This window comes from Streptomyces sp. NPDC055815, assembly GCF_053616475.1.
On the sequence record NZ_JBSHDU010000021.1, the window covers coordinates 7322 to 109449 of the forward strand.

105 protein-coding genes, 1 tRNA gene, 1 other RNA gene and 1 riboswitch are annotated in these 102128 nt (G+C 73.0%); of the genes, 52 read left to right on the top strand and 55 right to left on the bottom strand.

Going from position 1 to position 102128, the window contains the following annotated elements; genetic code table 11:
• The first annotated feature begins 19 nt into the window (after positions 1 to 19).
• From efeO to ACWGN5_RS15855, 4 genes are read left to right on the top strand one after another with little or no spacing between them, the layout of a single operon-like run.
• Entirely contained in the window at positions 20 to 1177 is a 1158-nt protein-coding gene (efeO, locus tag ACWGN5_RS15840) for an iron uptake system protein EfeO (RefSeq protein ID WP_453515409.1), read from the top strand.
• Positions 1178 to 1197: 20 nt separating this feature from the next.
• Positions 1198 to 2457, top strand: a complete 1260-nt coding sequence (efeB, locus tag ACWGN5_RS15845) for an iron uptake transporter deferrochelatase/peroxidase subunit (RefSeq protein ID WP_453515233.1) — start codon at positions 1198 to 1200, stop codon at positions 2455 to 2457.
• Between the two features lie 18 nt (positions 2458 to 2475).
• A complete protein-coding gene (efeU, locus tag ACWGN5_RS15850; RefSeq protein ID WP_453515235.1) occupies positions 2476 to 3345 on the top strand; it encodes an iron uptake transporter permease EfeU in 870 nt (289 codons plus the stop codon).
• On the top strand, positions 3314 to 4339 hold the full coding sequence (locus ACWGN5_RS15855) for a hypothetical protein (protein ID WP_453515237.1): 1026 nt from the start codon (positions 3314 to 3316) through the stop codon (positions 4337 to 4339). The genes efeU and ACWGN5_RS15855 overlap by 32 nt, the downstream gene beginning before the upstream one ends.
• A 22-nt stretch (positions 4340 to 4361) precedes the next feature.
• Here ACWGN5_RS15855 and ACWGN5_RS15860 read toward each other — a convergent pair whose 3' ends face one another.
• Positions 4362 to 5141, bottom strand: a complete 780-nt coding sequence (locus tag ACWGN5_RS15860) for a bifunctional DNA primase/polymerase (protein WP_453515239.1) — start codon at positions 5139 to 5141, stop codon at positions 4362 to 4364.
• A 114-nt stretch (positions 5142 to 5255) separates the two neighbouring features.
• Positions 5256 to 5924: a TetR/AcrR family transcriptional regulator gene (locus tag ACWGN5_RS15865; protein ID WP_453515241.1), complete on the bottom strand. Its 669-nt coding sequence runs from the start codon at positions 5922 to 5924 to the stop codon at positions 5256 to 5258.
• A 154-nt stretch (positions 5925 to 6078) separates the two neighbouring features.
• Here ACWGN5_RS15865 and ddaH point away from each other — a divergent pair, with 154 nt between their 5' ends.
• Positions 6079 to 6909: a dimethylargininase gene (gene ddaH, locus ACWGN5_RS15870; RefSeq protein WP_453515243.1), complete on the top strand. Its 831-nt coding sequence runs from the start codon at positions 6079 to 6081 to the stop codon at positions 6907 to 6909.
• On the opposite strand, the gene ACWGN5_RS15875 is transcribed toward ddaH, so the two are convergent.
• Positions 6906 to 7889, bottom strand: coding sequence for a small ribosomal subunit Rsm22 family protein (locus tag ACWGN5_RS15875; RefSeq protein WP_453515245.1), 984 nt, complete (start codon positions 7887 to 7889; stop codon positions 6906 to 6908). The genes ddaH and ACWGN5_RS15875 overlap by 4 nt on opposite strands.
• A gap of 9 nt (positions 7890 to 7898) precedes the next feature.
• Positions 7899 to 9185, bottom strand: a complete 1287-nt coding sequence (locus ACWGN5_RS15880) for a Bcr/CflA family multidrug efflux MFS transporter (protein ID WP_453515411.1) — start codon at positions 9183 to 9185, stop codon at positions 7899 to 7901.
• 50 nt (positions 9186 to 9235) lie between these two features.
• Here ACWGN5_RS15880 and ACWGN5_RS15885 point away from each other — a divergent pair, with 50 nt between their 5' ends.
• Positions 9236 to 10267, top strand: coding sequence for a Gfo/Idh/MocA family protein (locus ACWGN5_RS15885; RefSeq protein WP_453515247.1), 1032 nt, complete (start codon positions 9236 to 9238; stop codon positions 10265 to 10267).
• On the opposite strand, the gene ACWGN5_RS15890 is transcribed toward ACWGN5_RS15885, so the two are convergent.
• Positions 10254 to 11882, bottom strand: coding sequence for an alkaline phosphatase D family protein (locus tag ACWGN5_RS15890; protein WP_453515249.1), 1629 nt, complete (start codon positions 11880 to 11882; stop codon positions 10254 to 10256). The genes ACWGN5_RS15885 and ACWGN5_RS15890 overlap by 14 nt on opposite strands.
• Before the next feature lie 102 nt (positions 11883 to 11984).
• On the opposite strand from ACWGN5_RS15890, the gene ACWGN5_RS15895 reads away from it, so the two are divergent.
• Positions 11985 to 12761, top strand: a complete 777-nt coding sequence (locus ACWGN5_RS15895) for an SDR family oxidoreductase (RefSeq protein WP_453515251.1) — start codon at positions 11985 to 11987, stop codon at positions 12759 to 12761.
• 21 nt (positions 12762 to 12782) lie between these two features.
• On the opposite strand, the gene ACWGN5_RS15900 is transcribed toward ACWGN5_RS15895, so the two are convergent.
• The 3 genes from ACWGN5_RS15900 to ACWGN5_RS15910 form a co-directional block, all read right to left on the bottom strand.
• Positions 12783 to 13106, bottom strand: a complete 324-nt coding sequence (locus ACWGN5_RS15900) for a nuclear transport factor 2 family protein (protein WP_453515252.1) — start codon at positions 13104 to 13106, stop codon at positions 12783 to 12785.
• A gap of 78 nt (positions 13107 to 13184) precedes the next feature.
• On the bottom strand, positions 13185 to 14195 hold the full coding sequence (locus tag ACWGN5_RS15905) for an excalibur calcium-binding domain-containing protein (protein WP_453515253.1): 1011 nt from the start codon (positions 14193 to 14195) through the stop codon (positions 13185 to 13187).
• Between the two features lie 86 nt (positions 14196 to 14281).
• On the bottom strand, positions 14282 to 14743 hold the full coding sequence (locus ACWGN5_RS15910; RefSeq protein ID WP_453515254.1) for a VOC family protein: 462 nt from the start codon (positions 14741 to 14743) through the stop codon (positions 14282 to 14284).
• 138 nt (positions 14744 to 14881) lie between these two features.
• Between ACWGN5_RS15910 and ACWGN5_RS15915 the strand changes: the two genes are divergently transcribed.
• Complete coding sequence (locus ACWGN5_RS15915; RefSeq protein WP_453515256.1) at positions 14882 to 15379, top strand: DUF1203 domain-containing protein; 498 nt, start codon at positions 14882 to 14884, stop codon at positions 15377 to 15379.
• A 3-nt stretch (positions 15380 to 15382) separates the two neighbouring features.
• On the opposite strand, the gene ACWGN5_RS15920 is transcribed toward ACWGN5_RS15915, so the two are convergent.
• Positions 15383 to 16621 carry a serine hydrolase domain-containing protein gene (locus ACWGN5_RS15920; RefSeq protein ID WP_453515257.1) on the bottom strand — a complete coding sequence of 413 codons (1239 nt, stop codon included), beginning with the start codon at positions 16619 to 16621 and terminating at the stop codon, positions 15383 to 15385.
• A gap of 156 nt (positions 16622 to 16777) precedes the next feature.
• On the opposite strand from ACWGN5_RS15920, the gene ACWGN5_RS15925 reads away from it, so the two are divergent.
• Together ACWGN5_RS15925 and ACWGN5_RS15930 are read left to right on the top strand one after the other, a co-directional pair.
• The gene (locus ACWGN5_RS15925) at positions 16778 to 17914 is read left to right on the top strand and encodes a sensor histidine kinase (RefSeq protein ID WP_453515258.1); all 1137 of its coding nucleotides are present in this window, start codon (positions 16778 to 16780) and stop codon (positions 17912 to 17914) included.
• Positions 17905 to 18567: a response regulator gene (locus tag ACWGN5_RS15930; protein WP_453515260.1), complete on the top strand. Its 663-nt coding sequence runs from the start codon at positions 17905 to 17907 to the stop codon at positions 18565 to 18567. Before ACWGN5_RS15925 ends, ACWGN5_RS15930 begins: the two co-directional genes overlap by 10 nt.
• Before the next feature lie 54 nt (positions 18568 to 18621).
• On the opposite strand, the gene ACWGN5_RS15935 is transcribed toward ACWGN5_RS15930, so the two are convergent.
• The 3 genes from ACWGN5_RS15935 to ACWGN5_RS15945 all read right to left on the bottom strand — a co-directional run bounded on the left by ACWGN5_RS15935 (position 18622) and on the right by ACWGN5_RS15945 (position 20063).
• Positions 18622 to 18786: a hypothetical protein gene (locus ACWGN5_RS15935; protein ID WP_369143938.1), complete on the bottom strand. Its 165-nt coding sequence runs from the start codon at positions 18784 to 18786 to the stop codon at positions 18622 to 18624.
• A gap of 269 nt (positions 18787 to 19055) precedes the next feature.
• Positions 19056 to 19454, bottom strand: an RNA gene (gene rnpB, locus ACWGN5_RS15940) — RNase P RNA component class A.
• Between the two features lie 30 nt (positions 19455 to 19484).
• Positions 19485 to 20063: a Uma2 family endonuclease gene (locus ACWGN5_RS15945; protein ID WP_453515262.1), complete on the bottom strand. Its 579-nt coding sequence runs from the start codon at positions 20061 to 20063 to the stop codon at positions 19485 to 19487.
• Positions 20064 to 20198: 135 nt separating this feature from the next.
• Between ACWGN5_RS15945 and ACWGN5_RS15950 the strand changes: the two genes are divergently transcribed.
• Positions 20199 to 20948 (top strand): MerR family transcriptional regulator, encoded by a 750-nt coding sequence (locus ACWGN5_RS15950; protein WP_453515264.1) that lies wholly within the window; start codon positions 20199 to 20201, stop codon positions 20946 to 20948.
• Positions 20945 to 21592 carry a hypothetical protein gene (locus tag ACWGN5_RS15955; RefSeq protein ID WP_453515266.1) on the top strand — a complete coding sequence of 216 codons (648 nt, stop codon included), beginning with the start codon at positions 20945 to 20947 and terminating at the stop codon, positions 21590 to 21592. Before ACWGN5_RS15950 ends, ACWGN5_RS15955 begins: the two co-directional genes overlap by 4 nt.
• Here the strand turns inward: ACWGN5_RS15955 and ACWGN5_RS15960 are convergent.
• Positions 21537 to 22979, bottom strand: coding sequence for an RNB domain-containing ribonuclease (locus tag ACWGN5_RS15960; protein ID WP_453515268.1), 1443 nt, complete (start codon positions 22977 to 22979; stop codon positions 21537 to 21539). The genes ACWGN5_RS15955 and ACWGN5_RS15960 overlap by 56 nt on opposite strands.
• A 218-nt stretch (positions 22980 to 23197) precedes the next feature.
• On the opposite strand from ACWGN5_RS15960, the gene yaaA reads away from it, so the two are divergent.
• Together yaaA and eda are read left to right on the top strand one after the other, a co-directional pair.
• On the top strand, positions 23198 to 23965 hold the full coding sequence (yaaA, locus tag ACWGN5_RS15965; protein WP_453515270.1) for a peroxide stress protein YaaA: 768 nt from the start codon (positions 23198 to 23200) through the stop codon (positions 23963 to 23965).
• Positions 23966 to 24029: 64 nt separating this feature from the next.
• A complete protein-coding gene (gene eda / locus ACWGN5_RS15970) occupies positions 24030 to 24674 on the top strand; it encodes a bifunctional 4-hydroxy-2-oxoglutarate aldolase/2-dehydro-3-deoxy-phosphogluconate aldolase (RefSeq protein WP_453515271.1) in 645 nt (214 codons plus the stop codon).
• On the opposite strand, the gene ACWGN5_RS15975 is transcribed toward eda, so the two are convergent.
• From ACWGN5_RS15975 to ACWGN5_RS15995, 5 genes are all read right to left on the bottom strand, one after another.
• Positions 24664 to 25518, bottom strand: coding sequence for a GNAT family N-acetyltransferase (locus ACWGN5_RS15975; protein WP_453515272.1), 855 nt, complete (start codon positions 25516 to 25518; stop codon positions 24664 to 24666). The genes eda and ACWGN5_RS15975 overlap by 11 nt on opposite strands.
• A 51-nt stretch (positions 25519 to 25569) precedes the next feature.
• Entirely contained in the window at positions 25570 to 27225 is a 1656-nt protein-coding gene (locus ACWGN5_RS15980) for a bifunctional RNase H/acid phosphatase (protein ID WP_453515274.1), read from the bottom strand.
• Positions 27225 to 27968: a zinc ribbon domain-containing protein gene (locus ACWGN5_RS15985; protein ID WP_453515414.1), complete on the bottom strand. Its 744-nt coding sequence runs from the start codon at positions 27966 to 27968 to the stop codon at positions 27225 to 27227. The genes ACWGN5_RS15980 and ACWGN5_RS15985 overlap by 1 nt, the downstream gene beginning before the upstream one ends.
• Positions 27965 to 28834 (bottom strand): Nif3-like dinuclear metal center hexameric protein, encoded by an 870-nt coding sequence (locus ACWGN5_RS15990; RefSeq protein WP_453515276.1) that lies wholly within the window; start codon positions 28832 to 28834, stop codon positions 27965 to 27967. Before ACWGN5_RS15990 ends, ACWGN5_RS15985 begins: the two co-directional genes overlap by 4 nt.
• Positions 28835 to 28900: 66 nt before the next feature.
• On the bottom strand, positions 28901 to 29938 hold the full coding sequence (locus ACWGN5_RS15995; protein ID WP_453515278.1) for an ABC transporter substrate-binding protein: 1038 nt from the start codon (positions 29936 to 29938) through the stop codon (positions 28901 to 28903).
• 241 nt (positions 29939 to 30179) lie between these two features.
• On the opposite strand from ACWGN5_RS15995, the gene ACWGN5_RS16000 reads away from it, so the two are divergent.
• The gene (locus tag ACWGN5_RS16000) at positions 30180 to 31316 is read left to right on the top strand and encodes a hypothetical protein (RefSeq protein WP_453515280.1); all 1137 of its coding nucleotides are present in this window, start codon (positions 30180 to 30182) and stop codon (positions 31314 to 31316) included.
• 47 nt (positions 31317 to 31363) lie between these two features.
• Positions 31364 to 31498 (top strand): hypothetical protein, encoded by a 135-nt coding sequence (locus tag ACWGN5_RS16005; RefSeq protein ID WP_453515281.1) that lies wholly within the window; start codon positions 31364 to 31366, stop codon positions 31496 to 31498.
• A 69-nt stretch (positions 31499 to 31567) separates the two neighbouring features.
• Here the strand turns inward: ACWGN5_RS16005 and ACWGN5_RS16010 are convergent, their stop codons facing one another.
• Genes ACWGN5_RS16010 through ACWGN5_RS16020 form a run of 3 tightly spaced genes read right to left on the bottom strand, consistent with a single transcriptional unit; the run spans position 31568 to position 34494 of the window.
• On the bottom strand, positions 31568 to 32509 hold the full coding sequence (locus tag ACWGN5_RS16010) for a 3-oxoacyl-ACP reductase (protein WP_453515283.1): 942 nt from the start codon (positions 32507 to 32509) through the stop codon (positions 31568 to 31570).
• Between the two features lie 13 nt (positions 32510 to 32522).
• On the bottom strand, positions 32523 to 33599 hold the full coding sequence (locus ACWGN5_RS16015) for a Zn-dependent alcohol dehydrogenase (protein WP_453515284.1): 1077 nt from the start codon (positions 33597 to 33599) through the stop codon (positions 32523 to 32525).
• 22 nt (positions 33600 to 33621) lie between these two features.
• Complete coding sequence (locus ACWGN5_RS16020; protein WP_453515285.1) at positions 33622 to 34494, bottom strand: MaoC/PaaZ C-terminal domain-containing protein; 873 nt, start codon at positions 34492 to 34494, stop codon at positions 33622 to 33624.
• A 261-nt stretch (positions 34495 to 34755) separates the two neighbouring features.
• On the opposite strand from ACWGN5_RS16020, the gene ACWGN5_RS16025 reads away from it, so the two are divergent.
• Genes ACWGN5_RS16025 through ACWGN5_RS16040 form a run of 4 tightly spaced genes read left to right on the top strand, consistent with a single transcriptional unit; the run spans position 34756 to position 38217 of the window.
• Positions 34756 to 35679: an ABC transporter ATP-binding protein gene (locus ACWGN5_RS16025; RefSeq protein WP_453515286.1), complete on the top strand. Its 924-nt coding sequence runs from the start codon at positions 34756 to 34758 to the stop codon at positions 35677 to 35679.
• Positions 35679 to 36398, top strand: a complete 720-nt coding sequence (locus ACWGN5_RS16030; protein ID WP_453515416.1) for an ABC transporter permease — start codon at positions 35679 to 35681, stop codon at positions 36396 to 36398. Before ACWGN5_RS16025 ends, ACWGN5_RS16030 begins: the two co-directional genes overlap by 1 nt.
• Positions 36399 to 36430: 32 nt before the next feature.
• Positions 36431 to 37615, top strand: coding sequence for a sensor histidine kinase (locus tag ACWGN5_RS16035; RefSeq protein ID WP_453515288.1), 1185 nt, complete (start codon positions 36431 to 36433; stop codon positions 37613 to 37615).
• On the top strand, positions 37612 to 38217 hold the full coding sequence (locus ACWGN5_RS16040) for a response regulator (RefSeq protein WP_369143954.1): 606 nt from the start codon (positions 37612 to 37614) through the stop codon (positions 38215 to 38217). The genes ACWGN5_RS16035 and ACWGN5_RS16040 overlap by 4 nt, the downstream gene beginning before the upstream one ends.
• Here the strand turns inward: ACWGN5_RS16040 and ACWGN5_RS16045 are convergent.
• The 3 genes from ACWGN5_RS16045 to ACWGN5_RS16055 all read right to left on the bottom strand — a co-directional run bounded on the left by ACWGN5_RS16045 (position 38214) and on the right by ACWGN5_RS16055 (position 43221).
• Complete coding sequence (locus tag ACWGN5_RS16045; RefSeq protein WP_453515291.1) at positions 38214 to 39674, bottom strand: MFS transporter; 1461 nt, start codon at positions 39672 to 39674, stop codon at positions 38214 to 38216. The two genes, ACWGN5_RS16040 and ACWGN5_RS16045, sit on opposite strands and share 4 nt — an antisense overlap.
• A gap of 144 nt (positions 39675 to 39818) precedes the next feature.
• Positions 39819 to 41036 (bottom strand): lipid-transfer protein, encoded by a 1218-nt coding sequence (locus ACWGN5_RS16050; protein ID WP_453515293.1) that lies wholly within the window; start codon positions 41034 to 41036, stop codon positions 39819 to 39821.
• 13 nt (positions 41037 to 41049) lie between these two features.
• Positions 41050 to 43221, bottom strand: a complete 2172-nt coding sequence (locus tag ACWGN5_RS16055; protein WP_453515295.1) for an acyl-CoA dehydrogenase — start codon at positions 43219 to 43221, stop codon at positions 41050 to 41052.
• 155 nt (positions 43222 to 43376) lie between these two features.
• On the opposite strand from ACWGN5_RS16055, the gene ACWGN5_RS16060 reads away from it, so the two are divergent.
• From ACWGN5_RS16060 to ACWGN5_RS16070, 3 genes are all read left to right on the top strand, one after another.
• The gene (locus ACWGN5_RS16060; protein ID WP_453515297.1) at positions 43377 to 44261 is read left to right on the top strand and encodes an NmrA/HSCARG family protein; all 885 of its coding nucleotides are present in this window, start codon (positions 43377 to 43379) and stop codon (positions 44259 to 44261) included.
• Between the two features lie 29 nt (positions 44262 to 44290).
• Positions 44291 to 44716, top strand: a complete 426-nt coding sequence (locus ACWGN5_RS16065; RefSeq protein ID WP_453515299.1) for a MarR family winged helix-turn-helix transcriptional regulator — start codon at positions 44291 to 44293, stop codon at positions 44714 to 44716.
• Positions 44717 to 44815: 99 nt separating this feature from the next.
• Positions 44816 to 45220, top strand: a complete 405-nt coding sequence (locus ACWGN5_RS16070) for a DUF4259 domain-containing protein (RefSeq protein WP_453515301.1) — start codon at positions 44816 to 44818, stop codon at positions 45218 to 45220.
• Between the two features lie 58 nt (positions 45221 to 45278).
• On the opposite strand, the gene ACWGN5_RS16075 is transcribed toward ACWGN5_RS16070, so the two are convergent.
• Positions 45279 to 45701 carry a hypothetical protein gene (locus tag ACWGN5_RS16075; protein ID WP_453515303.1) on the bottom strand — a complete coding sequence of 141 codons (423 nt, stop codon included), beginning with the start codon at positions 45699 to 45701 and terminating at the stop codon, positions 45279 to 45281.
• Positions 45698 to 46117 carry a hypothetical protein gene (locus tag ACWGN5_RS16080; RefSeq protein WP_453515305.1) on the bottom strand — a complete coding sequence of 140 codons (420 nt, stop codon included), beginning with the start codon at positions 46115 to 46117 and terminating at the stop codon, positions 45698 to 45700. The genes ACWGN5_RS16075 and ACWGN5_RS16080 overlap by 4 nt, the downstream gene beginning before the upstream one ends.
• Before the next feature lie 98 nt (positions 46118 to 46215).
• Here ACWGN5_RS16080 and ACWGN5_RS16085 point away from each other — a divergent pair, with 98 nt between their 5' ends.
• A complete protein-coding gene (locus tag ACWGN5_RS16085; RefSeq protein WP_453515307.1) occupies positions 46216 to 46845 on the top strand; it encodes a class I SAM-dependent methyltransferase in 630 nt (209 codons plus the stop codon).
• Between the two features lie 2 nt (positions 46846 to 46847).
• On the opposite strand, the gene ACWGN5_RS16090 is transcribed toward ACWGN5_RS16085, so the two are convergent.
• The gene (locus ACWGN5_RS16090) at positions 46848 to 48182 is read right to left on the bottom strand and encodes a hypothetical protein (RefSeq protein ID WP_453515309.1); all 1335 of its coding nucleotides are present in this window, start codon (positions 48180 to 48182) and stop codon (positions 46848 to 46850) included.
• Between the two features lie 977 nt (positions 48183 to 49159).
• On the opposite strand from ACWGN5_RS16090, the gene ACWGN5_RS16095 reads away from it, so the two are divergent.
• The 3 genes from ACWGN5_RS16095 (at position 49160) to ACWGN5_RS16105 (ending at position 52169) form a co-directional block, all read left to right on the top strand.
• Positions 49160 to 50065 (top strand): N-acetylmuramoyl-L-alanine amidase, encoded by a 906-nt coding sequence (locus ACWGN5_RS16095; protein WP_453515311.1) that lies wholly within the window; start codon positions 49160 to 49162, stop codon positions 50063 to 50065.
• 122 nt (positions 50066 to 50187) lie between these two features.
• On the top strand, positions 50188 to 51045 hold the full coding sequence (locus tag ACWGN5_RS16100; RefSeq protein WP_453515312.1) for a DUF5336 domain-containing protein: 858 nt from the start codon (positions 50188 to 50190) through the stop codon (positions 51043 to 51045).
• Between the two features lie 113 nt (positions 51046 to 51158).
• Positions 51159 to 52169: an LLM class F420-dependent oxidoreductase gene (locus tag ACWGN5_RS16105; RefSeq protein WP_453515314.1), complete on the top strand. Its 1011-nt coding sequence runs from the start codon at positions 51159 to 51161 to the stop codon at positions 52167 to 52169.
• 2 nt (positions 52170 to 52171) lie between these two features.
• Here the strand turns inward: ACWGN5_RS16105 and ACWGN5_RS16110 are convergent, their stop codons facing one another.
• The 4 genes from ACWGN5_RS16110 to ACWGN5_RS16125 form a co-directional block, all read right to left on the bottom strand.
• Positions 52172 to 52714 carry a hypothetical protein gene (locus ACWGN5_RS16110; RefSeq protein ID WP_453515316.1) on the bottom strand — a complete coding sequence of 181 codons (543 nt, stop codon included), beginning with the start codon at positions 52712 to 52714 and terminating at the stop codon, positions 52172 to 52174.
• Positions 52715 to 52799: 85 nt separating this feature from the next.
• Complete coding sequence (locus ACWGN5_RS16115; protein WP_453515318.1) at positions 52800 to 53891, bottom strand: prenyltransferase/squalene oxidase repeat-containing protein; 1092 nt, start codon at positions 53889 to 53891, stop codon at positions 52800 to 52802.
• Positions 53888 to 54622: a class I SAM-dependent methyltransferase gene (locus tag ACWGN5_RS16120; RefSeq protein WP_351107916.1), complete on the bottom strand. Its 735-nt coding sequence runs from the start codon at positions 54620 to 54622 to the stop codon at positions 53888 to 53890. Before ACWGN5_RS16120 ends, ACWGN5_RS16115 begins: the two co-directional genes overlap by 4 nt.
• Positions 54623 to 54794: 172 nt before the next feature.
• The gene (locus ACWGN5_RS16125) at positions 54795 to 56153 is read right to left on the bottom strand and encodes a glycosyltransferase family 4 protein (protein WP_453515320.1); all 1359 of its coding nucleotides are present in this window, start codon (positions 56151 to 56153) and stop codon (positions 54795 to 54797) included.
• Between the two features lie 217 nt (positions 56154 to 56370).
• Here ACWGN5_RS16125 and ACWGN5_RS16130 point away from each other — a divergent pair, with 217 nt between their 5' ends.
• Complete coding sequence (locus ACWGN5_RS16130; protein WP_453515322.1) at positions 56371 to 56994, top strand: TetR family transcriptional regulator; 624 nt, start codon at positions 56371 to 56373, stop codon at positions 56992 to 56994.
• A gap of 120 nt (positions 56995 to 57114) precedes the next feature.
• Here the strand turns inward: ACWGN5_RS16130 and ACWGN5_RS16135 are convergent, their stop codons facing one another.
• The 6 genes from ACWGN5_RS16135 to ACWGN5_RS16160 form a co-directional block, all read right to left on the bottom strand.
• The gene (locus ACWGN5_RS16135) at positions 57115 to 57645 is read right to left on the bottom strand and encodes a hypothetical protein (RefSeq protein WP_453515324.1); all 531 of its coding nucleotides are present in this window, start codon (positions 57643 to 57645) and stop codon (positions 57115 to 57117) included.
• A gap of 118 nt (positions 57646 to 57763) precedes the next feature.
• Positions 57764 to 58339, bottom strand: a complete 576-nt coding sequence (locus ACWGN5_RS16140) for a hypothetical protein (protein ID WP_453515326.1) — start codon at positions 58337 to 58339, stop codon at positions 57764 to 57766.
• A gap of 151 nt (positions 58340 to 58490) precedes the next feature.
• On the bottom strand, positions 58491 to 58724 hold the full coding sequence (locus tag ACWGN5_RS16145) for a ferredoxin (protein ID WP_116161258.1): 234 nt from the start codon (positions 58722 to 58724) through the stop codon (positions 58491 to 58493).
• On the bottom strand, positions 58724 to 60187 hold the full coding sequence (locus ACWGN5_RS16150; RefSeq protein ID WP_453515328.1) for an aldehyde dehydrogenase: 1464 nt from the start codon (positions 60185 to 60187) through the stop codon (positions 58724 to 58726). Before ACWGN5_RS16150 ends, ACWGN5_RS16145 begins: the two co-directional genes overlap by 1 nt.
• A 213-nt stretch (positions 60188 to 60400) precedes the next feature.
• Positions 60401 to 61051, bottom strand: a complete 651-nt coding sequence (locus tag ACWGN5_RS16155) for a hypothetical protein (protein WP_453515330.1) — start codon at positions 61049 to 61051, stop codon at positions 60401 to 60403.
• An 81-nt stretch (positions 61052 to 61132) separates the two neighbouring features.
• Complete coding sequence (locus ACWGN5_RS16160) at positions 61133 to 61348, bottom strand: hypothetical protein (RefSeq protein ID WP_453515332.1); 216 nt, start codon at positions 61346 to 61348, stop codon at positions 61133 to 61135.
• 142 nt (positions 61349 to 61490) lie between these two features.
• Between ACWGN5_RS16160 and ACWGN5_RS16165 the strand changes: the two genes are divergently transcribed.
• Positions 61491 to 62528, top strand: coding sequence for an MBL fold metallo-hydrolase (locus ACWGN5_RS16165; protein WP_453515334.1), 1038 nt, complete (start codon positions 61491 to 61493; stop codon positions 62526 to 62528).
• A 29-nt stretch (positions 62529 to 62557) separates the two neighbouring features.
• Here ACWGN5_RS16165 and ACWGN5_RS16170 read toward each other — a convergent pair whose 3' ends face one another.
• Complete coding sequence (locus ACWGN5_RS16170; protein WP_453515336.1) at positions 62558 to 64249, bottom strand: serine/threonine-protein kinase; 1692 nt, start codon at positions 64247 to 64249, stop codon at positions 62558 to 62560.
• Between the two features lie 170 nt (positions 64250 to 64419).
• Positions 64420 to 64493, top strand: a riboswitch (cobalamin riboswitch).
• A gap of 95 nt (positions 64494 to 64588) precedes the next feature.
• Here ACWGN5_RS16170 and ACWGN5_RS16175 point away from each other — a divergent pair.
• From ACWGN5_RS16175 to ACWGN5_RS16205, 7 genes are all read left to right on the top strand, one after another.
• Positions 64589 to 65842, top strand: coding sequence for a prenyltransferase/squalene oxidase repeat-containing protein (locus ACWGN5_RS16175; protein WP_453515337.1), 1254 nt, complete (start codon positions 64589 to 64591; stop codon positions 65840 to 65842).
• A 5-nt stretch (positions 65843 to 65847) separates the two neighbouring features.
• Positions 65848 to 66546: an SCO2322 family protein gene (locus ACWGN5_RS16180; protein ID WP_453515339.1), complete on the top strand. Its 699-nt coding sequence runs from the start codon at positions 65848 to 65850 to the stop codon at positions 66544 to 66546.
• Entirely contained in the window at positions 66543 to 67676 is a 1134-nt protein-coding gene (locus ACWGN5_RS16185; RefSeq protein WP_453515341.1) for an energy-coupling factor transporter transmembrane component T, read from the top strand. The genes ACWGN5_RS16180 and ACWGN5_RS16185 overlap by 4 nt, the downstream gene beginning before the upstream one ends.
• Positions 67673 to 69445, top strand: coding sequence for an ABC transporter ATP-binding protein (locus tag ACWGN5_RS16190; RefSeq protein ID WP_453515343.1), 1773 nt, complete (start codon positions 67673 to 67675; stop codon positions 69443 to 69445). The genes ACWGN5_RS16185 and ACWGN5_RS16190 overlap by 4 nt, the downstream gene beginning before the upstream one ends.
• Positions 69442 to 70326, top strand: coding sequence for an ECF transporter S component (locus ACWGN5_RS16195; RefSeq protein WP_453515345.1), 885 nt, complete (start codon positions 69442 to 69444; stop codon positions 70324 to 70326). Before ACWGN5_RS16190 ends, ACWGN5_RS16195 begins: the two co-directional genes overlap by 4 nt.
• 286 nt (positions 70327 to 70612) lie before the next feature.
• Positions 70613 to 71014 carry an aggregation-promoting factor C-terminal-like domain-containing protein gene (locus ACWGN5_RS16200; RefSeq protein WP_453515347.1) on the top strand — a complete coding sequence of 134 codons (402 nt, stop codon included), beginning with the start codon at positions 70613 to 70615 and terminating at the stop codon, positions 71012 to 71014.
• 173 nt (positions 71015 to 71187) lie between these two features.
• The gene (locus tag ACWGN5_RS16205) at positions 71188 to 72288 is read left to right on the top strand and encodes an NAD(P)H-dependent flavin oxidoreductase (RefSeq protein ID WP_453515349.1); all 1101 of its coding nucleotides are present in this window, start codon (positions 71188 to 71190) and stop codon (positions 72286 to 72288) included.
• Here the strand turns inward: ACWGN5_RS16205 and ACWGN5_RS16210 are convergent.
• Positions 72272 to 73441, bottom strand: a complete 1170-nt coding sequence (locus tag ACWGN5_RS16210; RefSeq protein WP_453515351.1) for a steroid 3-ketoacyl-CoA thiolase — start codon at positions 73439 to 73441, stop codon at positions 72272 to 72274. The genes ACWGN5_RS16205 and ACWGN5_RS16210 overlap by 17 nt on opposite strands.
• Before the next feature lie 229 nt (positions 73442 to 73670).
• Here ACWGN5_RS16210 and ACWGN5_RS16215 point away from each other — a divergent pair, with 229 nt between their 5' ends.
• Genes ACWGN5_RS16215 through ACWGN5_RS16225 form a run of 3 tightly spaced genes read left to right on the top strand, consistent with a single transcriptional unit; the run spans position 73671 to position 76763 of the window.
• Positions 73671 to 74957 (top strand): cytochrome P450, encoded by a 1287-nt coding sequence (locus tag ACWGN5_RS16215; protein ID WP_453515353.1) that lies wholly within the window; start codon positions 73671 to 73673, stop codon positions 74955 to 74957.
• 46 nt (positions 74958 to 75003) lie between these two features.
• Positions 75004 to 76098, top strand: coding sequence for a DUF2330 domain-containing protein (locus ACWGN5_RS16220; RefSeq protein WP_453515356.1), 1095 nt, complete (start codon positions 75004 to 75006; stop codon positions 76096 to 76098).
• Complete coding sequence (locus ACWGN5_RS16225) at positions 76095 to 76763, top strand: O-methyltransferase (RefSeq protein WP_453515358.1); 669 nt, start codon at positions 76095 to 76097, stop codon at positions 76761 to 76763. Before ACWGN5_RS16220 ends, ACWGN5_RS16225 begins: the two co-directional genes overlap by 4 nt.
• A gap of 1 nt (position 76764) precedes the next feature.
• Here the strand turns inward: ACWGN5_RS16225 and ACWGN5_RS16230 are convergent, their stop codons facing one another.
• Positions 76765 to 77169 carry a hypothetical protein gene (locus ACWGN5_RS16230; RefSeq protein ID WP_453515361.1) on the bottom strand — a complete coding sequence of 135 codons (405 nt, stop codon included), beginning with the start codon at positions 77167 to 77169 and terminating at the stop codon, positions 76765 to 76767.
• 60 nt (positions 77170 to 77229) lie between these two features.
• Entirely contained in the window at positions 77230 to 78375 is a 1146-nt protein-coding gene (locus tag ACWGN5_RS16235) for a serpin family protein (RefSeq protein ID WP_453515363.1), read from the bottom strand.
• A gap of 12 nt (positions 78376 to 78387) precedes the next feature.
• Between ACWGN5_RS16235 and ACWGN5_RS16240 the strand changes: the two genes are divergently transcribed.
• Complete coding sequence (locus ACWGN5_RS16240; RefSeq protein ID WP_030688139.1) at positions 78388 to 78708, top strand: antibiotic biosynthesis monooxygenase family protein; 321 nt, start codon at positions 78388 to 78390, stop codon at positions 78706 to 78708.
• Between the two features lie 33 nt (positions 78709 to 78741).
• Complete coding sequence (locus ACWGN5_RS16245; protein WP_453515364.1) at positions 78742 to 79227, top strand: GNAT family N-acetyltransferase; 486 nt, start codon at positions 78742 to 78744, stop codon at positions 79225 to 79227.
• Positions 79228 to 79239: 12 nt separating this feature from the next.
• Here ACWGN5_RS16245 and ACWGN5_RS16250 read toward each other — a convergent pair whose 3' ends face one another.
• A complete protein-coding gene (locus tag ACWGN5_RS16250; protein ID WP_453515366.1) occupies positions 79240 to 81306 on the bottom strand; it encodes a DHA2 family efflux MFS transporter permease subunit in 2067 nt (688 codons plus the stop codon).
• A gap of 469 nt (positions 81307 to 81775) precedes the next feature.
• On the opposite strand from ACWGN5_RS16250, the gene ACWGN5_RS16255 reads away from it, so the two are divergent.
• The 5 genes from ACWGN5_RS16255 to ACWGN5_RS16275 all read left to right on the top strand — a co-directional run bounded on the left by ACWGN5_RS16255 (position 81776) and on the right by ACWGN5_RS16275 (position 86132).
• Entirely contained in the window at positions 81776 to 82783 is a 1008-nt protein-coding gene (locus ACWGN5_RS16255; protein WP_453515367.1) for a peptidoglycan-binding domain-containing protein, read from the top strand.
• A 167-nt stretch (positions 82784 to 82950) separates the two neighbouring features.
• On the top strand, positions 82951 to 83619 hold the full coding sequence (locus ACWGN5_RS16260; protein ID WP_453515369.1) for an HAD-IA family hydrolase: 669 nt from the start codon (positions 82951 to 82953) through the stop codon (positions 83617 to 83619).
• Between the two features lie 317 nt (positions 83620 to 83936).
• Positions 83937 to 84587, top strand: coding sequence for an HNH endonuclease family protein (locus ACWGN5_RS16265; RefSeq protein WP_453515372.1), 651 nt, complete (start codon positions 83937 to 83939; stop codon positions 84585 to 84587).
• A gap of 191 nt (positions 84588 to 84778) precedes the next feature.
• Entirely contained in the window at positions 84779 to 85249 is a 471-nt protein-coding gene (locus ACWGN5_RS16270; protein WP_453515375.1) for a DoxX family protein, read from the top strand.
• Positions 85250 to 85502: 253 nt separating this feature from the next.
• Positions 85503 to 86132, top strand: coding sequence for a DedA family protein (locus tag ACWGN5_RS16275; protein ID WP_453515377.1), 630 nt, complete (start codon positions 85503 to 85505; stop codon positions 86130 to 86132).
• Positions 86133 to 86183: 51 nt separating this feature from the next.
• On the opposite strand, the gene ACWGN5_RS16280 is transcribed toward ACWGN5_RS16275, so the two are convergent.
• Together ACWGN5_RS16280 and ACWGN5_RS16285 are read right to left on the bottom strand one after the other, a co-directional pair.
• Positions 86184 to 86480: a DUF2277 domain-containing protein gene (locus ACWGN5_RS16280; protein WP_453515379.1), complete on the bottom strand. Its 297-nt coding sequence runs from the start codon at positions 86478 to 86480 to the stop codon at positions 86184 to 86186.
• Positions 86481 to 86640: 160 nt separating this feature from the next.
• Entirely contained in the window at positions 86641 to 86868 is a 228-nt protein-coding gene (locus ACWGN5_RS16285) for a hypothetical protein (protein ID WP_369143998.1), read from the bottom strand.
• Positions 86869 to 87056: 188 nt separating this feature from the next.
• On the opposite strand from ACWGN5_RS16285, the gene ACWGN5_RS16290 reads away from it, so the two are divergent.
• Positions 87057 to 87815, top strand: coding sequence for a GntR family transcriptional regulator (locus ACWGN5_RS16290; protein WP_453515381.1), 759 nt, complete (start codon positions 87057 to 87059; stop codon positions 87813 to 87815).
• Here ACWGN5_RS16290 and ACWGN5_RS16295 read toward each other — a convergent pair.
• Complete coding sequence (locus ACWGN5_RS16295) at positions 87757 to 88572, bottom strand: MBL fold metallo-hydrolase (RefSeq protein WP_453515384.1); 816 nt, start codon at positions 88570 to 88572, stop codon at positions 87757 to 87759. The genes ACWGN5_RS16290 and ACWGN5_RS16295 overlap by 59 nt on opposite strands.
• Before the next feature lie 127 nt (positions 88573 to 88699).
• On the opposite strand from ACWGN5_RS16295, the gene ACWGN5_RS16300 reads away from it, so the two are divergent.
• Entirely contained in the window at positions 88700 to 89149 is a 450-nt protein-coding gene (locus ACWGN5_RS16300; RefSeq protein ID WP_453515386.1) for a lamin tail domain-containing protein, read from the top strand.
• Between the two features lie 39 nt (positions 89150 to 89188).
• On the opposite strand, the gene ACWGN5_RS16305 is transcribed toward ACWGN5_RS16300, so the two are convergent.
• The 4 genes from ACWGN5_RS16305 to ACWGN5_RS16320 all read right to left on the bottom strand — a co-directional run bounded on the left by ACWGN5_RS16305 (position 89189) and on the right by ACWGN5_RS16320 (position 91170).
• Entirely contained in the window at positions 89189 to 89728 is a 540-nt protein-coding gene (locus tag ACWGN5_RS16305; RefSeq protein WP_453515388.1) for a DUF4231 domain-containing protein, read from the bottom strand.
• Between the two features lie 103 nt (positions 89729 to 89831).
• Positions 89832 to 90083 (bottom strand): hypothetical protein, encoded by a 252-nt coding sequence (locus tag ACWGN5_RS16310; RefSeq protein WP_453515390.1) that lies wholly within the window; start codon positions 90081 to 90083, stop codon positions 89832 to 89834.
• Between the two features lie 261 nt (positions 90084 to 90344).
• Positions 90345 to 90788 carry a hypothetical protein gene (locus tag ACWGN5_RS16315; protein WP_453515392.1) on the bottom strand — a complete coding sequence of 148 codons (444 nt, stop codon included), beginning with the start codon at positions 90786 to 90788 and terminating at the stop codon, positions 90345 to 90347.
• A gap of 307 nt (positions 90789 to 91095) precedes the next feature.
• Positions 91096 to 91170: transfer RNA gene (locus tag ACWGN5_RS16320), tRNA-Val, on the bottom strand.
• Between the two features lie 162 nt (positions 91171 to 91332).
• Here ACWGN5_RS16320 and ACWGN5_RS16325 point away from each other — a divergent pair.
• From ACWGN5_RS16325 to ACWGN5_RS16335, 3 genes are all read left to right on the top strand, one after another.
• Positions 91333 to 92091: a DUF4097 family beta strand repeat-containing protein gene (locus tag ACWGN5_RS16325; protein ID WP_453515393.1), complete on the top strand. Its 759-nt coding sequence runs from the start codon at positions 91333 to 91335 to the stop codon at positions 92089 to 92091.
• 135 nt (positions 92092 to 92226) lie between these two features.
• Positions 92227 to 93525 carry a hypothetical protein gene (locus ACWGN5_RS16330; protein WP_453515395.1) on the top strand — a complete coding sequence of 433 codons (1299 nt, stop codon included), beginning with the start codon at positions 92227 to 92229 and terminating at the stop codon, positions 93523 to 93525.
• Positions 93526 to 93557: 32 nt separating this feature from the next.
• A complete protein-coding gene (locus ACWGN5_RS16335) occupies positions 93558 to 93770 on the top strand; it encodes an FmdB family zinc ribbon protein (RefSeq protein WP_453515396.1) in 213 nt (70 codons plus the stop codon).
• Here the strand turns inward: ACWGN5_RS16335 and ACWGN5_RS16340 are convergent.
• From ACWGN5_RS16340 to ACWGN5_RS16350, 3 genes are all read right to left on the bottom strand, one after another.
• On the bottom strand, positions 93767 to 94564 hold the full coding sequence (locus tag ACWGN5_RS16340; protein ID WP_453515419.1) for an HAD family hydrolase: 798 nt from the start codon (positions 94562 to 94564) through the stop codon (positions 93767 to 93769). The genes ACWGN5_RS16335 and ACWGN5_RS16340 overlap by 4 nt on opposite strands.
• 149 nt (positions 94565 to 94713) lie before the next feature.
• Positions 94714 to 97200 (bottom strand): phosphoribosyltransferase, encoded by a 2487-nt coding sequence (locus ACWGN5_RS16345; RefSeq protein ID WP_453515398.1) that lies wholly within the window; start codon positions 97198 to 97200, stop codon positions 94714 to 94716.
• Between the two features lie 18 nt (positions 97201 to 97218).
• Positions 97219 to 98445 (bottom strand): HpcH/HpaI aldolase/citrate lyase family protein, encoded by a 1227-nt coding sequence (locus ACWGN5_RS16350; protein WP_453515401.1) that lies wholly within the window; start codon positions 98443 to 98445, stop codon positions 97219 to 97221.
• A gap of 185 nt (positions 98446 to 98630) precedes the next feature.
• Here ACWGN5_RS16350 and ACWGN5_RS16355 point away from each other — a divergent pair, with 185 nt between their 5' ends.
• Complete coding sequence (locus tag ACWGN5_RS16355; protein WP_453515403.1) at positions 98631 to 99515, top strand: TerD family protein; 885 nt, start codon at positions 98631 to 98633, stop codon at positions 99513 to 99515.
• A gap of 16 nt (positions 99516 to 99531) precedes the next feature.
• On the opposite strand, the gene ACWGN5_RS16360 is transcribed toward ACWGN5_RS16355, so the two are convergent.
• From ACWGN5_RS16360 to ACWGN5_RS16370, 3 genes are all read right to left on the bottom strand, one after another.
• Positions 99532 to 100269 (bottom strand): TerD family protein, encoded by a 738-nt coding sequence (locus ACWGN5_RS16360; RefSeq protein ID WP_453515405.1) that lies wholly within the window; start codon positions 100267 to 100269, stop codon positions 99532 to 99534.
• Between the two features lie 101 nt (positions 100270 to 100370).
• Complete coding sequence (locus tag ACWGN5_RS16365; protein WP_453515408.1) at positions 100371 to 101519, bottom strand: DUF475 domain-containing protein; 1149 nt, start codon at positions 101517 to 101519, stop codon at positions 100371 to 100373.
• 29 nt (positions 101520 to 101548) lie between these two features.
• Entirely contained in the window at positions 101549 to 102124 is a 576-nt protein-coding gene (locus ACWGN5_RS16370) for a TerD family protein (protein ID WP_041129058.1), read from the bottom strand.
• Positions 102125 to 102128: the final 4 nt, after the last annotated feature.

The following is a 102128-nucleotide window of genomic DNA, read 5'->3' on the forward strand; positions in this document are numbered from 1 at the left end:
CCTCGTTCCTGGAGTCCCCATGCGAGCCGTCCGCTTCTCCGTCGTCACCGCCGCCGCGACCGCGGCCGCTCTGACCGCCGTCACGGGCTGCGCCGAGAAAAGCGACTCCAAGGCCGAGGACGGCGCGATCACCGTCGTCGCCAAGGACGACTCCTGCGAGGTCTCGAAGAAGGAGTTCCCGGCCGGGCACGTGAAGCTGGCCGTCGAGAACCGCGGCTCCAAGGTCACCGAGGTCTACGTCCTCTTCCCGGACGACCGGATCGTCACCGAGCGCGAGAACATCGGCCCCGGCACCAAGGCCACCATCACCGCCGAGATCAAGGCCGGCGACTACGCCATCGCCTGCAAGCCCGGCATGAAGGGCGACGGCATCCGCCAGCAGGTCAAGGCGACCGGCAAGGGCGCCGCCACCGCCAAGCGCTCCCCCGAGATGGACGCGGCCGTCGCCGCCTACCGCCAGTACGTCCAGGCGCAGGCCGACGAGACCCTCCCCAAGGTGAAGGTCTTCACCGACGCCGTCCGCGCCGGTGACATCGAGGCCGCGAAGAAGGCCTACGCCGACTCCCGCATCGGCTGGGAGCGCACCGAGCCGGTCGCCGAGTCCTTCGGCGACATCGACCCCAAGGTCGACGTCCGCGAGGACGGCCTGGAGGACGGCCAGGACCCGGCGAAGGACTGGACCGGCTGGCACCGCCTGGAGAAGGCGCTCTGGCAGGACAAGAAGATCGGCGACCGCGAGAAGCAGCTCGCCGACCTCCTCGACAAGGACCTCGCGGACTGGGTGAAGCGGGTCGGCAAGGCCGAGATCACCCCGACCTCCATGGCCAACGGCGCCAAGGAGCTCCTGGACGAGGTCGCCAGCGGCAAGGTCACCGGCGAGGAGGAGCGCTACTCCCACACCGACCTCGTCGACTTCAAGGCGAACGTCGAGGGCGCGCAGAAGTCCTTCGAGCTGCTCAAGCCGGTCGCCGCGAAGAACGACCCGAAGCTCGTCGCCGAACTCGACAAGCAGTTCGCCGCGCTGAACACGCTGCTCGACAAGTACCGCACGGACAAGAACGCCTACGTCTTCACCTCCTACGACAAGGTCGGCAAGACCGAGCGCAAGGAGCTCTCCGACGGCGTCAACGCGCTGGGCGAGCCGCTCTCGAAGCTCGCCGCCGCGGTCGTCAAGTAACCGGAAGGGAGCTCCGTCCGATGTCCGAGAACACCATTGAGGAGCAGGGCCCCGCGCCCTCCCGCCGTACGGTCATCGGCTGGGGCGGTGCCGGGCTCGCGCTCGGTGCCGCCGCGGCCGGCGGCGCCGTCGCGCTGACCCAGGGCGGCGACACCGCGGTCCCGGTCGCCGAGACCGGCGGGGCCGTGCCCTTCCACGGCCCGCACCAGGCCGGCATCGCCACCGCCGTGCAGGACCGGCTCCACTTCGCGTCCTTCGACGTGAAGACGGAGGACCGCGACGAACTGATCCAGCTCCTCAAGGACTGGACGCGGGCCGCCGAGCGCATGACGGCCGGCGCGGAGGTCGGCGAGGGTGCCTACGGCGGCCTGCCGGAGGCCCCGCCGGACGACACGGGCGAGGCCCTCGGCCTCAAGCCCTCCCGCCTCACCCTCACGATCGGCTTCGGCCCCTCGCTCTTCGACGGGCGCTTCGGGCTGAAGGACAAGCGGCCCGGGGCCCTGGTGGACCTGCCCAAGTTCGCCGGCGACAACCTGGACCCGGCGCGCAGCGGCGGCGACATCTGCGTGCAGGCCTGCGCGGACGACCCGCAGGTCGCCGTGCACGCCATCCGCAACCTCGCCCGGATCGGCTTCGGCAAGGTCGCGGTGCGCTGGTCGCAGCTGGGCTTCGGCAAGACGTCCTCGACGACCCCCGACGCCCAGACCCCGCGCAACCTCTTCGGCTTCAAGGACGGCACCCGCAACATCGCGGGCACCGACACCGCGCGGCTCGCGAAGCACGTGTGGGTCTCCGGCAAGGACGCCGAGGGCGGCGCGGCCTGGATGGACGGCGGCTCGTACCTCGTGGCCCGCCGCATCCGCATGAACGTCGAGATCTGGGACCGCACTCCGCTCGCCGAGCAGGAGGACATCTTCGGCCGGGACAAGAAGGTAGGCGCCCCGGTCGGCAAGGCCAAGGAGCACGACGAGCCGTTCCTGAAGGCGATGAAGCCGGACGCGCACGTCCGGCTCGCCCACCCGGACAGCAACAACGGGGCGACGCTGCTGCGCCGCGGCTACTCCTTCACGGACGGCACGGACGGCCTCGGCCGGCTGGAGACGGGCCTGTTCTTCCTGGCGTACCAGAAGGACGTCCGTACCGGCTTCATCCCGGTGCAGACCTCGCTGGCGTCCGACGTCCTCAACGAGTACATCCAGCACGTGGGTTCGGCGCTCTTCGCCGTCCCGCCGGGCGTCCGCGACAAGGACGACTGGTGGGGCCGGGCGCTGTTCGCGTAACCGAGGAGGAGAACCGACGTGTTCGGAAACTATCTGATCGGCCTGCGCGAGGGCCTCGAAGCCAGTCTGGTCGTCTGCATCCTCATCGCGTACCTGGTGAAGACCGGGCGCCGTGACGCGCTGAAGCCGATCTGGATCGGCATCGGCGTGGCCGTCGGCGTGGCCCTCGCCTTCGGCGCGGGCCTGGAGTTCGGCTCCCAGGAGCTGACCTTCGAGGCGCAGGAGGCGCTCGGCGGCTCGCTGTCGATCCTCGCCGTGGGTCTGGTGACCTGGATGGTCTTCTGGATGCGTCGGACGGCCCGTCATCTGAAGGCGGAGCTGCACGGCAAGCTGGACGCGGCCCTCCAGATGGGCACCGGCGCCCTGGTCGCCACCGCGTTCCTGGCGGTGGGCCGCGAGGGCCTGGAGACGGCGCTGTTCGTGTGGGCGTCGGTCCGGGCCTCCTCCGACGGCACGTACGCGCCGCTGACCGGGGTCCTCCTCGGCCTGCTCACGGCGATCCTGCTCGGCTGGCTGTTCTACCGGGGCGCGCTGAAGATCAACCTGGCGAAGTTCTTCACCTGGACCGGCGGGATGCTGGTCGTGGTGGCGGCGGGCGTGCTCGCGTACGGCGTGCACGACCTCCAGGAGGCCCGCTTCCTCGGCGGCCTCGCGGACAAGGCCTTCGACATCTCCGCGACGATCCCGCCGGACAGCTGGTACGGCACGCTCCTCAAGGGCGTCTTCAACTTCCAGCCGGATCCGACGGTCCTTCAGGTCACGGTGTGGGCGCTGTATCTGATCCCGACGTTCGCGCTCTTCCTCGCCCCGATAGGGTCGGGTCCGTCCGTGCGGGTGAAGAAGCAGAAGGCGACCGATGAGAAGGCTGAGGCTGAGGCGAGCGCTTGAGCGGTGGTCGCCCTCCGGGTACCACCGGCCGGCGAGGTTCCTCGCGGCGACGGCGGCGGCGACGGTCCTGTCGCTGACGGCGAGCGGCTGCGTGACCGTGCACGGTGAGCTGGCGCTGCTGCCGCCGGCGACGAAGACCGAGGCCGCGCAGGCCCTCACGGACTTCACCACCGCCTACAACAAGGCCGACAAGGCCTATGACCCGGCCCTGGACGCGGGCCGGGTCACCGGTCCGCTCGGGGCGATCAACCAGGCGGGCCTGCGCGCGCGCTCGATCAACACGCCCGGCGGCAACCCGGACCACAAGCCCCTCGCCCTGACGGACGCGCGCTTCGTGCTGCCCCGCAAGGCGGGCTGGCCGCGCTGGTTCGTCGCGGACACCGCGTCCAACCGGGGCTCCGGCGACGACCGCTGGCTCCTCGTCTTCGTGCGCAACGGGCCCGAGCAGCTGTGGGAGGCCGCCTACCTCGCGATCCTCCCCCGGGGCGACGTCCCCGCGTTCGCCGAGGAGGAGGGGTACGCGGTGCCGGTCGCCGCGGACAGCGACGCGCTCGCGGTCGCGCCCGGGGAGCTCGGCGAGAAGTACGTGGCGTATCTGAAGGACGGGCGGCCGGGGCCGTTCGCGCCGGGCGTGCACACCACGGAGTGGCGGGCGGAGCGGCAGAAGGCCGCCAAGCGGCCGGGCATCGCCACCCAGTACATCGACCAGGTCGCGGACCGGGGGGACTTTTCGCCGCTCGCGCTGCGGACCCGGGACGGCGGCGCGCTCGTCTTCTTCGCGACCCGTTACTTCGAGCGGCAGACGACCGCGAAGGGCTACCGGCCGAAGGTCGGCGCCGACACGAAGGCGCTGCTGACCGGCGAGATCAAGAACACGGTCACCCGGGAGTGGGTGTCCAGCCAGGTGGTCCTGGTGAAGCCGGCGGGCACGGACCGCGACGGGGTCAGGATCGCGGGCCGGCTCCAGGGCGTGGTGGGCGCGGAGGGCTCGTAGCCCTCCGCCGGGCGCGCCGGGCTCAGCGCGTCAGCGGCCAGGCGATCTCGTGGGCCCGGTGCTCCCCGTCCCCGTCCGCCTCGCGCTCGGCCGCGTGGCGTGCGCAGGCGTCCTGGAGGGCCTCCAGGAGGTTCAGCGGGTCGGGCAGCGGGTGTTCGGGGCCGCGGAGCCAGGCGACGACCGGGTGGGCGTCCTCGTCACCGGGGAGCCGGGCCGGCGGGACGAGGACGTAGCTGCCGCGGCAGTGCCAGCGCAGCCCCGGGTGCTCGTCCATGGTCTCGGGGTGGCAGTCCAGCTCGCACGGCCACCACTCGTCCTCGTCCTCGGGGGTGCCGCGGGTGGCGGTGAAGAAGAGCATCCGTCCGCCGACCGTGTCGACGTCGGCGGACTCGGCGACGGGCCCGACCTCGACGCCCTCGGCGAGGAGCCGCTCCAGGGCGGCGCGGCCGGCGGCGAGGGGGACGTCGAGGACGTCGTGGACCATGCCGGTGGCGGTGATGAAGTTCGCCTCGGGCTCGTTGCGCGCCCAGCGCTCGATCTGGCCGCGGTCGGTGGTCGACTGGGTCTGCCAGGCGAAGGAGACGGGGTGCCGGGCGGGGGTGGGGCAGCCGATCCGCTCACAGGAACAGCTGTAGCCGACGGGGTACGCGGCGGGGGCCAGGGGCAGCCCGGCGGCGGCGGTGGCCAGGAGCGCCTTCTCGCGGTCGTTCTCGTCGTCGGCCGCGGTGCGTTTGGGGCGCCTGCGCAGCCACTGTGCGAGTTTGCTCTCCGTGCCGCGGTAGCGGCCGATGCCGTCGCCCATCTATCCCCTCACACCTCATGCTCGCCCGTTCGGCTCTGCCCATGGTCCCACCATCCTGCGCCCCGGGTGACCGGAGTGCGGAACCGGGGGTGGTCACAGCGGGCGGGAGCGGGGTCAGGCGCGGGGGGCGAGGCCGCGCAGGGCGAGATCGACGAGGGTGTCGGCGTAGGCGTGGGTGAGCGGCAGGGTGCGGTGGATCCAGCGGTGGTGGAGGGGGCCGACGAGGAGTTCGACGGCGACGCGGGGGTCGACGCCGGGGTCGATGTCGCCCTTGGCCTGGGCGGCCTCGATGCGGCGGACGTAGTACTGGAGCTGGGGTTCGAGGAGGGCCTCGGTGAAGCGGGCGCCGAGCTCGGGGTCGACGACGCCCTCGGCGGCGAGGGCGCGGGTGGGGCCGTCGAAGGCGGGGTCGGTCATCTCGTCGACGGTGGCGCGCAGGACGTACTTGAGGTCGGCGGCGAGGTCTCCGGTGTCGGGGATCTCACTGTCGGCGTCTCCACCCAGGGCTTCATTGGCGCGGGCGGCGAGGTCGAGGAAGGCGTCGAGGAGGACGGCCGCCTTGGAGGGCCACCAGCGGTAGATGGTCTGCTTGCCGACGCCGGCGCGGGCGGCGATGCCCTCGATGGTGGTCTTCGCGTAGCCGGTCTCGGAGACGAGGGTGAGGGCGGCGTCGAAGATGGCGCGGCGGGAGCGCTCGCTGCGGCGGGAGGCGTCGGGGGCGGCCTTGGCGGGCCGGGACGCGGAGGCCGGAGCGGGCTGGGAAGCGGGCGTGGGGTCGGACATGGCCTCAATCTAGCAGCGTACGAGACGAGACGTCTCGCTACTCGAACGGTCCCGAACCACCCGAACGGTCCACAGCGCGAAGGCCGTCGAAAGCGGACCATGGGGTCCTCCGATCGTCAACCGATCACCGACCGTTCTCCGTGAGGAGGCCTCCTTGCGCACCACTCCGCGCACGTCCTCGCCCCGCCGTTATCTGATGTGCCCACCCACGCACTTCACGGTGACGTACTCCATCAACCCCTGGATGGACCCCACGAAACCGGTCGACCTGCCGCTCGCCCTCGCCCAGTGGGAGGACCTGCGCGACCGCTACCGCTCGCTCGGCCACACCGTGGAGCTGCTGCGGCCCGACCCGGCGCTGCCGGACATGGTCTTCGCGGCGAACGGCGCGACGGTCGTCGACGGCCGGGTCCTGGGCGCGAAGTTCGCCCACCGGGAGCGCGCGGCCGAGGCCGACGCCCATCTGTCCTGGTTCCGCAGGAACGGTTGGGCGGACGACGCCGTGCGGGCCCCGGAGCACGTGAACGAGGGCGAGGGCGACTTCGCCGTCACCGCCTCCTGGATCCTCGCCGGCCGCGGCTTCCGCTCCAGCCCGCTCTCCCACGACGAGGCCCAGGAGTTCTTCGGCCGCCCGGTGATCGGCCTGGAGCTGGTGGACCCGCGCTACTACCACCTGGACACGGCGCTGTGCGTCCTGGACGACGCCCGGGACGAGGTCATGTACTACCCGGACGCCTTCTCCCCCGGCAGCCGCGCGGTCCTCGCCCGGCTCTTCCCCGACGCCCTGATCGCGACCGGCGAGGACGCGGCGGCCCTCGGCCTCAACGCGGTCAGCGACGGCCTGCACGTCCTGCTCCCGCAGGCGGCCGTGGGCCTCTTCGGCCCGCTGCGCGCCCGCGGCTTCGAACCGGTCGGCATGGACCTGGGCGAACTCCTCAAGGGCGGCGGCAGCGTGAAGTGCTGCACCCAGGAGCTCAGGGCCTAGGCGTCCTCCTCCGGCGGCCAGGAGTCGCCCCACTCCGCGTCACGGGCCTGCTTGTACAGGGGCCCGTGACGCTTGGTGACGGTGTCGCGGCCGAGGCCCTCGGACCCGCAGAGCTCCAGGAGGACCTGGCCCTTGCGGATCTGCGGCCTGCGGATGATGCGGGAGGGCGTCGGGGTCACCGGGAACCGGACGGCGGCCACGTACGCGTACTTCTCGTCCTCGTACGGCAGCGAACCGCCCTTCACCTTCCGGTGCAGCGAGGACCGGCTGACCCGGGCGGAGAAGTGGCACCAGTCCGTGCCGGGCACGATCGGGCAGGCCCCGCTGTGCGGGCAGGGCGCGGCGACGGTGAAGCCGGCGTCGATCAGCAGGGTGCGGGCCGCGATGATCCGCTCGTAGCCGTCGGGGGTGCCGGGCTCGACGATCACGACGGCCTGCGCGGCGCGGGCCGCCTCGGTGACGAGCGCCGTCCGGTCGGCCTCGGTCAGCTCCTTGAGGACGTACGAGACGGTGACGAGGTCGGATGCGGGCAGGCTCAGCGCGGCGCCGATCCGCTCGCGCCGCCACTCGGCCTCGAAGATCCCGGCGGCCAGTTCGCGGCCGAGCGCGAGGGCGGGTTCCGCCCAGTCCAGGACGGTGGTGCGGGGCGGCTGCTCCTCCCAGGCCTCGGCGACGGCCCAGCTCGCCGCGCCCGTGCCGCCGCCGACGTCGGTGTGGGTGCGCGGCTCCCAGTCGGGCGCGGCCGCCCGGAGGGCGTCGAGTGCGCCCCTTACCGCCTCGAAGGTCGCCGGCATCCGGTACGCGGCGTACGCGGCGACGTCGGAGCGGTCGCGCAGCACGGGGGCGTCGGTCGGGGTGGTGCCCCGGTAGTTGGCGATCAGCCGCTCGACGGCCTGCGCCGCCCGGTTGGGCGGCAGCCCGTCGAGGAGCGCGGCGAGGGCGGCGCGCAGGGAGTCGGCGGAGGCGGGAGAGGCGTTCACCGAGTCAGTCTAGGCGGGCGCGCCGGCCCGCGGCTCCGTCGTGCGCCAGGGGCGGCACAGGCCCAGGAAGCAGGCGAGGGCGAGGACGGCGCAGCCCAGCTGGACGACCGCCATGGGGACGGCGGTGTGCTCGCCGGCGATGCCGACGAGCGGGGAGGCGACGGCTCCGACGAGGAAGGAGGAGGTGCCGAGGAGGGCGGAGGCGGATCCGGCGGCGTGCGGGGTGCGCATGAGGGCCTGGGCGTTGGTGTTGGGCATGGCCAGGCCCATCGCGGACATCAGGACGAAGAGTCCGGCGGCGATCGGGACGAGGCCGACCTCGCCGAAGACTCCGCTGGTCATGAGGGTGAGCGCGAGGCCGGCGAGCAGGATGGTGCCGAGGCCGAAGCCGAGGGCCTTGTCGAGGCTGACGCGGCCGACGAGGAGCTTGCCGTTGATCTGGCCGACGGCGACGAGCCCGACCGAGTTGAGGCCGAAGAGCAGGCTGAAGGTCTGCGGGGAGGCGCCGTAGATCTCCTGGATGACGAACGGCGAGGCCGAGATGTAGGCGAAGAGGGCGGCGAAGGCGAGTCCGCCGGTCAGCATGTAGCCGGTGAAGACCCGGTCGGCGAGGAGCCCCCGCATGGTGCGCAGCGCCTGCCCGACGCCGCCCTCGTGCCGCCGCTCCGGGGGCAGCGTCTCATGGAGGAAGCGCCAGACGACGACGGTGAGCAGGACGCCGATCGCGGTGAGGACGTGGAAGACGCCGCGCCAGTCGGTGAGCCGGAGGATCTGGCCGCCGATGAGGGGGGCGATGATCGGGGCGACGCCGGAGATCAGCATCAGGGTGGAGAAGAATCGGGCCATGTCGACGCCGTCGTAGAGGTCGCGGACGACGGCGCGGGCGATGACGATGCCGGCGGCGCCGGCGAGGCCCTGGAGCAGCCGGAAGCCGATGAGGAGTTCGGCGCTGGGCGCGAGGGCGCAGACGGCGGTGGCGAGGACGTACACGAGCATGCCGATGAGCAGCGGGCGGCGGCGGCCCCACTTGTCGCTCATGGGGCCGACGACGAGCTGGCCGAGGGCCATGCCGGCGAGGCAGGCGGTGAGGGTGAGCTGGACGGTGGCGGCGGGGGCCCGCAGCGCGCCGGTGACCTCCGGGAGGGCCGGGAGGTACATGTCCATGGAGAGCGGGGGGAGGGCGGTGAGTCCGCCCAGGACGAGGGTGACGAGGAGCCCCGTCCGCCGGGCGGCGGTGACGACCGGGGCGGGTTCGGTTATGTGTCCCTGTGTTGTTTTCTGGCCGCTCTCCGGCATCGACTGCTCCATTTCGTTGAATCCATACTTATGCTCTCAGCTCGACCGGCATGGTCGAGACCTGTGGGGTGGAGATGGACGCGAACAGGACAGTGCGCTGGGGAATCCTGGCGACCGGCGGGATAGCGGAACGGTTCACCACGGACCTGAAGGCGCTCGACGGCGCCGAGGTGGTCGCGGTGGCGTCCCGTACGGAGGCGTCGGCGAAGGCCTTCGCGGACCGGTTCGGGATTCCGCGGGCGTACGGGGAGTGGGCCGGGCTCTTCGCCGACGAGTCCGTCGACGTGGTGTACGTGGCGACTCCGCATCACGCGCACCGCGCGGCCGCGGGCCTCGCCCTGGAGGCGGGCAAGGCGGTGCTCTGCGAGAAGGCTCTCACACTCAACGCCCGCGAGGCGGAGGAGTTGGTGGATCTCGCCCGGGACCGCGGCCTCTTCCTCATGGAGGCGATGTGGATGTACTGCAACCCGCTGATCCGGCGGATCGCGGAACTGGTCCGCGGCGGGGCGATCGGCGAGGTCCGCACGGTCCAGGCGGACTTCGGGCTCGCGGGCCCCTTCGACCCCGGCCACCGGCTGCGGGACCCGGCGGTGGGCGGCGGGGCGCTGCTCGACCTGGGCGTGTACCCCGTGTCGTTCGCGCACCTGCTGCTCGGCGAGCCGTCCGCGGTCCACGCGCACGCGCGGCTCTCGCCCGAGGGCGTCGACCTGAACACGGGCATGCTGCTGGGCTGGGACTCGGGCGCCTCGGCGCTGCTGTCCTGCTCCCTGGAGGCGGACACGCCGCTGACGGCCTCGGTGACGGGCACGGAGGGCCGGATCGACGTCCCGCACGGCTTCTTCTACCCCGAGCGGTTCACCCTGCGCCGCAACGGCCACGAGCCGGAGGAGTTCGTGTCGGCGGACGACCCGCACTCCCTCCGGCACGAGGCCGCCGAGGTGATGCGCTGCCTGCGGGCGGGCGAGACGGAGTCCCCGCTCGTCCCCCTGGACGGTTCGCTCGCGGTGATGCGGACGCTCGACGCGGTACGGGACCGCGTCGGCGTCCGCTATCCCTCCGAGCTCGCGGCTACGCGGGCTTGAGGCCCGGGTCGCCCGCCTCCGTGACGTAGGAGGCGGCGGTGGTGACGGGGGCGCCCGGCCGGGTCACGTACGGCACCGTACGGAAGTCGGCGCGGGCGCTCTCCTCGCCGAGGGCGACCGTCACATAGCCCCGCCGCCCGTTGAAGAACCGCAGGTGCGGGTTGGCCTGCATGAGCTTGTCGTAGTTCGAGGGCCGGTCGGCGCCGTCCTTGCCGCTGGCGATCGAGGTGGCGACGATCTCGGTGCCGAGGGTCCGGGAGGCCGGGTCGCGGAAGTCGGCCTTGATGTCGAGTCCGTAGCCGACGTGGACGTCACCGGTGAGCACCATCAGGTTCTCGACGCCGGCGGCCTGCGCCCCGGCGAGGATCCGCTGCCGGGAGGCCGGGTAGCCGTCCCAGGAGTCCATGGAGAGCTTGAAGTCGGCGGTGGAGCGGTCGCGGCGTTCGGCGAACACGACCTGCTGCGGCAGCACGTTCCAGCGGGCGTCGGAGGCGCTCCACCCGTCGAGCAGCCAGCGTTCCTGCGTGGCCCCGGTCAGGGTGCGCGCCGGGTCCTCGGACTCGGGCCCCGGGACCTGCCAGCCGTCCCCGTACGCCTGGTCGGAGCGGTACTGGCGGGTGTCGAGGATGTCGAACTGGGCGAGCCGCCCGAAGCGCAGCCGCCGGTACAGCTTCATGTCCGGGCCCTCGGGCAGCTGGGGGCGGCGCAGCGGCTGGTGCTCCCAGTAGGCGCGGTAGGCGGCGGCGCGGCGGAGCAGGAACTCCTCCGGCGGGACGTTGTTCTCGGGGGTGTCGCCCGCGTAGTTGTTCTCGGTCTCGTGGTCGTCCCAGGTGACGACGAAGGGGTGGGCGGCGTGCGCGGCGCGCAGGTCGGGGTCCGACTTGTAGAGCGCGTAGCGGAGCCGGTAGTCCTCCAGGGTGAGGGTCTCGCGGTTGAACAGGTCGGGCAGCCGGCGGTCGGTGTAGGCGCGGGCGCCGCCGGTGGCGTTGACGGCGTACTCGTACAGGTAGTCGCCGAGGTGGAAGACGACGTCGACGTCCTCCTGGGCGAGGTGGCCGTAGGCCGTGAAGTAGCCGTCGTGGTAGGCCTGGCAGGAGACGGCGGCGAGCTTGAGCGCACTGTTGCGGGCTTCGGGTGCCGGGGCCGTGCGGGTCCGCCCCACCGGGCTGATCCACTCTCCGACCCGGAAGCGGTAGAAGAAGACCCGGTCGGAGTCGAGGTGCTCGACCTCGACGTGGACGGTGTGCCGGAACTCGGGGTGCGCGGTGGCGCGGCCGCGCCGGGCGATCCGGGTGAAGCGCTCGTCGTGGGCGAGCTCCCAGTGCACGGAGACCCTCTCGGCGGGCAGTCCGCCCTCGGGCTCGAAGGGGCGGGGCGCGAGCCGCGTCCAGAGGAGGACGGAGCTCGGGAGCGGGTCGCCCGAGGCGACGCCCAGGGTGAACGGGTCCTCCGTGACACGCCGGGCGTCGAGTTCGGCGGCGGCCGCGGCGCCGGCCGCGGGGAGCTGGGTGGCGAAGGCGAGCGCGGCGGCGGCGCCCGTGACGGTCAGGAAACGTCGGCGCCCGAAGTGGCGTGCGGCGGCGCGGAGTTCCTCGGAATGGCGTGCGTAGGTCATGTGCCCCTCCCCAGACGGATGCTGTCCGTCCGTCATTCGAAGGGGAGGGAAAGACCTCTCATTGTCGAGTACAGAACATCCACGTGTCGGACGGATGAGTTCATGGGGCACGCGTCTCGCGTACGCTGCGCGCCCATGAGCATCGCAGTGGTGACGGGAGCCGGTTCGGGCATCGGCCGGAGCGTGGCGCTGGCCCTCGCGGCGGCCGGCTGGTCGGTGGCCCTGGCGGGCCGCAGGGCGGAGGCCCTGGAGGAGACGGCGGCAGCCCTGCCGACGGGCGACTTCCTGGTCGTCCCGACGGACGTGACCTCGGAGGACGAGGTCACCGCCCTCTTCGCCTCGGTCCGGGCCCGCCACGGCCGGGTGGACCTGCTCTTCAACAACGCGGGTACGTTCGCGGGCGGCGGCACCCCGGTGGAGGACCTCTCCCCGGACACCTGGCGGGCGGTCGTGGACGTCAACCTGACGGGCGCGTTCCTGTGCGCCCAGGCGGCGTTCCGGGCCATGAAGGAGCAGGACCCGCAGGGCGGCCGGATCATCAACAACGGTTCGATCTCCGCGCACGTGCCGCGCCCGCACTCGATCGCGTACACGGCGACGAAGCACGCGATGACGGGCCTGACGAAGTCCCTGTCGCTGGACGGACGCCCGTACCGGATCGCCTGCGGCCAGATCGACATCGGCAACGCGGCGACGGAGATGACGGCCCGCATGCAGACCGGCATCCTCCAGGCCAACGGCGAGCTGGCGGTGGAGCCGGTGATGGACGCGGCGGACGTGGCGGCGACGGTGGTGCACATGGCGGCCCTGCCGCTGGAGGCGAACGTGCAGTTCGCGACGGTGATGGCGACGGCGATGCCGTACATCGGCCGGGGGTGAGGGGCACCCCCGGCCGGGGGATCAGGCCTGTCCGGTCTCGAACCGCGAGATCTTCCCGCCGTCGACGGTGAAGGCCCACTTGGTGCGCATCTCGCCCCAGGTGTCGTTGCGGTAGTCGGCGACGAGCGCGAGCCCGTCGTCGGCCTCGGACTGGACGTCCATGTGCCCGCGCGAGGCGAACACCTCACGGTCGAGCCACGGCCGCAGCTCGCGGTCGGAACCGTCGTCGGACATGGTCGCGTCGGGGGTGAGGAGGTCGGCCATGGCCGCCTCGTCATGGGCGTTGACGGCCGCGACGAAGGCACGCACGACCGGATTGCTGAGCTGACTCACGGGAAGCGTCATGCCCCACCCGTACACCCGCGGGGCACCCGTCTCCGGGCGCCCCGGCCGTGAGGTCCCCCCGACAGCGGTCCGGAACGGTCAGGACCAGTCGCAGGCCTTGCCGTCGCCGTCGCGGTCGAGGCCGGAGCGGTAGCCGGGCCGGCCGGCGTAGAGGGGGGCCTTGCCTGCGGCGCGGACGGCGTCGCAGTTCTTGTAGTAGGCGGCGCCGCCGTCGGAGCCTCCCGAACCGCTTCCGCTTCCGCTTCCGTGGCGGTTCGGGTCCGGGTCGGGGTTCAGCCGGGCGTAGTCCTCCGAGGGGCAGGACAGGCCGGGCCGGGCGAGGGAGAGTCGTACGGACATGTACTCCGGCCGCTCGATGTCCTCGCCCGCCTCCGGGTCCTGGAAGCAGATGCGCCAGTCGTCGTGACGGGCCGCCAGGTCGACGTCCGTGTACACACTGGCGCCGCGGATCTCGGTCAGGCCCGCCTTCCGGAGGACCGCCGAGCCGTCCTCGAAGGTCTTCCCGACGACGTTCGGCACCTTGGGGAAGACGACCGCGTCCCCGTCCCGCGCCGGGCAGGGGCTGGACTTCTCGACGACGGCGAACTCGATGCCGATCCGCCGCCCTTCCTCGACCGCGGCGGTCTCCCCGGCCGCCGGCTCCTGGAAGCAGACCTTCCAGTTGCCGTCGACGAGCTGCGTCTTGTCGTCCTCGGTCGCGTCGTGCGACCGCGCCCGGAACCCCGCCTCGTACGCGGCCCGCGACGCGGCCTCCAGGTTCTGGCCGACGTAGTCGGCGACGACCCGGCGCACGATCGGCGTCGGCGTGGGAGTGGGCGGGGTGTACGGGGTGAACGACGGGAACCCGCTCGGCCGCGGCTCGGCCTCGGCCACCGCCGGCCCGGCCGCCGGCGGCTCGCTCGTGCCCAGGGCCACGAACCAGACGGCGGACAGCACCGTCGCGAGCACCTTCCGCCCCGGCGTCCAACGGCTGCGCCAGGCAAGGACGATGCCCAGGGGCGGCAGGAGGACCAAACAGAAGACGACGACCCCGGGCCGCCGCCACCGCGACTCCTCCCGCACCGGCCCCTTGCCCAGCGACACACCCACCCGACCCTGCCCCTCCCTGACGACGTCTCGGCGGCACACAGGGTATGACCTGCACGTTCACCGCCCGCGCCCAGGGTGGACCCCGGTCAGTCGAGGCAGAACTCGTTGCCCTCGGGGTCGGTCATCACGATGTGGCCGGCGCCCATCGGCGGGGCGGGCTCGAAGCGGCGCACCCGCTTCGCCCCGAGCCCCACGAGCCGGTCGCACTCGGCTTCGAGCGCGGCCATCCGCTCCTCCCCCTGGAGCCCGGGAGCGGCCCGGACGTCGAGGTGGACGCGGTTCTTGGCGACCTTGTCCTCGGGCACCTGCTGGAAGAACACGCGCGGACCCTCGCCGTCCGGGTCCTCGATGGCGGACCGCGTGTTGCGCTGGTCCTCCGGTACGCCGATCCGCGCGAGGAACGCGTCCCAGGCGGCCAGCGGGTCGGCGCCCTCGGGCAACTCCACTCCGGGCGGCCCCGGGTGGACGTACCCGAGCGCGTCGCGCCAGAACGAGGACAGGGCCCGGGGGTCGTGGGCGTCGAAGGTGACCTGGAAATGACGGCTCATTCGTACGGCTCCGTTCGCAGCGGGTTCGCGAAGCGACCGTAACCGAGGCCACTGACAACGGCCCGACGAACACTCGCACCGAACACCGCGTCCGAATTGCGCCAGCGGTACGGTGCCGCCTGCCACGACCCTGTCGGTATGAGCACCTACCTCGCCCGCCCCATCTCCCCCTCCGCCCTCGCCCGGCTGCGCGTCACCGACGACGCCGGCCGCGCCTGCGTGCCGTACACCGCCACCGACGGCGGCGATCCCCTCCGCTGCTGCCTGCGCCTCTCCGAGCCCGGCGAGCGGATCGCCCTCGTCTCGTACGCGCCGCTGCGCCGCTGGGCCGCCGACACCGGTGCCGAGCCCGGCGCGTACGACGAGCAGGGTCCCGTCTTCGTCCACGCCGAGGACTGCGGTGGCCCCGCGCCCGCGGAGGCGTACCCCTTCTCCCGTACCGGCGCGCTCCGCACCCTGCGCCGCTACGACGCGGCCGGCCGGATCGTCGGCGGCCGTCTCCTGGAGCTCCCCGACACCCCCGCCGAGGGCTTCGACCAGGCCCTCGCCGAGGCCTTCGCCGACCCGGCCGTCGCCCTCGTGCACGTCCGGGCCGTCGAGTACGGCTGCTTCCACTTCGAGGTCCGGCGCCCCTGACGCCTACCTCGCGGCCGTGTCGCACAGGGCGCGGTCGACGAGGGCACTGGCCGCCTTCTGCTGCCGGACGGTCCTGTCGAGGTCGTTGAAGCTGGTGGTCAGGGAGACGGTGACGGTGCGGCGGCCGTCACCGGTGGCGCCGTCGAGGGTGATGTAGCCGGCCTCGCCCCCTTCGTGGCTCCAGTAGCTGCCGCCGCAGGACAGCGGACGTTCGACCAGGCCGAGGCCGTAGCGTCCGCCGGGCCAGAACACCTCGAACTCCTCGGGGACCGGGACGGTGTCCTTCATCTCGGCCAGGCGCGCCCCGGACAGCAGCTCGCCGCCGAGGAGGCCCTGGAAGAAGCGGTTGACGTCCGCCGTGGTGGAGACGTAGCCGCCGAGGTCGGGGACGAGCTGCTCGGTGACGTCGATCCGCTCGCCGGAGGTGAAGACCTGGTAGCCGGCGGCGTGCGGGCGGCGCAGGGTGGGCACGGCGCCCGGGAGGTACGTGTGGCGCAGGCCGAGCGGTCGCAGGATCCGGCTCTCGACCTCCTCCCGCCAGGGGCGGCCGGTGACCCTGTCGACGATCATGCCGAGGACGACGTAGCCGGTGTTGGAGTAGCCCCAGCCGGTGCCGGGCTCGAAGTCCGGGCGGTGCCTCATCGCCCGGGCGACGATCTGCTCCGCGGTGTACGTGTCGTGGCGGTGCCGGTAGTACTGCTCGGGGGTGTCGAAGCCGGGCAGGTCGTCGTGGAGTCCGCTGGTGTTCTGCAGCAGCTGACGCACGGTCATCCTCCGTCCGTCGTTGCCGTTCCCGGCGATCACACCGGGCAGCCGGCGCTCCACCGTGTCGTCCAGCGACAGCCTGCCCTCGTCGACCAGCTGCAGGACCACGGTGGCCATGAGCGCCTTGCCGGTGCTGGCGATCCGGAAGTAGCCCTCGCGGGGCACCGGCCGCCTGGTGCCCACCTCGGCGACGCCGGCGGTGGCGACCAGGTCCCGCCCGGAGGCGGTGGTCACCCGCGCCTGGACGCCGGTGATCCCCAGGGCGCGGAGCGCCTCGGTGTCCCGGCGCAGGTCGTCCTGCCGGTAGCCGGGCGCGGAGGTCGCGGGTGCGCCGTTCGAGGACGGGACGGTCGTGGCCACGCCCGCGGTGGCGAGTGCCGCCGCCACCGCGACGGCCGGCCACCTGCGGCCGGTCCGGCGGTGGCGCTTCGGGGACGGGTGGCTCTGTGGCCCTGAGGCCGGGGTGGTGGATGTCATGCCGGTCACGCTAGGGAGGTGCCGAGGGCCAAGTCGCTGCCGCGGAGGACCGGTTGTGACCTACAGCAGGCTGTAGTGCCGTCCGGGCGCCGGGCACGTACGGTGGCGCTTCCGGAGGGCCGAGCCCGGTCCCGTACGACAGACGGAGGCGGACCGGTGGACCCGTGGTGGCTGCGGACCTGGCGCGCCGGGCGCTATCTGCTCGGCACCCTGGTGACCGCGACGGTCACGCTCGTGGCGGCGCCCCTCCTGTGCCTGCCGTCGCCGGCGGCCGCCTGGGCGGAGCGCCACCGCCGGCGTGCCGGGGCGCTGCTCGGCCGAGCGGTGGAGCCGGGCCCGCGGCCCCTCCGCCGCGATCTGGCGTGGCTCGTGGTGCAGGTGGCGACCGGTCTGCCCGCGGGCGCGGTCGCCCTCCTGTGCCTGGGCAATCTGCTCCTCACCCTCGTGGTCGCCGTGGGGTGGTGGGCCTTTCCCGCGTCGGACCCGCCACGACTGCTGCTGCTCGACGTCCGTGTCGACGGCTGGGTCCCCGCCCTGACGGCCAATCTCGTGCAGCTGCTGCTCCTCGCGGCGTTCGCCGCGCTCGCCCTGCCGCCGCTCGCCCGGGTGCACGCGCGGTGCTGCCTGGCGGTCCTGGCGCCGTCTCCGGCGGAGCGGCTGGCCGCGCGCGTCACCGAGCTCACCCGGACGCGGGCGGACGTCCTGCGCGCGCACGGCGCGGAACTCCGCAGGATCGAGCGGGACTTGCACGACGGCACCCAGGCCCGGCTCGTGGCCATCGCCATGCGGCTCGCCGTGGCCGGCGAGACCCTCCCCGGGGACCCGGACGCGGCCGCCGCGCTCGTACGGCAGGCGCGGGCCGAGACCGAGGAGGCCATGACCGAGCTGCGCTCCGTCATCCGCACCATCTACCCCCCGGTCCTGGCCGACCAGGGCCTCGTGGGCGCGCTGGGCACCCTGGGCACCAGGGCCGGCGTCCCGACCCGCATCGGCGTCGGCGAGCTGGGCGAGGTCCCCGCCGCGGTCGAGGCGGTCGCGTACTTCGCCGTCACCGAGGCGCTGGCGAACATCGCCCGGCACAGCCGGGCCACGAGGGCCTCCGTCGACGTCAACCGCGACGGCACGCTGCTGTGCGCGGAGATCACCGACGACGGGACGGGCGGGGCGGACGCGTCGCGGGGCAGCGGCCTGGACGGGATCCGTCGCCGCGCCGCCGCCCTGGACGGCACCATGAGGATCAGCAGCCCGCCGGGCGGGCCGACCGTCGTCACCGTGGAGCTGCCGTGCGCGTAGTCATCGCCGAGGACAACGTCCTGCTGGCCTCCGGCCTCGAACTCCTCCTCGGCTCCCAGGGCTTCGAGGTCGCCGCGATCGCGGCCGACGCCCCCGGCTTCCTGGCCGCCGTCGAGACCCACCGGCCGGACGTCACCATCGTCGACGTACGGCTGCCGCCGGGCTTCCGCGACGAGGGGATCCGCGCCGCCCTCCGGGCCCGCCGCGACCGTCCCGGACTTCCCGTCCTCGTCCTGTCCCAGTACGTCGAGCAGGAGTACGCGGGCCGCCTCCTCTCCGACGCCGGCGGCGGCATCGGCTACCTCCTCAAGGACCGGGTGAGCCGCATCGCGGAGTTCACCGAGGCGCTGCGCCGTGTGGCGGCCGGCGGCACGGCCCTGGACCCGGAGGTGATCGCCCAGCTCCTCGCCGTCCGCGGCGATCCCGTCGAGACGCTCACCCCCCGCGAGCGCGAGGTCCTGGCACTGATGGCCGAGGGCCACGACAACGCGGGCATCGCCGAGCGGCTCTTCGTCACCGACAACGCCGTCCACAAACACATCGGCAGCGTCTTCCTCAAGCTCGGCCTGTCGACCGGCGACAGCGGCCACCGCCGAGTCCGCGCGGTCCTGGCCTGGCTCCGCCGGCACGGCGGCGGCCCGGAGCCCGGCTGACGGGTCCGTGACAGTCCCGCTGGAGACTCGGGGCTCCCCCAGCGGGACCCTTGATCACTCGCGCTTGGCCCTGACTTCGTCGCGCACGGCGCGAACGGACCGAATCGCCGTGATCATCTTCTGGGCGAGCGCGGGAACCTGGTCGAAGAGGTGCCCCACGACAGTGAAGCCCCCTACGACCGCGGCTGTACCCACGGTCACCCATCCCGCCAGCTCCATGTAGCTCCTTTCAGAGAGGGTTCGGCGAAGGCGCCGAGATGACCGCCCCGGCCCCCGACGCATGGGCGGTCGAACCGGCATCGCCTTATCAGGGCCGATCTCTCTTCACGAACTACAGGAATTTTCGGGCGACTTGAGTGTATCCGGCTCGGCCGCTCGCGTCCTGACATCCTCGGAGGTGAGGCTCGCGCCGCGTTCGACCTCAAGGAAGCGAAAGGGCCCCCGATCAGGCGGGAAGCCTGTTCGGGGGCCCTTCTCACGTGGGCCGACAGACGAGTCGGGCTGTACGCCGGGTTCTGTGCCCCGGGACCTCGCGGTCGTCGGGGCGACGGCCATCCATCTAGGACCGGCGTTGCCGCCGGCCTCCTGCGGTCTACCCGCGGACTCGGGCGAGCAGCCCTCGAACATCCGCGCAGGGACACCGGAGTGTCCCCTCTTGACCTTGCTCCGAGTGGGGTTTACCTAGCCGCCTGAGTCACCTCAGGCGCTGGTGGTCTCTTACACCACCGTTTCACCCTTACCGAGGACCGAGGTCCCCGGCGGTCTGTTTTCTGTGGCACTGTCCCGCGGGTCACCCCGGGTGGCCGTTAGCCACCACCCTGCTCTGTGGAGCCCGGACGTTCCTCGGGAAGATCCGAGGATCTCCACGCGGCCGTCCGCCCGGCTCGTCTGCCGTGCCGACCATGCTACCTGGCGATTCAGAGGAGGTCGGCCGTCTCCAGGTCGAAGGCGAAGGGGGCGGGGAGGGGGAGGGGCTTGCCGAAGGGCACGCCGTGGTGCTCTCGGTAGTCGCCGTTCTCCGGGTCGGTGAACAGCGTCACCGTGGACGTGTCCCGGTCGACCAGGAGGTAGAGCGGGATGCCGCCTTCGGCGTAGCAGCGACGCTTGACCTCGCGGTCGGCGTTCGGCCGGCTGGAGGTGACCTCCAGCACCATCGCGACGCCGTCACCCGGCATCCAGGGCTCGGCACCCGCGAAGAGGTCGGCCTCGGCGGGGGCGAACGTGAGGTCGGGGATGACGTGGTTCCTCGGTCTCGCCAGGGCACTCGCCGTCTTCAGGCCCTTGCTCCCCGACACATCCATGTCGGTGACCGACTTCCTGATCACCTGTCCGAGGACACGGCTGATGCACCTCTCGTGGTCCCCGTCCGGCGGCGGTGTCACGACGATCTCCCCCTCGATCAGCTCCGCGCGGAAGCCCTCCGGCGCGTTCAGCGCCAGGAAGCCCTCCAGCAGGACGTCCGCCTGCGTGAGCGATGCGTGCGGCAAGGCAGTCATGTCGTGATCGTCGGACATCGAGGCACCCGCCGTCCCTGGGATCGGGGTCGTTCCCTCGATCGTGGCACATGATCGGCCGCGGCCCCCGAAGCGGCCGCTTGACCCTGCCGCAGCGTCAGGGTTTCTACTGGACGCATGCGTATCGGCGAGATCGCCGCGCTCGTCGGGGTGACCCCCCGGGCCGTGCGGCACTACCACCAGTCCGGGCTGCTGCCCGAGCCCGAGCGGCGGGCCAACGGGTACCGGGAGTACGGGGTACGGGACGCCGTGCTGCTTGCGCGGATCCGGCGGCTGACCGAGCTGGGCCTCGGCCTGGACGAGGTGCGGGACGTGCTCGTCGACGACGAGGGGCGGGGGCTCGCGGAGGTCCTGGAGGAGCTGGCGGACGACCTGGCCCGGCAGGAGGCCGTGATCCGGGAGCGCCGGGAGCGCCTCGCCCCGCTCCTCGCCGAGGCCCGGGCCGGGCGCCTGCCCGCCGAGGGCCCCGTGTCCCCGGAGCTGGCCGCGCTGCTCGCGGGCCTCGGGGAGCTGCCCGAGTCCCCGATGGCGGCGAAGGACCGGGAGATCCTGGCCCTCCTCGACACCGTCGTCCCCGCGGCGGAGCGGGCCCGGCTGATGGAGCTGATGCACGGCGCGGCGGGCAGTGCGCGGGAGCTGTACGGGCTCCTGGACGCCCTCGCGGACGCGGAGGCGGACGACCCCCGGGTGGAGGGGGCGGCCCGGGCGCTGGCCGCGGTCCTGCCGGACGGGTGGGCGGTGGAGCTGCCCCCGGAGGGCGCGGGAGGTCTCGCGGACACGTTCTTCGCCGACCTCGCCCCGGCCCAGTCGGCGGCGGTGCGGCGCGCGGTGGAACTGGCGACAGGGAGAGGGGAGACGGAGCGATGAGGAACGGCATCCGCAGGACGGCCGAGGGCGTGCGGCGGCTCATCGGGCACGAGCTGCGGCTCATGGAGAGTCTCGTGCGGTGGATCGGGCGGCGGGCGCACGGGGTGGCGGGCGCGGACGGCGTGTTCCCGCACGCGCGGGACCAGGCGGCGCTGATGTACGGCTTCGCGTTCGTGTGCGTGGTCGAGACCGTCGGCATGTCGTTCCTGCTCGCCGACTGGCCCTTCGTCCACGCCGTCTTCCTCGTCCTGGACGTCTACACCGTGCTCTTCGTCCTCGGGCTGCACGCCGCCTCCGCCACCCGGCCGCACACGCTCGCCGACGGCGTCCTGCGGGTCCGGCGGGCCGCGCACGTCGACGTGCGGGTCCCGGTGGACCGGATCGCGGCCGTCCGGCGCGAGTCCCTCTTCTCGCACGAGAAGAAGGACGGCGAGCTGAACCTCGCCGTCGGCTCCCGCACCTCCGTCACGATCGAGCTGACCGAGCCGGTCGACGCGCCCCGGCTGCTCGGCGCGCCCCGCCCCGTACGGCTGGTCCGGCTGCACGCCGACGACCCGCAGGCGCTCGTACGGGAGCTCACGGGGCCGCTCACGCGGGCGCGAACAGGACCTTCGCCGTCCCCGGGTCCGCTTCCGACAGCCTGACCCGCAGCCACTCCCCCAGCGGCAGCTTCGCCGCCCCGCCCTCGATGCGGGCGACGACCGCCGGGTCCTCCAGGTGGACGGTGCCGACGGCGGGTTCGCGTTCCTTCACGTCGATGACGTACGCGTCGAAGATCTCGCCGACGCGTTCCTTCAGGAGCGCCGCCTCGACGATGTCGACGCTCTCCCGTTCGACGGTGTTGGCGCGCCGGGCGCCGGTGGCCATCTCGTCGGGGAGGGCGGGCAGGCCGGCCCGTACCCACTCGGGCGGCTCGTTCCCGGCGACCGCCGCCACGCACAGCTCGCCCGCGTACCGGTCGACGAGGCGGCGCAGCGGCGCGGTGCAGTGGGTGTACTCGTCGGCGACGGCGGCGTGGACGGCGGGGCTGGGGACGTGGCCGTCGGTGAAGACGGTGTAGCCGGCGCCGCGCAGGAGGCTGGTGCACTCCTGGAGGAAGGCGGCGTGCCGCGGGTTCGTGGGGTCGGCGGAGCGGACGACGTCGGCGTACGAGACGTGGTGCGGCCAGTTGACGCCGAGGGCCTGGGCGGAGCGGCGCAGCCGGGCGACGGCGCCGTCGGGCGCGGTGGGGAGGGTGCGCAGGATGCCGGTGCCGGCGGCGGTCATGAGGTCGGCCGCGGCCATGCCGGTGAGGAGGGAGATCTGGGCGTTCCAGGCGTCGGCGGGGAGCGGGGCCCGGTATTCGAGGGTGTAGGTGTGGTCCCGCTCGACGATCTCCTGTTCGGGGACGTTGAGGGAGATCCCGCCGCGGTCGGCTTCGAGGGCCTCGCGGAGGCGGCCGATGTCCCGGAGGAGGGCGAGGGACTCCTCCGCCGTGCCGTCGTCGATCTGCCGCTGCACGCCCGCGTAGTCGAGTTTGGCGCGGCTGCGCACGAGGGCGCGGCGGACGTCGGTGGCGACCCGTTGTCCGTCGGCGTCGAGGTCGATGCGCCAGAGCAGGGCGGGGCGGGGCTGGCCGGGGAGGAGGCTGGCGGCGCCCTCGGAGAGGACGGGCGGGTGGAGGGGGACCTTGCCGTCGGGGAAGTACAGGGTGAGGACCCGCCGGTGGGCCTCGGCGTCGAGCGCCCCGCCGGGGGTGACGAAGGCGGCGACGTCGGCGATGGCGTAGTGGACGCGGTAGCCGCCGTCGGCGCGGCGGGCCAGGTGCATGGCCTGGTCGAGGTCGGTGGAAGTGGGCGGGTCGATCGTGAGGAAGGGGAGGTCGGTGGCGTCGTACGAGGGGAGGCGGGGGTTCTTCGCCGCCGCCTCGGCCTCGGCGAGGACGGCGGGCGGGAAGTCCTCGGGGATCGCGAGCTCGGTACGGAGTGCGCGCAGGGCGGCCCGCAGCGGAGCCTCGGCTGCGCCGGTCACGTGGATGTGGCGGCGGGGCATGGACCGAGCGTATGGCGCGGGAGGGGGTGCGGCACGTTGTACGCGGGAGGGGCGGGGGCCAGCCCCCGTACGTGCGCGGGCGGGGCGGGGCCGGGACGCCATACGTGCGCGGGGGCTGAGGCAGCGACCCCGTCCGTGCGCGGGGGCCGGGTCCCGGACCTCGTACGCTGGACCGTCGGGGCCGCACCCCCACCCCGTACGGACGAAGGAGAACCACCGTGCTCGTGCTGTTGCCGCCCTCCGAAGGCAAGGCCTCCTCGGGGCGCGGGGCGCCGCTGAAGCCGGAGTCGCTGTCCCTGCCGGGGCTCGCGGAGGCGCGGGCGGCGGTCCTGGACGAGCTGGTCGAGCTGTGTGCCGCCGACGAGGAGAAGGCGCGCGAGGTGCTCGGTCTGAGCGAGGGCCTGCGCGGCGAGGTCGCGAAGAACACGGAGCTGCGGACGGCGGGCGCGCGTCCGGCCGGGGAGATCTACACGGGCGTGCTGTACGACGCGCTGGGCCTGGCGACCCTGGACGCGGCGGCCCGGAAGCGGGCGGGGAGCTCGCTGCTCGTGTTCTCGGGCCTGTGGGGCGCGGTGAAGGTGACGGACCGGATTCCGTCGTACCGCTGCTCGATGGGCGTGAAGCTGCCGGGGCTCGGGGCGCTGGGCGCGCACTGGCGGGGCGCGATGGCCTCGGTGCTGCCGGAGGCGGCCGGCGGCGGGCTCGTCCTGGACCTGCGCTCCTCCGCGTACGCCTCGGCATGGAAGCCGAAGGGGGAGCTCGCGGCCCGGACGGCGACGGTGCGGGTGCTGCACGCGCCGACCCGGAAGGTCGTCAGCCACTTCAACAAGGCGACGAAGGGCCGGATCGTGCGGAGCCTCCTGGAGGCGGGCGCGGCGCCGGGTTCGCCGGCGGAGCTGGCGGAGGCGCTGCGGGACCTGGGGTACGCGGTGGAGGAGGGCGGGAAGGCGGGGGCGCTGGACGTGCTGGTGGACGAGATCCACTGACCTCTTGTTGCACCCTCCGCAACGTTCGTTGCGGGTGACGCTCGCCCTGGGCAGGATGACGCCCATGTCCTCGACGAGCGTGTTCGACCTTGCCCCCGGATGCCGCGTGGTCCCCGTCGTCGTGATCGAGGACGCAGCCGACGCCGTGCCCCTGGCCCGGGCCCTGGTGGCGGGCGGGCTGCCGCTGATCGAGGTCACCCTGCGCACCCCGGCCGCGCTCGACGCCGTCCGCGCGATCGCGGCCGAGGTGCCGGAGGCGGTCGTCGGCGCGGGCACGGTGGTCTCGCCGTCCGGGGTCGCGGACGCGGTCGGCGCGGGCGCGCGGTTCCTGGTGAGCCCGGGGTGGACCGAGGGGCTGCTCGGCGCGATGCGGGACTCGGGGGTGCCGTTCCTGCCGGGGGTCTCGACGGCCTCGGAGGTCGTGGCCCTCCTCGAACGCGGAGTGGCGGACCTGAAGTTCTTCCCGGCCGAGGCCGCGGGCGGCATCCCGTATCTGAAGTCCCTCACGGGCCCGCTCCCCCGGGCCCGCTTCTGCCCCACGGGCGGCATCTCCCCGGCCTCCGCCCCCGCCTACCTCGCCCTCCCGAACGTCGGCTGCGTCGGCGGTACGTGGATGCTGCCGCCCGACGCCCTCGCGGCCCGCGACTGGGCGCGGGTCGAGTCCCTCGCGCGCGGGGCGGCGCACCTGGGGGTCCCGATCAGCCGGTGAACGTCACGCCGAGGTGGTCGGTGACGGGGCGGTAGCCGAGGCGCTGGTAGAGGGCGTTGCTGGTGGGGTTGGCCAGGTCCGTGAAGAGCAGGACCTGGGCGACACCGGCGTCGAGCGCGGCCCGGCTGACCGCCTCGGTGGCACCGGCGGCGTACCCCCGGCCGCGCTCGGCGGGCGGGGTGTAGACGAGGTGGACGCGGGCCTGGCCCTCGATCGTGCGGGAGACGGCGGCCATCGAGACCGGGCGGCCGTCGGGCGCTTCCCAGAGCCACAGCCGTCCTTCGGAGATCCGCTCGGTGACGAAGCCGGTGTAGTCCTCGGCGGGCTCGTCCCCGATGGCCAGCGCGAACTCCCGCGTCCAGGCGGCGACGAGCGGGACGTCGGCCTCGGCCGCGAGCCGGGCGCGGCCCGCCGGGGCCGGGTCCGGCGGGGTCAGCTCGCCCAGCCGGAAGAGCCGCATGCGGACGGTGGGCGTCCAGGGGCGGCCGGTGGCCTCCGCGTACGCCTCGACGGCGGCGGTCTCGCCACGCACCTCCGTCGGCTCCTCACCACCGAGGAGTCCACCGAGGGGTCCGCCGGGAGGTCCCCCGGTAAGTCCCCCTGCAGCTCCCCCCGAGGCCAGTGCGCGGGCCGCCTCCTCGGTCATCGCCCCGAACGCGGGCACGCCGGGCGGTGCCACGGCCAGCACACCGGTGACCCTGCCGTCCGCCTCCTCCCACCAGCCGAGCCGCCCGGCCGTGTCCATGAGCGTGAGCACGGCGGTGTTGCGGGCGGGATCGGCGGCGAGATGCGCTGCGGCAGCGGCCCGGAAGACGGCGGCGCTGTCGGTGAAGGACCACGTCATGCGGGTGATGGTGGTACGGGGGCGGGGCCGCGCGCCACCCCTTTCACCGCGTCAGGCCCGCAGGTGCGAGGTGTCGTTGAGGAGCCGTACGGACGCGTTGCCGTCGGCGTAGTAGGCGACGGCCGAGATCGACGCGGCCGACAGCTCCATCCGGAACAGCGACTCCGGCGGGGCGCCGAGGGCGAGCCGGACGAGGGTCTTGATCGGCGTGACGTGCGTGACGAGGAGGACCGTGCGGCCCGCGTACGCGGCGGTCAGCCGGTCCCTGGTCGCGGCCACGCGCCGGGCGACGGTCGCGAAGCTCTCGCCCCCGCCGGTCGGCGCGGCCTTCGGGGAGGCCAGCCAGGCGTCGAGGTCCTCGGGGTACCGCGCGCGGACCTCGCCGAACGTCAGGCCCTCCCAGGCACCGAAGTCGGTCTCGCGCAGGCCCTGCTCGATCCGCACGTCGAGGCCCAGGCGGGCGGCGACGGCACCGGCGGTCTGCCGGCAGCGGGTGAGCGGCGAGCTGACGATCTCCTGGACGGTGCCGCGCGCGGCCAGCGCCTCGGCGACGGCCTCGGCCTGGCGGAGCCCGGCGGCCGACAGCTCGGGGTCGGTCCCCCCGCTCCCGGAGAACCGCTTCTCGGGCGTGAGCGCGGTCTCGCCGTGCCGCAGCAGGACGAAGGTGGCCGGCGCCCCCATGTCGGGCCCGGCCCAGCCCTGGCGGGGCGCGGCGGGGGCGGGTGCGGCGACCTGTGCGGGCTCGACCGGCACGGCCACGGCGCCGACGGGCTCGGGTGCGGCGGCCTGCGTGGGCGCGGCGCTCGCCGTGGGCGTCTCTCCGGGACCGGCCAGGGCAGCAGTCGCACCAGCCGCGGGCCCGCCGGCCGCTTCGGTCGTGCCGCGGGCTTCGGTCCGCGCCGCGTGGCCCACCGGGGCCAGGGCGCCCGCCTCCGCCTCGAAGTCGCCGGAGGCGACCGAGGCCGCGACGGCTTCCTCGGCGGCGAACAGGCCGTCGTCCGGGCCGGTGTCCGGTACGGCGAACAGGCCTTCGTCCTGGCTCGCGCCCTGGCCCGTCGGGCGCGCCACGGCGCCCGGCCAGGCGCCCGAGCCCGTCCCCGTACCGCGCGATGCGGTGCCGCCGCCCGTGCCCGTACCGCCCGTGGATCCCGTCGGCGCGGAAGCGCTCAGCGCCGCTCGGGCTCTCGCCGCGCCCGCCGTCGCGTCACCGGGCGGGCCCGACGGGGGCGGGGTCGCGGCGTTGCGGGCGGCGGCGGCGTCCAGGCCCGCCGTGGAGGCGGACGGCTCCCACTGGCGGCCGCGCTTGCCCGCGTCCATCGCCTCGTTCGCGAGCCGGTCCGCGTGCTTGTTCCGCTCGCGCGGGATCCACTCGTAGCGGACCTGGCCGGGCGGGAAGACCCGGGCGGCCTCGGCCGCGAGCGGCTTCATGTCCGGGTGCTTGATCTTCCAGCGGCCGGACATCTGCTCGACGACCAGCTTGGAGTCCATGCGGACGTGGACGGTGGCGTCCGGGAACAGCTCCCGGGCCGCCTTCAGGCCCGCCACCAGGCCCTTGTACTCGGCGACGTTGTTCGTGGCCACGCCGATGTACTCGGCGGCCTCCGCGAGGGTCTCCCCCGTCGCCGGGTCGAGGACGACCGCGCCGTAGCCGGCGGGCCCCGGGTTGCCCCGGGAGCCGCCGTCCGCCTCGACCACGAGTTCGCGCATTACAGGCCGGACTCCGAGGTGCGGACGAGGATCCGGCGGCAGTTCTCGCACCGGACGACCGTGTCCGCGGCGGCGGCACGGACCTCGTTGAGCTCGGTGATGTTGAGCTCGATGTGGCAGCCCTCGCACTTGCGCTGGTAGAGCCGGGCCGCGCCGATGCCGCCCTGCTGCTCGCGCAGCTTCTCGTACAGCTTGATGAGGTCGGCCGGGACGGAGCCCGCGACGAGCTCGCGCTCCTTGGCGACGGCGGCGGACTCGGTGTCCAGCTCGCCCTGCGCGGCGTCGCGGCGGGCGGTGGCGTCGTCCACCTTGGTCTGCACGGCGGAGACCCGCTCGGTCAGCTCGGCGAGGCGCTCCTGGACGGACTCGCGGCGCTCCATGACCTCGAGGACGATCTCCTCCAGGTCGCCCTGGCGCTTGGCGAGGGAGACGATCTCGCGCTGGAGGTTCTCCAGGTCCTTCGGGGAGGAGACGGCGCCGGAGTCGAGCCGCTGCTGGTCGCGCGCGGCGCGCTGGCGGACCTGGTCGACGTCCTGCTCGGCCTTGGTCTGCTCGCGGCCGCAGTCGCTCTCCTCGGTCTGCGCGGCGACGAGCAGGTCGCGCAGCTGGGTGAGGTCCTTGGTCAGCGCCTCGATCTCGGCGTGCTCGGGCAGCGACTTGCGCTTGTGCGCGAGCTGCTGGAGGCGGACGTCCAGGGCCTGGACGTCGAGGAGGCGGATCTGGTCGGCGGGCGCGGCGTTCAGTTGGGGGCTCCAGGGGAGGTGTAGTCGGAAGGGGCGCGCGAAGCGCTCTCTGGAAGGGCGGCGGCGGGGACGAGGTGGGAGGACCAGGGGTCGGTGACCGTCTTCGAGACGTGGACGCGGAGGTCCCAGCCGTGGCGGTCGGAAATCTCGTCGAGCTGGGCGGCGGCCTGCTCGCACCAGGGCCATTCGGTGGCCCAGTGGGCGGCGTCGACCAGGCCGAGCGGCGACTGCTGCGTCGCCTCGGAGACCGGGTGGTGGCGCAGGTCGGCGGTGAGGAAGGCGTCGACGCCGGCGGCGCGGACGGCGCCGAAGAGGCTGTCGCCGGAGCCGCCGCTGACGGCGACGCGGCGCACGGTCATGCCGGGGTCGCCGGCGACGCGGATGCCCTGCGCGGTGGCGGGCAGCCGCTTGGCGGCGCGGGCGGCGAACTCGGCGAGGGTCTCGGGGTGGTCGAGCTCGCAGATCCGGCCGAGGTTGTTCTCGGGGACGAGGGGGCCGGTGACGCGGAGGTCGAGCGCGCCGGCGAGGGCGTCGGAGACGCCGGGGTCGGCGGTGTCGGCGTTGGTGTGCGCGACGTGGAGGGCGATGTCGTTCTTGATGAGGGTGTGTACGACGCGGCCCTTGAAGTGGCCGGCCGCGACCGTCGTCGTACCGCGCAGGTAGAGCGGGTGGTGGGTGACGATCAGGTCGGCGCCGAGGGCGATCGCCTCGTCGGCGATCTCCTGGACGGGGTCGACGGCGAAGAGGACGCGGCCGACCTGGGCGTCGGGATCGCCGCAGACGGTGCCGACGGCGTCCCACGACTCGGCTCGCTCTGGTGGCCAGAGGGCGTCGAGCTCGGCGATGACTTCAGACAGACGGGGCACGAGGAAAGGCTACCTGGCTCCTCGCACCCCGCTGTTCTTGCCTGTGGACAACTCCGGGAGCCGGGGCTACTTCTTCACGAGGTCGGCACGCAGGTCGTCCAGGACGCTGTTCGCGGCCGTGACGCCGAGGCCGAGGTACCAGGTCTCGTCCGCGACGTCCTTGGCCTGGCCGGCCTTGACGGCCTTGAGGTTCTTCCAGAGCGGGTTGGCCTGGGCGGTGTCCTTCTTGGTGGCCTTGGCGTCGCCGTAGACGCCGGTGAAGATCCAGTCGGCGTCGGCCTCGTCGATCTTCTCGGGGCTGATCTCGGCCGCCAGCTCGTTGATCTGCTGGTTCTTGGGCCGGGGCAGGCCGGCGTCCTCCAGGATCGTGCCGATGAAGGAGGCCTTGGCGTAGAGGCGGATCTTGCCGGGGAGGTAGCGGACCATCGAGACGGTCGGCTTGTTCGGGCCGATGTCCGTTCCGAGCTGCTTCGCCTTCGTCTCGTACGCGGCGAGCTTCGTCTTCGCCTCGGCCGTCTTGTCGAGCGCGGCGGCGTTGAGGAGGTAGTTCTCCTTCCAGGTGAAGCCCGGACGGATGGAGAACACGGTCGGCGCGATCTTCGACAGCTCGTCGTACTTGTCGGCGGCGCGGAGCCGGCTGCCGAGGATGAGGTCGGGCTGGAGGTTGGCGATGGCCTCGAGGTTGAGGTTGTTGATGGTGCCGACGGACTTCGGGGTGCCGGCGTCCTTCGCGAGGTAGCCGGGGATGCCGTCGTCGCCCTCGGAGGGGGCGTAGCCGACGGGCTTGATGCCGAGGGAGACGACGTTGTCGAGCTCGCCGACGTCGAGGACGACGACCCGCTTGGGGGCGGCCTTGAGTTCCGTCGTGCCGAGGGCGTGGGTGAGGGTGCGGGGGAACTGGCCCGGCTTGGCGTCGGTGCCCATGGCCGCGGTCTTGGCGGCGGCGTCGCCGAAGTCCTTGCCTCCGGTGGCGACGTCCTTCTTCTTCCCCGTGTCCTGCTTCTTGGCGGGGTCGGAGGACCCGTCGCCGCCTCCGCAGGCCGCGAGCGAGAGCGCGGCGGCGAGGGCGACGACGGCGGCGGTGCCGCGGCGGCGGAGGGACATGAGCAGGCTCCTGTACGGGTCGTCCTGGCGGGGACTTGCGCGGAATTCGGGCGCGACCGACCGGAGGGAGTACCTCCGCTTAGGTTCGCCTTACCTTACTCATCACGGGCCACTCCAGCACAACCGCCCCCTCCCCCTCAGCCGAACCGCCGCAGGGCCACCCTTATGTGTGAAGTGACCCTGCTCGTGTTGTTCGGCTGGAAGTGCGAAAACTAGCTTCGTGGCCGGAGGTGACGAGTCGATGACAGCGTGTGCCATCGAGACCACGGCCGAGGACGACGACCGCGACCCCGGCGCGGCCTGGCCGGCGGGGTTCACGATCACGGCCAACGGCGCGTACGCGGCCAGGCTCGCGGGCGCCGGTGACGCCCTGTACGTGGAGCGCTGGACGCTCGACGGCCCCGAGCCGTACGCCGTCCCGCTCCCCCTCGACCAGCCGGAGGAGGCCGGCACGCAGCTGCTCCCCCTCGCGGACGGCCGGGTCCTCGTCGCCCGCCGCGTGGACGGCCGGCGGAACACCTTCTCGCTGCTCTACCCCACCGGCCCGGCCACCGGCGAGCTCCGGCTCGGCGCGGTGGAGGCCCCCGGCTCCGAGCGCCTTGTGCTGCTCCCGCCCTCGCCGGACGGCATCTGCGCGTACGCGATGTGCGTCGGCCCCGATTCGACCACCTTGTGGCTCGTGGCGGGCGGGGCCTTCGGCCCGGAGCAGGTGGCGGAGGTCAAGGGCCGCTGCACGGGCGGGGTGTGGCTCGACCGCACCGGCCGGATGCTCGCGCTCGACCGGCGGCTCGGCGACGGTCCGGTGAAGGCCGTCGCCGTGGACCTGGAGCGGGGCGGGGAGGTGACGCCGCTGCTCCAGATCACCGAGGAGAGCGACGACCGGCTGCTGCTCGCGGACCCGGACAGCGGGCTGCTCCTGATCCGCTCCGACGCGCCGTCCCCGGGGCACGACCGGCTGGGCTGGGGCGTGCTCGGGTCCCTGCTGCCCGTGCGGTTCCCCGAGTGCCTGCGGCTGGACGACGCGGCGGTGACGCCGTTCGCGGTGCAGCCGGGGCAGGTCCTGATGCCGGAGAGCTGCGCGGTGGCCCTGCGGATCGACGCGGCCGGTGGCAGCTGGGTGGGCACCTGGCAGCCCTCGTCCCGCCGAATGGCCCAACTGGCCGTACCCCAGGGCTGGCTGGCCGGGGCGGGCCTGTGGACGGCCGAGGGCGTGCTGCGGCTGCCGTACGCGACGGCCGAGGTGCCGTGCGGACTCGCCGCCCTGGAGCTGCCGCCGGAGCCGGATCCCGAGCCGGTGGTGGTCGTCGAGGAGCCCCGGGTGTGCCGTCCGGTCCCTTTGCAGCAGGCTCCCCTGACGGACCGGAAACCGGCTGGCTAGACTCACGGCCGCACAGCAAGAGCAAGACACACGGGGTGAGTTCCAGCATGTCCGAAGCAAGCACGCAGGGTTCGGAGTCGCACGGCTCCGGGAAGCACCGCGGTCAGGCCTCGCCGGCGGAGGACTCCACGTCCTCGCCGCACGGCCGGCACCGCCGCGAGGCCGACGCCCACGCGCGGTAGACGGAGAACGAGCAGGGCCCCGGGGGTCTCCCCCGGGGCCCTGCTCCTTCCCCACCGTCCCCCTGGACGTCAGCCCTTCTTCAGACCCAGCACCTCCGTCGCCGCGAAGGTCTCGCCCGCCGGGCGGGACGCGTAGTGCGGGGTCAGGAGGGAGTCCAGCTCCTCGTACGTGAACGCCTCCTTGGCCGTGTCGAACTTGGCGGAGACCTTCGGCCGGTCCAGGACCGCCACCATCCCGCCGTGCACGACGAGCAGCTGCCCGTTGACCCCGGCCGCCGCCGGGGAGGCCAGATAGCCGACGAGCGGTGCCACGTGCTCCGGGGACAGCGGGTCGAGCTCGCCCTCCGCCGGCTCCCCGAACCCGGCGAAGACGTCCTCGGTCATCCGGGTCCTGGCCCGCGGGCAGATCGCGTTGGCCGTCACGCCGTACCGGGCGAGCGCGAGCGCCGACGAGGTGGTGAGGCCCACGATGCCGCCCTTGGCCGCCGCGTAGTTGGGCTGTCCGGCCGAGCCCGCGAGGAAGGCCTCGGACGAGGTGTTGACGATGCGGCCGTAGACGCCGGTCTCGCCCGCCTTGGCGCGGCCCCGCCAGTGCACCGCCGCGAAGTGGGTGGTGTTGAAGTGGCCCTTGAGGTGGACCCGTACAACCGAGTCCCACTCGTCCTCGCTCATCGAGAAGACCATCCGGTCCCGCAGGATGCCCGCGTTGTTGACCAGGACGTCCAGCTTCCCGAACTCGGCCACCGCCAGGTCGACCAGACCCCGCGCCGTCTCGAAGTCGGAGACGTCGCCGAGGTGCGCGACCGCCCGGCCGCCCGCCGCGCGGATCTCCTCGGCGACCTCCTCGGCGGGTGCGGCGGAGGCCGCGCCCGAGCCGTCGCGGCCGGGCTGCCCGTAGTCGTTGACGACGACGGCGGCGCCGAGCCGGGCCAGTTCCAGCGCCTCGGCGCGGCCGAGGCCGCGCCCGGCGCCGGTGACGATCGCACTCAGCCCCTCAAGAGGGAGTGACATCGGTCGGTTCCTCTCAGATCTCGATGCAGGTACGGAGGGCGGCGCCGGTCCGCATCTGCTCCAGGGCCTCGTTGATGCCCGCCAGCGGCACCCGGTGGGTGATGAGCGACTCCAGGTCGATGCGGCCGGCCCGCCAGAGCGCGATGGCCCGCTCGTACGAACGGAGCACGTCCCCGCCGCCGTACATCGAGGGCAGGATCCGCTTCTCGTCGAAGAACAGCTCGAACATGTTGAGCTGGAGGAAGTCGTCGAGGGCGCCCGCGCCGACGACGCAGAGGGTGCCGCCGCGGCGGGTCGTCTCGTACGCGGTGCGCGCGGTCGCGGACCTGCCGACGACCTCGAAGACGTAGTCGAAGCCCTCGCCACCGGTGATCCGCTGCTTGGCGTCGGCGAGCGCGTCGGGGGCGACCGCCTCGGTGGCGCCGAACCTCAGGGCGGCCTCGCGGCGGGACTCGACGGGGTCGACGGCGACGATCTGGGCGGCGCCCTGGAGCTTGGCGCCCTGGATCGCGGAGATGCCGACGCCGCCGCAGCCGATGACGGCGACCGACGAACCGGCCTCCACCTTGGCCGTGTTGATCGCGGCACCGAGTCCGGTGGTGACGCCGCAGCCGATGAGGGCGGCGATGTCGAAGGGCACGTCGTCGGGGATGGGGACGGCGCAGCCCGCGTCGACGACGACCTCCTCGGTGAAGGTGCCGGTGCCGGCGAAGCCGAAGACGTCACCGCCGGGGCGCTTGAAGTTGGGGATGCCGGCGTTCATGAAGCCGGCCAGGCACAGCTGGGTCTGGCCGCGCTTGCAGGCCGGACAGCTGCCGCAGGCGGGCAGCCAGCAGAGCAGGACCCGCTGGCCCTGGCTGAGGCCGGTGACGCCGTCGCCGACGTCGAGGATCTCGCCGGCGCCCTCGTGGCCCGGGATGAACGGGGCGGGCTGCGGCAGGACGCCGCTCATCGCGGACACGTCGGAGTGGCACAGGCCGGTGGCCCTCACCCGGATCCGCACCTTGCCCGGGCCGAAGCCCACCGCCTCGACGTCGTCGAGGACCTCGAGTTTGTCCTGGCCGATCTCGTGCAGTACGGCTGCGCGCATGGTGCGGCTCCCATCAGGCGATTCAGGCGTGTTCGACGAGGGTGTCGGCGAGGACCGGGGCGTCGTCGCGCTCCACGGCCGTCACCGCCACCTGGACGCGGCCGTCCCCGGCCCACATCCGGATGCGCAGGGTCTCGCCGGGGAAGACGATCCCGGCGAAGCGGGTGCGGTACGAGCGGACCCGGGTGACGTCCCCGCCGAGCACCGTGTCCACCACCGCCTTGAGGGTCATGCCGTACGAGCAGAGGCCGTGCAGGATCGGCCGGTCGAAGCCGGCGAGCTTGGCGAACTCGGGGTCGGCGTGGAGCGGGTTCCAGTCGCCGGAGAGCCGGTAGAGCAGGGCCTGTTCCTCCCGGACGGGCCGCTCGACGGTGGCGTCGGCTTCGCAGTCCGGGAGCGCGAGGCGCTCGGAGGGCCCGCGGTCGCCGCCCCAGCCGCCCTCACCGCGTACGAAGATCGAGGCGTCGCTGGTCCAGAGCGGGCCCTCCTCGTCGGCGGCCTCGGAGCGCAGCACCAGGACGGCCGCCTTGCCCTTGTCGTACACGGCGGCGACGCGGGAGGTGGAGACGGCGCGGCCGCCGGTGGGCAGCGGGCGGTGGAGGGTGATCGACTGGCCGCCGTGCAGGACGGCCGCGAGGTCGATGTCGATGCCGGGGGCGGAGAGCCCACCGACGACCCCCATGCCGGCGCCCGCGACGGTGGCGAAGCTGGGCAGGACGTGGAGCCGGGACTCCAGGGTGTAGCGGAGCTCGTCGGGGTCGGTCGCGGGACTGTGCTTGCCTTGAAACGAGCCCGCCCCGAGGCCCAGGTGGTAGAGCTGGACGTCCTTGTGGTCCCAGGAGATCTCGGCGCTGCGGGGTTCCGCGGCGAGGGCCTTTGCGGGGTCGATGGGCATCGGGCTGCAGCTCCTTGTGGCGGGTGGAGACCTCGGCGCGGCCGTCCGCACCGTCGACCGCACCGAGGCCGTGCGGGACCGTCCCGTACGCGCCGGATCTAGAACGCGTTCCAGTTCGGTGACCCATGTATAGCGGAGGGAAAAGGGGTTGTGAACCCCTCCTGACGGTACGTCAGATGGGTGGCCCAGGACATTTGTCACGGCCGGGTCCGTACATTCACGCCTGCCGGACCCCCCGCCCCGCTCCGTAGCGTCAGGGACATGAAGAACGAGACAGCGGTCGCCTTCACCGGAGTCACCCGGTCCTTCGGACCGGTCCGCGCCGTGGACGGCATCGACCTCACCATCCGGCGCGGCGAGACCGTCGCCCTGCTCGGCCGCAACGGCGCCGGCAAGTCCACCACCATCGGCCTCCTCCTCGGCCTCGACGAGCCCGACGGCGGCGAGGTCCGGCTCTTCGACGGCGCCCCGGCCCGGGCCGTCGCCGCCGGCCGGGTCGGCGCGATGCTCCAGGACGGCCGCCCGGTCCCCCGGGTCACCGTCCGCGAACTCGTCACCTTCGTCGCCCGCACCTACCCCCGGCCCCTGCCGGTCGCCGAGGCCCTCGCGCTCGCCGACCTCACCGACCTCGCAGGCCGCCGCGTCGACCGGCTCTCCGGCGGCCAGGTCCAGCGCGTCCGCTTCGCCGTCGCCCTCGTCGGCAACCCCGAGCTGATCGTCCTCGACGAGCCCACCGCCGCCCTCGACGTCGAGGCCCGCGAGGTCTTCTGGGAGTCGATGCGGGGCTACGCCCGCCGCGGCAACACGGTCCTCTTCTCCACCCACTACCTGGAGGAGGCCGACGCCAGCGCCGACCGGATCGTCGTCATCGACTCCGGCCGCGTCCTCGCCGACGGCACGAGCGAGCAGCTCAAGCGCGCGGCCGGCGGCAGCCTCGTCTCCTTCGACCTGGCCGGCGCCCCCAGCGAGGGCCTGACCCTCCTCCCCGGAGTGACCGCCGTCGAGATCCGCGGCGACCGCGCCCGGCTGCACACCGACGACTCCGACGCGACCGTCCGCGCGCTCGCCGACCGGAACGCGATCCGGCGCCTCGAAGTCGCCCCCGTGTCCCTCAACGACGCCTTCCTCACCCTCACCGCGCACGCCCCGGCCGCGCAGGCCCCCGCCCTGGAGACGACCCGTTGATCACCGAGTACGTACGCCTCGAAGTCCGCCGGACCCTGCGCGACACCGGCTTCGCCATCGGCACCATCGCCGTCCCGGTGATGATGTACCTCCTCTTCACCAACCTCGGCGGCCAGAACGAACCGGAGTGGAAGGCCGCCTCCATGGTCGGCATGGCGGCGTACGGCGCGCTGGGCGCCGCCCTGTCGATCGGCACCGGCGTCGCCGAGGACAAGGGCTCCGGCTGGCTGCGGCAGCTGCGGATCACCCCGATGTCCCCGCGCCAGGTCGTCACCGGCCGCGCCCTGACCGGCTCCGTGGTGGTGCTCCCGGCGATCCTCGGCGTCCTCCTCGCCGGCGGCCTGTTCAACGACGTCCACCTCGCGGCCTGGCAGTGGGCCGTGGTCACGCTCACCCTCTGGCTCGGCTCGCTCCCCTTCACGTTCCTCGGCCTCGGCAACGGCTACCGCCTCACCGCGCAGACGACCGGCGTCGCCAACATCGCCTGCAACCTGGGGCTCGCGGTCCTCGGCGGGCTGTGGTTCCCGGTGAGCCTCTTCCCCGGCTGGCTGCGCTCCCTCTCCGCGTACACCCCGACCAACCGCTTCGCCGAGATCGGCGTCTCGGTCACGAACGGACACGCTCCCGGCGCGGCGGCGCTCGCCGTCATCGTGGTCTGGGCGGCACTGTTCGGTGCGTACGCGGCGACCTCGTACCGTCGTTCGGCACGGACCGCGTGAGCGAGCGGGACCAGAGGACAGGGGACACGGGGATGAAGGACACCGGGGATGGACGGACCGGAGCCGTGAAGAAGCGGACGCGCTCCCGGGACTGCGCGGACCGCGAGGAACGCGGGCCGAGCGGACTGAGCCTCCTCCCCTGGCTGCTGATGGGCCTGGGCGCGCTCTCCCACCTCCTCGGCGGCGAGGCCCCCAACCCCTGGCTCGGCGGGCTCGGCCTGCTCGTCTTCAACAGCCTCTACATCGCGATCGTCTTCCGCGCCTTCGACCGGCGCCGCCGCGAATCGCCCGCCACCTGGGGCCTCCTCCTCGCCCTCGGGGCACTGACCTTCGCCCTCGCCATCGGCTACGGCCGCGAATGGCTGCTCCTCTTCCCGCTCCTGGGCCTCGCGGTCGGGGCGGTCGTGCGGGGCAGGGAGCGGCTGCGGTTCATCGTCTTCCCGCTGGTCGCGGCGGTCGGGGTGGTGACGTTCTGGCGCGACGGCTGGGACTCCTTCGGCGTCGTGTACGGCACGTTCATCTCCGTCATGGTGACGGCGGCGATCCTCGCCCTGGACGAGACGGTCCGGGAACTGCGCGAGACCCGCGAGGAGCTGGCCCGTTCGGCGGTGGAGAAGGAACGCCTGCGGTTCTCCCGGGACCTGCACGACCTGCTCGGCCACACGCTGTCGGTGATCGTCGTGAAGTCGGAGCTCGTCCGGCGGCTCGCCCCGCGCGACCTGGACGCGGCCCTCGGGCAGGTCGCGGACATCGAGTCCGTCGGCCGCCAGGCGCTGACCGAGATCCGCGAGGCGGTCACCGGCTACCGCGAGGGCAGCCTCGCCACCGAGCTCGACCGGGCGCGCGACGCGCTCTCCACCGCCGGCATCGAGCCCGTCGTACGCCGCTCGGGACCGCTCCTCGAACCCGCCACGGAGGCCCTGCTGAGCTGGGTCGTCCGCGAGTCCGCGACCAACGCGATCCGGCACAGCGGCGCCGCCCGCTGCGAGATCGTCCTCTCCGGCACCGCCGAACGGGTCCGCCTCACGGTCACCGACGACGGCCGCGGCCCCGCGGAACCGGGCGGCACGGGCAGCGGCCTGCGGGGTCTACGCGAGCGGCTCGCCGCGGCAGGCGGCACTCTTGACTCGGGACCCGCTCCGCGCGGCGGGTTCCGGGTCACCGCGGAACTCCCCGTGGAGACCCCCGTACAGCACCAGGAGGAGCCCACGGGATGATCAGACTGCTGCTCGCCGAGGACCAGGGCATGATGCGCGGGGCACTGGCCCTGCTGCTCGGGATGGAGCACGACATCGAGGTGGTGGCGCAGGTCGGGCGGGGCGACGAGATCGTCGACGCGGCGCTCCTCGCGCGCCCGGACGTGGCCCTGCTCGACATCGAACTGCCCGGGCGCTCCGGCCTCGACGCGGCGGCGGCGCTGCGGGACGAGGTGCCGGAGTGCCGGGTGCTGATCCTGACGACCTTCGGCCGGCCGGGGTATCTGCGGCGGGCGATGGAGGCGGGGGCGGCGGGCTTCCTCGTGAAGGACGGTCCCGTGGAGGACCTGGCCGAGGCGGTCCGGCAGGTGCTGCGGGGCGAGACGGTCATCGACCCGGCGCTCGCGGCGGCGGCCCTGAGCGCGGGCCCGAACCCCCTGACGGGACGTGAGCGGGACGCCCTGGCGGCCTCGGTGGACGGCGCGACGATCGCGGACATCGCTGCGTCCTTGCACCTCTCGGAGTCGACGGTACGGAACTACCTGTCCTCCGCGATCGGCAAGACGGGCACCCGGAACAGGATGGAGGCGGTCCGGGCGGCGCGTCAGCAGGGGTGGCTCTAAGAGGTGGTGCTGCTCTTCGGGGAGGCCTTCGGGGACGCCTTCGGGAGCCAGATCAGCATCAGCAGGGCCGCGCCGACGAGGATGCCCGCCGAGACGCGGAAGGACGCCGCGTAGCCCGAGGTGAGGGCGGCGGGGCTCGGGGAGGCCCCGCCGACGGCGGTCGCGAGCGTGGTGAGGGCCGCGAGGCCGAGGGCACCGCCCATGGTGCGGGAGGTGTTGACGAGGCCGGAGACGAGGCCCGCGTCGCCGGGGGCGGCGCTGGAGGTGGCGAGGGTCGCCAGCGGGGTGGTGGCCAGGCCGATGCCGGCCATCATCAGGATCCCGGGGCCGAGGATCGTCGTCAGGAAGCTGCCGTCGGCGGTCATCGTGGACTGCCAGGCGAAGCCGGCGGCCCCGATGAGCGCGCCGGTCGCGGCGAGGTTGCGGGCGCCGACGGTCGGCATGAGGCGCGGGGCCAGCTTCGAGCCCAGGATGACGCTGAGGGAGCTGGGGACGAGCGCGAGACCGGCCTGGAGCGGGCTGTAGCCGAGGACGGTCTGCGCGTACGTCGTCATGAAGAACCACATGCCGAAGGAGCTCGAACCGCTCAGCAGGATCCCCACGTTGGCCGCCGACACCGCCCGCGTACGGAACAGCTTCAGCGGCATCAGCGGCGCCGCCGTGCGGGCCTCCACGGTCACGAACACGGCCAGGAGGACCAGGCCGCCGAGGAGCGTCAGGAGGGTCGCGGGAGCGGTCCAGCCGGCCTCCTCCGTCTGGACGATGCCGTACGCGAGGGTGGCGAGGCCCGCGGTGACGAGGACGGCGCCCGGCAGGTCGAGGCGGCGGCCGGTGCCGGTGCGGCTCTCGCGGAGCCAGAGCACGGCGCCGGCCAGGACGACAACGCCGATGGGGACGTTGACGAGGAGGACCCACCGCCAGGACAGCAGGTCGACGAGGAGCCCGCCGACGAAGCCGCCCGCCGCGCCGCCGGCCGCGCCGACCGCCGTCCAGGTGGCGATGGCCCGGGTCCTGGCGGGCCCGGCCGCGACGGCGCCGGTGACCAGGGTCAGCGTGGCCGGCGACAGGACGGCCGCGCCGAGGCCCTGGACCGCGCGGCCCGCGACGAGCTGCCAGCCCTCCTGGGCGAGGCCGCCCGCGACCGAGGCGACGGTGAAGAGCCCGAGGCCGAGCAGGAACATCGCCTTGCGGCCGTAGAGGTCGGCGGCCCGCCCGCCGAGCAGCATGAAGCCGGCGAAGGCGATCGCGTACGCGCTGATCACCCACTGCAGGCCGGCCGCCGAGAGTCCGAGGTCGGCCCGCATCGACGGCAGTGCCACGTTCACGACGGAGACGTCGAGGACGACGAGGAACTGCCCCGCGCAGGCGGTCAGGACGACCGTCCAGGCGCGGGAGGAGGGCGGGGGCGCGGAGGGCGTGGTCGTGGTGGCGGAGTCGGTCTGCGGCATGGATGTCATGGTCGCAGACCGGTTCAGCCCCGTACATACGTCGTGGGTCCTACGGCCGCCGCGCGACGTCGCCCCCCGCGCGGCCTACGCCTTCCGCAACAGAGTCACCACTTCGGCGCCTATGCCTTCCGCAGCAGGGTCACCCCGCGGCGCCTAGCCCTTCCGCAGCAGCGTCACCACCGCGGCGCCGCCGAGGCCGATGTTGTGGGCGAGCCCGACCCGTGCCCCCGCGACCTGGCGCGCGCCCGCCTCGCCCCGGAGCTGCCAGACCAGTTCGGCGGCCTGGGCGAGGCCGGTCGCGCCGAGCGGGTGGCCCTTGGAGATGAGGCCGCCGGAGGGGTTCACGACCCAGCGCCCGCCGTAGGTGGTGGCGCCGGACTCGACGAGCTTGCCGGAGGCGCCCTCCTCGCACATGCCGAGCGCCTCGTACGTCAGCAGCTCGTTGATGGAGAAGCAGTCGTGGAGTTCGACGACGTCGACGTCCTCGATGCCGAGACCGGAGCGCTCGTACGCGAGGCGGGCGGCGGCCCGGGACATGGGGCGGCCGACGGCGTCGATGCAGGAGCCGGAGGCGAAGGACTCCTCGGTGTCGGTGGTCATCGCCTGGCCGGCGATCTCCACGGCCCTGTCCCGCAGCCCGTGTTCGTCGACGAAGCGTTCGGAGACGACGACCGCGGCGGCCGCGCCGTCGGAGGTGGGCGAGCACTGGAGCTTGGTGAGCGGCCGGTGGACGGTCTTCGCGGCAAGGATCTCGTCGACCGTGTAGACGTCCTGGAACTGGGCGTTCGGGTTGTTCGCCGAGTGCTGGTGGTTCTTGGCGCCGACGGCCGCGAGCTGCACCTCGGTCGTCCCGTACCGCTCCATGTGTTCCCGGGCGGCGTTGCCGAAGATCTGGGCGGTGGGCGGGGACATCTCGAAGCCGTGGGTGGCGGCCATGATGCCGTAGTGCCGGGCGACGGGCGAGGTCTTGCCCCCGACATCAGCGGCTCCGCCGCGGGCCCCCGCGCCCGCTCCCCCGCCGAGCGCGCCCCGGGCCATCTTCTCGAAGCCGAGGGCGAGGACGCAGTCGGCGATGCTGCCCTCGACGAACTGCCGGGCGGTCATGAGGGCGGTGGAGCCCGTCGCGCAGTTGTTGTTGAGGTTGTAGACGGGGATGCCGGTGAGCCCGAGCTCGTACACGGCGCGCTGTCCCGCGGTGGAGGCCTGGAAGCAGTAGCCGACGGCGGCCTGCTCCACGCGCGCGTAGGGGACGCCGGCGTCGGCGAGGGCGGCCGTGCCGGCCTCCTTCGCCATGTCCCAGTACTGCCAGTCGCGGGTCTCCGGCTTCTCGAACTTCGTCATCCCGACGCCGACGACGTACGCCTTGCCCATTCTGAGTTCCCCCTCAGTCCTTGGGGAGGCCGAGCAGGCGCTCGGCGACCACATTGAGCTGTACTTGCGTGGTGCCGCCCGCGATGGTGAGGCAGCGGGACATGAGCAGGCCGTGGACGGCCCGTTCGCCGGGGCCCTCGCGCACGGCGCCTTCGGGGCCGCGGAGTTCGAGGGTGAGTTCGGCGAGTTTCTGCTGGTGGAGGGTCTGGACGAGTTTGCGGACGCTGGCGCCCGCGCCGGGTTCGAGCCCGGACACCTGGAGCAGGGTGGTGCGCAGTCCGATGCACGCGAGCGCGTGGGCCTCGGCGAGCAGCGCCCCGATCCGTACGCGTACGGAGCTGTCGACCCGGTCCGCCCGGTCGATGACGGCTTCGAGGCCGGTGTCGAAGGCGACCTGGTCGGCCATGTGGACGCGTTCGTTCCCGAGGGTGTTGCGCGCGACCCGCCAGCCGTCGTTCACCTCGCCGACGACGGCGTCGGCGGGGAGGATCGCGTCGTCGAACCAGACCTCGTTGAAGAGGGAGTCCCCGGTGATCTCCTTGAGCGGCCGGATGTCGATCCCCGGGGTGTTCTTCATGTCGACGAGGAAGTAGGTGAGCCCCTGGTGCTTGGGGGCGGTGGGGTCGGTACGGGCGAGCAGGATGCCGTGGTGGGCCCACTGGGCGGCGCTCGTCCACACCTTCTGCCCGTTGATCCGCCAGCGCCCGTCCTCGGTGCGTTCGGCGCGGGTACGGAGCGAGGCGAGGTCGGAGCCGGCTTCGGGCTCGGAGAAGAGCTGGCACCAGAGGCGCTCGCCGCGCAGGGTCGGGCCGAGGTGTTCGGCCTGCTGCTCGGGGGTGCCGTGGGCGAGGAGCGAGGGGACGACCCAGGTGGCGATGCCGAGTCCGGCGACGGTGATCCCGGCCTCGTCGAGCTCCCGCTGGACGGCGAGCTGCTGGAGGGGGCCGGCGCCGAGTCCGTACGGCTTCGGGAGGTGCGGGGCCGCGTAGCCGGTGGGGGCGAGGGCGCGGCGGGCGGCGGCCGGGTCGAGCCCTGCGGCGGGGGCGACGGCCTCGCGGGCCTCGCGGCGGTACGGGTCGGCCTCGGGCGGCAGGTCGAGGCGGAGGCCGCGCCGGACGCCGGCGGAGGCGTGCCGCAGGGCGGCGAGCCGGTGGTGGTCGCCGGTGCCGAGGAGCTGGCGGGCGACGAGGGCGCGGCGGAGCAGCAGATGGGCGTCGTGCTCCCAGGTGAAGCCGGTGCCGCCGAGGATCTGGATGCAGTCCTTGGCGCAGGTGTAGGCGGCGTCGAGGGCGGTGGCGGCGGCGAGCGCGGCGGTGAGGGAGCGGACTCCCTCCTGGCTGTCCTGGCCGGCGCGGGCGGCGTCCCAGGTGAGGGCGCGGGCCTGTTCGAGCCGGACGAGCATGTCGGCGCAGAGGTGTTTGACGCCCTGGAACCGTCCGATGGGGCGGCCGAACTGTTCGCGGGTGCGGGCGTGTTCGGCGGCGGTCTCGACGGCGCGGGCGGCGGTGCCGCAGGCGTCGGCGGCGAAGAGGACGGCGGCGAGGTCGTGGACGAGGGGGGTGTCGAGTGCGAGGGCGCCCGCGGCGGGCACGTGGGCGCCGCGGGCGGTGATCTCGGCGGTGGGCCGGGTGGGGTCGGCGCTCTCGTGGGGCCGGACGGTGAGGCTCTCGGTGTCGGCGGCGAGCCAGACGGAGCCGTCGGCGGTGGCCGCGCGGAGGAGCACGAGGTCGGCCTGGGCGCCGCCGAGGACGGGGGGCGCGGTGCCGTCGATGAGGTAGCCGCTCGCGGTGCGGACGGCGGTGAGGGTGCCGGTGCCGCCGAGGGCGACGGCTCCGATCCGCTCCCCACGCGCGAGCGTGCCGGCCGTTTCGTGGTGCCCGCACCGGTGGAGGAGTGCGGCGGTGAGGACGGAGGGCAGGTAGGGCCCGGGCAGCAGGGCCCTTGCCGCTTCCTCCACGACGACGGCGAGGTCTCCGAGGTCGCCGCCCCCGCCGCCGTGCTCCTCGGGGAGGTGGAGTCCGAGGAGTCCCTGTTCGGCGGCGGCGTCCCAGTAGGCGGGGCGGCCGGTGGCGGTGTCGGGGACGTCGAGGTGCTTGCGGACTTCCTCGGGGGGTACGGCGCGGGTGAGCCAGCCCCGGACGGATCGGGCGAGCTCCCGCTGTTCGTGCGTGATGGCGATGCCCATGGGCCGCAGACTAGAACACGTTCCATTCTGACGGAAGGTCAGAAACTCGATTCGAGAAAACCTGCATGACGCAGAGAACCTGGGGTAGAGTCATCTGCGTAACGCAGAGAATGCACCGCACAGCAGCCCATGCACATGACCACCCAGGGGGAACCATGCTCACCGTCGCCGTCACCGGAGCCACCGGAGCCCAGGGCGGAGCCACCGCCCGCAGCCTGCTCGCCGCGGGCCACCGGGTCCGCGCCCTCACCCGCCGCCCCGACTCCCCGGCCGCCGAGACCCTGCGCGCCCTCGGCGCCGACGTGCGGTACGCGGACTTCGACGACCGCTCCTCGCTCGACGCCGCCCTCGCGGGCGCCGACTCCCTCTTCGCCGTCACCGCCTTCGAGGCCGGTGCCGAGACCGAGATCCGGCAGGGCAGGGCCCTCGTCGACGCGGCGGCGGCCGCCCGCCTCGGCCATGTCGTCCTCACCTCCGTCGCCCATGCCGACCGTGACACCGGCGTCCCGCACTACGAGAGCAAGCGGACGGTCGAGCACCACCTCCGCGCCTCCGGCACGCCCTGGACGGTCATCGGCCCCGCCGCGTTCATGGACAACTACGCCGGCGGCTGGACCGCCGACGGACTGCGCGAGGGGACCTTCGCCTGGCCGATGCCGGCCGACCGACCGCTCGCGCTCATCTCCTCGCGGGACATCGGCGCGTTCGCCGCGCTCGCCCTCGGGCGCCGCGAGGAGTTCACGAGCCGGCGCATCGACATCGCCTCCGACGAGCGCACCCCCGGCGAGATGACCGGCATCCTCGCCGCCGCCATGGGCCGCCCGGTCTCCTACCAGGAGGTCCCGCTCGCCTACGTGCGCACCCGGTCCACGGACCTGGCCGCGATGTTCTCGTACTTCACCACGACCGGTCTCGACGTGGACGTCGCCGGGCTGCGCCGCGCGTTCCCCGAGGTCGGCTGGCACGGTTTCGACGACTGGGCGCGGACGCAGGACTGGACGTCGATACTGGCGCCTGAGCGCACGCCGTCCCACTCCTGACCGCATCTCTCACCACCGGGGAGTCCCGCATGCAGCACAGGCCCAAGCCCATCGGCTTCCTCCTCAACCGCACCGACGAAGCCCTCACCCGTGTCATGGACGGCACACTCGGGGAGTTCGGCCTCACCCGCCTCGCCTGGCAGGTGCTCAACGTCGTCAAGGACAGCGACGGAACGACCGACGCCGAGGTCCTCGCGATCCTCTCGGCCAACGCCGACGCCCCCGCCCTGACCGCCGCCGTCGACACGACCGTCACCGGCGGCTGGGTGTCGCGCCCCGCCCCGGGACGGCTCGCCCTCACCCCCGACGGCGCCCGTCGGCTGGCCGAGGTCGGCTCGGAGGTGGCGGCGTTCCGCGCCCGGTCCGTCGAGGGCATCTCGCCCGAGGAGTACGGGACCGCCGTCCGCGTCCTGGAGCGCATGATCGAGAACCTCGAAGGGCCCGGACGGCCATGAAGGGCCCGGCGCCCGGACGGCCGCCGGGGCAGGGGGCGTTGTCAGTGGTGGCTGCCAGGATCTCCGGAGGCCTGGAGGACAGCAGAGAGCGAGCACGCCATGGGTACCTGGGACATCGGCCCCTTCGACAACGACACCGCCGCCGACTTCTCGTACCGGGTGGACGAGGCCCCCGAGGAGAAGCGGGCCGGGGTCCTGCTCGCGGCCTTCCGCGAGGTGACCACGACGGGCGAGGAGTACCTGGACTCGGACCTGGCGGTGGAGGCGATCGCCTCGGCGGCGCTGGTGGCGGCACAGTGCCCGGGCGGGGAGCCGGTCACCACTTCGTACGGCCCGAAGAAGCCCCTGCCCGTACTTCCGGCGGAGTTGCGTCCGGCGGCCGTGGAGGCCCTGGACCGGGTCCTCACCGAGCCGTCCGAACTCCTGGAGCTCTGGGAGGAGTCGGACGGGGAGGAGTGGAAGGCGGGCGTGCGGAAGCTGAGGGGGGTCCTCGCGGGGGCCTGACGGAGATCGGGCCGCTGGGGCTGACCGGAGATCAGGCGCCGCTGGGGCCTGACTGGGATCAGGCCCGTGCGCCCTTCACGTACACCGCGCTGCCGTACGTGTGCGGGTCCGGTACCTCGACCTGGAATCCGGCCGAGGCGAGGATTCCCAGCAGGGCGTCCTGCATGAACCGGTGAACGTCCCGGTGGTGGCGCACGACCGGAGGCGGGTTCTCGTAGTCGATGCCCCGCGCGAAGAGTTCGATCGCGGGGGCCGTCAGCGCCGGGTCCGTCCGCCAGTTCACGAACACCCCGCCGTCGAGCATCCGGTCCACGTGGACATCGGCACCGGACCCGGCAGGCCGGTCACCGTCGAGATCGCCCCGGTGGGCGGGAAGGCCGGCCAGGGCCAGTTCACGGCAGACCCGGTCGGCCAGCTCGTGCCACGCGGCGAGGAGTTCGGCCGGGGCTCGGGGCGGCAGGTTGAAGCGGGGTTCGTTCACGCGCGTCTCCTCAGGGCCAGGACGATGCTGGTGACGGTCGCGGTGACGGCGGTCAGCGCCAGGACGAGGAGCCCCGGGTTGACCCACCACGGGACGATCTCCTCGCCCGCGCACACCAGGCTCACGGGCAGCGCGCTGCTGGAGTCGGGCACCGCCATGTGCCCCGCGTTGAACCAGCACGCGTCCTCCGGCTGGAGGAACGGCATGTACGAGAGCCCGTACACATGCAGTGCCCCGCCCCCGACGAAGGACAGGGCGGCGACCCAGGCGGCCTTCTTCGCGGGTGTACGGCGGCGCGGGGGCGACACGGTCAGTCCGCCGTTCTCCCGCCGGGCCCGCACCAGCCCCACGTACGTGATCCCGGCCCAGGCCGGCAGGACGAGGGCGAGGATCACCATGCCTATGAGGGTCGCCACGGTCAGCGATCGTAACGGAGGGAAGACGGTGTGGTTCGCGTGCGGCGCATAGGGCACCATGGGCGGCCACAGACGCGTACCCGCCAGTAGGAGTGACCATGTCCGAGCCCTCGCCCGAGATCCTTGCCGCCTTCGAGGCCGCGAAGGGGTTCATGCCCGTCGGGGAGGGGCTCGCGCTGTACGGGGCGGCCGTGGAGGCCGCGAAGCTGGGGCTGCCGCTCCTTGAGGTCGGGACGTACTGCGGGCGGTCCACGATCCTGCTCGCGGACGCGGCCCGGCAGGCGGGGACGGTCGCGGTGACCGTGGACCACCACCGGGGCAGCGAGGAGCAGCAGCCGGGCTGGGAGTACCACGACGCGAGCGTGGTGGACCCGGAGGTGGGGGTCATGGACACGCTGCCGACCTTCCGCCGGACCCTGCGCAAGGCGGGTCTCGAAGAGCACGTGATCGCGGTGGTCGGGCGTTCGCCGCAGGTCGCGAAGGTGTGGGGCGGGCAGCTCGGGCTCGTGTTCGTCGACGGCGGGCACACCGACGAGCACGCCACGAACGACTACGAGGGCTGGGCCCCCAGGGTCGCCCCCGGGGGCCTGCTGGTCATCCACGACGTCTTCCCCAACCCGGAGGACGGCGGCCAGGCGCCGTACCGGATCTACCTCCGGGCCCTTGAGTCGGGTGACTTCGAGGAGGTCTCCGTCACCGACTCGCTGCGGGTGCTGCGCCGCCGCTGACGTCAGAACAGGGACGTCACGTACAGGCAGTTGGTGTAGCTGTAGCCCGGTTCGATCATCGTCTTGCTCGACTTGGTGTCCCCCGCCGTGGAGGTGCCGGTGGCCGCGCGCTTCTGGAGGAAGTGGTAGTCGCCGGCGGGCAGGAGCAGGGTCGCCTTCGGGTACTTCGAGGACGGCCCCGAGCAGGCCTTGATCTTCGGGGAGTTCACGAGCAGCGGGGTCTGGTACTTCGTGCAGGTCCCGCAGGCCCGGAGGGTGACCTTGCCGGTCATCGGGCCCGTGTAGAGCAGCTCGACCTCGCCGGGGCCGTCGTTGCTGACCACCATGACCATGCGGGCGCCGCCGGGGACGTCCGCCGGGGGCAGGCTCCTGCCGGCGGCGGGCTCCTCCTCGGCGATCTCGGCGGCGATGGCGATCGAGCGGGCGTGGGCGGCCTGCGGGCTGTTCGGGTAGGTCTTGGCGTAGTCGGTCATGGTCGTGGCCGCGGTGCTGAACTCCTTGTCCTTGAACTGGTCGGTGCCGCAGGCGAAGTCGCCCTTCTGGACCGCGTCCGCGGCCTCCTTGGAGGCGGGTTCGAGGGACGGGTCCGGCATGTCGTCGAGGGTGGCGCGCAGGGCGCGCAGCTCGGCGGTGGCGTCGCAGGGCTCGGCGCCGCTCAGGGCGGTGGTGCGGGTCTTGACGGCCGCCCGGACCGCCGGCTCGACGCGGGTCGCCTGGGTGGACTTCGGGAAGGTGCTGAGGAGCTCGTTGAGGCTCTCGCTCGCCGTCGGGGCGGCCGTCTGCACGCCGAGCGCCGCCGTGCCGCACTGGTAGAGCGACTCGGCGAGCGGCTCGTCGGTCTTGGCCGGCCGGGAGCCGAGCAGCTCCTTGTCGACGCTGGAGGGCAGCTCGCGCAGATGCTTGAGCGGGGGGACGGCCGCGCAGTACTGCTTCTTGTCGTACGGGGCGGAGACCGCCTTGTAGTACGCGTCGAGGCGGTCGGGGACGAGCTTCCCGGCCCGTGAGCCGGCGTGCTTCGTGCCGAGGTCCCGGTAGGTGTCGAGCGCCTTGCGGTAGGCCGGCTCGGCCTTGTCGAAGGCGAGGCCGTCGGCGGACTTCACGAGCGCGTCGGCCGCGGCGAGCCGTTCGAGGAGGGCCTGCTCCTTGGCCTCGTCGCGGGCGGCGCCGTACGCGAGGGAGCCTCCGGCGGGGACCGCGAGCAGGACGAGGGCGAGCGGCAGCGCGAGGCGGCGGAGGCCGGCGCCTGCCCGGAGCGTGGCGCGGGCTCCGCGGCGGCCGCCGTCGACGGCGACGGCGATCAGGAAGGCGAGGTAGCCGTAGACGACGGAGGTGGGCACGCCGTCGACGTCGGCGGGCAGCGCGGCGACGAGCAGGACGGCGGTGGCGAGCCAGCAGAGCGCGGCGCCGACCCAGTTCCGCAGCAGGACGTAGCCGAGGCCGAGACCGGAGAGGTTGAGCAGGGCGACGGCGGCGGCCTGCGCAGGGTTCGCGGGGCCTTGAGGCTGCGCGGACGGCGGCGGCCCGAACCCGGGCGGCGCACCGGGCGGCGGCGGCAGGGTCCCGGCCCCGGCCCACCCGGCGGCGGTCGCGGGGGCGGGGGCGGGGGCAGCGCCGTACCCGGGCGCGGCACCGGCCCCGGGCGGAGGACCGGCCCCGGGCGCGGGCCCGGCGCCGGGCGAGGCGGCGGTGGCCGGGGGCGGGTTGCCCTCGGGACCTGCGCCGTACGGCGCACCGGGCGGAGGGACGTCGGCCCCGGCCGGCGGACCGAAGGCGAGCGTGTGCGCACCAGCGCCCGAGTCGGCGGGAGCCGCCGGAACCCCGGAGCCGGCCGGGGCGGGTGCGGCCGGAGCCGCAGGCGGAGAGCCCTCGGCCCCCGCGCCGGGCGCCGGGCCGCCGAAGGCGAGCGTGGGCGTTCCCGCGCCGGGCGCGGCGGGACCCGCCGGAGCCCCGGAGGCAGACGTGCCGGGCCCGGCCGCACCCTCGGCCCCCGCGCCGGACGGCGGCGGCGGTGCCCACGGTGGCGCGGAGGCGTCCGAAGGGGCTCCAGGCGGCGGCCCGGAGGCCGGCCCGTCGCTCCGTCGGCTTAAGTCGCTCTCGCCCGGACGTCGGTCGTTCGGCTCGGGACGTGCGTCGTTCGGTTCTTCCCCCACCACGGTCCCCCCTCGTGGGTCCCTGCGCGGTGACACCCCACCGTCGCCCTTCTCACCTACCCTTCACGGTTCGCTCACACGCGTCCACCGCAATATGAAGGCGGTGACCGACCTGCGACGTACCCCTGCGGCATTTCGCCCCGCGCAGGGCCTAAAGTCGCGGGGTGCCGTACGACCACCGGAACACCGCCCGCCGCACCCTCGCCCTCGCCCTCGCCGCCACGGGCTGCTGCGCCGTGCTCGCCGGGTGCGGGGCCTCACAGGCCGCGCCGCCGACGGGGAAGGGCCAGGAGGCCACCCGGGGCGAGAGCGGGACGCAGTCCCGGCCGCCGTTCGCCTCCGCCTCCCCCTCCGCACCGCGGGCCACCCCCGCGCCGCCCGCCGCCCGGGGAGGCGGCTCGCTCGCCGGGAAGACCATCGTCATCGACCCCGGCCACAACTCCGGCAACTTCCGCCATTCGACCGAAATCAACCAGAAGGTCAATATCGGGACGACCCGGAAGGAGTGCGACACCACCGGCACCTCCACCAACGCCGGTTACACGGAGGCCTCGTTCACCTCCGACGTCTCGCACCGGCTGCGCGACCTCCTCACCGCGCGCGGCGCGAAGGTGGTCCTCACCCACGACGGCGACCGCCCCTGGGGCCCCTGCATCGACGAGCGGGCCCGGATCGGCAACGCCGCCCGCGCCGACGCCGTGGTGTCCGTCCACGCGGACGGCTCGGCCGTCGGCCACCGCGGCTTCCATGTGATCCTGCCGGCGAAGGTGCGGGCGGGCGCGGCCGACACCTCGAAGATCGTCGGCCCCTCCCGCGCCCTCGGCGAGCGGATCGCGGACCGGTTGGCCCGCGCCACCGGAACCGCGCCCGCCAACTACATCGGCTCCGGCACGGGGTTGGACGTGCGGGACGATCTCGGCGGCCTCAACCTCTCGACCGTTCCCAAGGTCTTCGTGGAATGCGGCAATATGCGTGACCCGAAGGACGCCCAGCTGCTCACGTCGGCGACGTGGCGGCAGAAGGCCGCGCAGGGGCTCGCGGACGGCATCGCGACCTACCTCAAGGGGTAGAACCCGCGGGCGATAGATTCGCTCCGTACGATGGGGGCCCCGTCCCCCGTGCCACAGACCTGAGCGCCATGACCTGAGCGCCACCCGACGCGACGACCGACGACCCGACGAAGGACTCTTACGTGAATATCCGCTCCCTCACCCGAGGCGATGGCGTGCTGATCGGCGCAGCGGTGGTGCTGTTCATCGCCTCGTTCCTCGACATCGCAGGCTGTGACGCCTCCCCCGAGATCTGCGACAAGGTCCCCACGGTGAACTCGTGGGAGCTCTCGTATCTCGGCTGGGGCTCCTTCTTCGTCGGGATCGCGGGCGCCGCCCTCGTCGTCGCCTCCCGCGCCCTGCCGCAGCAGCGCAAGGTGGCCGGTCTGGAGCTCGGCCAGGTCGGTGCCGCGTTCACCATCGCGTCCGCCTGGACCCTGCTCATGTGGATCTTCGAGGCGGAGAGCGCCGGCGCGGGTCTGGTCCTCGGCCTCATCGCCGCCCTGGTGGTGGCCGGTGCCGCCGTCGCCGGTCCGCTGGTCCCCGCCCTGAAGGCCCCGCTCGTCGGCGCGCCCAGGCCGCAGGCCCCGCAGCCGTACGGCATGCAGCCCGGCCAGCCGGGTCAGCCGGGCGTCCCCGGCGGCTACGGCTACCCGGGTGCGCAGCAGCAGCCGTACGGCGCCCCGCACGACCCCTCACAGGGTGCGGGCCAGCCGTTCGGCGCGCAGGCCGTCGCCCCGCAGCCGCAGGCCGTGCAGCAGCCCGAGCCGCAGGCGGCCGCCCCGGCCCCGCAGCCGGCCTCGGACTTCGCGCCGTTCTGGTTCGCGGTCCCGGTCGCGCGTCCGCTGTACGCGGAGGACGGCTCGCAGGCGCCGATCGCCGAGCTGGCGCCGGGCACCTGGTACCTGGCCGTCGAGCAGCGCGGTCCTGGCCTGGTGGCCCAGACGCAGGACGGCCGCCGCGGTGTCCTGCAGGACACGACGGGCATCCAGCGCGGCTGATCGCCCCTCGGCCCACGAACGGCCCCCCGTCCGGAATCCCTTCCGGGCGGGGGGCCGTTGCCGTACAGTCCCCGCAACACGTATCTGACGGAGCGTCAGGAAGGATGTGGGGCATGCGACTCGGGCTCGCCCTCGGCTACTGGGGCCGCGGCCCCTCCCCCGCCCACCTCGACCTCGCCCGCGAGGCCGAGCGGCTCGGCTACGACTCCGTGTGGACCGCCGAGGCCTGGGGCTCCGACGCCTTCACCGCGCTGACCTGGATCGCCGCGCACACCAGCCGCATCCGGCTCGGCACCGCCGTCGCGCAGATGGCCGCCCGGGCGCCCACGACCACCGCGATGCACGCGCTCACGCTCGACCACCTGTCCGGCGGACGCGTGCTGCTCGGGCTCGGCCTGTCCGGGCCGCAGGTCGTCGAGGGCTGGTACGGGCGCCCCTTCCCCCGCTCCCCGCTGACCGCGACCCGCGAGTACGTGGACGTGGTCCGCCAGGTGCTGCGCCGCGAGGCGCCCGTACGGCTCGACGGACGCCACCACTCCCACCCGTACACCGGCGCGGACGGCACCGGCCTCGGCAAGGCCCTGAAGCCGATCACGCACCCCCTGCGCGCCGACGTCCCGGTGCTGCTCGGCGCGGAGGGTCCCAAGAACATCGCGCAGACCCTCGCCATCGCCGACGGCTGGCTGCCGCTCTACTGGACGCCGGACCGCTGGGCCGAGGTGTACGCCCTCCCGGACACGCTCCCCGACGGCTTCCTGGTCGCGCCCATGGTCCGGGCGCAGCTCTGCGAGGACGTGACGGCCGGACTGCTCCCGGTCAAGGCGATGCTCGGCTTCTACATCGGCGGCATGGGCCACACGGCCCGCAACTTCCACGCCGATCTGATGGGACGCATGGGGTACGAGAAGGAGGCCCGCCGCATCCAGGAGCTGTTCGCGGCGGGGCGGCGCGAGGAGGCGGTGCTCGCCGTCCCGGACGCCTTCGCGGACGAGATCTCACTGGTCGGCCCGCGGGAGCGGATCGCCGAGCGCCTCGACCGATGGCGAGAGGGCCCGGTGACGGACCTGCTGGTCACGGCACCGGACCCGGCCACACTCCGCCTCCTGGCGGAGCTCACCTCATAGCGTCAGCCACCCAGCTGCGACGTGCTGGGCACCTTGTCCACGACCTCGGCCCCGGCGCTCCTACCGGCGTCCTTCACGCTGTTGATGATGTTCTCGAAGGCGCCGACGTCCGCGTCGCCCGCCTCGCCCTTGCGGAGCTTCGTCCCGAGGTCCTTGAGCGACTCGATCCCGGCGGAGAGCGGCGCGACCGCCTTCGACAGCAGCGGGTCGCCCTTGGCGTTGTTCACGGCCGCCTTGAGCCGGTTGTACGTGAACGCGCCCGCGAGCCCCGCCTTCACCAGGGCGAAGGTCCGGCCGTCCGCGCCCTTCTTGAACTTGCCCGCGCGGTACGGCTTCACGATCCACTGGTACGTGGCGCCCGCGGCCAGACCGGCGTTGGCCACGAACCGCGTCTTCGCCAGCTTCTGCTGCTCGAAGCTCGTGGAGGCCGTCGGCGTCGCCGCCCCACTCCCACTCTGCGCGTCGTCGTTGCAGGCGGTGGCGGTGAGGAGCAGGGCGCAGGACAACAGCAGGGCCACGACCCCCCGCGCAACACTTCTGGGCAAGACGGAACCTCCCTGGTGACGGTGGCGCCAGCCTCACCCGGCCTCACCGCGTCCGCCACCTGGGGGACTCCGTACGGGTAGGGGCCTAGCCTCCGCAGCAGTCCGGTTCGAGGCCCGTGGGGAGGTGGGTCCCGCCGAAGACCGCGACGGTCGCCTCCTCGCCGCCCAGGGCCGCCACCGCGAGGAGCAGGGAGCCGGCGGTCCAGCTGGTCTGCTCCTCGGGCCAGACGGCCTTGTCGGCCTCCGTGGCGCCCTCGAAGACGTACCCCGTCCAGTACATGCCGTTCTCGGCGCGCAGGTGCTGGATGTCCTGGAGGACGGTGAGCGCCCGGTCGGACTCCCCCATCGCCCACAGCGCGAGGGCGAGTTCGCAGCTCTCGCCGCCGGTGACCCACGGGTTGGGGACGACGCAGCGCACGCCCAGGCCGGGGACGACGAAGCGGTCCCAGTCGGCATCGATCCGGGCCTTCGCGTCGGCCCCCGTGACCGCGCCGCCGAGGACCGGGTAGTACCAGTCCATCGAGTAGCGGGACTTGTCGAGGAACCGCTCGGGGTGCCGGCGGATCGCGTGGCCGAGGGCCCCCGCGGCCAGCTCCCAGTCGGGCTGCGCCTCCTCGCGGACCTCGGCGATCGCGAGGGCGCAGCGCAGCGCCTGGTGGATCGACGAACTGCCCGTCAGGAGCGCGTCGTTCACCGGCGCCCCGTCGGCCTCGCGCTTCCAGCCGATCTGGCCGCCGGGCTGCTGGAGCCCGAGGACGAACTCGACGGCCGCGTAGACGATCGGCCACATCCGGTCGAGGAAGGCGTCGTCGCCGGTGGACAGGTAGTGGTGCCAGACGCCGACCGCGATGTACGCGACGAAGTTGGACTCCCGGCCGGAGTCGGTGACCTGCTCCGGGTCGCCGTCGTGGTACGCCGCGGACCAGGAGCCGTCGCCGTTCTGGTGCCGGGCGAGCCACTCGTAGGCCCGGGCGGCGGCCTCGTGCTCGCCGGCCGCGTCGAGGGCCATGGCGGCCTCCGTGTGGTCCCACGGGTCCAGGTGGTGCCCGCGGAACCAGGGGATGGCGCCGTCCTCGCGCTGGCAGGCGAGTATCCCGGCGACGGTCTCGGCGGCCTGCTCCGCGGTGAGCACGCCGGGCAGGACGAGGTGCTCGGCGATCCGCTCGGGGAGGGTCACTGCGCGTCGGCCTTGGGGAGGTGGGGCTTGGTGGCGTAGGCGACGAAGCTCTTGCCGACGACCGGGTTGAGCAGCTGCTCGGCGACCCGGGTCAGGGCGGGCTTCTTCATGATGTCCCAGACCAGGAGCTTGTGGTACGCGCGGACCGGCAGCGCCTTGTCGTTGTCCACGCCGAAGGCGCACTTCAGCCACCAGTACGGCGAGTGGAGCGCGTGCGCGTGGTGGGTGCCGTACGGCCGGAGGCCCGCCTGCCGGATCTTGGCGAGCAGCTCGTCGGCCTTGTAGATGCGGATGTGGCCGCCCTCGACCTCGTGGTACGCGTCGGAGAGCGCCCAGCAGACCTTCTCGGGGCCGTACCGGGGCACGGTGATCGCGATCCGGCCGCCCGGCTTGAGGACGCGCACCATCTCGGCGAGCACGCCCTTGTCGTCGGGGATGTGCTCCATGACCTCGGAGATGATGACGACGTCGAAGGACTCGTCGGGGAACGGCAGGTTGAGCGCGTCCCCCTCCATCGCGGTGGCGGTCGCCCCCGCGGGCGCCTCCCCGGCCTCCTTCATGGCCGCGAACCACTTGGCGACCTCGCGGATCTCCTCGCCGTTCTGGTCGAGGGCCACGACCTGGGCACCACGCCGGTAGCACTCGAAGGCATGCCGCCCCGCCCCGCAGCCGAGATCGAGCACACGATCACCGGGAGCGAGCGGAAAACGAGTGAAGTCGACGGTCAGCACGAGGTCCTGCTTTCGCGGTTGGAGACTGATGGTGGGCAGATGCCGCCGCCGGCTTGTGGGCAGGCGTTCCGCGGGGCGATGGGGGTCCCCCCTGCTCGAGCGAAGCCGAGAGCTTGGGGGAGGGTGGGCACAAGCCACCCACCGGGCCGCACCCGGTGAACAGGCCTCGGTGTCACCGGCGAGCTCCGGCTCCCTGACGGGCCACCGCCTCGCGGTACAGCTCGGCCGTCCCCTGGGCGGCCCTGGCCCAGGTGAAGTTGGCCAGGACCCGCGCCCGCCCCGCCGCACCAAGGCGGGAACGCAGCTCGGCATCACCGAGCACCCGCCCCAGCCCAGCGGCCAGCGCCCCCGCGTCCCCCGGCGGCACCGCCAGACACGTCTCCCCGTCGGGCCCGGCGACCTCCGGAATGGCGCCCCCGGTGGTCGCGACCAGCGGAGTCCCGGTCGCCATGCCCTCGGCGGCCGGCAGCGAGAACCCCTCGTACAGCGAGGGCACGCAGGCGACCTGCGCGGACCGGTAGAGGTCCACGAGCTCGGCGTCGCTGATGCCCTTCACGAACTCGACGGCGCCGCCGAGCCCGTACCGCTCGATCGCGGTGGCCACCGGCCCGTCCTCGGCGCGCTTGCCGACGACGACGAGGTGCGCCTCGGGGTTCTCGGTACGGAGCTTGGCGAGCGCCTCGATGAGGAAGACCAGGCCCTTGAGCGGGACGTCCGCGCTGGACGTGGTGACGATCCGTCCGGGGACCTCGGCGACCGACGGGTCCGGGGACCAGAGGTCGGTGTCGGCGCCGATGTGGACGACGCGGATGCGGTCCTCGCGGACACCGAGGTGCTCGACGATCTCCTGGCGGGAGGTGCCGGAGACGGTGAGCACGGACGGCAGCCGGCGGGCGACCTTCTTCTGCATGCCGGTGAAGGCGTACCAGCGGCGGACGGAGGCGCGGCGCTTCCAGTCGGCGGCGGCGTCGAGTTCGAGCTGCCGGTCGACGGTGATGGGGTGGTGGATCGTGGTGACGAGCGGCGCGCCGATCGCGCGCGGGCCGCCGAGGAGTCCGTAACCGAGGGTCTGGTTGTCGTGGACGACGTCGAAGTCGCCGCGGCGGGCGGCGAGCATGCGCCGGGCCCGCAGGGAGAAGGTGAGCGGCTCGGGGAAGCCGCCGGTCCACATGGTGGCGACTTCGAGCGCGTCGATCCAGTCCCGGTACTCCTCGCGCTTCGGCGTCCGGAAGGGGTCCGGGGAGCGGTAGAGGTCGAGGCTCGCTATCTCGGTGAGCGGCACGCCCTCGTCGAGGGTGGGGTACGGCTGGGAGCCGATGACCTCGACGGTGTGGCCGAGGCGGGCGAGCTCGCGGGAGAGGTGCCGGACGTAGACGCCCTGGCCGCCGCAGAACGGGTTCCCCTTGTACGTGAGGAGAGCGATCCGCAACATGGGGGTCCCCCCTGGTCGAGCGAAGCCGAGACCTCGGGGGAGGTCACCGGCCGCGGTGACGCCCTGGCGGGGGCTTGCCTCTATGGCCTCAGCGGTCATGCGCGACCCCCTTCGAGCGTGCGTTTCGCGGGAGCGTAACCGCTCGCGCTAATGTAGAACAAGTTACAGACTTGATCGTTCTTGATCCTTCAAGGAGCACAGAATCTACCGGCAGGTAGCTCCGTGGTGAGAGCCGGAACAGGTGATTCGCGCCACGGCGGCGGCACGGCCATACTGTCGCTCCCCACCGAACGGAAGCCGCACGGAACGGGACCTCATGACCGCAGAGAACAGAGCGGACCACAGACCCGCGTCGCCGCCCCTCACGGAGCGCCAGGAGGCGCGGCGCCGCCGCATCCTGAACGCCAGCGCCCAGCTCGCGGCCAGGGGCGGCTTCGACGCCGTGCAGATGCGGGAGGTCGCGGAGGCGGCGGGGGTCGCGCTCGGCACCCTGTACCGGTACTTCCCGTCCAAGATCCACCTGCTCGTGGCGACCATGCAGGACCAGCTGCAGCACATGCACACGACGCTGCGGAAGCGGCCGCCGGCGGGCGCCGAACCGGCGGAGCGGGTCGCCGAGACGCTGATGCGCGCCTTCCGGGCCCTCCAGCGGGAGCCGCAGCTGGCGGACGCGATGGTGCGGGCGCTGACCTTCGCGGACCGCAGCGTGAGCCCCGAGGTCGACACGGTCTCCCGGCTGACGACCGCGATCATCCTGGACGCGATGGGGGCGGAGCACCCGACGCCGAGCCAGCTCTCGGCGGTCCGAGTGATCGAGCACACCTGGCACTCGGCGCTGATCACCTGGCTGTCCGGACGCGCCTCGATCGCACAGGTGAAGATCGACATCGAGACGGTCTGCCGGCTGATCGACCTGACGGCACCGGAGCCGACGGCCTGAGGAGGCCTTGGGCCGCCTGAGAAGGCCTTGAGCCGCCCGAGGAGGCCTTGGGCCGCCGGCCCGATGCCTCCCGCCCGCGCCCCCGGCTGTCCATCTGCCGGGGGCGCGGGCGGTGCGGGGTCAGGAGCCCTGCGGCTTGGCGTTGCTCGCCGCGAGGACCGCCGCGCACTCCGCGCTGCTGTCGACGGCCACGAACATGACCAGCTTCAGCGGGCCCGCCGAGTGGTTGCTGGCCTGGAGCTTCCAGCTGCTCTTCGTCAGCGACTTGATCGTCGAGCCGCCCGCGCCGGAGCTCCGCTCCTCGGTCCAGCCGGTGCCGGCCAGGTTCGAGACCGTGCCGTCGTACGACTTCGCCGGGTCCGCGGCCTTCTCGGCGTCGGCCGTCCAGCTGACCATGCACTCCTTGGCCTCGGCGGGGACCGCCTCGCCCGAGGAGTCCTGCGTGAAGCCGGCCTCGGTCGCCGCGTCCGTCAACTCCTTGGTGACGGCGGCCGCGTCCAGCTTCTCGTCGCTCGAACCACCCGCGCCGGAACCACCCGTCGCGGACGAACCGGCCGAGGACGAACCACCGGACGCCGAACCGCCCTTGTCCGCACCGCCCTCACTGCCACAGCCCGCGACCAGCAGCACCACACCGGCAGCCGCGGCCACCCAACTCGCCTTGCGCACAACACTCCCAAAACGGCGCGCACGAAGGCCCCTTGCCCCCGTGACCAAGGGGCCTAGTTTTGCACGTGGAAACGGATGATGTGCGCAAAGACGGGTGTCGTCAGGGCTGTTCGGCGTCCTCGCCCGACAGGACGTCCAGCTCCTTCTCGCTGAACTGCGCCATGCACGAGTCCTCCGAGGCCTGGAGGGAGATCACGTCCATGGCCAGCGTCTGCCGCGCGCTGTGGTGGCGCGCGAAGAGCGTCCAGCCGTGCTTCTTGAGCGTGATCAGGAGCGAGGTGCCGCCCTTGTCGTCGAGCTTCTCGACCTGGCGCTGCTCCTGGGTCCACTCTTCCCCGAGGAGGATGGTGACGGCCTTCTCGAAGCGGCCGCGCGATCCGTCGACGACCGGGCCGACGTACTGCCAGCCCGCGGAGCAGGCGGCGGCGCGCTGCGCCACCCGCTCCCGCTCCGTGGACGGCGTGGGCCGGGGGGTCGCATCCGTCGGGGTCGGCTCACCTGGCCCGGAAGGCTTGGACTTCGGCAGCCCCGCCCCCTCGGCGGCGGCGGTGATCTCGGCGTGGGCCGCGGCACGGCCGAAGGCATCTGCCTCCGCACCGGTGCCGCATCCCGCCCCGAGGAGCGCCACCACCGTCGCACCCGCGACCGCCGCCCACCGTGTACCCCGACCCCGCATGCCTGCCCACTCCCCTAGCGCCTGCTGTGCCGGAGGAGTGTCACACACGGCGTACGGGCAGGTCACAGGCGGTCGGAGCAAGCGCGGCGGGCGAGGGGTCCGCGACGCACCGGGCCCCGGCGAGCGAGCGTCGGGGCCGGTGCGGGCGTGGTCACTCCTCCGGTGGGAACACCGGTTCTCCCCCGTCCGCCAGGGTGATCAGGATCGCCTCCACCGGACAGCCCTCCGCCGCCGCGAGGAGGCGTTCGCCCGCGTCCGTCTCCGGCTCCACCGGGTGGGACTGGCGGGCCGTGTCGAGGCGGAAGCCGCCCGGGGCGTGGTTCACGCACATGCCGGAGCCGATGCAGACGCTCCGGTCGACCTCGACGTGCCAGCGGTCCCCCATCACGCCCCGCCCTCGTAGCCGCCGGGGAGGTGGATCATCTTGTGCTCCAGGTACTCGCCGAAGCCCTCCGGACCGAACTCCCGCCCCAGGCCCGAGTTCTTGTAGCCGCCGAAGGGACCGAGCATGTCGAGGCTGAAGGTGTTGACGTTGAAGGTGCCGGTGCGGACCTGGCGTGCGAAGTCGATGCCGTGCTCCACGTCCCCGGTCCAGACGCTGCCGCTGAGGCCGAAGTCGGAGTCGTTCGCGATCCGCCGCGCCTCGTCCTCGTCCCCGTACGGCAGGAGGCAGATGACCGGGCCGAAGATCTCCTCGCGGGCGATCCGCATGGAATTGTCGACGTCGCCGAAGAGGGTCGGCTCGACGTACCAGCCCCGGTCGAGTCCGTCCGGACGGCCGCCGCCGGTGAGCAGCTTCGCGCCCTCCGCCTGACCGATCCCGATGTAGTCGAGGGAGCGCTGCTGCTGGCGCCGGGCGACGAGCGGGCCGACCTGGGTGGCCGGGTCGAGCGGATCGCCGACGACGAGCGCTCCGGCCGCGGCCGCGAAGGCCTCGGCGATCTCCTCGTACCGCGCGCGGGGCGCGAGGATCCGGGTCTGGGCCACGCACGCCTGCCCGTTGTTCATCCAGGCGGCCGGGACGATCCCGGCGACGGCGGTCTCCAGGTCCGCGTCCGGCAGGATCACGGCGGCCGACTTGCCGCCCAGTTCGAGGGTGACGCGGGTGAGGTTGCGGGAGGCGACCTCCATGACCCGCTTGCCGGCGGCGACCGAGCCGGTGAAGGAGACCTTGTCGATGCCGGGGTGGCCGACGAGGTACTCGCTGACCTCGCGGTCGGCGGGCAGGATCGACAGGACCCCTTCCGGGAGCCCGGCCTCGGCGGCGATCTCACCGAGGATGTACGAGTCGAGGGGCGACTCCGGCGAGGGCTTGAGGACCACCGTGCAGCCGGCGAGCAGCGCGGGTCCCAGCTTGGCGGCGGCGGTGAACTGCGGCACGTTCCAGGGGACGACGGCCGCGACGACCCCGACGGGCTCGCGCCGCACGAGCAGCGGCCCGAGGACACCGCCGCGCCGCTCCTCGTACGGGAAGTCCCGGGCGACGGTGATCGCCGCGTCCCAGACCATCATGGCGCCCAGCGCCTGGGCGAGGACGGACCAGGAGTACGGGGAGCCGTTCTGGGCGCTGATGACGCGGCCGATCTCCTCGTACCGGACGGCGATCGCGTCCTTGATGCGGGTGACGACGGCGATCCGCTCCTCGACCGTCATCCGCGGCCAGGGCCCTTCGTCGAAGGCCCGGCGGGCAGCGGCCACGGCCCGGTCGACATCCGCCTCGGAGGCGTGCGGGACGCGGCCGATGACCTGCTCGGTGTGCGGGGAGATCACCTCGATGACCCCGTCGGACAGCGGGTCCGTCAACTCCCCGCCGATGAACAGCTTTCCGTGCTCCACAAGCTCGGTCATGACCGCTGCCTCCCGAGGAGATGAAAGAGTCATTGAGTTCCTGACGATGCTTCAGAACTGATACCAGTTCTAGTTATACTTGGCCAGACTTGAGACCAAACCGGCCCCCACCAGCAGCTTTGCCGCTGGTGGGGGCCGTCGTCTGCCACAGCCGCGCGCCGCAGGGATGGATCCTCAAGCAGGAGGTCGCCAACGTAGCCGTCCAGTGCCGGGTCAGCCGCCACCCGAGCCGGCCGAGGCCGAACCACCGGAGGTCCAGCGGGAGTTGGGCTGCGGCCGATCGCGCGTGCTGCGCTCGGTGCGCAGCATCACCACGACCCCAGCCGGGCCGAGCAGAGCCTTCAACGCGTCGGCGAGCCGCCGCGGGTCGCCGTCGAACGGGAGCGCGATCCGCTCCCGGGTGCCCCGTAGGACGAGTTCCAGCGCGAGCGTGGAGACGGCCGGCTTGTAGTCCCCCTCGTACGGCTCCACCACCTTGTGCGTCAGCCGCACCTCGCGCAGGGTCTCGACGGGCAGCCAGACGTCCGGCCCGGCGGCCCGGACCAACCGCAGGGACGTGGGCACCCCGGTCGGCGCGAACTCCACCCGCAGGATGTCCCGGGCCCGGGAAAGGGCCAGCAACGGCCAGCCGATCAGGTACTCCAGCCCGGCGATCACCCCCACCACCACGAACACGGTCGACGCCCGCGCCCCGGCCAGCGCCATCCCGAGGGCGACGACCAGGGTCGGCCCGCCCAGGGCGAGCGGAGTGAACAGCGCCGGCCCCACCGAGATCAGCGCGTTCCACACCGGCCCGGTCGGTCCGGAGCGCAGGACCAGATCCGTCGAGTCGGGGCCTTGTCTCAACAAGGGATCGGTGGCCATGCCTCCAGCGTAGGACCGGTCCGCAAGAGCGCCTCGACCATATCCGGCCGTTGGGGCACGACTTCTGACGGCCCGTAGCCCTCAGCCGGCGGGCGCGGCGGGCCCCCAGCGCTCGAACCACGGGTCGGGCCACTGCTCGGCGGCGGCCATCGGCGGCCCGTGCGGCCCGGCCCAGAACATCCCGCTCTGCTCGCCGGGCGGCGGGAGCGGCGGGCGGGCGGGTAGCCGCGGGCGGCCCACGCACTCGACCGAGTCGACCCCCGGGCCGCGCAGGGGCCGTGCGAGGTGGGCCGGCATCGACCGACAACGGCCAAGCACAACGGTCGGATCACAGGTCACGGGCAGGTGGAAGTCTCCGCGCCGCAAGCCCTTCTGACGGGAAGTCAGTTCTAGTTATGGTGGGCAATGGCCGTACCGGTACGCAGAGACGAGGACGCTCATGACCCAGGTGACCGAGCACGGTGGAGGCGTCTGGTCCCTGCGGGTGCCCATCCCTGACAATCCACTGGGCCACACCCTGGTCCACGTCCTCGACACCGACCGCGGCCCGGTCCTCGTCGACACCGGCTGGGACGACCCGGCCTCCTGGGACGAACTCACCGGCGGGCTCGGCGCGTTGGGACTGTCCGTCGCGGAGATCCACGGGGTCGTCATCACCCACCACCACCCCGACCACCACGGCCTCTCCGGCCGGGTCCGCGAGGAGTCCGGCGCCTGGATCGCCATGCACGCCGCCGACACCGCGGTCGTCCGCCGCACCCGTGAGGCCGAACCCGGCACCTGGTTCGACTACCTCGCCCGCAAACTCGCCACCGTCGGCGCCCCCGAGGATCACATCGCCCCGCTGCGCGCCGCCCGCGCCGCCGGCCGGATGCGCACCCTGCCCGGGCTGCGCTCGGCCCTCCCCGACCGCGAGATCGTCCCCGGCGAACTCCTCGACCTGGCCGGCCGCCGCCTCCGCGCGATCTGGACCCCCGGCCACACCCCCGGGCACGTCTGCCTCCACCTGGAGGAGGAGCACCCCTCCCGGCTCCCCGGTCACGGCCGGCTCTTCTCCGGCGACCACCTGCTGCCCGGGATCTCCCCGCACATCGGCCTGTACGAAGACCCCGACGAAGCCGCGGAGACCGACCCCCTCGGCGACTACCTGGACTCCCTCGAACGCATCGGCCGCCTCGGCGTCGCCGAAGTCCTCCCCGCCCACCAGTACGCCTTCACCGACGCCGCCGGCCGGGTCCGCGAACTCCTCGACCACCACGAGGAACGCCTCACCGGCCTCCTCGGCCTCCTCGCCACCCCGCTCACCCCGTGGCAGCTCGCCGAGCGCATGGAGTGGAACCGCCCCTGGGAGCAGATCCCCTACGGCTCCCGCAACATCGCCGTGAGCGAGGCCGAGGCCCACCTCCGCCGCCTGGTGAAGCTCGGCCGCGCGGAGCCGGTGGCGGGCACGGACCCGGTCACGTACATCGCGGTCTGAGACCCCGCCTCGCGAGACCCCGCCCCGCCTCAAGCCTTGAACAGGCGGATGAGGGACATGATCAGGACCAGCGGGGAGACCCCGCCGCCGAGCACCATCACCGGGATCGCCACCCACCACAGCCAGTGCTGCCCGCCGTGCTCGTAGGAGTCGTAGCCGTTGTGGACGAAGAGGAACCAGAGGAGGTGGAGGGTCAGTACGGCGATCAGCGCGATCCAGTAGAGGGCGATCCCGGCCGACCACAGCCGGACCCGGCCGGGCCGGACCGTGAGCAGCCGCCTCCGAGAGCCCTGGAGCCCGACCATCGCGGCGATCAGGAGCAGCGTCGCGGGAACGCGCCACCAGTCGTCCATCGCCCACTGGTAGGGGCCTTGCGCCTGGTCGGAGAGCGAGGGGTACTGCGTCGCCCGGCTCAGGAGGTCGACCCCGCCGACGAGGAAGGCCAGCATCGGCACGAGGTAGAACAGCCCGAGGACCGGCCTCCCCAGGCCCGTCGTCAGCGTCCGCACGGCACGTTCCCGCGCGGACGGCACCCCCGTCGAGGAGGCCCGGGCCCGCGGCGTGGCGGCCGGGCCGCGCACGGCGGCGCGGGGCGGGGGCAGAACGGCGGTCGGGGGCGGTGGAGGCAGGACGGTGGTGGGGGCGGTGGCGGGCGTCGCCCCCGCACTCCCACCCGCACCGGAACCTGTACTCCCACCCGTACGGGAACCCGTACTGGAACCCGTACTGGAACCCGTACTCGAACCCTTACCGGTGCCCGCGGGCACCGACCCGGGCCCCGACTCGGGATCCGGCTCCCGCCCCGGCTCCGGCCCCGGCTGCGGCTCCGGCTCGAACTCCGCCTCCGCGTTGAGCAGCTCCTCCGCCTTCTGCGCGATGGCCGCGACCACCGGCGCCGGAAGCCAGCTCCCCGACTCCTCCCGGTGGGCGTCCGCCGTCGCGGCCAGCTCCGCCACCGGCGGCCGCTCGTCCGGCCGCTTGGCGAGGCAGCTCCGTACGACCTCGCCGAACGGCCCCTCGACCCCGTCGAGGTCCGGCTCGTGGTGGACGAGCCGGTACAGCAGCTCCGCCACCGAACCGCCGCCGAACGGCCCGCGCCCGGTCGCCGCGAACGCGAGGACCGCGCCGAGCGAGAACAGGTCCGCCGCGGGCCCGACCGTCCGCCCCTCCGCCTGCTCGGGCGACATGAAACCGGGCGAGCCGACGACGAGGCCCGTCCCCGTCAGGGCCGTCTCGTCCGCGGACCGGGCGATGCCGAAGTCGATGAGCAGCGGCCCCGACGGCGACAGCAGCACGTTCGACGGTTTGACGTCCCGGTGCACGAGCCCGGCCCGGTGCACGCCGTCGAGGGCGTGCGCGAGGCCGGAGAGCAGCCGCCAGAGGGCCGGTTCGGGAAGCGGTCCGTGCGCGAGGACCGCCTCGGAGAGCGCCGGACCCGGCACGTACGCGGTGGCCAGCCAGGGCACCTCCGCGTCCGGGTCGGCGTCGAGGACCGGGACCGTGCCGGCGCCGCGTAACGACTGGGCGGCCCGCACCTCGCGGGCGAAGCGTTTGCGGAAGCCCGGGTCGCCGGCGAGCGCGCCGTGCACCACCTTGAGCGCGACCGTCCGGCCGCCCCGCGAACGGCCGAGGTAGACGCGGCCCATGCCGCCCTCGCCCAGCCGGTAGAGGAGCCGGTAGGGACCGACGCCCCGCGGGTCGCTCTCGGTCAACGCGCGCATTCCGCACCCCCGTGAAGACGCCGTCGTCATGTCACCTGGCGGCGCCAGCATGGCACAGTGATCAGTTCCCCGGCAGCCCGCTCCCGCACCTGGTGTGAGGCGCCTCGCACCCCCGGGGCGGCAGGGATACGGGCCGGTAGAGTGAGCGGGTCGTCATCATGCCCGTACGGGGGGAAGCCGGTGGAAATCCGGCACTGTCCCGCAGCCGTGAACCGCTCCGAACGCAGCGGTAGTCGGAATGCCCCGCCCGGGACGTGACCGCCGGCACCGTCGAGGAATACGGAGCCGGAGCCTGGTGCCCCCGTGGCGTGCCGGTGCCCGGCCGCAGGAGAGGGCCCCATGAACACCGTCCGCCGCGCCGCCGGCGCGCTCGCCGCCGCCGCCGCAGTCGTGCTCGGCACCGCAGCAGCCGTCCCGGCCGCCGCCGCGCCGTCCCCGACCCCCTCGACCGGCACCCTCCCGCCCGGCCTGTACGGCACGAAGGACCCGACGTACGACGGTGTCTGGCGGCAGTCGCTCGCCTTCCTCGCCCAGGGCCGCGCCGGCTACCAGCCCGCCGACCAGGCGGTGAACTGGCTGCTCGGCCAGCAGTGCGACGACGGTTCGTTCGCCTCGTACCGCGCGGACGTGTCGGCGTCCTGTGACGAGAAGACGATGCGGGACACCAACGCCACGGCCGTCGCCGTCGAGGCGCTCCGCGCCGTGCGCCGCCAGTCCGCCGCCCCCGCGGCGATCGACAAGGCCGTCAAGTCCGGCACCGAATGGCTGCGGTCCGTGCAGAACAAGGACGGCGGCTGGGGCTACAGCCCCGGCGGCGCGAGCGACGCCAACTCCACCTCGATCGTGATCGGCGCGCTCGCCGCGATCGGCGTGAAGCCCGTCTCGTTCACCTCCTCCGAGGGCCACTCCCCGTACGACGCGCTCCTCACCTTCGCCCTGCCCTGCTCGTCCAAGGAGGGCGCCGGGGCGTTCGCGTACCAGCCGGACAAGAACGGCAAGCTGCTCGCCAACGCCGACGCCACCGCGGCGGCCACCCTCGCCGGGCTCGGGAAGAGCATCGTCGCCGCGAAGGCCTCCCCCGAGCAGCCGCCGGCCTGCAACGACCTGTCGAAGCCGACCGCCGAGCGGGCCGCCCTGAACGGCGCCTCCTACCTGGCGAAGTCCCTCGCGAAGACCGGCCACCTGATGCTGCCGCCGATGCCGGGCGCCACCGACACCACCGAGCAGCCCGACGTCGGCAACACCGCCGACGCCGTCGTCGCGCTCGCCGCCGCCGGCGCCACGAAGGAGGCCGAACCGGCCCTGACGTGGCTGGAGAAGAACTCCGCCGCGTGGGCGAAGGAGGGCGGCCCCGCCGCGTACGCGCAGCTGATCCTGGCGGCCCGCGCGACGGACACCGACCCGCGCGAGTTCGGCACGGTGGACCTGGTCGAGCAGCTCAACGCCACCGGCCCGGCGCCCAAGGCCCCGGACACCTCGACCTCCTCCACCAGCGACGACGAGGGCCGCGGCTTCGACGTCTGGTGGATCATCGGCATCGGCACGGTCGTCGGCGTCGGCATCGGCTTCCTCGTGAGCGGCCGCAAGAAGTGAGCCGGATGCCGCGCGAAGCGAGCCGTACGCCACGCGAAGCGAGCCGGATGCGGGCGAAGGCCGCGGGGGCCACGGCCGGGGCGCTCCTCACCCTGACCGCCGTGGCGGCGGCTCCGGCGCAGGCGGCCGGCTACCGGTACTGGTCGTTCTGGGAGAAAGCCGGCGGAAAGCCCTGGGCATACGCCACGGAGGGCCCGGCGACCGCGCGGCCCGCCGACGGCGACGCCCTCGGCTTCCGCTTCGCGATCAGCAACGGCACGGACGACATGTCCCGGCCCACCGTGGCCCCCGACTTCGCGGGGATCTGCGGGGGCGTGGAGAAGAAGGACGGTACGAAGCGGATCGCGGTCGTCGTCGACTTCGGCGGCCCCACGGACGCGCCGCCCGGGGAGACCCCGCCGCAGAAGCCGGTCAAGGTCGGCTGTGCGGAGGTCCGCGAGGACGCGACGGGCGCGGAGGCGCTGGCCGCGGTGGCGAAGCCGCTGCGGTACGACAGCGCGGCGATGCTGTGCGGGATCGCCGGGTATCCGGCGAAGGGCTGCGGCGAGCAGGTCGCGGAGAAGCCGACGGCGTCGGCCGCTCCGGAGGCCGCCGCACAGGAGTCCCACGGGAGCGGCGGCCCGTCGTTCGGCGTGCTCGCGGGCGGCGCGGCGGTCCTGGCCCTGGGCGGGGCGGCGATCTGGAAGGCCCGCCGGCGCGGATGAGTACGGCCCGGAGCGTGTTCACGGCATCGGCCCGGAGCGTGATCACGGCCCCCGAGGCGAGCCGGGCCAACGCCCTGCACGCGGGCGCGTGGTGGCTGTGGGCGCTCGGCCTGGCCGTCGCCGCCTCCCGGACGACGAACCCGCTGCTGCTCGGACTCCTGGTCGGGGTGGCGGGTTATGTGGTGGCGGCGCGGCGCACGGACGCGCCCTGGGCCCGTTCGTACGGCGCGTTCGTGAAGCTGGGCCTGTTCGTCGTGGCCCTGCGGGTCGTCTTCTCCCTGCTCCTCGGCTCCCCGATCCCCGGTGAGCACGAGCTGTTCGTCCTCCCCGAGGTGCCGCTGCCGGACTGGGCGCAGGGGGTACGGATCGGGGGGCGGGTGACGGCCGAGCAGCTGGTGTTCGCGCTGTACGACGGGGCGAAGCTGGCGACCCTGCTGATCTGCGTGGGCGCGGCGAACGCGCTGGCCAACCCGGCGCGGCTGCTGAAGTCGCTGCCGGGGGCGCTGTACGAGGCCGGGGTCGCCGTCGTCGTGGCGATGACCTTCGCGCCGAACATGGTCGCCGACGTGGTCCGGCTGCGGACCGCCCGCCGACTGCGCGGCCGGCCCACGGGCGGGGTGCGGGCGGTGCTCCAGATCGGCCTGCCGGTCCTGGAGGGGGCGCTGGAACGGTCGATCGCGGTGGCGGCGTCGATGGACGCACGGGGCTACGGCCGGACCGCGCAGGTCCCGGCGGCGGTGCGCCGCACCACGAACGTCCTGACGCTGGGAGGCCTCCTCGGCGTCTGCGCCGGCTCGTACGGACTCCTGGCGGCGGAGGGCGCCGGCTACGGGCTTCCGCTGCTGGGCGCGGGGCTGCTCGCCGCGATGGCGGGGCTCCGGCTCGGCGGCCGCAGGACGGTCCGTACGCGCTACCGTCCCGACCGCTGGGGGGCGCGGGCCTGGCTGGTCGCGGGCTCCGGGGTGGCGGTCGCGGTCCTGATGATCTGGGCGAACGCGTACGCCCCGGAGGCGCTGCACCCCGGGGTGGTCCCCCTGGAGGCGCCGGAGCTGCCGGTGTGGCCGGCGGCTTCGGTCCTGGTGGGACTGGTCCCGGCGTTCGTGGCGCCGAAACCCAAGGAGTTCGTGTGATCCGCTTCGAGAACGTCTCCGTGCGCTACGAGGAGGACGCCGAGCCGACCCTGCGGAGCGTGAACCTCACGATCCCGGAGGGCGAGCTGGTCCTGCTCGTGGGCCCGTCGGGCGTGGGCAAGTCGACCCTGCTCGGTGCGGTGTCGGGCCTGGTCCCCCACTTCACGGGCGGCACCCTGACGGGGCGGGTGACGGTCGACGGCCGCGACACCCGCACGCATCCGCCGCGGGAGCTGGCGGACGTGGTGGGGACGGTGGGGCAGGATCCGTCCGCGCACTTCGTCACGGACACGGTGGAGGACGAGCTCGCGTACGGCATGGAGTCCCTGGGCCTCGCGCCCGCCGTGATGCGCCGCCGCGTGGAGGAGACGCTGGACCTCCTGGGCCTGGCCGACCTCCGTGACCGCCCCATCGCGACGCTCTCCGGCGGCCAGCGCCAGCGGGTCGCGATCGGCTCGGTCCTCACCCCGCACCCCAGGGTCCTCGTCCTCGACGAACCGACCTCCGCGCTCGACCCGTCGGCGGCGGAGGAGGTCCTGGCGGTCCTGCAGCGCCTGGTCCACGACCTCGGCACGACGGTCCTCCTGGCGGAGCACCGCCTGGAACGAGTGGTCCAGTACGCGGACCAGGTCCTCCTCCTGCCGGACGCGGTCATGGGACCACCGGCCGAGATCATGTCGCTCTCACCGGTGCACCCACCGGTGGTGGCCCTGGGCCGCCTGGCGGGCTGGGCCCCCCTGGCCCTCACGGTGCGGGACGCGCGGCGGAGGGCCGCGCCGCTGAAGGCGAGGCTGGAGGGCCGCGCACCGGCGGCCCCTGCGGGGCCTTCCCGTAACCGGGGGGCCGATTCAGCCCCGTCGGCGTTTGCGGCGCGGGGGTTCGGGGGCGGAGCCCCCGGGTCCGGGACCTCGGCCACGGCTGCGCCTCGGGGTCCGGGGCAGGGCCCCGGTTTCGGGAACGGGCGGGGTGGGGGCTTCTCCCTGTTCCGACGGCGCCGCACCGAACCGCCCACCCCCACCACCCCCCTCCTCCACACCGAAGCCCTCGGCGTCCGCCGCGCCCGCGTGGAAGCCCTCCGCCGCGTCGACCTCCGCGTCGCCCCCGGCGAGACCGTCGCCCTCATGGGGCGCAACGGCGCCGGGAAGTCCACCCTGCTCTCCACCCTCGTGGGCATGATCGAGCCGACCACCGGCACGGTCCGGGTCGCGGGGCGGGCCCCGCACAGCACCCCGCCCCGCGAGCTGATCCGCCAGGTCGGCCTGGTTCCGCAGGAGCCGAGGGACCTCCTGTACGCGGAGACCGTCGCCGCCGAGTGCGCGGCGGCCGACGCTGACGCGGGCGCGACGCCGGGGACCTGCCGGGCCCTGGTGGAGGAGCTGCTGCCGGGCGTCGCGGACGCCACGCACCCCCGCGACCTGTCCGAGGGCCAGCGGCTCGCGCTCGCGCTGGCCGTGGTCCTGACCGGCCGCCCCCCGCTGCTCCTGCTCGACGAGCCGACCCGCGGCCTGGACTACGCGGCGAAGGCCCGTCTGGTCGCCCATCTGCGGACCCTCGCGGCGGACGGCCACGCGATCGTGCTGGCGACGCACGACGTGGAGCTGGCGGCCGATCTTGCGCACCGGGTGGTGATCATCGCGGACGGCGAGGTGGTGGCGGACGGCCCGACGGCCGAGGTCGTCGTGTCCTCGCCCGCCTTCTCGCCGCAGGTGGCGAAGATCCTGGCCCCGCAGCCGTGGCTCACGGTCGAACAGGTGGAGGCAGCACTGTGAGCCCCCGCACCACCCGCACCACCCGCCCCATCCGCCTCGGCCCCCGCTCGGTGGCCGCGCTCGTCCTCGTCTCCCTGGTCGGCCTGATCGGCATCGGCTGGCCGCTCTTCGCCGACCGGACGGCCGCGGTCACGAACCACGCGGCCGACGCGCCGTGGCTGTTCGCCCTGCTCCTCCCCCTTCTCCTCGCGGTCGTCGTGGCGACGATCGCGGACTGCGGGATGGACGCGAAGGCCGTGGCGATGCTGGGCGTGCTCGCCGCGGTGGGCGCGGCCCTGCGCCCACTGGGGGCGGGGACGGCGGGTCTGGAGCCGATGTTCTTCCTGATGGTGCTGAGCGGCCGGGTCCTCGGGCCGGGCTTCGGCTTCGTCCTGGGCGCGGTGACGATGTTCGCGTCGGCGCTGCTCACGGGCGGTGTCGGTCCGTGGATGCCGACGCAGATGCTGGCGATGGGCTGGTTCGCGATGGGCGCGGGGCTGCTGCCGGGCGCCGACCGCCGGCTGCGGGGGCGGGCCGAGCTGCTGATGCTGTCCGCGTACGGATGCGTGGCGGCGTTCGCGTACGGCACGGTCACCAATCTCTACGGGTGGGTGACGGTCGGCGGCATCGGCCAGGCGATCTCCTTCGTGCCCGGGGATCCGCTCCACGAGAACCTGGTCCGTTTCCTCGCCTATGTCCTGGCCACCTCCCTCGGCTGGGACCTCGGCCGCGCCGTGCTCACCGTCGTCCTGACCCTCACCGTCGGGGGGACGCTTCTGCGGGCGCTGCGGCGGGCCACGCGGCGGGCGAACTTCGAGGCCCAGGTCACATTCGAGGCCCCGGAAGGGGGCTCTCCGAGTGAGCCGCCCCATAGGACCTACGTCACGTACGAGGCGAAATAGTAGATCGACGTACCCGGCCAAATCGCCCCACACCCCCGCATGACCTGCGGAAACACCGCACAGCCACCCACCGTCGAAGGCCCCCCGGGTCCGAACCTCCCTCGTACAGGGGGTCATTGCATCGGCGTTCCGGCCCTGCTTCTCTGGTGGACGTCGCCAGGCAGCCGGTGCTCATCGCAGCGCCACGGACGGCCGGTTCCCCCAGTTCCCGGGTCTCCCGGGCTCTGGTTCCGGCATGCCGAAATCGCCCGGCGCGACCCTTGTCCCCGACGTTAGGTATGACGTTTTGTTCCGCTCGATCGCCACTCGTGTCAACGCCCGCAAGAAGACCTTCGCTGTTTCCGCCGCTGTGCTCGTCGGCACGTCGGCCGCGGTGCTGGGCACGACGGGTACGGCCTCGGCCGCCTCGGAGCAGGAGATCGCCCGCCAGATCGTCCCGCCGGCGCAGTTCGCGTCCTTCAGCAAGATCGTCGAGCACGAGTCCGGCTGGAACCACACCGCCACCAACTCGTCCTCGGGTGCCTACGGCCTGGTCCAGGCTCTGCCGGGCTCCAAGATGGCCTCGGCCGGTTCCGACTGGAAGACGAACCCGGCCACCCAGATCAAGTGGGGCCTCAAGTACATGAACGAGCGCTACGGCTCCCCGAACGCCGCCTGGGCGTTCTGGCAGGCCAACGGCTGGTACTAAGAAGCACCTGCCGCAACGCGCATCCGCAAGGCCCCGCCCTCCGCACGGAGGGGCGGGGCCTGCGGCGTTTTCCGCGTCCATAGATTTAGTAGACCGGTCGTCTAGTGTCGTCTAGTGTTCCCGGCATCGGCGGACCGGACAGGACCGTCCCGCCGCGACACCGGAGGTGGCCCATGCCCGCACACCCCACCACCCTCCCGCCCGGCCGCTTCGGCGAGCTCGTCGGGATCAGGCTCCCCGTCGTCCAGGGCCCCTTCGGCGGGGGCCTCTCCTCGGTCGAGCTGGCCGCGGCCGTCTCCGAGGGCGGCGGCCTCGGCTCGTACGGGGCGCACATCCACACCCCGGAGGAGATCACCGCCCTCGTGGCCAAGCTGCGCGCCGCGACCGGCCGCCCCTTCGCCGTGAACCTCTGGGTGCCGCAGGAGGGCGAGGCCGAGGCCCGCCAGGCCCCGGCGTCCGCGCTCGCCGAGCACATCGAGCGCCTGCGCCCGTACTACGAGGAGCTGGGGGTACGTGCCCCGAGCGCCGAGGACGTCCGGGCGTGGCCCGACTTCGACGCCCAGCTGGACGCCCTGATCGCGGCCGCCCCGCCGGTGATCAGCCTGGTCATGGGCCTGCCGCCGCGCCGTCTGGTCACGGAGGCCGGTCGGCGCGGGATCGTCGTCGTCGGCACGGCGACGACGGTCGAGGAGGCGGTGGCCCTGGAGGCGGCCGGGGTCGACGCGATCGTGGCCTCGGGCAGTGACGCGGGCGGCCACCGGGGCGCCTTCCTCCGTCCCGTACGGGAGTCCCTGGTCGGCACCTTCTCGCTGATCCCGCAGGTGGCGGACGCGGTGTCGGTCCCGGTGGTCGCGGCGGGCGGGATCGCGGACGGGCGGGGGGTCGCCGCCGCGCTCGCGCTCGGGGCGGACGCCGTCCAGGTCGGGACCGGCTTCCTGGCCGCGCGCGAGTCGGGGGCGAGCGAGGCGCACCGGCGGATCCTCGGCACCCCTCAGGCCCGGACGACGGTCCTCACCCGTCTCTTCTCGGGGCGCACGGCGCGGGGCATCCCGAACGGCTTCGTCCGGGACATGGCCGCCCACGAGGAACGCGTACCGCCGTATCCCGTGCAGAACGCGCTGATGGGTCCGGTGCGGCGGGCCGCGGCGGAGCAGGGCCGGCCCGAGTACGTGAACCTCTGGGCCGGCCAGGCGGCGGCCCTGGCGCAGGAGGCGCCGAGGGCCGCCGCGTACCTCTCCGCCCTCGTGGCGGGAGCGGTCAGAGCCGCTGGATGATCGTCCCGGTCGCGAGCGCCCCGCCCGCGCACATCGTGATGAGCGCGAACTCCTTGTCGGTGCGCTCCAGTTCGTGCAGGGCGGTGGCGATGAGCCGGGCGCCGGTGGCGCCGACGGGGTGACCGAGGGCGATGGCGCCGCCGTTGACGTTGACCTTCTCCAGGTCCTGGTCGAAGACCTGCGCCCAGCTCAGCACCACCGACGCGAAGGCCTCGTTGATCTCGACGAGGTCGATGTCCTTGAGCGACATCCCGGCCTTCCCGAGCACCGCCCGCGTCGCGTCGACCGGTCCGTCGAGGTGGAAGTGCGGGTCGGCGCCGACGAGGGCCTGGGCGACGATCCGGGCGCGCGGGCGGAGCTTGAGGGCGCGGGCCATGCGCTTGGAGGCCCACATGAGGGCGGCGGCGCCGTCGGAGATCTGCGAGGAGTTCCCGGCGGTGTGGACCGCGGTGGGCATGACGGGCTTGAGGCGCGCCAGGCCCTCCATGGTGGTGTCGCGCAGGCCCTCGTCGCGGTCCACGAGCCGCCACATGCCCTGCCCTGCGGCCTGTTCGGCCTCGGTGGTGGGGACCTGGACGGCGAAGGTCTCGCGCTTGAAGCGCTCCTCGGACCAGGCGATCGCGGCCCGTTCCTGGGAGAGCAGGCCGAGGGAGTCGACGCGCTCGCGGGTGAGTCCGCGGCGGCGGGCGATGCGCTCGGCGGCCTCGAACTGGTTGGGCAGGTCGACGTTCCACTCGTCGGGGAACGGCTTGCCCGGGCCGTGCTTGGACCCGGAGCCGAGCGGGACGCGGGACATCGCCTCGACGCCGCAGGAGATCCCGATGTCGATGACGCCGGCCGCGACCATGTTGGCGACCATGTGGCTGGCCTGCTGCGAGGAGCCGCACTGACAGTCGACGGTGGTGGCGGCCGTCTCGTAGGGCAGGCCCATGGTGAGCCAGGCGGTGCGCGCCGGGTTCATGGACTGCTCGCCGGCGTGGGTGACCGTACCGCCGACGATCTGCTCGACGCAGTCGGCGTGGATGCCGGTGCGGCCGAGGAGTTCGCGGTAGGTCTCGCCCAGGAGGTAGGCGGGGTGGAGGTTGGCGAGCGCGCCTCCGCGCTTGCCGATGGGGGTGCGTACGGCTTCGACGATGACGGGTTCCGCGGCCATGAGCTCGTCCTCTCCTCGACCGGACGGGGTGTCCCGGCACCCCGGTCGGTCGGCGTCACGGGGGAACTAGTACGCGTTCTAGTTCTGAGTGCAGTCTTATGACTGCTACCGCCGGTACGCAAGGGTCCGGGAAGCAACAGTTCCCGCTCCGCCCCTTGCTACTTGTAGAACTCGTTACTAACTTTCCCGGCAACTTCTGATGGTCCATCAGATATGGAGAGTGTTGCCGATGGCCTGCCCGCATCTCCCCGGAGGACAGCTCCCCGAAGGGCTCCCGGAAGGGCTCCCCGAAGGGTTCGACGCCACCGACCCCGATCTGCTCCGCGACCGCGTCCCCTTCCCGGAGTTCGCCCGGCTGCGGCAGACCGCGCCCGTGTGGTGGTGCCCCCAGCCGGCCGGCGTCACCGGCTTCGCGGACGGCGGGTACTGGGCGGTCACGCGCCACGCGGACGTCAAGTACGTCTCCACCCACCCCGAACTGTTCTCCTCGAACGAGAACACCGCCGTCATCCGCTTCAACGAGCACATCACCCGGGACCAGATCGAGGTCCAGAAGCTGATCATGCTCAACATGGACCCGCCCGAGCACACCCGGGTCCGCCAGATCGTCCAGCGCGGCTTCACCCCGCGCGCGATCCGGAACCTGGAGACCGCCCTGCGCGAGCGCGCGCACGCCATCGTGGACGAGGCCCGGCAGGGCACCGACGCCGACGGCACCTTCGACTTCGTCACCCGGGTCGCCGTCGAACTCCCCCTCCAGGCCATCGCCGAACTCATCGGCGTCCCCCAGGAGGACCGCTCCCGGATCTTCGACTGGTCGAACAAGATGGTCGCGTACGACGACCCCGAGTACGCCATCACCGAGGAGATCGGCGCCGAGGCCGCCATGGAACTCATCGGCTACTCGATGAACATGGCCGCCGCCCGCAAGGAGTGCCCCGCCCAGGACATCGTGTCGCAGCTCGTCGCCGCCGAGGGCCAGGGCAACCTCTCCTCCGACGAGTTCGGCTTCTTCGTCCTCCTCCTCGCCGTCGCCGGCAACGAGACCACCCGCAACGCCATCAGCCACGGCATGCACGCCTTCCTCACCCACCCCGAGCAGTGGGAACTCTTCAAGCGCGAACGGCCCGCGACCGCCGCCGAGGAGATCGTCCGCTGGGCGACCCCCGTCGTCTCCTTCCAGCGGACCGCGACCCAGGACACCGAACTCGGCGGGCAGAAGATCCGCAAGGGCGACCGGGTCGGCCTCTTCTACTCCTCCGCCAACAACGACCCCGAGGTCTTCACCGACCCCGAACGCTTCGACATCACCCGCGACCCCAACCCCCACCTCGGCTTCGGCGGCGGCGGACCCCACTTCTGCCTCGGCAAGTCCCTCGCCATCAAGGAGATCGAACTGATCTTCAACGCGATCGCCGACGCCCTGCCCGACCTCACCCTCGCCGGCGAACCACGGCGCCTGCGGGCGGCCTGGCTGAACGGGGTGAAGGAACTCAGGGTCAGGACCTCGGCCTGAGCCGTACGCACGGAACCGGAATGTGGTCTGCCGCGTCCGACCCGACATGCGGGGGACACAGAGAAACATCCTGACCATCATCATCGCGCTGCTGGCGCTCCAGCTCGGCTCGCTCGTCGCACCGGCCTACGCCTGCGGCTGCGGCGCGATGATCCCGGACAAGTCCCAGCGGATCGGCGTCGACCGCGAGGAGTCGGCCGTCCGCTGGGACGGCCGCACCGAGACCGTCGTCATGCGCTTCAACGTCCACGGGAACGCCCGGCGGGCCGCCTGGATCATGCCGGTGCCGGACCGCGCCGACGTCACCCTCGGCGACCCGGCGCTCTTCGACGAGCTCGACCGGCTCACCGAGCCCGAGCAGCGCGACCGCCACTACTTCTGGCCGCGCGAGGGCGACTGGCCCTTCGACTCCACGTACGGCGACGGAGCCGCCGCCGCCCCGCCCGGCGCGGGCTCCGGCGTCGGCGTCGTCGGCCGCGAACGGCTCGGCCCCTTCGACGTCGCCCGGCTCACCGCCACCGACCCCGAGGCCCTCGGCGACTGGCTGCGCACCAACGGCTTCGAGCTGCCCCAACGGCTCACGGACGCGCTCCAGCCGTACGTCGAGCGGAAGTGGGAGTACGTCGCCGTCCGCCTGGCCCCGCAGGAGCAGGGCGCGACGCTGTCCGGCGAACTGACCCCGCTGCGGATCCGCTTCGCCTCCCCCGAACTCGTCTACCCCATGCGGCTCTCCCGCCTCGCCCGGACCCCGCAGACCCTCGGCCTGTACATCCTCGCCGAGCACCGGATGGAGCCCCGCTCCCCGATCGGCGGCGACCGCCCCGAGGTGACGTTCGCGGGCCGGATCGAGCGCCCCGAGCACGCGGTGGCGGGCCTTGCGGGCGGCGCGCCGGTCCATCTGACGGTCCTGGAGCAGAGGTTCCCGGACCCGGCGCGCATCGACGACGACCACCACCTGCGGACGGTCGCCGACACCCCGTACCGCGAGGTCGAGTACACGGACCGGCTGCTCACGGTCGGCGGCGGCATCCCGGTCTGGCTGCTGACGGTCGGCGCCGGACTTCTGGTCGCGGCACTGGCGCTCGTACGGGTGGCAAGGCGCCGCTCGCACGGGAACGCGGGTGTACGTTCGGCTCCATGACGAACTCTCAGTGGACGGAAGTCGACACCTACTTCGCCGAGACGATCGCTCCCGCCGACGAGGCACTGACCGCCGCGCTCGCCCACTCCACGGCCGCCGGCCTGCCGGAGATCGCCGTCGCGCCCAACCAGGGCAAGCTGCTCCACCTGCTCGCCCAGATGCAGGGCGCGCGGAACATCCTGGAGATCGGCACCCTCGGCGGCTACAGCACGATCTGGCTGGCCCGCGCGCTGCCCGCCGACGGCCGGCTGATCACCCTGGAGTACGAGCCGGCCCACGCGGACGTCGCCCGCGCCAACATCGCCCGCGCCGGCCTCGACAAGCTCGTCGAGGTCCGCACCGGCGCCGCCCTGGACACCCTGCCCCGGCTGGAGGCGGAAGGCGCGGGCCCCTTCGACCTGGTCTTCATCGACGCCGACAAGGTGAACAACCCGCACTACGTGGCGTGGGCCCTGAAGCTCTCCCGTCCCGGCACGGTGATCATCGTCGACAACGTGGTGCGCAGCGGCCGGGTCGCGACCCCGCACCCGGACGACGCGGCGATCACCGGCACGCGCGAGATGTTCGACCTGATCGCCGCCGAACCCCGCCTGGACGCGACCGCCATCCAGACCGTCGGCACGAAGGGCTACGACGGCCTGCTGCTCGCCCGCGTCACCGAATGACCTACTTCCACTCGTACAGCGTTCCGGACACCTTCCCGCTCTCCTCGGCGTCGAACTCGAAGATCGCGCAGAGGCCGTTGAGCCGGCTGAACTCGGCGGCGGCGGTCTCGTAGAAGAGCGCGCCCCGCCAGTTCACCCCGCCGGACTCGTTGAAGCGGCCTACACCGGTGCCGTGCCAGGTGATCGTCTCTCCGGCCTGGGTCATGCTGATGCCCTGGCCCTCGCCGAAGAGAGTGCCGTCGGGCCGGAGGACCGACTCGTACGTCCCCATGTCCTTGACGGCCACGCCGAGCAGCGTGCCCGTGCCCGTGAACGAGGACTCCGTGACCACGTGACCGCCGTCCGCGGACAGCACGCGCAGCCCCGTCCTCTCTCCGGAAACCGTTCCCAGCTGCTCACCGAGCATGGTGGGACTCCTCTCGCACGAATCCCCCTGATTCCGGACTACGCCCACCGAAGGGGATCGTCAAACGGGAGCGCTGGACCGCCAGCCGGCGAACAGCGGCAGCTCGCCCTCGCCGTCGAGCACCACCACCCCGAAGGGCCGGTCGAAGGCGATCCGCTCCACCACCTGGTGCCGGGGCGGGGCCGCGCCGCGGGTCATCGTGACCTGGGTGACGGCGGCGGCCTCGATCCCCTCCTCGGCGACCTCGACCATCGCCGACTGGACCACCTTGGCGATGTACAGGTCGGCGTCGGAGATGCCCGAGAAGTCGGCCCCGGGCCGCAGGGCACGACGGACGCCGAGCGCCGCGAGGTGCTCCCGTGCGTCGACCGTCGTACGGAGCGTGAACCGCGGCAGGCTGAGGTCGGCCGACTCGGCGGCGAGCGGCCGCCGCGCCGCGGGCCCGGCCCAGGCGGCGGGCAGCACGTCGGCGGGCCCGTCCCCCTCGGCCCCGAGCACGAACCGCACGCGCGTCCCCTGCTCACAGGGCAGCTCGACGACGCAGACCCCGTCCACGTACCAGACCCACCCGGCCGGGATCCGCTTCCGCATGGTGGGCACGGGCCGGGTGTCGCCGTAGCCGTCGGTGAAGGGCAGGTCGCGGGTGAGGTGCCCCGCAAAGGCGGACAGCCAGGAGGCGCGCAGGGCAAGGGCGTTGAGCAGCACCAGGTCCTCGGAGCCGTCGAGTGCGAGCGGCAGCCGCGTGATCCGCCCGCGGGTGGCGCCCCGTACCCAACCGTCCAGCTCCTCCTGGAGGTCGGGAAGCTCCCCCGGCGACATGTCGTCCGTGGCCCCGAAGTACTCGTCGGGCAGCGCGAACCAGACCGCCCAGGGCAACACCCCGAACCGCACCCCGGGCACCCCCCGCCGGAACGCGTCCAGGACCGGCAGCGCGCTCCACACCCCGGTGGCCACGCCGACCCCGTCGATCCCCGCGACCCGCCGCCCGACCAGGGTCACGGCCGCCCCGGCCCCCTCCCCCTCGACCCCGAGCAGCCCCCGCAACTCCTCCCCGGTCCGCCCCCGAGCCCCGGCCGCCACCACCCCGAGCGCCAGCCACAACCCCACGGGCGACACGACGAAGTCCCCGTCCCCGAGCCGCGCCAGCCAACGCGCGGCCAGCGTCCGTATCGCATCCGCTTCGGGGGTGTCGGAGCCGTGGGTCATATCCTGCCTTTCATGAGCATCGTGAAGATCAACGTCCTGACCGTGCCGGCCGAGCAGCGGGAGGTGCTGGAGCAGCGGTTCGCCTCTCGGGCCGGGGCCGTGGAGGGGTCCGACGGGTTCGAGTGGTTCGAGCTGCTGCGCCCGGTGGAGGGCACCGACCAGTACCTGGTGTACACCCGCTGGCGCAGCGAGGAGGACTTCCAGAACTGGATGAACGGTTCCATGAAGGCCGCCCACCAGGGCGGTGGCGAGGGTGGCGAGCGGCCGAAGCCCGCCGCGTCCGGCTCCACCCTGTGGTCCTTCGAGGTCGTCCAGCAGGCCTCGCCCAAGTAATTCAGCGGCAGGCCTGGTCGTGCGGGCCACAGAATGGCCCGCATGACCTGGACTTTCTCTCCCGAGCGCGTCGACACCCCGGACGCGGCCTCGCTGCGGCGCGACTACTACGACGACGTCGCCAGCCGCTACTGGAAGCGGCCCGCGACCGAGGCCGAGCTGGACGAGGGCCTGACGAACGACGGGGTCGAGAAGCTGACGCCGCCGACCGGGCAGTTCCTCGTGGCCCGGTTCGAGGGGAAGCCGGCCGGCTGCGGCGGCGTCCTGATGCTGGACGACGAACGCGCCGAGCTGACCCGGGTGTTCCTGCGGCACGCCTACCGCGGCGCGGGCGGCGCGGGCGGCCTGCTGCGCCGCCTGGAGGAGGAGGCGCGGGCCCTCGGCGCGCGCCGGATGGTCCTCAACACCCGCCTGGACCTGGTCGAGGCGCGCGCCCTGTACACCCGGCACGGGTACGTGGAGATCCCCGCGTACTGCACCGGGCCGTACATGGACATCTGGTACGGCAAGGAGCTCTGAGCCCCTCCGGGTTCAGGCGCGGTGGTCGCGGGGCGGTTCCGGTGTGTCGGGCCGCTCCCCGTCCGGGCCGCACAGTTCGGCCGTCAGCTCCTCCACCAGCTGGACGAGGTCGGTGGGCCGTTCGGGCCCCCACCAGTCGCCGAGGAGTTCGGCGAGCGACTCCTCCCGGGCCTCGGCCAGTACCCTCGCCGCCCGTACCCCCTCCTCGGTGAGGGTCAGCTGGACGCCCTCCCGGGCCACCAGGCTCCGCTCCTCCACCTGCCGGGACGCCTCCGTGATCACCCGCAGCGGTACGGGGGTGGTCTCGGCCAGCCGGGCGGGTTCGACGGTCCCGTGGCGGCGGATGCGCAGCAGCAGCCAGCTCGCGGCCAGCAGCAGGTCGAGCCCGGCGCGGTCGGTGATCTTCACGTAGATCGCCCTGCGGCCCTCCGGGGACCCGAGGACGTTCAGGGCGCGGGCGCACTCGTCGTACGAGGAGCGCTCGACCGGGTGGGCGGCGAGCGTCCGGCTGGTGTCGGGCGCCGCCACCGAGGCCCGCAGCGTGTCCTCCTTCAGGAACCAGGCGATGACGAAGGCGACGAGGACGACCGGCGCCGCGTACAGGAAGACGTCCGTGATGGACGTGGCGTACGCGTGCAGGACGGAGGGCCGCAGCTCGGGCGGGAGCTGGGCGATGGCGCGCGGGTCGGCGGCGACCCCGCCGGCGCCGGTGCCGGGCGGGAGCTCCGTACCCGCGCTCGCGAAGACCTCGTCGAGGGTGCTCGTCAGCCGGTTGGTGAAGATCGTGCCGAAGACGGCGACCCCGAAGGAGGCGCCGATGGAGCGGAAGAAGGTCGCTCCGGAGGTGGCGACGCCGAGGTCCTCGTGCGAGACGGCGTTCTGCACGACAAGCACGAGGACCTGCATGACGAGGCCGAGCCCGGCGCCGAAGACGAAGAAGCGGACGCTCATCGACCAGGTCGAGCTGGTCTCCGTCAGCCCGTGGAGGAGGAGCAGGCCGACCCCGGTGAGGGCGGTCCCGGCGAGGGGGAAGACCTTCCAGCGGCCGGTGCGCGAGACGATCTGGCCGGCGCCGGTCGAGGCGATGAAGATGCCGAGGACCATCGGCAGCATGTGGACGCCGGACATGGTCGGGGTGACGCCTTGGACCACTTGGAGGAAGGCCGGCAGGTAGGTCATCGCGCCGAACATGGCGAAGCCGACGACGAAGCTGATCACCGAGACAAGGCTGAAGGTCCGGATCCGGAACAGCTTGAGCGGCAGCACGGGTTCGGCGGCCCGCCGCTCGACGTACACGAACCAGACGAGGAGTACGGCTCCGAGGACGGCGAGCCCGATGATCTGCGCCGAGCCCCATGCCCAGGTGGAGCCGCCGAGCGAGGTCACCAGGACCAGGCAGGTGGCGACCGAGGCGATGAGGAACGTACCCAGGTAGTCGATCGTGTGCCGGGTGGAGCGGACCGGGATGTGCAGGACGGCGGCGATGACGAAGAGGGCGACGATCCCGATGGGGAGGTTGATGTAGAAGACCCAGCGCCAGGAGAGGTGCTGGGTGAAGATTCCGCCGAGCAGGGGGCCGAGGACGCTGGTGCCGCCGAAGACGGCGCCGAAGAGGCCCTGGTACCTGCCGCGCTCCCGGGGCGGGACGAGGTCGCCGACGATCGCCATGGCCAGGACGATGAGACCGCCGCCGCCGAGGCCCTGGATCGCGCGGAAGGCGATGAGCTGCGGCATGTTCTGGGCGATGCCGCAGAGGGCGGAGCCGACGAGGAAGACGACGATGGCGCCCTGGAAGAGCTTCTTGCGCCCGTACTGGTCGCCGAGCTTGCCCCAGAGGGGGGTTCCGGCCGTGGACGCGAGCAGGTAGGCCGTGACCACCCAGGAGAGGTGTTCCATGCCGCCGAGCTCGCTGACGATGGTCGGCAGGGCGGTGGAGACGATCGTCTGGTCGAGGGCGGCGAGCAGCATGCCGAGCAGCAGCGCGCCGATCGCGACGAGGACGGTGCGTCGGCTCTGACCCTCACCCGGCACGGGGGCGTCGGCTTCGCCGAGCTGGGACGGGCGCGCGTCCTGAGCCATGGGATCTCCGTCTCCGTCTCCGTGTCGCGGTGGGCCCCTCCATCCTGATCGGAATGTCCCGTTATGGCCTGCGGAAGGGCACGGCCGTTCGCCCGCCGTACAGGTGCGGCCTGCATAATCGCTCGCAGTGGTATCGGGGAGGGGACCCATCATGACCGGACACGTCTGTCCTGAATGCGGTGTACACAGACCTGGCTGCGCCTGCGCCCGGGCGGCGGAAATGGCGGCGGCCGAGGACTTCGACCCGCTGCGGATCAGGCCGTACGTGACCCTGGACGCCTCGGAGGGACCGGCAGGGCGGTACGAGGCGTACGAGGCGGGGACGGGGGCTGACGCGGGGGGCGTGGGTCCGGGGGGCCTCGGCGTGACGGGAGTCGGTCCCGCGGGCGCCGGTTCGGCGGGAGTCGGTCCGGGGGGCGTCGGTTCGGCGGGCGTCGGTCCGGGGGAAATCCTTGCTGCGGATGGCGCTGTGGCAGGGCCGGACGCCCAGCAGACCTCACTCCTGCCGGCGTACGCGACGGAGGACGCGGCAACCGCGCACGTACCGGCGTACGCGACGGAGGACCCGCCGACCGCACACATACCGGCCTACTCCACCGAGGACCCGCCGACCGCCCAGCTTGCGGCGATCCGCCCGGAGAGCGCCCTCACGGCACCGATACCGGCCACGTACGCGGGCGGCCCGGAGTCCGAGGCGTACCCGGCGGCGGCCTATCCCGGCGCACACCCGGGCGGCCCGAGCCCGGAGACCTACCCCGGCGGCTCCGGCCCCGACGCGTACCCCGCCGACCCCACGGGTGACCCCTCCGAGACCATGCCGCTGCTGTTGCGCGGTGTCGGCGAGGTACCGCCCGCGCACGAGCGGGCACGGGGGCGGGGGCGCAAGCGCGGCGTCGTGGTCGCGGCGGTGGCCGCCGTCGCCGTGGCGGGCACCGCGGCCCTGGCGGCAGCCGTCCTCGGCGGAGCGGACGAGACCGACGACCGGGCGGCCGTGCCCGACGTGACCACGAGCGCCTCCCTGAACGTCGCCGTGTCGGAGGCCCCGTCCCCGTCCTCGGAGACGCCGGAGCCGACCACGTCCTCCCCGACGCCGCACCGGACGTCCGCGTCGCCGTCGCCGACCCCTTCCCCGAGCCGTACCACCGCGAGCGCGTCGGCGGCCCCTCCGGCCGCCACGCACTCCGCGGCTCCGCCGACCAAGGCGCCGACGACGGCCACGCCGTCCTCGCAGCCGCCCCGGGCGACCGAGGACGCGGCGGCCACGCTGAGCCTCGGTTCCTCGGGCGACGAGGTCGTCGAGCTCCAGGCGCGGCTGACCCTGGCGGGGGCGTACCACGGCGACGTGGACGGGGAGTACGACCAGGAGGTCTGGCGCGCGGTGAAGAACTACCAGTCGTGGATGTACATCCAGGGCGACCCGAAGGGCGTGTACGGCCCTCACACGCGCGAGGTCCTGGAGCGGAGCACCTGGCTCTAGAGGCAGTACGACGACCGGGCGGCGGGCCGCGGGATTCCGGAGCGCGGGCCGGTTGGCCAAGACGGCCCCGGGTTTTGTATCGTAGAAGAACAAAGTGGCCCCGCCCGCACTCCCTGACCGGTGGGCGGGACCACTTCGTTCTCCGTGCCACCCCTTCTGGAGACCCGATGCCTGCCACCACCCCGGCAACGCTCACCGCCCGCGCCCTCCTGCTCGACATGGACGGCACCCTCGTGAACTCGGACGCCGTCGTCGAGCGCTGCTGGCGCCGCTGGGCGGACCGCCAGGGTCTCGACGCGGGCGAGGTGCTCAAGGTGGTCCACGGGCGCCAGGGGTTCGCGACGATGGCGGTCCTGCTTCCGGACCGCCCGATGGCGGAGAACCACGCGGACAACCGGATCATGCTGGCCGAGGAGACCGCCGACCTCGACGGGGTCGTACCCGTCCCCGGCGCCCCCGCCTTCATGGCCGCGATCGCGGACCTCCCGCACGCCCTGGTGACCTCGGCGGACGAGGCGCTGGCCCAGGCCCGGATGGGCGCGGCGGCGCTCCGGATGCCGGAGATCCGGGTCACGGCCGAGATGGTCGGCGCCAGCAAGCCGGACCCCGAGGGCTTCCTCAAGGGCGCGGCGGCGCTGGGCTTCGAGCCGGCGGACTGCGTGGTCTTCGAGGACTCCGAGGCGGGCATCCAGGCGGGCCGTGCGGCCGGCATGCGCGTGGTGGGCGTGGGCCCGCGCGCGGCGGCCTTCGCGCCGGACGTGCACGTCGCCGACCTCACGCGGTTGCGGGTGGAGCCCGCGGCCGACGGCACGATCACGCTGACCGTCCTGGCGTAACCCTCCCCCCTTTCCTCTCGACCCGCGCGCGACCGGAGCTTCCGGCCGCGCGCGAGCCGTTTCCCGGCAGTCCGCGACGCTCCGACTCCCCCACCCTCGCCCCACCTTCCCGGCCGCCTCCGACTCCCTGACCGCGGGCGGAATCTGGCACCCCATCAGAACACGTCACACCCCTTGATGTGACGTGTCCATGTCGCCACCCTGTTACCTGGCGCACCCCCCACCGAAACCTGGCGCCGCCACGATGACCGGGCCCACCGCCCGGCACCCCGCGGGGACGTAGCCAGCCCTGGTCCCCCCACATCAAGGGAGTTCGCATGCCCACCGGCATGATCTACGCGCGTCGACTCGCCGTACTCGCCACCTCCGCCGCCCTCACCGTCACCGGCTTCCTCGCCACCGCCCCGGCCGCGCAGGCCGCGATGCCCACCCCGGTCAGCGCCGCGACCGCCCGTACCTACCTGGCCGCGCTCACGGTCAAGGCGGAAGGTTCCACCACGGGTTACAGCCGGGACCTCTTCCCGCACTGGATCACCCAGTCCGGCACGTGCAACACGCGCGAGACGGTCCTCAAGCGCGACGGCGTGAACGTCGTCACCGACTCCAGCTGCGCCGCGATCAGCGGCAGCTGGTACTCCGAGTACGACGGCGCCACCTGGACCGTCGCCTCCGACCTGGACATCGACCACCTGGTCCCGCTCGCCGAGGCCTGGCGCTCGGGCGCGAACTCCTGGACCACCACCCAGCGACAGGCCTTCGCCAACGACCTCACCCGGCCGCAGCTCATAGCCGTCACCGACAACGTCAACCAGGCCAAGGGCGACCAGGACCCGGCGACGTGGCTGCCCTCGCGGACGACCTACCGCTGCACGTACGTCCGGGCGTGGGTGCAGGTGAAGTACTACTGGAACCTCAGCGTCGACTCCGCGGAGAAGAGCGCCCTCCAGTCCGTCCTCAACGGCTGCTGACGGAAGCACCGCTGAACGCGCGTCAACAACGGTCGTCGGGGAGTGAGCCGCGCCACACGCTCCCCGATGACCGAATGTTGAACTTGCAAGTACTACTGAGGGGTGCCTAACCTTACGGCCTCATCGGTTTCCGTCCCCCCGCGCCCCGCTCCCCACGAACGGGGCCGCAAGGCCGAAGGAGTCCCACCCCCATGACCGCTCAGAGCACTACCCCCGCGAGCCTCCCGGCACGCCTGAACCAGGCCCAGCCCTACGCGCTCGGCCTCTTCCGCATCGTCGTCGGCCTGCTCTTCGCCTGCCACGGCGCCTCCTCGCTCTTCGGCCTCCTCGGCGGCACCGCGATACCCGCCGGCACCTGGCCGGGCTGGTACGCGGCCGTCATCCAGCTCGGCGCAGGCGTCCTGGTCCTGGCCGGTCTCGGCACGCGCAGCGCCGCCTTCCTCGCCTCGGGCTCGATGGCGTACGCGTACTTCAAGGTCCACCAGCCGGAGTCGCTCTTCCCGCTCCAGAACGGCGGCGAGGGCGCGGCCATGTTCTGCTGGGCCTTCGCGCTGCTCGTGTTCACGGGCCCGGGCGCGCTGGCCCTGGACCGGCTCTTCGGCGCCGGCGAGGCCACGGACGCGAAGACCCGCGAGGAGCGGGGCACGCCGGTAGCGGCCTGACGCAGGGGCCGCCTAGCGGAGGGGGCCGGAATCCGCAGTGCGGTTTCCGGCCCTTCTGCACGCCGGGGCTGGGCCCTACGCGGCGAGGGCGTGACCGTACGCGGCGAGGAGCCCGACGCCGACCTCCCACCGGGCCGCACCCCACCCCACACCCCGCCCCACACCCACCGGGCCGCACCCACCAGGCCACGCCCCGCCCCCGCCCCACACCCACCGGCAGCGGACCCCCCGCCCCCGCGTAGGCTCTGGCCCTGTGAATCTGCTCGACAGCCTGGGCTCGCTGCGGTCGCTCACCGCCGGTCCGTGGATCTATCCGGTGGTGGCGACGTCGATCCTGCTCGACGTCTTCCTGCCCGTGCTGCCGAGCGGCTTCCTGGTGATCACCGCCGCCACGGCCGCGGCGACGGCGACCGGCGCCTCCACCGGCGTACCGTCGCTCCTCCCCCTGTTCCTCTGCGCGGCGACCGCCTCGACGCTCGGCGACTTCCTGGCATACCGCCTGGCGCTGCGGGGCGGGGCCAGGCTGGACCGGGCGATCGCACGCTCCCGCCGCCTCGCACTGGCGCAGGAACGTCTCGGCACCGCGCTGGCCCGGGGTGGCGGACTGCTCGTCGTCCTCGCGCGCTTCGCCCCGGCCGGCCGCTCCGTGGTCTCGCTGGGCGCGGGCGCGGCGAAGCGGCGGGTCGAGGAGTTCCTGCCGTGGTCGGCGCTGGCGGGCGTGACCTGGGCCTCGTACAGCGTGGGGCTCGGCTGGCTGGGCGGTCAGTGGCTGGGCGCGACCTGGTTCAGCGCGGGGGTGTCGACCCTGGCGCTGTTCCTGGCGGGCGGCCTGGCCGCGTACCTCATCCGGCGCCCGGGCACGGCGCCGGCACCCGCGTCCTGACGGAGACGAGCAGGGAGTTCCCCCTCCCCGCCCCCAAGGCTGCGGATACGGCTACCGCGCCCCGGCAGCCACGGGCTGAGGCTCCCGCGCACCGGCGTCAGCAGCGTGGTCGTGGTCGTCGTGGTGATGGTGATGGGGCGCGCCGCGCACGACCAAACCGTCCAGCAGTCTCGCGGTCGCGTCGGCGATCTCATCCACGGCCCGCTCGAAGACCTCGCGGTTGTGGGCGGCGGGGGCGCGGAAGCCGGAGACCTTGCGGACGTACTGCAGGGCGGCGGCGCGGATGTCGTCCTCGGTCGCCTCCTCGGGCAGCGCGGGCGGACGGAGAGTCTTGATGCTGCGGCACATGTCTCCAGTGTGGCGCGCCCCACTGACAACCGCTGGGAACCGCCTGGAACAGCATGAACGGCCCGAACGCCCGCACGGCCCGACCGGCCCGGAACCGCCCGGAACCGCCGGGGACCCCCTCAGCCCCCCTCAGCCCCCTCAGCCGCCCCTCCGCCGCCCCTCATCCGCCTCCGAGCCCGCGTCTGCTCCGTGCGTTGATCTCGGCGGTACGGGCCCTCAACTCGTGCAGGGGCGTGGCGGGCTGGACGTCGACGGGCTCGGCCTCCCACTCGCCGCCGCCGTGGACGGCGCGGATCAGAAAGCGTCCGGAGACGCACTCCACATAGAAACCGACCCGCCCCGTGGCGGTGTCGCGGACGAGGTCACCGACCTCGGGCAGTGGCTGCACGCATCCCCTCCGTCCCGAATCCTGAAGCCTGGGGACACTCAGAGAAGCGCGGCGACCCCGCCCTGTCAACGTATCTCTAGAGATGTCCCCCGATGGATGGATCGACCGGGCGGGACGGCGTACTGGTGTGCACCGGGGCCGAGGAGCGCGCCGTAGGGTGTCCGGCAATGGAAGGGAGTGGTCCACCCGTGACTGACCAGGACAGCGCTCGTCGCCCCAAGTACCAGCGCATCGCCGACGAGTTGAGAACCGCGATCCGGTCGGGCGCCTTCGCGCCGGGCGATCGGCTCCCCGGCGAGAACGACCTCATGTCGACCTACGACGTGGCCCGCATGACGGCTCGCCAGGCCCTCTCCGTCCTGCGTACGGAGGGGCTCACGGAGGCGCGCAAGGGCGCCGGGGTCTTCGTCCGGGTCTTCCGCCCGCTGCGCCGCCGGGGCATCCCGCGCCTCGCCGGGGAGCAGTGGGGCAGCGGCCGCTCGGTCTGGTCGGCGGACGTCGAGGACCGGGAGCTGGTCGTGGACCAGATCGAGGTGGGCGAGGCGGAGGCCGGGGACCGGGTGGCGGGGGCGCTGAACCTGGCGCCGGGGGCGCCGGTCTGCGTCCGCAGCCGTCGTTTCGTGCTCGATGCGAAGCCGGTGCTGCTCTCCGTCTCGTACCTCTCGGCGGAGCTGGTGCGGGGGACGCCGATCGCGGAGCCGGACACGGGCCCCGGCGGCACGTACGCGCGGCTGACGGAGCTGGGGCACCGGCCGGTGCGGTTCCGGGAGGAGATCCGCTGCCGGATGCCGACGGCGGAGGAGTCGGACCGGCTCTCGCTGGAGTTCGGGACGCCGGTGGTCCTGATCGGGCGGACGGCGTTCACGGGGCCGGGGATGGCGGTGGAGCTCAACGAGATGACGCTGGACTCGTCGTCGTACGTCCTGGAGTACGACTTCGACGCGTAGCGACGACCTCGAACCGCGCGCCGGGGTCGGCGTGGACGACGTCCCCGGAGAACTCGGCGGCGGCCAGGGCAACGGCGTCCACCAGAGCGGTCCCGGGCCCGACGTGCGTCACGACGAGACGGCCGGCCCGGGCGTCGGCGGCGCTGCGTCCGGCCTGGGCGGCCGAGTGATGTCCAGGCACGCAGCCGTCGGCCTCACAGAGAAACAGATCGCAGTCGAGGGCGAGTTCGACCAGAGGAGCACACGGCTCGCAGTCCCCCGAATAGACGAGGGAGGCCCCTCCCCCGTCCTCCACGCGGAGGGCGAAGGCGGGCAGGCCACCGTGCTCGACGGCGCGGGACCGAAGGGTGAGCCCTCCGACCCGTACGACATGCCCGTCGTGCAACTCCTCGACGGCGAAGGCTCTTTCGACGGGGCTGCGGTCGGGTCCGTTCGTCAGGAAGGCGGCGAGGCGGTCGGCGATGCCGGGCGGGCCGAAGAGGGGCAGGGGCAGCGGGAGGTCGAGGCCGGCGTACAGCAGGGCGTAGTAGGCGGTGAGCAGGTCGGCGCTGTGGTCGGCGTGGAGGTGGGAGATCCACACGGCGTCGACCGACCCGAGCGGAACGTGACGCTGGAGCTCGGCGAGGGTGCCGGTGCCGGCGTCGACCCACAGGCGGACGCCGCCGCCCTCGACGAGGTAGCCGGAGCAGGCGTTGCCGGGCCGGGGGAAGGGGGTGGCGGAGCCGAGGACGGTGATTCGCAACAAGTCGCTGCCCATGCGTCGAGTCTAGGCCGAGCTGCCGACAACTGACCTGAATCCGTGCAGAAGAAGTGAAGATCGTGCGTATCGTGTGTGCTCGCCGGGCCCCATCGGCGGGCGCCCGGCAGAGAACTGAGGGACATTCATGCTTCGCGTACGCACGCTCGCGGCCGTGACCGCGGCCGCCGCCTCCGGCATCCTCCTGCTGCCTTCGCAGGCGCAGGCGGCCGGTTCGGTCCACCTGTACAAGATCTACTACGACAGCCCGGGCACGGACAACCGGTCCAACAGCAGCCTGAACGCCGAGTACGTCCAGATACGCAACACGACCGGCGCCGCGGTCAACCTGCGGGGCTGGACGCTGACGGACGCGGCCAACCACAAGTACACCTTCGGCGCCTACACGCTCGGCGCGGGCAAGATCGTGACGGTCCGCACGGGCCGGGGCACGAACACCGCCGCGAACGTCTACCAGAACCGCGCGGCGTACGTCTGGAACAACGACAAGGACACGGCGACGCTGCGCAAGTCGAACGGCACGAGCGTGGACACGTGCGCGTACAACTCGACGCGGGTGGACTACAAGTGGTGCTGACGAGGCACCACGCCTGAGGCCGGCCGGGGGCCGGGCGGCTCAGGAGGCCTCTGCCGCCTCCCGGGCCCCCGGCACCCCGCCCCCGTGCTGCTGGACATCGGAGTTGACCTGCCCGCCGAGGGTCATGACGTTCAGGGTGGCGGAGTTCTCGTTGGCGATGGCCTTCTCGACACGGGAAACAAGAACAGAAAACGCCTCACGCCGACCCAGGCCGTGATACGGCCCGACCTTGGTCTCGAAATACACCCGCTCATGCCCGAGCAACTGCTCGGTGGACCGGTAGTTCTTCCACTGCTCGCGATAGCGGTAGACGCTCTCCAGCGACACGGCGGCGACGACCACGACACTCAGCACCGTGGCGGTGACCCGAGCGAACCCCAGGTCCAGATTGACGAACACGGGCACCAGAGCGCCCCCGACGACGGAAACGGTCCGCATCCGCAGATGCATGGCCTTCATCCGGGTCGCCTTGACGTCGTACCAGCCCTGATACTGCGCGAGCCTGGTCTCCACGTACCGCTGCGCCGTCATCTCGCCACCCGGCACCCCCACATCGGGCGCGTCCCCCACCTCAACCATCCCGCGAGTACACCCCCCAGCCCAACCCCCCGTCAACTCCCACCAAACGAAGCCGCACCCCCCTCACGCACGGCACCAAGCAGAGGGCCGTACAGGACAGCAGTCATCCACAGTCGTTGATGTCAGATTCGGATGTCACCTGTCGCCGCCGTCCCGCGAACGGCCGCGGATAGTCCGAGGCCTCCCCGACCGGGGGATAGTCCCTGACGAAGCTCACGTAGACGGGGTGCTCGGGGTACCCGGCTTCCATCCTCACGCAGATGTCCACGTCGTGATGGGCGAGCCGGTGCAGGTACTGGACGAACAGCTCCAGCTCCTCGTCCGACAGCCGCTCGCCGAACCGCTCGTTGTGCATGCCACCCCCGCCACCGACCGATCGACAGGGCCGGACGACACCCGAGCCGAAGCACACGGACGGCTCGCAGGCTCCACCGCTGGCGACCTCCTGAAAAGCAGGCGACGAACCAGGCTGATGGACGGGAACCATCACGGCCGAATCCGCGGAACTGCCGTCTGACTCTGCTGCCGGCTGATGGGGATCTCGTGATGATGAACGTCTACGCCCACGTCGTCCAGGACACGCAGTGCGAAGCCGTGGGCCACATGGACCGGCTACTCAGGAGCCGTCCCCGGGCGTAGGCCATTCAAGGGCGGTTCGCCAGCTCGGCTGCTCGGCTGCCCAGCGGAGGACGGCATCACGGACTGCGGCCTGGGAAGCTGACCGCGTCCCCTCGCGCTCAGCGGCCGTACCCGCTAGATGGACCACCTCGTAGGTATCGTCCTCGTCGAGCAGGACCTGGATGTACCAGTCGCCCTCATCCTGGTCAGTCATCCGCTGGAGAAGCATGTGCTCCCTGTGTCGCAGCCCGGCAAGCATCGCCTCGATCGTGGGGCCGTCGGGGCTGCGGACCAGCCGTCCGTCGGGGGCCAGCGCGACAAGCTTGCGCAGCCCGAGACCCTCCTTCTGATGCCTATCCCGGAGCCACTCCTTCTCCTGACCGGTCAGGAGAGACGGCGGTATGGGAGGCACGTCAGGGTTGCAGACAGCGGATCGGACCACGACCCCACCGTCCACAGGCGGTACACGTGGACACCGCCCTCCGCCAGCGGCACCGCAAGGGTCGTCGGCGCGGGAGGACCGGGAATGCAGCGCCCCACGTCCTCCCCATACGGGCCACCGTGGAAGATCGCGTGCATCCAGCCCTTCGGCGGTCTCCCGGCCGTGTCGAAAACGTCCTCCACCGTTCCCCCTTCGACGGAATCGCAGCCCCCACGCCCCCTGCGCTCTGGTGACCATGGACGTTGATGTCAGATGTAGATGTAGATGTCAAAGGCCCCCAGCCGTGATCGGCTGGGGGCCTTTTCCCTGGTGGGCGCGGACGGTTTCGAACCGCCGACATCTGCTTTGTAAGAGCAGCGCTCTACCCCTGAGCTACGCACCCGTGGAAGAGGCAACAGCCTACATGGCCGGGGGGTGGGTGCTGCAAACGGATGGGGGCGGGGGGTAGCCCCACCCTTGGGACGGTGGGTCGCCTGATCGTGGGGTGGGGTGGTGGGGTCGTAGCGTCGGGGGGTCGGCTTGTCTTTCTGGGGGAAGGTTCGTCATGGCCGTAGGTCGCCCGTTCCGTGTGCTGCTCGCCTCCGGGGTCGCTGTGTTCGCGCTCGCCGGGTGTGGGGGTGCCGATGTCGAGGGGGCGCCGGTGGAGCGGAGGGCGTTCGCGTTCGACGGGGACGCGCTCGTCGTCGACTCGGACGACTCCGATCTGGTGATCACGCCCGCCGACGTCGACGACGTGCGGGTGGAGCGGCAGGTCGACGGGTGGGTGGTCATGGGGTCCGGGCCCGAGGCGAGCTGGAAGCTGGTGGACGGGAGGCTCACCCTGCGGGTGGAGTGCGATGCGGTTGCCGCCAGCTGCTCGGCCGTCCACCGGATCCAGGTGCCCCGCGGGGTCGCCGTCAGCGTCGAGGACGGCGACGGTGACGTCACCGCCGAGGGCTTCACCACGCCCCTCAAGGTGCGGTCCGATGACGGGGACGTGCATGTGCGGAGGGTGAGTGGGGGGCTTGATCTCGGTAGTCGGGATGGGGACGTGAGGGTTGACGGTTCCGTCACTTCTCCTTCTGTCTTCGTTCGGGCCGACGACGGGGACGTGCACGTCACCCTCGACGCCGTTCCCCGCGAGGTCGATGTCGTCACCGAGGACGGGGACGTCGCCCTGGCCGTGCCGAAGGGCGAGTACGAGGCGTCCGGTGCCAGTGATGACGGTGAGGTGCGTATCGACGTGCCTCTGCGGGACGGCAGCGGGCACGTCGTCCGTCTGCGCAGTGACGACGGGGATGTCGTCGCGCGCACGGTGAACTGACCGGGCCGTGTGTTCGTCCTTACCGGGTGGGAGAATGAACCGGACCGGGCACGGCGGACACAGCACGGGGAGTAGTACGTGGCGGCGAGTGGTGTGAGGGGTACTTCGGCGCCCAGGTCTTCATCCGCGTTCCGGTTGGCTTTCGCGCTTCCTCTGCTCGTGGGTGCGCTGCTGCCGCAGGCCTTCGCCGGCGGCGGGACCCGCCGGTGGTTCGGCGGGCGCGGTGAGGGGCAGCGGGCCGAGGCCCAGGCCGCCAAGGACGCCGCCGCCGCCTCCTTCTACGAGCTCGACACCGCCCAGCGCGGGCTCCGCATCTCCATCGAGACCATCACCGCCGTCGACAGTTCGCCGGACGCTCGTCGCGCCGTCGACGGGTTCGAGGCGCTGGGGCGGCGGATCGATGAGGTCAGTCATGCCTATATCTCCGCTGTCGACGCCCATGATCTCGATCGGGACGAGTTGGATGCCGGGACCGCTTCGCGCGCTCGTGCCGAGCTCACCCGCGCCAAGGAGGAGCTCGACCGCGTCAAGGGCGAGTTGGACCGCTTCGAGGAAAGCCTCGCCCCGCTGCTCGGGAGTGCCGAGACCCAGCTCGCGCGCCTCGCCCCAGCCGTCGAGCGCGCCCGGCAGGCGCTGCGGAGCGCGAGCGGTGCCCTGGATCTCGTACGCGAGGGTGGGCTGCGCGCCGACGACCTCGCCGCGCGCCTCGCCGCACTCGGGCCCGAGCTGACCCGCCTCAACGAGGGCGCGGGCCGGCACGGCGTCTCCGAGACCCTCCAGCGCGCCGACCGGGTGCTGCGGGACGCCGAGGCCGTGCGCGCCGAGGCCGAGCGGCTCCCCGAGCGGGCCGCCGAGATCGACAAGCGCCTCGTGTCGCTCCGTACCCGCACCGAGGCCCTCACCACCCGCGCCGGGGGCGTCGAGCCCGTCCTCTCCGAGCTCCGGCGGCGGTACTCGGCCGCCTGCTGGCAGGACCTCCAGCACGTGCCCGAGCAGGCCGTCGTCACCCTCCGGCAGGCCGAGGAGCGGCTCGCCGAGGCCGGGAAGGCGCGCGCCGAGCAGCGCTGGCCCGACGCGACCTCCCTGCTCTCCACCGCCCGCGCGCTCCTCGACTCCACCGACGAGGCCGTCTCGGCCGCCGGGGAGCGGCTGCGCCGCCTCGACGCCGTCGCGAAGGACCCGAAGGCGGAGATCGACCGCGCCCGGTTCGCCGTACGGGACGCCCAGCGGCTCGCCATGGCCGGGCGGAACACGCCCGACCCGCGCCACGCCCGGCCCCTCGACGACGCCGTCGCCCGTCTCGACCGGGCCGTGGACGGTCTTGAGGGCCGTCACCCGGATTACTGGCATTTCCTGACCGAGCTGGAGGGCGTCCGCGCCACCGCCGCGCGTGTCGTCGGCCTCATCCGGGAGGAGCGGGGCTCCGGTCACTGATGTCCGGCGGACCCCGCCGTTAGCCTGGTCCCATGCCTCGTTACGAATACCGCTGCCGCACCTGCGGCGACACCTTCGAGCTCAGCCGTCCCATGGCCGAGTCCTCCGCCCCCGCCGCCTGCCCCGCCGGGCACGACGACACCGTGAAGCTGCTCTCGGCCGTCGCCGTCGGCGGAACCAGCACCGCCGCCCCCGCGCAGGGCGGTGGCGGCGGTGGCTGCTGTGGCGGCGGTTGCTGCGGCTAGAACGTCACTGCCGCTCTGAAGCGGCGCAGGATCTCCTCCCCCGCCGCCACCCCTCGCTCCGCGAGGACGTCGAGGTGGGGGGCCGTCCAGTCACTGTCGGCCAGTTCGCCGTGGCCCGGGCGCCAGGCCCGGTCCGCGGCGAGCAGCAGGTCGGCGTCGAGGAGCGAGTCCCCCGCCGCCAGCGTGAGCGTCGCACCGGTGCGGCGGGCGACCTCGCGGACCGCCGCGCTCTTGGTGAGCGGCTTCGGTACGGCGTACACCTTGCGGCCCTGGAGCGAGACCGTCCAGCCGCGGTCCCCCGCCCACGCGCCGAAACGGTCCAGCCAGTCCTCCGGGAGCCGCTCCCGCTCCACGACGAGATAGGCGAACAGGTCCTCGGCCACCCGGTGCTTGCGCACCCACGACAGGTCCGTGGTCGCCGTGAGGTAGGCGCGGATCTCGGAGAGCGGCGCGCACTCGTCGGCGAGCCTGCGGACCACGGACTCGTGCCAGTCGCGGTCGGAGACGCCGTCGACGAGGATGTGCCCGCCGTTGGCGCAGATCGCGTACGCCGGCGCCGTCCCCGGGAGCTGGATGCGCTGGTACTGCTTGCGCGTCCGCGTCGTGGTGGGCACGAAGACCGTCTCGGCGGTCAGCCGCGCGAGGAGGTCCGCCGCGTCCTCGGTCATGTAGGAGAGCGGCTTCGACTCGTGGACCTCCACGCAGAGCAGCCGGGGCGCCTGGGCGTCCGGCATGCCGAGGGCCAGGGCCGCGGTCGAGTAGATCAGGGTGCGGTCGAGGTCGCTCGCCACCAGGGTCTTCGTGGCCGTGCCTGTGCCCGCGCCCGCGCCTGTACCTGTGCTCGTGGCCGTGGCCGTGCTCGTGCCCGTGGCCGTGCTCGTGGCCGTGCTCGTGCCCGTGCCCGTGGCCGTGCTCGCTGTCGTGGTTGCGCTCGTGGTCTTGTTCACTGGGACACCACCGCCTTGCCGTCGGCGCCTGTCGCGCCCCTCGTGTACTGAGGGTGGATCAGGCCCACGCAGCTGTACGGCAGTTCGTCGACCTCCTCGACCGGTACGCCGCGCTGTTCGGCCAGCAGCCGGACGTGCGCGAGGTCCGCGTCCGCGCCCCGCTTGGCGAGGATCTTCCAGGGGACGCGGCGCAGCAGCACGCGCGTGGTCTCGCCCACGCCCGGCTTGACCAGGTTGACGTCGTGGATGCCGTACTCCTCGCTGATCCGCTCGACGGCCGCCCAGCCCTCCCAGCTGGGGGTGCGGTCGGCGGCCAGGAGCTCCTTGACATCCGTGTCGACGGTCGCGGCGACCTCGTCGAAGCGGGCGGCGACGGCGTCCAGGAAGGCCTCGGAGACGTCCGCCTCGGCCAGTTCGCGGTAGAACTTGGCGCCGTGGAAGTCGTTCGGTCCGACGAGGTCGGAGCGGAGGACCGTACGCGATATCAGGCCGGAGACGGTGGAGTTGAGGCACGCGGAGGGGATGAGGAAGTCCTCGCGGGTGCCGTAGGTGCGGACGCAGGAGCCGGGGTCGGCGAGGACCGCGATCTCCGGGTCGAAGCCCTCGAACTCCTTGACCGCTTCCGCGAGTTCGCGGGTGATGGCACCCTTGCCCGTCCAGCCGTCGACGAACACGACGTCCGCCGGGTCGTGGTGGGCGGCGAGCCAGCGCAGCGCGTTGGCGTCGATGCCGCGGCCGCGCACGATCGAGACGGCGTAGTGCGGGAGGTCCAGGCCGTGGCGGGCCTTCGCCCAGCGGCGCATCAGGACGCCGACCGGGGTGCCGGCCCGGGCCAGGGAGACCAGGACCGGTCGCGCCGACCGCTCGGCGAGGACGGTCTCGGTGACGGTACCGACCGCGCGGGCGATGCGGGCCGCGGAGCTCTCCAGGGCCGCGTGGAAGAGCTCCTGGTAGCGCTCGCTCGGCTGGTACTCGACGGGCAGCGACTCGGCGTAGTGCGCACCGCCGCTCTGGATGGCCTCCTCGCGTTCCTCGGTGGGGGCCTCGAGTTCGACGTCCGAGAGGTCCTGGAGCAGCCAGCCGACCTCTTCGGGTGCGTACGAGGAGAAGGCGGGGCCGCGGAGGGGCTCGGGCAGCATGGAGCTCCTTTCGGGAGCTTCGGTGGCTTCGGTGGCCTTGATGGCCTCGGTGGCGGAGACCGTGGGTGTGTAGGACGGGATCACCGCGAGCACGACGCGCGGGATGTGCGCGGCGAGCTGGGCGAGCAGGCCGTCCGGGGCGTGCAGGGCCGGGGTGTCGGCGGCGGAGTCCACGACGAGGACGACGGCGTCGAAGCCGGCGCCCGCGACGTTGTATGCGTAGCGCTCGCCGGGGCCGTCGGCGGGGTCGTCGTGGGCCGGGAAGACGAGCCGGGTGCGTATCGCGTAGCCGGGGTCGTCGACGGCCAGGACGGGCGAGCGGGTGGTGGTGGAGTAGCGGACGTCGTGGCCGGCGTCCTCCAGGGCGGTGCCGAGGCGCAGCGGCGCGTACATCAGCTCCTCGAAGCCGAGGACGAGCAGGCGGGGGCGGTGCGGGGGCCCTGCGGGGGGCTGCGGGGCCTCCAGGGCCTCCGGGGCCTCCAGCGCCTCCGTTATCGCCTCCGCCATCGTGGGCAGCGTCGTCTCCAGGCGCTCCCGGTGGTCCGTCGTGAAGCCGTGCCGGCCGCCGTCCGGCAGCCCGTCCGGCCAGCCGAGCTCCACCCGTACGACCGTCTCGCCCGGGAGGGGTACGGGGACGGGGGCCGTCACCGTGTGCTCCGCCACCAGCGCCTGGCCCTTCTCCAGGACTCCGTCCGGGAGGCGGACCGTGCCCGAGGCGCCGGCCATCAGGTCGACGCGGGCACCGATCTCCGTGGCGAAGGCGTCCAGGCGGCCGAGGTCGGCGGCGGAGCGCATGTCGACGAGGGCCACCACGACGTACCGCTCGCGCGGGTAGCGCTCGTGGAGGGCGCGGATGGTGTTGAGGACCGTGTTGCCCGTCGAGAACTCGTCGTCGACGAGGACCAGCGGGCCGTCGCCCGCGAGGAGCTTCGGGTCCTCCGGCAGCAGGAGGTGCGAGGTGGCGTGGGAGTGGGACTCCTCGAAGCCGCCCGCGCGGGCGACGCCGGCCACCGGGCGGCGGGTGGAGTGGAGGTACGGGGCCAGGCCGAGGCCGTCGGCGACCGCGTGCCCGAGGGCGGTGGCGGTCTCCGCGTACCCGAGGACCACGGACCGGGCGGCCTCCTCGTCGCCGAGGAGCTCGCGGACGCGCCGGCCGAGCGCGAGGCCGGAGCCGTACACGACGGAGGGGCGCTGCGGCACGTGCTTGCCGAGCACGCTGGAGACCAGCAGGTGCGCGCGCTTGGGGTTGCGACGCAGTGCGAGGCCCAACAGGTCAGGCAGCTCCTCGTCGCCGATCAGTTCGACGCCCAGTCGCTCCGCGACCCACGTTCCGGTCCACACCACGTCGTCGACGTCCCTTCGTCAGCTGCCGGCCAGGCCGGCGGTGAGCAGATCCACGAAGCCGACGTCCTCCTTGGCGACGCCGAAGACCTCGGCGCGCAGGAGGGTGCGCTCGGCCCACGCGCGATGCGGCTTCACTTCGTTCATCTTGTTCGTATAGGCGGAGCGGAGCACTCCGCCGCCGTCCCGCTCGGGCCGCAGGATGTCCTGGGCGTCGCTCCACTCCTCGTGGCTGACGACGGAGAGGGCGTGCACCGGCACCACGTGGGTGGGGTGGATGCAGGTCTTGCCGAGCAGGCCGTTGGCCCGGTCGAGTTCGATCTCGCGGAGCAGGCCGTCGAGGTCGTGCTCGATGAGGGCGGTCCGCAGGTCCTCGGCGCGGCCCTCCAGGAAGGGGCTGCGGCGCAGCTGCGGCTTGAACATGCGCTCGCCGGGCCTGAAGTACTCCCAGACGGGTCCCGTGACGGTGAAGCCGGTGCCGTCGGAGCGGCCGAGGACGTTGACGACGTCGGCGATGACGTTCGCGACGATCTTGATGTCGTACGCGGTCATGTCGGGCGAGCGCCGCAGCCCGTAGGCGGAGCAGAAGTCGGTGACGCCGAGGCGGAGGGCGAGGACGCGGTCGCGGTACTTGTCGGTGATCGAGGCGATCCCGGCGAGGGTCTCCGCCCGGGTCTCCAGGTGGAGGAGCTCGGGGGACTCGAGGACGGGCATGGCGAAGAGCCGCCTGCCGCTCGTCCGCTCGGCCTGGGTGAGCGCTTCGAGGAAGGCGTGGCCGCGGGTCTCGGTGAACTTGGGCAGTACGAATCCGGACAGCAGGCGCACCGAGTCGCCGAGGCGGTCGACGAGGTCGGTGATCTGCCGCGGTTCGCGGACCCGGATGAAGAGCAGGGGCAGGTCCGGGGCGGTGTCGGCGTCGAGGTCATCGGACTGCGGCCCCGCGGCGCGGCCCCCCTCCCCCGCCGGCCCCGCTGCCAGGTCCGCGAAGTGGTGGACCAGGTTGGCCTCGCCCGCCTCGACCTCGGCGTCGCTGATCGAGTCCTCCAGGCAGAGGACCATGGAGACCACTCCGCGGCCCGCCTGCTTGCGTACCGCGTCGGCGAGCCGGGGCCGGGTGGCCGGGCTGTACAGCGTGGCGCCCAGGGCCACGGCGAGCGTGCGGGCGGGCGAGTCGGCGCTGAACGCGGCCGGCTCGCGGTGGAACAGCCCGGCCCGCACCGCGGACGGGATGTGCCCGAAATGACGCATGTAAGTCCCCCGTCTGCCTCTTCGGGCCCTGATGACATGTGGCCGGTAATAGTACGTAGGTACGGGTGTCCTTAGTTCCCTCCCTGCATGAAATTCAGGTAACTCGTCAGCATCCGTCACCCCTTCCCGTATCGGTGGCGCCCCCGCGTTGTCCGCGGGTCGGGCGGGAGGGCAGGATTGCGGTCATGACGCACGCGATGCTGAAGGGCTCCAACGTCCCTCTCGACACCGCGGCCGTACGGGCCGTGCTCCGCTGGACCCCGGGCCCCGGGGTCCCCGACGTGGACGCCTCCGCCCTGCTCCTGGGGCCGTCCGGGCGCGTGCGGTCCGACGAGGACTTCGTCTTCTACAACCAGCCGCGCCACCCCTCGGGCCTGGTGCGGCGGCTGCCGAAGAAGCGGGTCGCCGAGGGGCTGACGGACACCGTCGAGGCCGATCTGGCCGGGCTCGACGTCTCCGTCGACCGGGTGGTGATCGCGGCCTCCTCCGACGGCGGCACCTTCCGCTCCGTCTCCGACCTGCGGATCCTGCTGTACGACGCGGTGGCGGGGCCGGAGCGCGAGCCGCTGGCGCTGTTCGACGTGACGGCGGAGACCGGCGAGGAGACGGCGGTCATCTGCGGCGAGCTGTACCGGCGCGGGGACGGCTGGAAGTTCCGCGCGGTGGGCCAGGGCTATCCGACGGGCCTGGTGGGCCTCGCCACGGACTTCGGCATCTCGGTCGACGAGGACGCCGCGCAGGAAGCCGCCCAGGAGGCTGCGCAGGGAGCCGCCCAGGAAGCCGCTCAGGAGGCCTCCCAGGGCGCCTCCCAGGGCGCTCAGGACTCCCCGGGGCAGACCGGCGCGACGCACGACCCCGATCTCGATCTGACCGTGGTCCACACCCCCGTACCGCCGCAGCCGACCGTGCCGCCCATGCCGGACCGGGCGCCCGCCTACGGCTACCCGCAGCAGCCGGTGAACGCCCCGGCCCCCGCGTACGGCTACCCCCAGCCGGTGGGCGCCCCCGAGCAGAACCCGGCGCCGGAGTTCCGCATGCCGCCGATGGGGCCCCAGTTCGTCCGGAGCTGAGCCGGCGGACAGGGCCCTACGCCTTGGTCTTGTAGCCGCGTCCCCACTGGAGCCCCCAGCCGTACAGCCGGTCCAGCTCGGCCTGGAAGCCGTACACGAACCGCACCTCGCGGCGGACGGTCAGCTGGCCCTTGACGTTCTCCATGGAGAAGACCGCGCAGGAGCGGGCCTGGGGGGCGCGCTCGTCGAGCTCGATCTCGATCCGGGGGCCGTTGCTCGGGTAGAGCGTGACCTTGGCGTGCGTACGGTCGAAGGCCGGCGTCTGGTCGTAGATGTACGCGAAGAACAGCAGGCGCTTGATCTCGTCCCGGTGGTCCAGGTTGACGAAGATCGTCTCCCCGGAGGAGCCGCCGAAGCGGTCGTCGCCGCTCAGCTTCACGTACGGGGCGGCGTTGAGGTCGCCGAAGAAGCCGCCGAGCGGCTGCACGACGCCCTTGCTGCCGTCGGTGAGCTCGTAGAGGCAGCCCAGGTCGAGGTCGACGTTGACCATGCCCTGGGTGTGGGCCTGGACGACCTCGGGCTTGAAGAGCTGGGCGGGGTTCCGCAGCAGCCGTCCGCTCTGGCGGGAGCGGCCCTCGATGTCGGAGGTCCGCATCCGCCAGGAGAGGTTCACCCGGAGGTTGCCGGTGGCGGCGCCCTGCTGGGTCAGCGAGACGGTCGGGCGCCGTTTCGTCAGGTCGATCGAGTTCGATGCGGCGCTGCCCGAGTCGAACTGCGCCGCCCTGCCCGGAAACAGGTTGTCCCAGAAGGCCATGGCGCCTTCACCCCCCACTGTCGTCACACACCGCGCACATGCCTGCGGGGCGGCCGGTCGTCGGCCGCCCCGCAGTGAAGCGTTCCTCGTTGCCGGGGGTGTCACACCCCGGACGGCACCTCGGTCTTGTCGCCCGAGGAGCCGGAGCCGCCCTCGGCCGCCGCGAGCCGCTGGTTGCGGCGCACGGAGGACCAGAAGGACCAGCCGATGAGCGCGACGCCGATGCCGCCGGTGACGATCTCGGGGATCTCGTACTGGATGGTGATCATGAGGACCACGGCCAGGGCACCGATCGCGTAGTGGGCGCCGTGCTCCAGGTAGACGTAGTCGTCGAGGGTGCCCTGGCGGACCAGGTAGACCGTCAGCGAACGGACGTACATGGCGCCGACGCCCAGGCCGAGCGCCATCAGCACGATGTCGTTGGTGATGGCGAAGGCGCCGATGACACCGTCGAAGGAGAAGGAGGCGTCGAGGACCTCCAGGTAGAGGAACATGAAGAAGGCGGCCTTGCCGGCCAGCTGGACCACGGAGACCTTCTTGCCGCTGCGCTTGGCCTCTTCCTCGGCCTCCTGCTCGGCCTCCTCTTCCTCCTCCAGCTTGTTCTCGAAGTAGCCGGAGAGACCGCCCACGACGAGGTACGTGATGAGGCCGGCGATGCCGGAGATCAGGACCGTCTGCGCCTTGTCGACGTGCGCGCCGCCGTGCTGGTGGGCGTGGGTCGCGAAGGTCATGGAGGTGATGAGCAGGACGACGAGCGCGATGCAGACCGACAGCATGTCGACCTTGCCGAGCTTCGCCAGCGGGCGCTCGATCCAGCGCAGCCACTGGATGTCACGGTCCTCGAAGATGAAGTCGAGGAAGATCATCAGCAGGAACATGCCACCGAAGGCGGCGATCGACGGGTGCGCGTCGGTCACCAGTTCCTGGTAGCGGTCCGCGTCGTTCAGCGCGAGATCGACGGCCTCGATCGGGCCGATCTTCGCGCTGATGGCGACGATGACGACGGGGAAGACGAGGCGCATGCCGAAGACGGCGATGATGACGCCGATCGTGAGGAAGATCTTCTGCCAGAAGGCATTCATCTTCTTCAGGATCCCGGCGTTGACCACAGCGTTGTCGAACGACAGGGAGATCTCGAGGACGCAGAGGATCGCGACGATCCCGAACGCCTCCCACCCCCCGTAGAGCACCGCCACGGCCAGGCCGATCACAGTGATCGCGAACGACCAGCCGAAGGTTTTCAGAATCACTGTCTACCCCATCGTGAAATTACATGGCTTTACGAAACGTTGACCCCGAAGTCTAGAGCGATGCCCCGGAGCCCGGATGCGTACCCCTGCCCCACCGCCCGGAACTTCCATTCGCCGTTGTAGCGGTAGAGCTCTCCGAAGATCATCGCGGTCTCCGTGGAGGCGTCCTCCGAGAGGTCGTACCGGGCGAGTTCCTGGCCGTCCAGCTGGTTCACCACGCGGATGAACGCGTTGCTGACCTGGCCGAAGCTCTGGCCGCGGTTGTCCGCGTCGTGGATCGACACCGGGAAGACGATCTTGTCGCAGTGGGCCGGCACCTTGGTGAGGTCCACGATGAGGGACTCGTCGTCCCCGTCACCCTCGCCGGTGAGGTTGTCGCCGGTGTGTTCGACGGAGCCCTCGGGGCTGCGGAGCTGGTTGTAGAAGACGAAGTACTCGTCCCCGAGCACCCGGCCCGCCTGGCACAGCAGGGCGCTGGCGTCGAGGTCGAAGGGGGCTCCGGTGGTGGAGCGCGCGTCCCAGCCGAGCCCCACGAGGACCTGGGTGAGGTTGGGTGCGGCCTTGGAGAGGGAGACATTGCCTCCCTTGGCGAGCGTGACGCCCATGATT

Coding starts and splice junctions, on each gene's coding strand:
- ACWGN5_RS15855 (WP_453515237.1), top strand. CDS start 3,314: ATGAGAAGGCTGAGGCTGAGGCGAGCGCTTGAGCGGTGGTCGCCCTCC.
- ACWGN5_RS16355 (WP_453515403.1), top strand. CDS start 98,631: ATGACGCACGCGATGCTGAAGGGCTCCAACGTCCCTCTCGACACCGCG.
- ACWGN5_RS15885 (WP_453515247.1), top strand. CDS start 9,236: ATGGTCGAGACCTGTGGGGTGGAGATGGACGCGAACAGGACAGTGCGC.
- ACWGN5_RS16280 (WP_453515379.1), bottom strand. CDS start 86,480: ATGTGCCGCAGCATCAAGACTCTCCGTCCGCCCGCGCTGCCCGAGGAG.
- ACWGN5_RS16145 (WP_116161258.1), bottom strand. CDS start 58,724: ATGGGGGACCGCTGGCACGTCGAGGTCGACCGGAGCGTCTGCATCGGC.
- ACWGN5_RS16105 (WP_453515314.1), top strand. CDS start 51,159: ATGCGACTCGGGCTCGCCCTCGGCTACTGGGGCCGCGGCCCCTCCCCC.
- ACWGN5_RS16270 (WP_453515375.1), top strand. CDS start 84,779: ATGACCGCTCAGAGCACTACCCCCGCGAGCCTCCCGGCACGCCTGAAC.
- ACWGN5_RS16165 (WP_453515334.1), top strand. CDS start 61,491: ATGACCCAGGTGACCGAGCACGGTGGAGGCGTCTGGTCCCTGCGGGTG.
- ACWGN5_RS16150 (WP_453515328.1), bottom strand. CDS start 60,187: ATGACCGAGCTTGTGGAGCACGGAAAGCTGTTCATCGGCGGGGAGTTG.
- ACWGN5_RS16205 (WP_453515349.1), top strand. CDS start 71,188: ATGCCCGCACACCCCACCACCCTCCCGCCCGGCCGCTTCGGCGAGCTC.
- ACWGN5_RS16130 (WP_453515322.1), top strand. CDS start 56,371: ATGACCGCAGAGAACAGAGCGGACCACAGACCCGCGTCGCCGCCCCTC.
- ACWGN5_RS16335 (WP_453515396.1), top strand. CDS start 93,558: ATGCCTCGTTACGAATACCGCTGCCGCACCTGCGGCGACACCTTCGAG.
- ACWGN5_RS16005 (WP_453515281.1), top strand. CDS start 31,364: ATGTCCGAAGCAAGCACGCAGGGTTCGGAGTCGCACGGCTCCGGGAAG.
- ACWGN5_RS16170 (WP_453515336.1), bottom strand. CDS start 64,249: ATGCGCGCGTTGACCGAGAGCGACCCGCGGGGCGTCGGTCCCTACCGG.
- ACWGN5_RS16260 (WP_453515369.1), top strand. CDS start 82,951: ATGCCTGCCACCACCCCGGCAACGCTCACCGCCCGCGCCCTCCTGCTC.
- ACWGN5_RS16230 (WP_453515361.1), bottom strand. CDS start 77,169: ATGCTCGGTGAGCAGCTGGGAACGGTTTCCGGAGAGAGGACGGGGCTG.
- ACWGN5_RS16215 (WP_453515353.1), top strand. CDS start 73,671: ATGGCCTGCCCGCATCTCCCCGGAGGACAGCTCCCCGAAGGGCTCCCG.
- ACWGN5_RS15890 (WP_453515249.1), bottom strand. CDS start 11,882: ATGACCTACGCACGCCATTCCGAGGAACTCCGCGCCGCCGCACGCCAC.
- ACWGN5_RS15865 (WP_453515241.1), bottom strand. CDS start 5,924: ATGTCCGACCCCACGCCCGCTTCCCAGCCCGCTCCGGCCTCCGCGTCC.
- ACWGN5_RS16325 (WP_453515393.1), top strand. CDS start 91,333: ATGGCCGTAGGTCGCCCGTTCCGTGTGCTGCTCGCCTCCGGGGTCGCT.
- ACWGN5_RS16210 (WP_453515351.1), bottom strand. CDS start 73,441: ATGGCCGCGGAACCCGTCATCGTCGAAGCCGTACGCACCCCCATCGGC.
- ACWGN5_RS16265 (WP_453515372.1), top strand. CDS start 83,937: ATGCCCACCGGCATGATCTACGCGCGTCGACTCGCCGTACTCGCCACC.
- ACWGN5_RS15955 (WP_453515266.1), top strand. CDS start 20,945: ATGAGGAACGGCATCCGCAGGACGGCCGAGGGCGTGCGGCGGCTCATC.
- ACWGN5_RS16370 (WP_041129058.1), bottom strand. CDS start 102,124: ATGGGCGTCACGCTCGCCAAGGGAGGCAATGTCTCCCTCTCCAAGGCC.
- ACWGN5_RS16180 (WP_453515339.1), top strand. CDS start 65,848: ATGCCGCGCGAAGCGAGCCGTACGCCACGCGAAGCGAGCCGGATGCGG.
- ACWGN5_RS16035 (WP_453515288.1), top strand. CDS start 36,431: ATGAAGGACACCGGGGATGGACGGACCGGAGCCGTGAAGAAGCGGACG.
- ACWGN5_RS16020 (WP_453515285.1), bottom strand. CDS start 34,494: ATGCCCATCGACCCCGCAAAGGCCCTCGCCGCGGAACCCCGCAGCGCC.
- ACWGN5_RS16060 (WP_453515297.1), top strand. CDS start 43,377: ATGCTCACCGTCGCCGTCACCGGAGCCACCGGAGCCCAGGGCGGAGCC.
- ACWGN5_RS16085 (WP_453515307.1), top strand. CDS start 46,216: ATGTCCGAGCCCTCGCCCGAGATCCTTGCCGCCTTCGAGGCCGCGAAG.
- eda (WP_453515271.1), top strand. CDS start 24,030: ATGTCCTCGACGAGCGTGTTCGACCTTGCCCCCGGATGCCGCGTGGTC.
- ACWGN5_RS15910 (WP_453515254.1), bottom strand. CDS start 14,743: ATGAGCCGTCATTTCCAGGTCACCTTCGACGCCCACGACCCCCGGGCC.
- ACWGN5_RS15945 (WP_453515262.1), bottom strand. CDS start 20,063: ATGACTGCCTTGCCGCACGCATCGCTCACGCAGGCGGACGTCCTGCTG.
- ACWGN5_RS16025 (WP_453515286.1), top strand. CDS start 34,756: ATGAAGAACGAGACAGCGGTCGCCTTCACCGGAGTCACCCGGTCCTTC.
- ACWGN5_RS16070 (WP_453515301.1), top strand. CDS start 44,816: ATGGGTACCTGGGACATCGGCCCCTTCGACAACGACACCGCCGCCGAC.
- ACWGN5_RS16235 (WP_453515363.1), bottom strand. CDS start 78,375: ATGACCCACGGCTCCGACACCCCCGAAGCGGATGCGATACGGACGCTG.
- ACWGN5_RS15860 (WP_453515239.1), bottom strand. CDS start 5,141: ATGGGCGACGGCATCGGCCGCTACCGCGGCACGGAGAGCAAACTCGCA.
- ACWGN5_RS15960 (WP_453515268.1), bottom strand. CDS start 22,979: ATGCCCCGCCGCCACATCCACGTGACCGGCGCAGCCGAGGCTCCGCTG.
- ACWGN5_RS16010 (WP_453515283.1), bottom strand. CDS start 32,509: ATGTCACTCCCTCTTGAGGGGCTGAGTGCGATCGTCACCGGCGCCGGG.
- ACWGN5_RS16040 (WP_369143954.1), top strand. CDS start 37,612: ATGATCAGACTGCTGCTCGCCGAGGACCAGGGCATGATGCGCGGGGCA.
- ACWGN5_RS16185 (WP_453515341.1), top strand. CDS start 66,543: ATGAGTACGGCCCGGAGCGTGTTCACGGCATCGGCCCGGAGCGTGATC.
- ACWGN5_RS15950 (WP_453515264.1), top strand. CDS start 20,199: ATGCGTATCGGCGAGATCGCCGCGCTCGTCGGGGTGACCCCCCGGGCC.
- ACWGN5_RS16350 (WP_453515401.1), bottom strand. CDS start 98,445: ATGCGTCATTTCGGGCACATCCCGTCCGCGGTGCGGGCCGGGCTGTTC.
- ACWGN5_RS16220 (WP_453515356.1), top strand. CDS start 75,004: ATGCGGGGGACACAGAGAAACATCCTGACCATCATCATCGCGCTGCTG.
- ACWGN5_RS16175 (WP_453515337.1), top strand. CDS start 64,589: ATGAACACCGTCCGCCGCGCCGCCGGCGCGCTCGCCGCCGCCGCCGCA.
- ACWGN5_RS15915 (WP_453515256.1), top strand. CDS start 14,882: ATGAGCACCTACCTCGCCCGCCCCATCTCCCCCTCCGCCCTCGCCCGG.
- ACWGN5_RS16015 (WP_453515284.1), bottom strand. CDS start 33,599: ATGCGCGCAGCCGTACTGCACGAGATCGGCCAGGACAAACTCGAGGTC.
- ACWGN5_RS15880 (WP_453515411.1), bottom strand. CDS start 9,185: ATGCCGGAGAGCGGCCAGAAAACAACACAGGGACACATAACCGAACCC.
- ACWGN5_RS15935 (WP_369143938.1), bottom strand. CDS start 18,786: ATGGAGCTGGCGGGATGGGTGACCGTGGGTACAGCCGCGGTCGTAGGG.
- ACWGN5_RS15900 (WP_453515252.1), bottom strand. CDS start 13,106: ATGACGCTTCCCGTGAGTCAGCTCAGCAATCCGGTCGTGCGTGCCTTC.
- ACWGN5_RS16140 (WP_453515326.1), bottom strand. CDS start 58,339: ATGCGGGGTCGGGGTACACGGTGGGCGGCGGTCGCGGGTGCGACGGTG.
- ACWGN5_RS16125 (WP_453515320.1), bottom strand. CDS start 56,153: ATGACCGCTGAGGCCATAGAGGCAAGCCCCCGCCAGGGCGTCACCGCG.
- ACWGN5_RS15920 (WP_453515257.1), bottom strand. CDS start 16,621: ATGACATCCACCACCCCGGCCTCAGGGCCACAGAGCCACCCGTCCCCG.
- ACWGN5_RS16250 (WP_453515366.1), bottom strand. CDS start 81,306: ATGGCTCAGGACGCGCGCCCGTCCCAGCTCGGCGAAGCCGACGCCCCC.
- ACWGN5_RS16305 (WP_453515388.1), bottom strand. CDS start 89,728: ATGGTTGAGGTGGGGGACGCGCCCGATGTGGGGGTGCCGGGTGGCGAG.
- ACWGN5_RS15975 (WP_453515272.1), bottom strand. CDS start 25,518: ATGACGTGGTCCTTCACCGACAGCGCCGCCGTCTTCCGGGCCGCTGCC.
- ACWGN5_RS15980 (WP_453515274.1), bottom strand. CDS start 27,225: ATGCGCGAACTCGTGGTCGAGGCGGACGGCGGCTCCCGGGGCAACCCG.
- efeO (WP_453515409.1), top strand. CDS start 20: ATGCGAGCCGTCCGCTTCTCCGTCGTCACCGCCGCCGCGACCGCGGCC.
- efeB (WP_453515233.1), top strand. CDS start 1,198: ATGTCCGAGAACACCATTGAGGAGCAGGGCCCCGCGCCCTCCCGCCGT.
- ACWGN5_RS16225 (WP_453515358.1), top strand. CDS start 76,095: ATGACGAACTCTCAGTGGACGGAAGTCGACACCTACTTCGCCGAGACG.
- ACWGN5_RS16155 (WP_453515330.1), bottom strand. CDS start 61,051: ATGGCCACCGATCCCTTGTTGAGACAAGGCCCCGACTCGACGGATCTG.
- ACWGN5_RS16240 (WP_030688139.1), top strand. CDS start 78,388: ATGAGCATCGTGAAGATCAACGTCCTGACCGTGCCGGCCGAGCAGCGG.
- ACWGN5_RS16310 (WP_453515390.1), bottom strand. CDS start 90,083: ATGCACAACGAGCGGTTCGGCGAGCGGCTGTCGGACGAGGAGCTGGAG.
- ACWGN5_RS16000 (WP_453515280.1), top strand. CDS start 30,180: ATGACAGCGTGTGCCATCGAGACCACGGCCGAGGACGACGACCGCGAC.
- ACWGN5_RS16245 (WP_453515364.1), top strand. CDS start 78,742: ATGGCCCGCATGACCTGGACTTTCTCTCCCGAGCGCGTCGACACCCCG.
- ACWGN5_RS16055 (WP_453515295.1), bottom strand. CDS start 43,221: ATGGGCATCGCCATCACGCACGAACAGCGGGAGCTCGCCCGATCCGTC.
- ACWGN5_RS16065 (WP_453515299.1), top strand. CDS start 44,291: ATGCAGCACAGGCCCAAGCCCATCGGCTTCCTCCTCAACCGCACCGAC.
- ACWGN5_RS16160 (WP_453515332.1), bottom strand. CDS start 61,348: ATGCCGGCCCACCTCGCACGGCCCCTGCGCGGCCCGGGGGTCGACTCG.
- ACWGN5_RS15995 (WP_453515278.1), bottom strand. CDS start 29,938: ATGTCCCTCCGCCGCCGCGGCACCGCCGCCGTCGTCGCCCTCGCCGCC.
- ACWGN5_RS16045 (WP_453515291.1), bottom strand. CDS start 39,674: ATGACATCCATGCCGCAGACCGACTCCGCCACCACGACCACGCCCTCC.
- ACWGN5_RS16050 (WP_453515293.1), bottom strand. CDS start 41,036: ATGGGCAAGGCGTACGTCGTCGGCGTCGGGATGACGAAGTTCGAGAAG.
- ACWGN5_RS16300 (WP_453515386.1), top strand. CDS start 88,700: ATGCTTCGCGTACGCACGCTCGCGGCCGTGACCGCGGCCGCCGCCTCC.
- ACWGN5_RS15895 (WP_453515251.1), top strand. CDS start 11,985: ATGGGGCACGCGTCTCGCGTACGCTGCGCGCCCATGAGCATCGCAGTG.
- ACWGN5_RS16360 (WP_453515405.1), bottom strand. CDS start 100,269: ATGGCCTTCTGGGACAACCTGTTTCCGGGCAGGGCGGCGCAGTTCGAC.
- ACWGN5_RS16295 (WP_453515384.1), bottom strand. CDS start 88,572: ATGGGCAGCGACTTGTTGCGAATCACCGTCCTCGGCTCCGCCACCCCC.